Genomic DNA, 115343 nt, shown 5'->3' on the forward strand with positions numbered 1-115343 from the left:
AATTTTCTCGTATTCTTCAGCTAGTGGTAAGACAGCTAATGTATCTCCAGAACTAGATGAACCTACTAAGAAATCTACCCCATCATCTTCTAATAACTTTGTTGCTTTTTGCACTGCTACTTCTGGTTTAGTTTCAGTATCCTCCCAAACAACTTCAATTTTCTTACCTGCAACTTCCATCTTGCCATTTGTTGCATAATCTAGCCCTAGTTCAAAGCCTTGTTTTGTTTGTTTTCCATAAGACTCTAATGCACCAGATAAAGAGGCCAATACACCAACTTTAATTGTCCCTCCTTCTTTTTCACCCTTTTCCGAAGAGGATCCACTTGTTTTCTTGTCACTTCCACATGCAGCGAGTAAAAGCGTTACTGCTACTAATAGAATCGCCAACCATTTTTTCATTTAAATACCTCCCTCTTATTTTTTAAAGCGCTTTCATCTTGCTGTAGAAGTATCATAACTAATCCTAGTTACAAATTAGTTACAAAGAAAAAGGACCCTACGTTTTCACAGAGGGCATGCACTCCAATCAACTAGCTTATGGAGCTTCGAAAAGCGAGAACGAATAAAAAAGACGTAGGTAAAAATCAAACACAAACGTATTACTTTGACATAAAAAAATGTAAGGTTTGTCCATTACAAGATGGCTGTTATAAAGACGGTGCCAAAAGCAAACGGAATCAGTTTCCATAAAATCAACCGAACATGAAGAGCAAGCAGCTTTTCAAGAAACCGAAAGATTCAAAGACTTAGCAAAAAAGCGCTATAAAATTGAAGCGAAGAATAGTGAGTTAAAATCCGCATGTCTACAATACGGCAAAATCGGCGGGTTTATTTGGCCTGGAAGTCCAAGGAGCTACAACAATATTTGCAGTGAATTTGAAACGTATCTGGAAGCTATTAAATGAAGAATAAGGAAATACCAAAAAAACACCGGCTTTCTGTTCAAAATCGAACAAAAAGTGCCGGTGTTTACTATTGAAGAACATTACATTTTAAAAACGTAAGTTTTTCAGTGCCCTCCGTTTTCACATAAGGTCATTTTAAAATCATCTCATACATCTGTATGGTTGTTTCCATTGGTTCAATATTCAATTCGTCTTTTAATACTTGTTCACATTTTTCAAACCATCTGACAGCCTGAGTACGATTTTGAAGTTGAAAATATCCATACATGATTAGGCGATATCCTTCTTCCCAAGTATTATCTTGCTTCAACAAGTGCTCTGCCCAATACACTGTTTTGCTAAATTCTTTTAATCGGACATAATTCTGTGCTAAGCGTTCAATTCCTTCCATATAAATATATTTCAATTCTTCTCGTATATCTTGAAGCCATTCTGATTGTTTCTTATCCGCGATAAAATCACCTGTGTATATTCGGATTCCTCTTAAAAGCCATTCATTCGAAAGATTAGGATTTTTCTGTTGCATGCCCAAAGATATAAATTGTCTGAAAAAATATAAATCACTTTTCATACACTGCTGTGTAATGAGCTTGTACATTGATTGCTTTCGAACAACGTATGCACTTTCTATTCTGGGAAGACGATTTGGTTCTAGCACTTTTAATAATGCATTATAGGCAACTTTGAAATCTCTTGTCATCGTTTCCTCAGTAGCTTTTGGCCATAGTACATTAATTATTTCTTCTTTGGAAACAAATCTCGTACGATTTAGATATAGGTAAATGAATAATTCCTTTGCCTTTTCTCGTTGCCACTCTTTTTCTACTATTACTTCACCATCGCGATATAGAGTTATAGCTCCAAATAGCTGAATAGTATACATATGCGCTGGTACAGGTATATCAGCATCTATTTCTATCAATTTATAAAAGTGTTTTGTTTTAACAGCTGATTTTTTTAATGTATTCCAATGATGCATCATTTGCCACCATACTAAATTATGTTGAGGACCAAAGATATGTTGGTCTCTTACAAAGAAATCATATTTTTTCTCTACAATAGTTGCCATACATAATTCAAAATTTGAAGTAAATTCAACTTCATCATTTTGCATATAAGCGATATAAGCACGCCAAAAGCTAACAATTGTCAGTCCAAAATAATCTTTTGAGTTTTTAAACTTACTTTCTGCGCTCTTAATAGCTTCTTTTGCCTCTAGGTAATGTGCATGTTCCACATAAACTATTGATAAGGCTACATAAAGTAAAGCCGAAACCCAATGATCATGCACTTTTTCCGTTTCTTTTAACCCTAATTTTATATTGAAAAGTGCTTGCTCAAGTTGTTGCTGTCTACTTTTTACAATTGCTAGTCCCATATAGGACTCGGCTTTTGCACGTTTCACATCCATACTATCCATTATTTCGATGGTCTTTTCATAATATTGTTCCGCTTCAGCAATATCTGCCGGATTCAAAACCAATAATGTATGTCCTTTACGAAGATAGGCTACTGCTAGAATGTACTGTGCATGTTCATTTTCCTTTTTCAAGATGCTTTTATTTGCTGATTCTAGTGCTGTTACATAATCACCTAATAAGATTAAAATAAATGAATATAAAACATCGGTCTCACGATAAGTATCTGAAATAAGACTATATGAATCTAAACGATTTTCTAATAAGCTTCTTGCTTCCTGAAGTTTGCCTTGCCTTAATAATATTCTTGCATCCAAATTTCCTTGCCTAACTACACGAGAAGAAAGACCCACATCCGAAACCCACTTTTCTGCTTCATACGGTTTGCCTAAGTTCACTAGATTTTCTGCATATTGTTTTTGTATAAATTGCAGATAATCTTCTTCTAACTTCGCTTGTTCCACCAATTCAAGTGCTTCTTGTAAATAAGTTTCAGCAAGTGACGGTTGAATAGTATCCAAATAGATATGTGCAATCCCAGCCTTGGCTCTTAATAAATAATCATAAGACAAGCATTCTTTTGCGCATATAATACATTTTTCATACGCTTTTTTTGCTTTTTCATACTGTGCACGATATCTTTGACTTTCACCTTCATAATAATAAAGTTGAAAATGGTTTGCCATTGTACTAGCTGATAGTTCACGAATACGTTCGATAAACCAATCGAATTTTCCTTCTTCTATAAACTGATTTGCAAAATAAGCTAAAGTAGATGCAATCAAATCTTCATTTTTTGTTTTCATCGCATGATGAACGGCTTTTACAGGGTTTCTTTGTTGAGTAAAATATTTTGTAGCCTTTAAATGCAACGAGTGATAAGTATCTAAATCCTGTTCCATCAGTTTCAATTCTAAAAATTGCTGAAATAACACATGATATCGAAACTCTGTGTATCCACTTAATGGCTGGATAAAAACATGTTTATTGACTAGAATTTTAAGCTGCTCTTCAAAAACCTCCCCGTAGAATACTTCTATTAATTCATACGAAAATGTTTCAAAAATGCTAAATTTCATAATTGCATCCTGTTCGAAATCATTTAGCCCCTCAAATACTTCATACGATAAATAAGTAAAAAAGTCATTTGACGAAAGATTCTGTAATTTATCTATAGATTTCTCTAAATCAATAGATTGAGTGGCGAGAAATAAAATAGCAATAGCCCAACCTTCTGTTGTCCGGAGAATCTTGGCCACTTGTTCCTTTGTTATATAATGTTGAAAGTAATCTTCAAAGAATACCTGGATTTCTTCTGCAGAAAAGACAAAATCTTCTTCTACACATTCAACCAATTGATGATTTAACCTTAAATTCCGTATACACCCCCAAGAAGGATATGTTCTTGAAGAAATAATTAGATGAACATTTGGTGGTAAATGTAATATCAGTTTCTCCATGATGTAATGAATATGAAAAATATGATCCACTAAATAGTAATCATCTAATATTACAAAAAATGGTTCTCTCATCTTGCAAAACTCATTTACAAACATAGTAAAAAGCTTATTTAACTCTTCAACTTTAGGAAACATTGAAAGCTGATCCCAACCAATCATTGTTTCTCCAAAAGAAGGATATACTTTCCGCACACTATAAAACAAGTGACGTAAAAATGGCAAAACATCGTCATCATCTTCTGTCACTTGATACCAAGAGAAAGCATTGGATTGATCTGCTAAAAATTGTGCCAATGCGGAACTTTTACCAAAACCTGCTCCACCATGTAAAATAGTAAGCTTTGTATGATGACTTCGTGCTAACTTTTTCATGACCTTTGCTCGTCTCATATAATGTATTGCAGGTTCTGGTGGAATAAGCTTAGATATCAATATGTTGTCTTCCATATTGTACCCCTTTCTCATTCTCATTGATTTACATTTCTATATTAAAAGTGCTTTACTCCATTGATGATAAAACACACTAATCGTTTCAAAACGATCTGAGGGATTATTTTCTAATGCTTTTGAGCAAATATTATATAGATCTATTGAAGCCTCCCACATTTCGAAACTTTTATCACTTCGTCCTCCTATAAACGCATATGCTAAACCTGCTAAAGTATATACATTTGTAGCACTTGTAATTTCAGCGTTTAATCGATATTCTTCAGGTGCTTTATACCGACTAGAACCCCAAAAATCCTCACCAATATCATTAAAGACAGGTGCTTTTTTAAAAAAATCAATGTCGCAAATATGCAATTTATTATTTTTGAAATTATATAGTATGCTACCATCATAGAAATCAACCATCACATATCCTTTATCTTCTACAAAAACCGCAAATTCATATATTTGGTTCAATATCGAAATACGTTCTTTTCAAGATAAACTCCTTAATTTCACAAAAGGAGAATCAGGAGAATTGTACTTTTCAAAAGGCGTAAAATCCCAATGATTATGCATACATTCTCCTTCTACCCATTTAAATTTCAATCCGTAACCTTGTTCTGTCTGAAATGTCCCTATGCATTGAATTAATAAGGGGTGATCAATATGTTGATAAACTTTCTTTGCTTCTTTTAGGCGTTTAATCGCTGACTTTATATCTCCAGTATATTCTAAATTTCTTGCACCTGCATATTTAATGAAATAACGTTCGTCATTTTCTATAATTCCAAAACAAATGTTTCCTGAATCCTGCTGATCAAAAACAGTAAATACTTTTACTGCTTTAAGCCAATTAAAATCATGATATTCTCTTAACTCTAATAATAATTTATTGCTTCCAATGCATACTTTAACCAAATTTTGCTCCTTCATTGAGCTTACGTAGTTTATAGAGGGGTGATACGTTTACTCAAAATTGATATACCTCTAAAATGTTTGGCGAATTTTTCATATAACATCACACCTTTCAATATACTTCCATTTAGTAAAGTATTCGAAAACCGAATATTCTTATATTAATTGTACAGTAATTACTAAAAGCCTACACTAATAAATTCTTTGCAAGAGTACGTAGTATTTTTGTTTAGTTTTTTGGCACACTTACGGAGACGTGAGCAAGATTGGTTATATGTTATTCAATAAAAGGACAGTGAGATTTAAAGGGGGGGTTTAGGAATTTGCGAGAATACATAAAACAATACATGAAAATGCTTTACTTGTTCCCGTAGCTTCGCATGAGGTAAATTAGAAGAAGGCATAAGAACACTACTATGTTATTAATTAAGCTTTTTCTTAAATAGCCATCCACCACCAACAGAGATTATAATTCCACAAATAAAGCAGAGCAAACGAACATATCAATCTTCCCAATCGCAAACAACAGAATAGGACAAATCAACAAGAAAATCCTCCAACTAATAACAAGCTTTTTTAATATTCTTCCCCCATCACAACCTTAAATATATACGCTAGCAGTTTGTTAAATATCACTATAATTATTAATTATTTTCTTTTTATTGTTAATTAATAGGAGATGCTGATTTTCGAATACGCCCATTTTATTAAGTTATAGAAAATCAACAGTAAAATAGCAAAAATAAAAAAATGTATGCAACTGAAATTACTTAGTGATGTAATTCATTCATAATATGTGTAACATATTATGAATGAATTATCATGTACAATTACTTGTCTTTAGTGTTACAGAGTAGAAGGTCTCTTTTCCCCATGTAAATCACTTTGACGCAAGTTGAATTTTTTCAGTGTTTTGTATGAACTCATTGTAGGTATTATTAATTCGAATAATCGTTTCAGAAGTATTAACTGCTTTGTTTGTTAGAAGTGCTTTTTTGTTAGCTTCACTTAGCTTATTGTACGTAATATCGTATTGTGAGCCTGGACCACTGTTCTTCCAAGCCATAAACTGAATCGTTCTTCCTACTGACTCAAAAGTATTGTTTTTAAATGTTGGGTTGATTGCGCCACTAGCTAAAATCCCACGGGTACTAGCATTTCCATTTGCTACATTCCGGATTAGGTTTTTTTCAATAACAGCATTCGTCCAATTCATAACACGAATAGCATCCAAGCGTATTTTGTCAATTTGATTATTACGAATGATTACTTTATCATGATACATTTTACCTGAATATTTATGGGTACCTATAGCTCGATCAAGATTCTTAAATTGATTGTTTTCAATTGTTATATTTTGATTTGGTGTCTTATCATACTTGCTCCATTTTTGACTCCACCCTGCTGTCGTTTTATCCGGTGTATCAATATTAATGGCTTCTTTGTTCTTATTAGCTGATGCTTTGGAATTTGTAAACGTATTTTTTCGTATCACAACATTCTTAGAAGCATCTAGTTCGATAAAATGTCCAGAATACATATTCTTAAATTGAATATTTTCCACTTTTACATTTTGGTTATGCCCCATGATCAAGGCAATGCTATCTTTCTCGTAATTCATATCAATTGTTACTTTACCTTCACCTATAAAGGAAATATTCTTTTCACCATTATATTTGCCATATACACCCGATTTATTGGCTTTTGATGGTTTGATTAATTGAAAAATTGATTTTGAAGCTTTAAATTTGCTTGTACCCGTTTTCTGACCTTTAACAATACTTACGCCATCCTTCATTTTTATTGTTACATTCGATGGAACATATAGCGTATTACTAATTATGTAAGTTCCTTTTTTTAATACGAGCGTTCCGCCACCTTTTTTCTCCAATTTCTCTAGATAGGAACGTAGAACATAATAATGCTTAGTATTACTATTATATGTAGTGTATTTCAACATCTTTTTATCTACAGGTACTGTTTTTGGTGAAATTGTATAAACACTCTTTGTGGCAGCTTCTACAGAATTAGGTGTAACCCCTATCCAAATACTCAGCATCAACACAGTAGCAGCCAATAATGACCCCATTCTCTTTAATTGCATAATCATGTTGTAAAATTCTCCTTCTCAAAAAATGATAATAATATGGACAGATTTTCATATACTTTTTTGCAAAACCTCTTATCACCCTATTCCAATACGTATTCACTATACATTGTTTTTTATACGAACTCTACATGGAATGTTACAACTTAATGTAGAATATTATATTCATATTAAGTTATTAGAAACATTTTCTGTTTTCACACCACTTGGAAAGGAAATTGATAAAAAAATGAAACTTTTCTCATTGAATTTCAATCTTACTTAAAAAATGAAAGATAAATGAAATTTCCCAAAAGAAATTCTTTGTTAAAATAAAAAGCAACAATACTAAAAAGTGTTGTCACATGGAGAAAAATGTATTCTTCAAGATATAGTGGAGGAAAAAATGAGATTAGAAAAACAATTAATCAAAAAGATATATTATGAAACATTCCTAATAGAGAATGAAACACATCCACCTCTTCAAGTACTTGGGGAAGCTTATTTAAACGAACAAAAAAATGAGATTTCCGATGGATCTTATATTCGTTTTGCACAAGGTGAATTTTATTATCACCATCAAGATTTTGAATCAGCTATTTTTAAATGGGAGAAAGTTAGTAATGAATTAGCACCATGGGCACAAAAGAATATTGCGGATGCTTACTTCGAACTTAACCAATTATCAGTTGCTGAAAATGTTTATACCTCCATTACTACTGATAACAAAATACTTATGACTGAAATTGTACTGCAATTACTATCTCTTTACATCGAGCAAAATAATCTTGATTCAGCTTTCGCTGCTATTAAAGAAGCGGTTTCTTTAAATCCCGATTATCCAAATGTTACAAAAATTGCACGTTCCTTTTATGAAGAACAGCAAGATTTTGACAGTGCAGTAGAGCTTGCTGTGAATGAGTTAATTCGAACAGAATCTTCTCCTTGGTTTGAGGTTCTAAAAGAATATATCAATAAAGGCTTTACTAAAAATATTTCACCAGACTATTTTTATGAAGTATTAGTTACATTAAATAATGTTGATCAAGTACAATTTACCCAAATTGTTTCATCACTTTGGCACAGCTATAAAAATGAACAAAATTACTTATTATGGCTCAAAACAATAAATGAATTTTTCTTACTAATCGAAATCCATTCTTCCGATATATGGGACAACATTTCTTCTCTTTACGAAGAAACGTACTTTGAATTAATCCAAGGTCAATATATGCTAAGAGAATTACACGATATCATTCCAAATCTTTTAACAAATTGGTTAAAGGTAGCCAATCCGTCTCATTCTGTATTTCCATCTGCTGCAGTTTTGGCATGGGATGAGATTTTCCCTTCCGAAATAGATTCAGCAAATATAAAACATGCGGAAAACCTACTGTCATATTCTATTAATCATGTGAATGGCTTAGAGTATAGTTTACATCTTTTTGAATCTATTACACAGTGGGCACAAAAACATGATTTAGAAATAGGTCATCGATTTAGATGGTTAGTTAGCGAGCTTGCAGATTTAAGAACAAATCGCCTTTTAGTGACTGGAACTTCAGGAAACGGAAAAGCTTCATTTATTAACTCTATACTTGGTGAAAATATATTAGAAAACTCAGTCTCAAATGTAGTTGTCTTTAATAATGAAGCTCATACAGAAATTAACGCGATATCAGATTCAGCAATTACAACAACTGAGAATTTCTCAGATTACCATAACATGATGTCTCTGCACCCTCAATCAGATAGAGATAGAGCATATGTTGAATTTAAATTACCATGCAGATTTTTAAGTAAAAATAAACTTACTTTGGTTGTTACACCAAGCTTTAATAGGAACAACGACACTAGAGATGAGACATTTGAATATTTAAATTCTGTAGACGAATTATTATTCGTATTGAATGCGGATTCACCTTTTACTGACAAAGAACGTGATATTCTATTAAGTATTCAAGAACATACACCAAATCTACAAATTCATTTCTTATTAAATAAAATCGATAACATTTACAGTGAAGCAGAAGCAAAAAGAGTTTTAGATGATACGCAAGTGAGAATAAACGCATATTTCCCGCATGCGCGAATTTTCCCTTACTCTTCGTTATATACAAATAGTCAACAACTAAACAAATTATCTGAGTTTATTCATTCTAACTTTAACCATAAAAATATCGATGCAGAACGTACTGAAAAGCTATTGTTTTTCATTCGAAAAACAATTTCATATCTTTTGGATAAACGCATCGAGATGGAAAATAACCTAGTGGATTCTATTAATTGGAATGAAGATATGTTAGTTAAACTAAATGGTTTTATTAATAACCTTACTGCTTTTGAGAAGGAAAAAATTCATTTAATTACAGAATCATATCGGACAATGAAATACGAAATTGCTAATGATCTTACAGAACATATTCCGAAACTATTACAGAGTTGTTCTGATTTAATTAGTGAAGAAAGCGATTTTGGGCACATTGACATTGAACTAAATACAGCGATGAACGAAAGAGTTCAAAAATATCTAGAAAAAACTGTGTTACCTAATCTTGCTCGCTCTATGCAAAATTGGATTGCAACTTCTAATAATGAGTTCCTTCAAAGTCAATCGTACTTAGAAGAAATCAGTGAAGAACTTAATTCTTTATATGGAGAAAATCGAATACAGCTAGAATGTGACTTTAAAGTGCTTGATGACTGGCGGAGAGATACCGATAGAATGACAACTAGAATACAAATGGAAGAAGTAAATATCTTGCGCAGATTTACACCAGCACAATTTTTACTGAAAAGTGCCGGTAAATTGTTTGGCGTTCTTCCTAAAAACAAAGCTATGTTATATAACAAATACAAACAGTATTTAGAAAATGAAGATTATACTGATGTAACGGATTCTATTATGAACAAATTTTTCTTGCAATTTGAGCTATTTGAAAACGCTCAAGCGCGGGATATTAATATATTCTTTAGAAGTCCATTTGGCGAGTTGGAACAAGCTGTAGAAAACACTCATATAGAAATACAAGAAAAACAAGATACACTGCATAAAATGAAATCAAATCCTGAAGTTTATCATGATCCTATAACGCTCTTTGAATTAAGATTACGTCAATGTGAAGTAATCTTAAATAAAGGTGAGGATTATTCCTATACAGATTTAACTTTAGAAACAAACATAGAGTAAAAATAATATAACTCCAAAATCAACAATAAAAGTTGATTTTGGAGTTATTATTTGTTAGCTTCACTTTTTTTCGGTACCTTGCAACTAGAACTAGATGGTGTTGACCACGGTAAAATTTTATCAATTCCCTCTTTATTTATTGAAGTGCACCGTTTAAAATCTGCAATAACTTGTTTATCCGGAGGACTAATCACTGAAGGTAATGAATCCATTTTAAAAAATTTCAATTCCATAACTTCCGATAGATCTTCTTTTAATTCACCACTATATTCATCACAAATATATGTACTAGTAACATTATAAACCTCGTCACCATGCGGATATTTATAGTAAAGATTTTCTCCAGAATAAACATTAAATAATTGCAGTTTTTTTGTAATTAGTCCTGTTTCTTCTGCTAATTCCCGTCTTGCTGCATCTTCTAATTTTTCTCCTAATTCTAATGACCCGCCAGGTAATCCCCAACATTGGTTATCTGTTCTTAGTTGAAGTAATAGTTGTTTATCTTTATTTACGACCAGTACACTGGCGCCTACCATTAATAGTGGCCTAGTGCCTACTATCTTTCTCAAATCCATAATATATCCCAAGTCTATCACTCCTATATTTCCATTGCCTTATCATTATTCTTTATCAACTATCTTATACTTCAATCGATTTATCATCTAACATTAATATCTCTTCGCATAGTAAACCATAGTTAAAAATACGGATGATATATATACCGTCATCATGATTGAGAGTAGATTGTATGCTTCTATTTGTAAGTTACTAACTGGATTAAAGACTATCATTAATATTACAACTACTGCTATAAGGATAAAATAATTCACATAAATGGATCGCTCTCTTATTTTTTGTGCTCGTTCATCTTTTGCAGCAAGATGTTGCACTAAGAAAGCTAAGCAGAAACACATAATGCTAATAGCAATTAACATTAGTGAAGATGGAAATTTATTTACACTTAATGAAACACCATTCATAAATAAAGCCAGAACACCAAATATAATGCCCATAATGATATAGCCCATCTGTGTTTGTTTCATTCGTCTTCATTCCTTCCAATTTAAAATTAAAGTCTATTGGGATTCTCAATGTTTAATGCAATTGCTAATAAAAAATTGGTTATATTAACCATAATACCCATCATTATATTGTAAAGCAAGCTTTACAATTGAATATTCCGTAACTTATATATTCAAAACTGAAATACTGCTTGCTCTTTCATAAATACCGTAATACTTCTATCAATATAATTTTCACTCAACAAAATTTCACTTTAATTGATCCGTAATGACTTAAAGCGTGTCAGTATTAGTGCTTTCCATCAATAATTATAAAAACAATACTAAACGCCTTAATTAATGAACAAACAAAAAGAGTATGTTTTAAATTTCACTTAAAACATACTCTTTTCTTTTAAATTGAATGAGTTTATTATTTCTTTTTTAATTTGCCATCAGCTTTCTTTTTATTCTCAGCAGCTCTGAATTTAACTATCTCACTTACTAATTCATAAGGAATCGGCTTTTCTAGTGGAAACTGCACTGCTCCCTTTGAACTTTTATAATCCGATAATTCATGTTCAAAAGCAACAATCCCGCTAGAAGTTGGATAAAATCCTATATGTTTTTTATAGGCAGCAAAATGTACCAGATTGCCATGTAAAGCAAAGGTAGGCATTTGATAACTAATTTTTTCTTCTGCCTCCGGTACTGCATCTTTTATAACTTTTCTTATCGTTTTTAGTTTTTCCTGAACCTCATGAGGAAATTGTAAAATGTATTCATCAATTGAATTAGACTTATTGTTCCCCTCCATGATTTCTCCTTTCATACTCAGCTATCCTTAAAATCAACTTTGTACTCTTTTATATATTTTTAAAAATTAGATGTTACTATTATATTACAAACACTGTTAGATTAAAGGTTCATTGACAGGCGATTTATTAAAAATTTAGTAGCCTTTCGCGTAATGCAGTATAATTTTGCTTAAATATTTTCATTCCCTCTCCTCCTTTATTATTATTGTAAAGAAGGAGAGGTATAAATTAAATTTATAAAAAACTAATGATACTCGTTGGTTTTGCTTATGACACTTGAATAAATTGAAATTAGTTACCCAAGGTCATACTCACTATTATTCAAAGATTTGTTTTCAATGCAATTCTTAATTTTAGAAATAAAATCATCAAGCTGGACTTCCAATGAATTCTCCTGACCATATTGTCTTAAGTTAACAGATTTATTTTCCATCTCATTATCCCCCACAATAAGTATAAATGGAATTTTCTTCATTTGAGCTTCACGTATTTTATACCCTAATTTTTCTTCACGTAAATCAAGATTGACTCTGATTTCCTCTTGTTTTAAGCGCCTAGTAACTTCTTCAACATACTCTTTATGCATTGAGTTTGATACGGGTATCACTTGAACTTGAATAGGTGATAGCCAAATAGGGAATGCACCACCAAAGTGTTCAATCAATATTCCAAGGAAACGATCAATTGATCCAAATACTGCTCGGTGAATCACGACTGGCCTTACCTTCTGATTTTGTTCATCAATATATGTTAAATCAAACTTCTCTGGTAGTTGGAAATCAAGTTGAACTGTTGCACATTGATGGCTACGTTTAATCGCATCTTTAATATGAATATCAATCTTAGGTCCATAAAACGCACCGTCTCCCTCATTGATTTTGTATGGATAGCCAAGGTTTTTTAATACTCTTTCAAGAGATGCTTCTGCCTGATCCCATAATTGCACACTTCCCATAAAATCTTCTGGACGTGTTGATAATTCAATGTCATATTCAAAACCAAATGTTTTGTATACACGATCAATTAAACGTAAGGCTAGTAAAATTTCATTTTCAATTTGATCCGGTCTGACAAAAATATGTGCATCATCTTGGCAGAATGTTCGAACACGTAATAAACCATTTAATGCTCCACTAAATTCATGTCGATGCACTTGACCAAATTCAGCCATTCGAATCGGAAGTTCACGATATGACCGACGTTTATCTTTGAAAATCAGCATATGTCCCGGACAATTCATTGGTTTCAAAGCAAATTCTTGATCATCTACCTCTGTAAAATACATGTTTTCTTTGTAATGATCCCAATGTCCGGATTGCTCCCATAATCTTTTATTCATCATAAATGGCGTGCGTACTTCTTGATAATCATATTGATGCTGAAGCTTACGTAAAAACACTTCTAATTCATTTCGAATAATTTGCCCATTAGCAAGGTAAAATGGCATACCTGGTGCTTCCTCAGAGAACATAAATAACTCTAATTCATTCCCTAGTTTACGATGATTTCTTTTTTGCGCTTCCTCTACAAAATGAAAATATTCTTCCATCTTTTCTTTTGTAGCAAAGGCCACACCATATATACGTTGTAGTACTTTATTGTTACTATCCCCTCGCCAATATGCCCCTGAAATATGTGTTAATTTAAATGCTTTAATAAATCGAGTTGCTGGTAAATGCGGACCTCGACACAAATCTACAAATTCTCCTTGGCGATATACTGTTACTATTTCATCTTGAGGAATGTCTTCTAATAGCTCTAGCTTTAATGGATCTTTTTGAAAAAGTTTTTTCGCCTCTTCACGTGACAATTCAACACGTGCAATCTCTATGTTTTCAGCGATTATTTTAGACATTTCTTTCTCTATTTTCGCTAAATCCTGCACTGTAATAATACATTCCATATCAACATCATAATAAAAACCATTGTCAATCACTGGCCCTACTCCTAAGTTCACATCACCATACAATCGTCTAATTGCTTGAGCTAATACATGAGCTGAAGTATGCCTCATAATCTCTATACCAGCTGTTGACTCTAAATCAAATAACTCCACTTCTGCATCATGTGTAATATTACGATTCAAATCATATCGTGTGCCATTGACTTCTCCCGCCACCGATTTCTTTTTTAGACTAGAACTAATAGAACTAGCAATTTCACCTAATGATACTCCCTGCACATACTGCTTTTGATGTCCATCTGGAAACTTAATCAAAACTTCCTTTTGACTCATAACACTTCACTCCTATTTTTTTATAAAATAAAAACACGCACACATCCCTATATAAAGGGACGAGTGCGTGTCATATACCCGTGGTTCCACCCAAATTCCCATCTCATAACTCAATAAGTTACATATTGATGGCTTTGTGTAAGCTTTATCGTTGCTTCTACGGTACTGATTACTCTTTTTCACCAATACTGCTCCAAGGTGGTAAATAATTCATCCGCATTAGGAAGTTTTCAGCCTTGCCTTCCCTCTCTGTAAAGCGGTTAGAATTACTCGTGTCCTTATCATTGCATTCTATATTTTTTTAAAAAAACAAAAAACACACTCATCCCTCATGAAGGGACGAGTGTGTATAATACCCGTGGTTCCACCCAAATTTCCATCTCATAACTCAATAAGTTACATATTGATGGCTTTGTGTAAGCATTATCGTTGCTTCTACGGTACTGATTACTCTTTTTTCACCAATACTGCTCCAAGGTGGTAAATAATTCATCCGTATTAGGAAGTTTCCAGCCTAGCCTTCCCTCTCTATAAACCGTTATGAAATACTCATATCCTTGTCATTGCATTCATTATTATAATTTTTACCACTATATAGTATTATTTCCCATTAGTCAATAGAAATTTATTTATTTTTCACGAATTTTTCAATAAAATCCATCGGTTATTTAATCAAAAAGTGGTAATTCTTCTAAGAAAATAATATCCTCGCGTTTAGCCGCATCTCCTTCTGCTAAGATGGCCGCTTTTGCTACTACATTTCCTCCAGCTAATTCAACAAGTTCTTCTAATGCTCTTAAAGACTCCCCGGTGCTAATCACATCATCAATAATCGCAACGCGTTTTCCCTTAATCTCTAGCGCGTCTTTTTGATCAAAGCACAATGTTTGTTTTGCTTGTGTTGTAATCGAATGCACTTCATTCATCAATGGATTTTGCATATATGGTTTAACTGTTTTTCGTGCAACATAATAAGCTGATAATCCTAATTGATTAGTAACTTCATAAGCTAATGGAATCCCCTTTGCTTCAGCTGTTACAATAACATCCACCTCAGGAAGCTTGTCTACTAATAATGGTGAAGCTTCTCTTAAAAGTTCTGCATCACCTAAAATAACAAAGCTAGCAATACTTAAATTTTCTGTTAATCGAATGATTGGTAAATCTCTTTCTAAACCTGCTACTTGTAAAGTGTATGTGTTCGTCATTTTAATAGCTCCTTATATTAAAATATAGATAATAAAAATTCAATAATCAATCCTGAAAGCATACCTAAAAACGGATCAGATATGGCTGTAACAACCATCGTCATACCACCAACAATAGCAGAATCCCCGCCACCAGCAAATGCAGCTGTCGCATTACCTGGTAAAGTGACAATTGCACCTAGAACGAATAAAAAGCCAGCAATTGTTGAACTCGGAATAAAACGGCCAATTTTCGGCAGTAGACCACATAATAAAATAACACCCATCATAACCATCATCAAAACACCTGCAAACACCGCATGTGGCGCACTTGCAGTAGCAGAAATTACAACTTCAACTGGTGCCCCGCCAAATAAGGCAGATACCATATCTGCAACGCTACTAATAACCGTTAAATGATCGACATTAACCTCTTGATTTGCTAATGCACCATTAATTTTACCAAATGCGATATTGGCACCAATATTTAACGTAACCATCGCAAGTGCTCCGCGAATAACTGAAATATTAAGCGTTAACTTTTGTAAAACGAATTTTTCTTTCACTGGTTGTTGTGTTGTCTTTTCCTGTTGTGTAAAATGACCAACAACACTTGAAATAATAACTGAGAAAAGAATGGTATAGACTAGATCTTTTGTAACCATATATGTAATGATTGCAACGACAAAAGAAGAGATCCCAACTGCTTTATGATTTTTCGTCATATCAAGGGATACTTTCACGAGCATGATGCCAACACCAGCCATCATACCATTTGTTATAACTGGTCCGATAAAATCAACAATTTTTTCTAGAAAACCAAATAATCCAATAACAGTCATTAAAGCTGCTCCGAAGAAGATCATCGATAAGCGCTCGCGCATATTTTTCCCCATAGTTCCAGCTACAGTAATCGTCTCTGCCTGATAAGATATTACTGGAATAGAGCCTGTAGCCGAGTTACCAATTGCTCCGATAAAGAATGCCAAGGCTGTTGGTACAGATGCAAAACCAAATGATAATGCAAGTAATCCTTGCGGTAAACCGTTTAGCAACACACCTAATGCTGCTAGAATATCCTTCATAAAATCCACTTTTTTCACCTTTTCCGATAAAAATTTCCAACAAAAAAGGTATTCAGTAAAATTCCGCTTACTAAATACCTGCCCAGACGTACGACGAATTTCTATATGCTCCCTCATGGTAATCCATGCTACGCCAGTTACATATAGATTGGAATATCCATTATTTTATCGCTAACACACGAATAATACAACATATTTTATTATGAAATAAATGTAATTACCATTAAATCACGAACGTTATTCAACATTTATATTATTAATTATACAAAACACGAACGTTTTAATATAATAATCCTTTTTTTGGATATTAACCATATTTTTCATTATAACTAATCATTTAATCCATTATCCTCTAAGTAACCCTCTTTACTACCATACACTTTGACAATATGTTCCTCGCCCCAATTACAAAGTGAAGTCAGTATAGGTTCTAAACTTTTACCGTAATCGCTTAGCTCATATTCTACTTTTGGTGGTAGTTCATGATATAGAATACGGTTAATGACACCATCATTTTCTAATTCACGTAATTGCTGAGTTAACATTTTTTGCGAAATATTTGGCATCAGTCGTTTCAATTCACTTGTACGTTTTTTTCCATGAGTGAGATGACATAAAATCACACATTTCCATTTTCCTCCGATAACTTCAAGTGTTGCTTCAACTGATATATTGTATTTTTTCTTCGTTTCCATCATTAATAACCTCTTTTCATTTAAAAGAACATTCGTTCGCAGTTACTAAAAGGTTCCTATATAACAAAAAAGTACGTACTTCCCTTTCTGTTCTGCATGCTCCATAATAACATTTGTTCCGGAACATTTGGCAAGTAATTGCACACTGATTAAAAGAAGGAGATTCTATGAAAGAACAGCAACAAAATAATACAAAGGCTCTGCTTGCACTGGCAGTGACTGCTTTTGCCATTGGGACAACAGAATTTATAAGCGTTGGTTTACTACCAATGATTGCAGCCGATTTACAAACTTCACTTCAAGTAACGGGTTTGACCGTGTCTATTTATGCGATTGGTGTAATGATCGGGGCGCCTGTACTGACATCTCTACTAGCCCATATTCCTCGAAAGAAACTTTTACTAGGGATTATGCTAATTTTCATCATTGGCAATAGTATAGCCATGTTTTCTACAACTATCGGCATATTACTTGTAGCGAGACTAGTTTCTGCTTTAGCTCATGGTGTATTTATGTCAATTGGATCTACAATTGCTGCTAGTCTTGTACCAGCAAATCGTCGAGCAAGTGCGATAGCGATTATGTTCACTGGATTAACTGTAGCTACAATAACAGGTGTTCCTTTCGGTACATTAATTGGACAACAATTCGGATGGCGCATGGCATTTGCATTTATAGTCGTTATTGGTATTCTCGCACTAATTGCCAATATGGTTTTAATACCTTCTTCTATCCAAAAAGGTACCAAAATCGGTTTTGGTGAACAACTTAAGCTAGTAAAAAACGGCCGATTATCGCTAGTGTTCATCATTACTGCACTAGGTTACGGTGGTACATTTGTCGTCTTTACGTATCTATCACCATTATTGCAAGAAGTGAGTGGTTTTTCGGCAAAAACCGTGACTCTAATTATTTTATTCTATGGTGTTACAGTTGCCATTGGTAATACTATTGGTGGTAAACTAGCTAATAACAATCCAATTCGTGCATTATTTTATATGTTCGTGATTCAAGCGATTGTGTTATTTGTTCTTTACTTTACCGTACCATTTAAAATAGCTGGTCTAATTACGATTTTATTTATGGGGCTCTTTGCATTTATGAATGTCCCAGGGCTTCAAACTTATGTCGTGATATTGGCTGAGCGTTTTGTCCCTAGCGCTGTAGATGTCGCTTCTGCTATTAATATTGCTGCTTTCAATGCTGGAATTGCGATTGGATCATATGCAGGAGGCGTTATCGCCAAGTCAATGGGATTAATCCATACAACATGGATTGCAGGAATTATGGTAACAGGAGCTGTCATTTTAGCAGCAATCTGTGTCAAACAAGAAAAAACTGAGGAGAGTGTTCAAAATGAACTTACAAACAACAACATTAAATAATGGAATCAAAATGCCAGTCTTAGGCTACGGTGTTTTCCGTGTAGAAAATGGTGCAGAACTTGCAGAAGCTGTTAAAACAGCTATAAAAAAAGGCTACCGTAGTATTGATACTGCACAAATTTATGGCAATGAAGAAATGGTAGGACAAGGTATTAAAGAGGCAATTGCTGAGGGTTTAGTTACTCGTGAGGAATTATTTATCACATCAAAAGTTTGGAATGCTGGCTTAAATTATGAAGCTGCACTTGCTGCATACGATGACAGTTTATCAAAAATGGGATTAGATTATTTAGATTTATACTTAATCCACTGGCCTGGTCATGATCAATATTTGGATGCATATAAAGCACTTGAAACGATCTATAAAGAGGGTCGAGTTCGTTCAATCGGCGTAAGTAACTTCCAAGTTCACCACTTAGAAAATCTACTTAAAGAAACAGAAATCAAACCAGTTATCAATCAAATTGAATTCCACCCACGTCTTACACAACAAGAGGTGCGTAATTATTGCATGGAGCACGATATCCAAGTTGAAGCATGGTCTCCACTAATGAACGGAGAACTGTTAAAAGATGAAACTATACAAAGTATTGCTGCTAAACATAATAAAACAGCTGCTCAAATCGTCTTAAAATGGGATATACAACATCAAGTTGTAACAATTCCAAAAACAATGACTGAGTCACGTATGGAAGAAAATATTAATGTCTTTGACTTTGAACTAACTACTGAAGAAATGGCTCAAATTGATGGATTAAATGAGAATTTCCGCTGTGGTCCAAACCCAGATGAATTTAATTTTTAATATAGGCTAATCATATATAACCCCAGACGAGTATTTATACTCATCTGGGGTTGTTTTTTTATTAAGACTGTTAGTGATCTACTTTTTTATTACCAATCAATTTATATTAAAAGATTATATTTTTGCATTATTCCCTATTCAATTTGCTAGAAAATTCACCTATAAACTAATACTGAAATTTGACTCTTAATGACGCACTTATTGTAATTTGCCCTTGTTCGATTGGGGTGGAGATATTCTGCTCAGCCATGGCAACAGTTTTATATAATACAGGGCCCGCATTACTCTCTTCTACAATCTCTATCGGTTGTGGAAGCATTGGTAATCGCATGGTCTCGGCTATTGTTTTTGCTTTCATTTGGGCATCATGGAGAGCTATACTTAGCGCTTGTTGATAATAAAATTCTCCATTTTCAATTTTAAACTGAATTCCTGAAACGCGATTTGCACCATTTTTTACAGCTGTATCAATGACAGTGCCCACTTGACTTGTATCTTTTACTTTAACATTAAGAGCATTAGTCACTTCATAACCTCTAAAAACCTGTTTTCCTTCGATGTAATCATAGTTTGGCACAATATTATAGGCAGCAGTTTGAATATTCTCCCTTGGAATGTTAAGTGACAAAATAGATTGTATTACACGATTCATGATATTTGCATTTTCCTGTTGCGCTTTACTTACATCTTTTCCTTCTGTGATCACTTCTATTTGAAGTTCCACATAACTTGGTTGAACGGCAACTTTCCCGTTACCCGTGACTGTTATAACACGAAATGAGTTACATGATAGTTGATGAGCATTTGGATTAAACACTGAATTCCACCTTCCGTTTTGTTCATATTATTAATCCTATGCTTTGTACATTGAAAACTTGTTAATCGAATTCAAATAGATAACTTGAAGTAGGTTCTATTATATTTTTTAATGCTACAGTAAAAGGTAGACATAATTAACAATTTCACTTCACTCAAGAAATCTTTTAATCTAAAAGAAAATACTAATCACTTAAGTAGTAGAAAAAAGACCATTTGAATAGTCCCTATCAAATGGCCAATTAGAATCGATATACAATTAATACTCATCATATTCTATACTAAATCTCTCAACATTATGATTTTCTAATTTAAAGAATATATCTTGAGATACTTCTAATTTTAAAGCTTGGGTTTTTTCTAAATTGGTGTATACTCCTCTTAATATTCTACCTGTTAACCCATGTGATACAGCGATAATTTTCTCACGACCTTCAATACTTTTTAGCCAATCTGCTACTCTTTCCTCAACAGAAGTATAACTTTCTCCATTAGGTGAATTAAAAAACCAATTGTAGTGATCTGTATGTTTTAGAAGTTTCGGCCATTTTTCTTCAATTTCTTTCATTGTTAAGCCCGCCCAAGAGCCAACAGATACCTCCCTTAAGCGATTATCCTTCTCTACCTTAGTTACATCAAATCCTAATGTATTACAGATAATCTCAGAACTTTGCATAGCTCTACCTAAAGGGCTCGATATAATAGCCCACTTTTTTGGATCTCCAATATACATCTTTAACAATCTAGCAATACTATTTACTTGGGCAATTCCATCATCTGTTAATGGTGAATCCAGTTCACCTTGATACCTACCTTGCGAATTAAAGACAGTTTCTCCATGTCGGAGTAAATAAATCGTTTGATTCAAAGTATGATCACCCCTTAGTTATAATAAATGTCAGTTTTAATTAATATACTACTAGATAGTTCTAGTATTTAGAAAAACCTCTCAGTTGTGCATTTCATAGATCTGCTTCTCAATAATTTTTGAATTTACCAAAACTATCTATTCTATTTCTAAGATAAAAAACACAATACTTTCATTGCGGAATTCATCATTTTCAATATTATAAGTATAAGCTCAACATGCTCTATACCATGGTTTGTTAATGAACTTAACATTTTAAACTGATATTAACCAATTTAACTTAGTCCAACCTATTGACATTATATCAGACAATTCGTATTATTTAGCATACTAATCTCATCACTGTCTTTATGTAGCATTTCATATTTTTTTATATAAAACTGATAATTCTATGGTTATTAACTAGAAATGAGTTGAAGTTCTTAATGAAAAAGGTTCACTATAGCTGGATTATTCTACCAGTTACATTCTTATCTATTATTGTTGCAGGTATCATTAGATCCTCATCAGGTGTTTTTATAGATCCTTTTGAGCTTGAGTTTGGCTGGAGTCGCCCTGCCATTTCCTTTGCCTTCGCAGTGAGCTTATTTTTATATGGCTTCTCGGGACCTTTTATGGCAGCGTTTGTAGAGGTTTTTGGTTTAAAACGAATGATGCTCTATTCAATGCTAACATTGTCAACTGGTCTTGCATTGACTTTAGTTATGCAATCACAATGGCAATTAATACTGATTTGGGGTGTCATGATCGGTATTGGTTCTGGATTATTCTTAACCGTACTCAGTACACAAATTGCAAATCGCTGGTTTGTGAAACACCGTGGTCTCGCAGTTGGCATTTTAACGGCAAGTACAGCAACTGGACAATTAATATTATTACCTGTATTAGCTACAATCATTGACCAATATTCTTGGCGTTACGCCACAGGACTTATCTTTATTCTTAGTCTATTAATCTTATTATTAATCCTTCTGTTTATGAAGGACTTCCCCCAAGACAAGGGACTTCTACCGTATGGGCAGGAGGGTAATGATCAATCTGCTGAACAACCTATTCTTAGGCAAAATCCATTTAAATTAGCACTAGGTACACTTATGGAAGGCTTGAGACTAAAAGAATTTTGGCTACTTGCAGGAAGTTTCTTCATATGTGGTTTATCTACTAGCGGTTTAATTGGAACTCATTTCATCTCCTATTGCATAGGGTTTGGAATCCCTGTTGTAACAGCCGCGGCAATGCTCTCATTTATGGGGGTATTCGACTTAGTGGGAACAACCTTATCTGGCTGGTTATCTGATCGAATTGATAATCGTTGGCTGCTATTTTGGTATTACGTGCTTCGTGGAATATCCCTACTGTTTTTACCGTTTGCTTTAGCTCAAGGTTCTTACTTATGGCTAGTTATTTTTTCTATTTTCTATGGTTTAGATTGGATTGCCACTGTCCCACCTACTATTGGATTGGCAAGACGGGAATTTGGTCTTAAGAAAAGCACCTTAATGTATGGCTGGATCATGGCTGCTCATCAAGTTGGCGCAGGGGTTGCAGCATTTGGTGGTGGAGTTATTTTCAAAGTATTTGGTTCCTATCAATGGGCTTTTATTTTAGCTGGTAGTATGTGTGTGTTAGCTAGTTTATTCGTCATCATGTTGAAAAAACATCAACCTAAATTAGAAGAGATATAACCCGTTATACAGCATATTTTTTCATATTTCAATTAAAGTTCAATGCCATAAAAGTGTCTTAGAGGGATAGAGACTGTCCCTAAGATATAGACAAATAAAAAAGCATCTTCGATTGAATTCAGGTATAGATACCAAAATTCATTTCGGAGGTGCTTTTTCTATGATCACAAAAGTGAGTTATTCATACAAAGTGAATATGTAAGCTATTGAGATTGTGCGCTAATAGACATGATCTCTAAGCTAACTATATTGATTGTAATTTATTAAGATAGTTATAGCTTAAGAAGTATCCCCCCAATTTATAGCTATCAGGGGGATACATTATATTAATTGGTTAACCTAACATGAAATTCATAATTTTGCCGATTGGTATTAAATCACTTTGCAATATCTACAATTCGTCCTTCTGTAGTTGGGTTAATTTCTTTTAGTGATGTTAACTGCTCCGCTAAGTTTTCCCAATCCGAAAGACCTAGGTCTGTTACTCGACCTTCTGCATATGCTTTGGCAAAAATGTCGTAGCCGTCTCCACCTTTGGCAGTAAAGGCATTAGTTGCTACAGTGTAGTTTTCACCGTCTTGAATTGCAATGTAATTGCCGCTTGCATCTTTGTATTTAATGGAAACTACACGTTGACCAACTGGCTTGCTTGAGTCAAATTCTACTTTAGCACCAGATACATGAAGGAAGCCGCCACTTTCTGCTGGATATTCTTTAAAACTCGTTTCGAATCCTAGTTTTAAATCTGCACCTGTTAAAGTCATTGTTGCTAATGTATTACCAAATGGTAGTACTGTAATCACTTCGCCGACAGTAATTTCACCTGCATCAATACCAGCTCGAATACCACCACCGTTTTGAAGCGCCATAATAACATCTTTATTCTTAGTCTTAGCTTTACTTAGCATACCGTCAGTAATGATGTTACCAAGTGCAGTTTCATTGCTACGTACACTAATCTTATCAGTTGCTGAATTATCTTTTCTTGGGTTTTCTAGTGCACTTTTTGCTACTGCTCCGATAGCTTTACTGTTTACTTCTGCAACTTTATCAGAATATGGTTTTAATATAGCAACCGCTTCTGGATCATCTGTTAAAGTTTTTAATGCAATAAGCTCGCCATCAGATTTCACTACTGTACCTTTAGTATCAAACTCTACATCCAACGTACCTAAAAAATCGCTATATTGGTATGCTTGGACGATAACAGTTGGATCTTTTTTCTGCTTGTTGCTATCTTGGTCTACAATAACTGGTTTCTTTAATTCTGTATGGCTATGTCCACCAACGATAACGTCAATGCCTTTTACAGTTGCAGCTAATGTTAAATCATTGTCTACCGCTGCATTATCATCATATCCAATATGTGAAAGCGCAATAACTTTATCAACGCCTTGACCTTCAAAGGCTTTTACTGCTTTTTCAGCCTCTGTAATATAATTTTCAAACGCTATACTTCCTGGACTCGCAATATCTACTGTTTCTTCAGTTGTTAATCCAAAAATGCCGACTTTTTCGCCATTTATTACTTTAACAATACCATTGTAAATCTTTCCTTTTTCAGGTTCACTTGAAATTAAATCTGTAAATAGACCTGTAAAACGCGCATCTGCTGAGAAATTTACATTGGCACTAATGAATGGGAAGTTTGCTCCTTTAATAAAATCTGCTAAAGCTTGATGCCCTTCTGGACTTGAACCTAAATCGAACTCGTGATTTCCAAAAGTCATAGCATCATAGCCCATTAAATTCATCAGTTTTAAGTCTGCTTGTCCTCTGAATTCATTGAAATATAGAGTTCCACTAAATACATCACCTGCGTCTAGTAATAATGCATCTGGATTTTTTGCTCTAATATTTTTGATAGCTGTTGTTCTTTTTGCCGCATTGTCTAAATGAGCATGCGTATCATTCGTGTGCATGATTGATAATGCAAAATTCTTCTCTACGCCATCAACTACATTAATTTCTTTGCCATCCGGAGTTGTGATTTTACCGTTCGCAATTGTAGAATCTTTGTACCAAACGTTATTGTATTGAATGACCCCTGCATTTAACTTTTCACCGTTGAATAATTTTCCATTATAAAGTGCTAAACCCACATTTAACTTACCTTTTACAAAGTAACGACCTGTTTTTTCTGAGATACCTGTAAACGCTTTTCCTTTTACATAATAAGAACGTTTTGCTCCATCACCATACCAACCTGTGCTGAGTTTACCATTTTTAAAGTATCGACCTGTATTGGCACCGATTCCTGTAAATGGTTTTCCTTTCACATAATAGATGTGAGCACTATCTTTTCCATACCATCCTGTCGCTACTTTCCCATTTTTATAATAGGTATTGCTTTTCACCCCTGTAAAAGCCTTCCCCTTTGAATAATAGACACCTTTATATTTAGCAGTGCCCTTCTTTCCGTTTTTATAATAAATACCGCCTTTTAATCCTGTATAAAGTTTGCCATCTTTGTAGAGTTTACTATTAAATTGCTTATACCCTTTTACAGTTTTACCTGTTTTCTTGACTACTAATTTACTATTAGAAACTTGATATTTTGAAGACGCAGCATCTACTGATTCCGACGTAGCAAGAGATCCTATTAAAACTGTTGCTCCTAATATTAATGATGCAGCCGGTTTTACAAACTTATAATTACGTTTTTCCATTTAAACATCCCCTTAAATTATCCTTATATTGGTTTTGTGCAATCCAAAATAGATGACTCTACCTTCTATCATTATATATAAATTCATATAATTCCGTTACCTAAAATACATAATATTCTTAAATTTTTATCAAATTTACATTTTTCTATAAAATATGACTTTTAATATGACAACTTTGTTCATATAAGTTCAAACATAAGATACCAAATTGCAGCTCTTTTTTAAATTAGTAGTTTAATAATTCGCTAAGTAGTATTAGTATTATTTTTTCTTAAAGGTTGTTTAACTGCTCCATTTAGGAAAAAACTATCAAAAATCATTCGAATATATCAGAAACAAAACAACCAGTCGCCGGTACAATACCGACAACTGGTTGGGTGAATGCTTTTATATTTCAGTCTTATATACTGGGTCAGTTCCGTAACAACTACTATTCAAGACACTTTTTAATTTTTTTCTTAAATTGATTTAACTTTCTCTTTGATTTGTAAGAGCACCAGCTGTAATCGGTTCTAATCGACGAGTATTAATTAATTTAATCATTGATTTTAATCTCGAGGTAGATTGGTTTAAATCATCACTTTGATCTTTGGTAGACTCCTTATCCGAACTACAAGCAACCAATATAAACACAGACAGAATAAAAAATGTAATTAATAGATACGATTTCTTTAGATGTTTAACAATCAAATTTCTCCCCCCTTAGTCCACCTTTGGAATTTGTCTATATCCGCATTTAATCCTTACAATTGTTCCTTCTTCATCTCTTTTAAAACGCAGTATCATATTCGAGTCTTTTATGTGTACTAAAAAGGTATCTTCAGCAATTAATTTTATTATTGTTTGAATTCCATCTACATTTATATGAAGTTTTCCTTCTTCAATATGAAGTTTCACTTTCGAACCTTCACCTGATACAAATTCACCCTCAAATTCATTTAACTTTTCAGCTGATACGTCAATTTCTTTCAAGCTAAAATGACAATCATGTATAGATCTACCTAGTTGTTCTGCAAATGCACTATATAATAGTTGCGTAGAAGGCACTCCTGCTAAGTTAGTAAATGATACTCCTGCTAAACCTAATTCTGGAATCATATTCAATTGAGCTGCTACTCCTTTAATGGAGCCTCCATGTTCTATCAATCGATAGCCAAAATAGTCAGGTGTTATCATTAAACCGTATCCGTAATATTTCTCATGATCACATTGGATATAAGGTGTTGTCATTAATTCAACGCTCTTTGGAGTCAGTATTTGTACTGAACCTACTTTTCCATTGTTTCTAAAAATTTCAGAATATTTAATCATATCGTTTATAGTAGATTTCAAGAATCCTGCGGCACGCATAGCCGGCGCATCCCAAGGATTATTAGATTCAAACACAATCGTTTCTTCTTCTTTTTTTCGTGAATTATAAATGGTAGCAACATCCTCGTGTCCTTTTAATTCTTCATAATGAAATACACTTCGGTGCATACCTGCCGGGCCTAAAATATATTCTTTCATATACTGTTCGTAACTGATTCCACTGACTCGTTCGATAATAGTACCTAAAAGGGCATAACAATCATTTGAATAGCTAAACTCTGTACCTGGAGCACCTAGTAATGTAAAATCTGCATTCGCTATATCTTTCATTAGTTCCTCATATGTTTCAATAGAAGGTATCTTTGATAAATCCATTGCTGGCTTTCCCTCTTCTTCAAATGTTGGATCCAGCAACATACTCGTACGCATTGCACCTATTAATGCGGCTAAAGGTGGTATTCCTGCAGAATGAGTCATAAAGTGATGAATCGTCATTTGTTTCGTATATTCTTCATTATTAGTTTTAAATTCTGGTAAATATTGCACAACAGCATCGTGAACAGACAGCTTTCCAGCCTCTTGTAGCTGGAGAATAGCCACGCATGTAAATGATTTCGTTACTGAACCAATTCCAAATACAGTATCAGATGATAGAGGAAGCTCTTTTTCTATATTTCGATAACCAAAATCATTTTCATAAAATAATTGACCCTCTTTCGCTAAGCCCATTGCAAAGCCTGGAATTTGATATTTCTTCGTAATTTCACCTGCATACTGATTGAATTCCTTCATCATTGTTTCTTGTTTCATATCGTCCATCTCTCCATTTCTGAATTTCCTGATTTTTAAAACTAAAAAATATATCTATTAAAATTTATCTTAAGAATAATTGCAATACTTAAATCTAATCATTCGTTTTATCCTTTAAAGATTCGAAGGAAATTCCCTCCTAATAATGCTTCAATCTCATTTCCTTTATAGCCTCGATCTATAAGTCCTTCGATAAATAGAGGAATCTCTTGATGACCTGAAATGACATCGAATGGCTTACGTGGTATATTCGCCAAATCAGCTGGTGACATATATTTAATTAAATCTTCACAAAGATCTAACCCGATTCCAACATGCTGAATACCTGCAACTTTTACTAGATGATCGACATGATTGATGAGATACTCTATATTACAATTGGTATCCTCATCAGCAACTAGTAAGCTAGCTGCATTTACTCCAATCACACCATTTTTTGAGGCTATAGCTAGAATCTGTTCGTCCGTTAGATTTCGCATCGTCGAACAAAGTGAGCGAGCATTTGAATGTGATGCAATGATTGGTTTTTTGCTTATTTCCATCACATCCCAGAATCCTTCATCATTTAAATGTGATACATCAATTGTTATACCTAGTTTTTCTGCTTCTTCAATCACCTTAACTCCAAAACTTGTGATGCCTCCTTTTCTTCCTTCACGAATTGGCTGAAAGAAACTCCCATCCCCAACGGCATTTCTTCTACTCCAAACTAACCCGAGATTCCGTACACCTAATTCGTAAAATACTCTTAATAGACTAAGATCCGTTCCTATTGGCTCTGCCCCTTCAATAGACAATAAGAAACCGATTTTCCCCATTTGTTTAGCTCGTTCCATATCCTCTCCGTTATAGCAAATCATCAATTTTTCTGGAGATTCTTGCACCTCTTCATATAAATAACTTATCTGCCCCAGTGCTTTTCGAAGGCCCATTTCTGGAAGAAAACTACTGTCAACATATAGAGCAGCTACAATGATATTTACTCCACCCGCTGCTAAACGTTCATAATAATCCGTTTCAATAACCTTTCTTCTACCTTTTTCACGTTGAATCTGTACATCAGATAATAAATCAGAATGTCCATCAACAACTAACGGACTATTCTGATTTTTTTGCACAAAAAATTGATTCTCCATTTTTCTCACCCCCCAATAATCATTGATTCATTTACAGTAAATTATATTTCTGTTGTTTTCTGATTAATGTATTGATTTAGAACTATCGAATCTTGTCATAAGTTCTTTACTTTTTAAAAAGCATAATGAGAATAAACATATTTATTTTGTTTTAAATGACGAGAGGTATATCCTACAACTATTTGCAAAATTGTTGTTTTGGGGGATTACAGCCCGACATCAATGATTTATGACTTCAACGAAACCTTATTGCTTTTCGTAACTATTTTCTTTTCTACCCGGTACGATTCAAGAACTTCACGATTTAATTCATAGCCTATACCTGGCCTATCTGGTATCGTGATCATGCCATTTTCGACGATGACTTCTGGCTCAATGATATCCTTTTCCCAATATCTATCTGAAGATGCTGTATCACCTGGTAAAACAAATTGAGATAGACTTGTTAGCGCAATATTATGGGCCCGGCCAATACCAGATTCAAGCATTCCTCCACACCAAACAGGGATTCCTTTCTCAAGACAATAGTTGTGGATTTTTAACGATTCAGTTAATCCTCCAACACGGCCGATTTTAATATTAATAATCTTACAACTACCTAACTCTATAGCTTTTCTAGCATCCTCTAATGAATGAATACTTTCATCCAAACAAATAGGTGTGGATAACTGCGATTGTAATTTTGCATGATCGATAATGTCATCATGCTCTAACGGCTGTTCAATCATCATTAAATCTAATTCATCAAGTCTTTTTAACAGTTCCATATCCTTCAGCGTATAAGCTGAATTTGCATCTGCCATCATATCTAAATCAGGAAAATGTTTTCTAACTTCTTTCAAAACGTCGTAATCCCAACCAGGCTTTATTTTAATTTTGATTCGTTTATAACCTTCATCTACATGATTACTTATAATTTCTAAAAGCTCTTTTACAGAGGATTGAATGCCTATACTGATTCCAACTTCTATCTGCTTCTTTTCTCCACCAAGGGCATTTGCCAATGTTAGATTGCTACGTTTCGCAAATAAATCCCAAACCGCTCCCTCTAATGCAGATTTCGCCATATTATTTCTTCGAATAGCCCCAAACCTCTCTGATACTTCATCTGGATGAGCGATAGGATCCTTAAAAAGCAAGGGAATTAGAATATCTCTCATCATGTGTTCATTTGTTTTTACAGTCTCCTCACTATACCAAGGACTTGCAAAAGCGACGGATTCACCAAAGCCAGAGAGGCCATGTTCATCAACCATTTCGATGACAAAAAATTCTCTCTCCTGAAATGTACCAAAGCTTGTGGTAAATGGTTCCTTTAATTTCATTACAAGTCGATGTAGGCAAACTTCTTGAATATCAATTGGACTATAGATCATAATTTTCCCTCCTCATTTCCCACTAAAGATAAACTATTACGTTTTCGAAACACATAATAACTCACCTTTTCTTTTGAATTACGTTTTACATCCACTGCTACGTAGTCATTCAAACACAATTCTTGAAACCATTTTCTCGTTTTATAGCGCCAATCCAATGCAAGACTTGGCTGTTGTTGCTTCATTTGTTGGAAATTCTCTGGTATTGGAATTAAGATTATATCTTTCTTTTTATTTTTTATTGGCTCTATCTCAGAGCTAATAATCGGAAACTGCCTCTTATTGAGCTCTGTTTCAATCAACGGTTCATAGCTTTGGACTTCATCATTCTTTTGTTCACCCTGGATGTGATCACTACGAATCCACCACTCTACTAAAAATCTGTCAGTAGGAATTCCTTTATTAAGAGGATCTTCCATCATTCCGTAATGATTTTCCAAATAGGAGGCTGCAATCCCTTTTAACTTATGTAGATTCAAGTAAGCATTCACGCTTTCTAGAGGGTCGTATGTCCAAACAATTAATGAATAGCCCATTTCAAGTGCCCATTCCTTCTGAGCAGCTTTTAGTTTTTCTCCTAATCCACCTTTTTGATAAGTAGGTAAAACACCGAGCATATGAGAGCATAAATATGCTTTGCCATTCTTAAATCCTGGGAAGCTATATTGATAGCCTACTAATTCATCATTATCATAAGCGCCTAGGATCATTCCACCATTCTTCGATGCTGTATACGTTTGGTGTATTGGTATAACTGGCATTTTCCAAACCTTCTCTTCAATTTGCTGTGTGGCTCTTATCTCTTCGATATCTACTAATCTCTTAATCTGTAACATTCTACACCTCACCTATTTTTCTATATAAACACCAGCAAAGTTTTATATCATTCTCCAAAAAAACGGTTTAATTGTAGCTCTTCGTATACTTTAGTTCTTTTTGCAAACTGTTCTGAATTTTTCACTGCTACAGCACCAACTATAGCGTTCATCAGCGAAAACACTGCCGGTGCGACATCTAATGTAGATTTAATTGGTAGTTGTACAGTAAATAAGATATCCGCATGTTCTCGAATTGGGGCAACCTCTGAATCAGTAATACCAATTACAAACGCACCTTGACGCTTTGCTTCTTTCGCCATATTGATTGTTTCCAAAGCATAACGATGAAATGAAAATGCAACAAACGTGCTTCTCTCATTCATTTCACTAATACGTAACATAATATCATCTGTATCAGGTCGGAATAATCTTACATTTCCACGCATTAAATCGAGAGTAAACGAAAACCACTGTGCCATTGCATGAGATGATCGAACACCTGATACAAGAACTCTTTCTGATTGAGCTAAATGGTCAACTACTTTTGTAAAATCACCTACATTTAGCCTTTCAGCTGTTTGCAATATCAACTCAGCATCTTTTATCATCATTTTCTTTGAAAATTCTTGATCCATCTTAGTGGAATTTTTCATAAAGTGGAATTCAAATAAACTACTTTTTTTATTGAGCAGTTGTTCTTGAACATCCTTTTGCAAAGCGCTGTATCCACTATATCCAAGTGCGTGACAAAATCGAATAACCGTAGTTTCACTGACATTAATCTCCTGTCCTACTTGAACACCTGAGTTCATCGCAAACGCCTCTGGATTTGCAAGAAAATGCTTTGCTACCATCTTTAAACCTTTTGAAAATTCATCATATTTTGATTGAACCTTAGACTTTAATTCATCCATTTATCTATCTCCTGTTTCTCGAAGGATTTCCTTTTTTTTCATCATAATGAAGTTTATTCTTCTTTTCAATTAAAATTACAATAAATTCCGAAAATTATAAATTAATTTACCCATTGATTTAGAAATGATTTATTTCAATCGTATACAAATTTATCTTCATCCATCTTAAAACATACAATGCATTCAAGGTTTCATTTGAAATAGAGATTTACGGCTAAATAAAATAAAAAATTGAACGTATTCATAAAAAAAGTGTCTATAAAAGGAATGACCTTCCTTCTAAAGACACTTTAATTTATCATGTTCAATTACATCGCGAGGTTTTCCTGAAGAATACAGATGTTTAATAATATTGCTGGCATTAAAATTTAACACGTCTGTATTTTTTCCTCTATTCAAAAATTAAAAGCAATTACCTCTTATCATTTTAAATGATTCACTGAGATAATTGCTTCTATATTTAATAACTCTTATCCACGGTGGAACATCCCTATAACTTCTTTTGTCTCTGTGATGTTCACAAACGCATTTGGATCAACTTCAGTAATCATTTCTTTAACTTCTGATAATTGATAACGAGTGATAACAGTAATAAGGACTTTTCTACCTTCACCAGTATAAGCTCCCTCACCATCCATAATTGTAACTCCGCGATATAGATTCGCAAGTAATTTCTCTTTCACTTCGTCACCTTTACCCGTAATAATCATCAGAGTTAGTTTAATGTGATTCGTATGAATCGTATCAATAACTTTACCCGTCGCATAAATCGCTACAAGCGTGTATAAAGCTGCATCCCAGCTAAATACAAAGCCAGAAATCACTACAACGATCGCGTTCATCGCAGAAATCATCGCCCCAAGAGGAAAATCTCTTTTCTTATTTAGAAGCATCGCAATAATATCAAAGCCACCTGATGATCCTGAAGCTTTAAAAATTATCCCAATACCAATTCCTGTAATAACTCCACCAAACAGTGATGCAAGAAGGGGCTCATGTGTTACTTGATAAACAGGAATTACATACAAACTAACTGAAAGTACTAGTACTGAAAGAATCGTATATCCAATAAACCGTTTACCTAATTTCATTACACCTATAATAAGTAAAGGAAGATTTAATAAAAAGTTTAAAATACCTGTATTGAAAGGCGTTACTAGACCAAGCATGATAGCAATTCCACTTAATCCACTGCTAAGAATTTCATGAGGAATCAACAAAAAGTTATAAGCAAATCCCACTAAAATAGAACCTATTGTAATTATAAAAATATTGCGCATAGCTACTCTCCCTACCAAATAATCCTGTGCTACTATTTTTTTATTCTTTTTTAAAAATTCACACAACATCTCATACTAACGCTTCCGAATCTTAACTCGGTGACCATGTCATAAGCACAATTGAATTATATTATAGTTGAGTTTTAACGATTAAAAAATTTAATAGTTTTTTCTGAAAAATAGGAATAACTATAACCCAGCAGTAACAACATGAATTATTCACAAATATAAATATATGAACAATTCATGTATAGCCTTCATTACTCTTCTACACTTGTTTGATCGGCAACTTTATAAATTCTTTCTAACATTGGAGGATGCGTATATCGGAACCATTTCACAAGTAAAGGCGGATTTACTTCACTTAATCCAGATTTTGTGAGTTTTTGAAACGCCGTCACCGCTGCCTCTTTATCCCCCATTAACTCTATTGCATACTGGTCAGCTCTTGATTCCTGATATCTAGAGACATAATTCGAGATTGGACTTGAAGCGAATAATAACATCGAAGTAATTAGTAAAAACAATGGGAGCGAACTAATGTCACTAATCTTCTTTAGTTTTAATACCCTTCCATGTCTTGCAATAATCCAAGTCATAATCCTCGACGTTAACCAAAGTCCAATAAGCGTCATGAAGATATAACCAACCAGGCCAAAATAAATATGTTTCTCTACATAATGTCCCATTTCATGTGCCATTATGAATAAAATTTCTTTATCTGATAAACGATTTAATGTAGTATCCCAAAGCACAATCCTCGAATTACTACCAACACCAGTAACATAAGCATTTAGAGCATTCGTCTTTTCCGCCATGTTCACTTCAAACACATGCTCAGCTGGAATATTTGCCTGTTCGGCTAACGACAAAATCTTTGTCTCTAATTCTTTATTTTTCAACGGGTAAAAATCGTTATATAACGGGGCAATTACTACCGGTTGGATAAACATGATAAAAATAGAGAAAGGGATTGTTAATAGCCAGGCATATAGCCACCATCTCTTGGTACTTTTTTTTATGAGCCAATAAAGAACCAACACAACTATTACAGTCATGCCTAAGTTAACCCAAAAGTCTATCACACCATCCCTCATCCAAGAAGAAAAGCTTTGGGTACTAATTCCATACTTTTTACTTAAGGTAAAGCTATAATAGTCCATTGGAAATAATACAATATACGTAAGTAGTGATAACAAAAATAGATAGATTACATTTTTTACGATTGTCCATTTGGAAAGTGCTGCTGACCATTTTTCTAACATAAAAGATAGCCCTACAAGCAATATTAAGAAGTAGACGAGCCATTCAAACGGAGTCGCTACAAAAAAGAGGAAATTCCTAATTTTCGAGTACTCTCCACTTAATAGTAATTCGTGCTCGGACATAAACATCGCTGGATCAGCGACAGTTCCCTTTAAAGCAGCTGGTATAGTGCCACCACCATTATGAAAAATATAAAAATACATCGCTAAAGCATACACACCAAATATCAATAGAGCTGATATTCCCCATTTTTTTGCTATGTCGTTCACTCCCTTGTTCAGTTCGTCCTACAATAAGTGTAATCTAAAACGACAAAGATAGAACAGATTTCTATGTTAAAGCTTTATTAAGATTAGCTAAGCACAGATACAGATAAAAATCGGCAACGAACATTATTCTTTTTGAAAAAATCTATAAGAATATTCTTCCCCAATACGGGCAAAATCATGTTTTTAATTGTTGGTATTAGAAATGAGCAAGTAATTCTATTAATTTCCCAAAGCTTTAACGATTTTATATATCTACTTTTTTTATTTTATTTAGACTTTGTTAGTCTTTATTGTTGTTTTTGGTGGATTCGCATTCTTTACTAATTTACCTCCATCAAAATGACGACCATATTTTTTTACAAATGTAGTTATTTCATCTGTTGAAGAAAGGTGCCCTATGTGTCCCCACGTTAAAAAATAGGACTGTACTTTCCCACTATAAAATACCCAACTAAAAAATCTTCGTGCAAAGTTGTGGGAGCCACTCTTCCTAAATTCATTCATACGGTTACCATCTCTCCAAACTGTTATCGTTTGCCCTATTCCTCCTTGTATTTGTCCAGTCAGCTCAGCATATAGTAGGTTTTCATTTTTTGTCAGTGCTTTCATTATGAATTGATTTAGCATCCCATTTATGATCAAGCGTGGAATATTGAACAGTTCTCCTCTTGTTACAGATATCACTGCACCTGGCGGCAACATAATATTTCTATCGCCCAAAGTAAACTTGGCACCGTACTTATTATTGGGGTCTTCAAGTTTCATCCATGTTTTCATAAGAGCCTCCTGATTTCATATAGAATAAGACATATATATTCTACATAAATTCACAATAACCCTGTATTTAATTTACAGATTTTTTCTTTATTCAATTAATCTGCCCGTTAGCTTATCAACTACAAATCAACATTAAGCTTTAACAGTTCTTTTATTTATTATATTTTAAATATTAAAAATACTTTGATTTACACAAATGTTAAAGGTTATTATTAAGTTACAAATTAGAATATAGGGAGATGTGTTGCCTGTATGACCGTTAATTACGACTTTTTATTGCATCATCAACAAACTATTAAAGAAGATCTTTTAAATCTCGTACAAGCTGAGTCACCCAGTTATGATAAGAATCTCGTAGATTTAACAGGAAATCTGATTAAGGTTATTATCCAAAAACGTCTTGGTAAAGATTACATCTGTACGGAATATATGAACAACCAATATGGAAATCACCTCCTGTTCGAGAAAGAACATTCCGTAAAACCTCGTGTCCTATTCCTTTGCCACTTTGACACTGTTTGGCCAAAAGGTGAATTACCAATTCATTTTGAAAATGACGTGTTTTATGGCCCAGGAGTGTTTGATATGAAAGCAGGATTATTGTCATCTATTTGGGCGATTTCTTCATTAGAAAACACTTTAGAAACGTTACCAATATCTCCTGTATTTTTACTTACTTCAGATGAAGAAATCGGTAGTATATCCTCTAGAGAATTGATTGAAGTGGTGGCAAAAACATGTGAGGCGGTTTTTGTGATGGAGCCCCCTGAGGCCCAAACGAGTAACCTGAAAACAGCTAGAAAAGGTATGGGAATGTATCAATTAGAAGTACAAGGAATAAGTACACACGCTGGAAATAACCATGAAGATGGTGTCAACGCTATATTAGAGATATCTTACTTAGTACAACAACTCCAAGAGCTAACTGATTATAGCAAAGGGACAACAGTGAACGTAGGTGTGATTCGTGGTGGTACAACGATAAATGTAGTGCCAGAATACGCATCTATTGACGTAGACTTTCGAATTTCTACATTGCTTGAAGCGGAAAGAATTATGCAAGCAATCGAACAACTTACTCCGAAAAATCCATTGGCTAAACTGAGCATAACTGGTGAGTTGAATCGACCACCGCTTGAGAGAAGCGAAGCCAATCAACAATTATTTAAAATTGCTCAAGAAGCAGGTAAAAAACTGAACATTGAAGTTAATGAATCTAGTGTAGGAGGAGCAAGTGATGGCAACTTCACTTCTGCTTTAGGTATTCCAACTATTGATGGACTAGGTATTCCAGGAGATGGAGCACATGCAAGACATGAACATATTCAATTCGATATGTTTGCAAAACGTTGTGCCCTAGTTGCAGAGCTATGTATCGCCTTTGGAGATAAATTTGTAAACGACTATACTATAAATAACAATAAAGAAGAACATATAACAAAGTAACAAATAGACAAAATGAACTTAATAATAATGTGAGGTATCAGGCTAAGAAGAGATTCATAGACTGATACTTTTTTGTGACTATCACTAGAAGTGAAACTTTGCATTCACATATTCGTATTACTAGTATTCAAAGAATGAGGAGATAAAATGAGTGAATGATTCTAAGGAATGGTTAACAGAAGAATTTAACAAGGTAGAAGCATGGGAAAAGGATCAAAATGATCTATGGTTTTTCGAGAAAATTGGGCGGTTGCCATTTAAAATCATCGATAAATGGACACCTAAGTTCATTCAAGATAAAATCGGCATTCTACTGGACGAGCTTGGCCAATACGTTCAAACAGGTGGAAACTATCTAAGTTCAGTATCTAAAATCCCTTCGTATTATCCTAAGCTTGAAGTACAAACAATTGAGGATGTGAAAATGCTGCCTGTCTCTAAGATGGATCATGCAGTTGATGGGCTGACTAAAAACAGAAAAAATTTAGCAACACTACAAGGCGCTGGTACCGGAATCGGAGGTATATTTACATTATCAATCGATATCCCTCTCCTTTTAGGGTTACAGTTAAAAACTATACAGGACATTGCAATTTGCTATGGCTATGACCCAAATGAAAAAAAAGAACGTTTATTTATCGTAAAATGTCTTCAATTTATCTCCTCTGACATTATCGGTAAGGAAGCAATCCTTTCCCAATTATCCATGTTTGATAACCAAGATGAGACAGTAAAACGAGAGGTTATATCCGAAATGCAAGGTTGGCGTGAAGTCGTGTATTCTTACCGAGATCAATTCGGCTGGAAGAAACTGTTTCAAATGATTCCGATTGCTGGTCTCTTATTCGGTGCATTCATTAATCGGTCAGCAGTCCATGATATAGCGGAAGCGAGCAAAATGCTATACAGAAAGAGAAGGATAATTGAAAAGTTGCAGTATCATGAGTTTGATTAAATCATCATTAAAAACAAATATGACCTTACCCATTATTGGATAAGGTCTCTCATACCAGTATATATAATCTATCTAAAATTCTTAGTTACGTTTTTAATCTGCCCAATTATAAAAACATGCCTGCTATGGCAGCGCTTAATAATGAAGCCAACATCCCTGAGGCGACAGCTCTAAATCCTAAGCGTGCAACATCTTCGCGACGGCTTGGTGCCATCGAACCTAAACCGCCTAACAACATCGCCATCGAGCTTAAGTTTGCAAATCCACATAATGCGAAGCTTACTACAATTACTGTTTTTGGAGATAATGATGCAATTTCAGGTGCAAAAGCAGAATAAGCAACGAATTCGTTTAGCACTAACTTTTGACCTATAAAAGATCCTGCCTGGACTGCTTCTGACCAAGGAACTCCTATAACAAATGCAAGTGGTGAAAAAACAAATCCTAAAATCCCCTCAAGTGTTAACTCCTTAAATCCAAAAATACTTCCTATTCCACCTAGTAGTCCATTAAGAAGTGCGATAATTGCAATAAATGCAAGTAGCATCGCACCTACATTTAACGCAAGTTTTAATCCATCACTAGCACCACGTGCAGCTGCATCAACTACGTTGACAGATGAATCATCTTTTTCCATAGTGAAGTTTTCTTCATTCACGACTTCCGTTTCAGGAATCATAATTTTAGCTAAAATTAATCCTGCTGGAGCAGCCATAAAGCTTGCAGCAACCAAATATTCTAATGGAACTCCTAATAATGCATACCCTACTAAAACTGACCCTGAAACCGAAGCAAGTCCTCCGGTCATAATAGCAAAAAGCTCTGATTTTGTCATATTCGCAATAAATGGTCGTATAACAAGAGGTGCCTCCGTCTGTCCTACAAAAATATTTGCAGCAGCCGAAACAGATTCTGCCTTACTTGTTCCCAAAAGCTTTGAAAGAGCTCCACCAAGAATTCGAATAAAGAACTGCATAATTCCTAAATAATATAAAACAGAAATTAGAGAAGAGAAGAAAATGATAACGGTCAATACTTGAAAAGCAAAAACAAAACCGAAATTTTTAGTATCCGCTGCAGGACCAAATACGAAGGAAATCCCTTCACTTGCATAAGAGATTAAATTTTGTATACCATTTGAAAAAGCTAGGAGACCTTCACGCCCTGTTTCCCATTTTAAAACGATAAAAGCAAACAAAATTTGAATTACTAATCCTCCAACAACTGTTCGCAAATTGATTGATTTTTTGGAACTTGACAATAAAAAAGCTATACCAAGAATAGCTATTATACCGCAAATCCCCCATAATACGTTCATATTAGACACCTTCTTTGTATGTAGTAGAAAAACAATCCCTTTTATCAAATCCCTTAATTAGACATCTGACAACAGACAACCTTAGAGCATCTTAACAAATAGCACTAAGGATGTAAATTGAAATATTATTCTATATTTTCATTCTTTTTTAACCATTCAAAATAATATTGTTCCTCTTTAGAAACTGACTTGAAATAGTAATTCCCTAAATCTAAAAAATTATCACATTCTATTGTTAAAATATTGACTCCGTACTTAATTCAATAAAAAAAGTTCTAATGCCATACTTAGCACTAGAACTTTTACCGAATCTATATTGAAATTTATACTTACATATTTTAATGGCTTTGACTTCTCCTCTTGTACAAGAGTTATAGATTATTGCGTTTAGTAATTTGACTAATTTAGCTTTTCTTTTTTATGAATGAAAGTAACTTATTTAGGACTTTTAATTATAAGCTACTAATAACTAAGAAAAATAATTTATCCTATTATCAATATAAAATTAATTATATTGATATTGATAAATTCGTTCAATTGTTTCTAACCACGTGTTTAGAATGATTGGAAATACCGCTTCATCAATATCAAATTTTTCATGATGATGACCAGCTGCTAACGTTGTACCAAAAATTGCATATGTGGCAAGTCCCCCTTGTCGCTGAACTTGGTCCATCATATAAGTTGCATCTTCTGAACCACCCGCAAACTTACTTCTCAATAGTACTTCCTCTACACCATTAATATCTTTTGCTGCAAGGCCAACTAAATCTATTAATTCCTCTGAAGAAGCACACGTTTTAGCTTCACCAACTATTTCATAAGTAAGCTCTGTTCCATACATTTTAGAGGCTCCTTCTAAAACAGATAGTGCTTGCTCATGTACATAAGTATGTACCGAGTTATTTTCACCACGTGTTTCTAATTTTAATGAGGCATGAGCTGGTACAATATTACGTCCATCTCCTGATATACAAGTTCCAACATTGATACGTGATGCACCATCACTATGTTGTGTAATTGTATGAAGACCCAATATTGCCGAAGCTGCAGCAAGTAAAGCATTTTTCCCCTTTTCAGGTTCAGCCCCTGCATGTGCAGCTTTCCCAGTAAATTTTGCATCTATTTTAGTTGTAGCTAAAAACCCATCTGCACCAGCTATTACTGTACCCAATGGTACATTTATTCCTACATGCATACCTAAAAAATAATCCACATCATCTACAACTCCAGCAGCGACCATTGACTTTGCTCCGCGAACACCTTCTTCAGCTGGTTGAAAAATAATTTTAATAGTACCTTCAATTTGATCCACATTATTTGCAAGGACTTGTGCTAAGCCTAAACCAATTGCGCTATGGGCATCATGTCCACAAGCATGCATTTTCCCTGCATATTTTGAGCGAAAATCAAATTGTTTCGGAAAATGTGTAATTTCATCATTTTCAAGTATATCTAGCGCATCCATATCAAAACGGAAAGCAATGGAAGGTCCTGTATTTTTTCCTTTAATTGTAGCAACAACACCTGTATATCCCCCAACCATCTTTTCCATATATTTTACGTAGCCACCGTTACTTTTTGCATTCTCATAGTAAACTGCTAACTCGTCATCAGAGGGGACGCCCATCCTTTCTTCTGACACAACCTCTTTTCCTATTTGTACATGTAAACCTAATTTGTGCAATTCATGTGCGATTATTGAGGCTGTACGAAATTCCGTCCAGCCTGTCTCAGGGTACTGATGGAAATCTCTTCTCCACGCAACCATTTGTTCAATTAAATTTGAAGTAGTTGTAAATAGTTTCATAAAACACACTCCTTAGATTAATAATTAGATACTTGTCTTACTAGACAAACTGTTGAAAAAAAGAAAACAGAAAAAACATATCTGCAACACGACTATCTAATATTTGTGTTATTAAGACTTAAAATTGACTTCCTGTACCTTTAAAAACTTTTGCATGAATTGAACTATTTCCGTATTCATTTTAATATGATTTTCGATTTTTTCCGTTTGGTGACCTTCGTCCTCAAAAATAATAAGATCTACTTGCTTTCCTTGCTCTTTTAAATCTGCCGTTAGCTGTTCGGCTTCACTAACAGGGACTCGTGTATCGTTTCTGCCGTGGAAAATAAGTAAAGGTACTTTTATTTTATCGGAATGATTTAATGGTGCGATTTCTTCAAAGAAATCAACATCATCTTTTAATGATCCATATTCATATTCACGTAATTTTCTGCGCCATGCCCCTGTATTTTCTAAGAATGATTTGAAATGGGATATCCCTACAATATCCACTCCTGCCGCCCATATATCAGCATAATGTGTTAGGGCAGCTAAAACCATAAATCCACCATAGCTACGTCCCATAATACCGATTCGTTCGGAGTCGGCTCCATGCGTATGTACTAAATCATTTGCTAGCCATTTTAAATCAGCTACAGAATCCATACGCTTTCGTACATCATCCAATTTCACGTATTTTCGTCCATACCCCATACTTCCTCGCACATTCGGTGCCGCTACTGCAAAGCCATTCGCTGCTAGATACTGAATCACAGGGTTATACTCAGCTCGTAGTTGATACTCGGGTCCACCGTGAACATACACTACTACCGGCTGAGCTTCTTCCTTTTTACCATATAGAAAGTAAGGTACTTCCAAACCATCAAAAGAAGAAAATGTACAAAGCTCTGGTTGCTGCCACAAGTGTTGTACTTCCTTAGCCTCGCCTATGAATGTGACACGTTCTACTTTGTTGTCATTCAAAGATACTCTCCAAATATCACCAGGAAGTATGGGGCTTTTTAGTCCAAAGTAAAGTTCATTATCATTTAGCCAAGTTAGAGATTCCACTACCCCGCTTGGAACACCTTCGATATAATGATGCTTCTGTTTTATTAAATCATAAATTCCAAGAAGAGAGACTCCACCCTCGTTTGTAGTAAATGCTAGGATAGAATTGTCTGGAGATAATTTAATTTCTTCAATATCCCATTTGTCGAATGTAAGTAGTTCCTGTAGTTGAGAAGATTCTTTAAAATTAAATTTATGGATGCCTAAAGTATCTTGACCAACATCAGTCAGGATGAATCCACTCTCTCCATTATTACTCTGCTGAAGTGACTGATATCTAGATAAAGGATTTCCTTCGAATAATTTACAAAGCTCTTTCTTGTTTAAGTTTAGTATGTAGTAAGATTGATCAATATTTGTTTCAGGCATGCTAATGATTAAATGCTCTCCATCTTTTGTCCAACCAATAGGAGTACAATTGCCATCTACCTGATAAACAACTTCCTCTGTTTTTGTTTCCACATCTAGGATAAATATATCGAAGTAACCCGGATGACGACGATTACTTGTGAATGCAATTTTACTTTCGTCTGAAGACCATCCGCCAAATTGGTGAAAATGTTCTTTTGATACTACAAGTTCCTTTGCATACGAATCTTTTTCTCTCAATAAGTGAAATTGCTGTTTTTCATTTCCTTTTTCATCTATTCCTACAATCATTTGCTTTCCTGATGGAGAATGGTATACAGCTAGAACTCGGTCTGGCAGGTCAGAGTATTGTTGAATTTCAGCTGTTGTTACATCCCACTTCCAAACTTGTGGAATACCAGTTTCTTTAGAAATAAAAGTAATAGCTTGTTGATTTGGGATCACTTGTGGCTGGAATCCCCCACGTACATTTAAGTACTCAGATAAAACTTGATCCGAATTTATCATTATTTTCAGTCTCCTTTTAATAGATAGTATCTACATTTATGTATTTCTACTAATAGTAAAATATTAATCCAATAATACTTACAAAAATTGAAGAAGCAGCTAAACTAGAAATCGAGAAAAACAATACTTGGGCTATCTTTTGTTTAAATTGATTTAAATTTGCATCATTAGCGAGCTGCTGATTTGCACGTTCTAGTGATCTAGACTTGTTCATAGGAATGATAAAATGCCCTAGTGATCGAAATCCTCTAGTAAACACACTGAAAAATCTAGTTTGCCAAATATTAATACAAGCAGATATTATTGCAGCGGTTAAACCGAAAAGAAATGTGTAGTTAATCCATTCAACTAGTGTCCAATTTAAGAGCAGCATGATGCCTACCCAAAGCATGGCCAGAGCACTTGTAAGTAAAAAAAATCTTTTCATTCTATCACCTCTTATTAATTTGAATCAGTTATAGCTATAAGTAAAAAAGATAAAGCCCCTTACAATTCCATGTCTTCTTAGAAAAGCTTACGCTCTCTTCGGTAAACTGCTGGCCAAGGGACTTTATCAATTTACAACTCACAATTTATGAATAAAACGTTTTATTTCGTTTTTTCTGCCCATTTAAATTGAGGGAAACGATTCACATAATAAGCGATGTTTTCAAAATCAGGATTTGTTAAGTAATTATATTTATAGAAATTCACAGGCATAAACGGCATATCCGTCATCAAAATTTTCTCCGCTTGATGCAAAAGCTCATAGCGTTTTTTTACATCTTGCTCTACTTTAGACTTAGCAATAATAGAATCATATTCTTTATTTACCCATCCTGTACGGTTGTTAGGACTATCACCTAGGTAGTAGTCAAGATTAACAACAGGATCAACAAAAATACCAATCCATCCCATACGAGCCATTTGGAAGTTTCCTTGTTTTGTTGTTTCTAGATAAGTACCCCACTCTTGGTTACTTAGTTTAAGTTTGACACCTAAGTTTTGATCAATCATTTCTTGTACTGCTTCTGCAATTTTTTTATGATTTTCAGCCGTGTTATAAAGTAATGTTACTTCTGGAAGCTTGCTCCAGCCCTCTTCGGCCATACCTTCTGCTAACAGCTTTTTGGCTTCCTTAGCATTTTCTTCAAAGTAATCGCCACCAACTTTACGGAAATCTCCTTCTGGTGTTTCTGCGCCTTCAGGAACCATTGCATATGCTGGTGTTTCTCCACCTAACGTTACATTTTCTGTCAATGCTTTACGGTCAATTGACATTGCGAAAGCTTTACGAACTTTTGCATTTGTAAATGGTTCTTTCTTAACATTGAACATGTACATATATGTTCCGTAGTAAGGTTCTTCACGATAATCTTCATTATCTTTTTCAGTTGCAAGAACATCACTTGGTAATGTACTGATTAAATCTAATTCTCCTGTTTTGAACATTTGATAATAAGTTGTAGCTTCATTTACTATTTTGAAAGTCACTTTATCTAATTTCACTACGTCTTTATCGTAGTATTCATTGTTCTTTTCAATCACTACATTACTTTCATGCTTCCATTCCGTCATCTTAAATGGACCATTACTAATGTATGTGTTTGCATCTGCAGCCCAGTTCTCATTACTTTCAACCAGCTTTTGTTGAACTGGATAGAATGTCCACAATGTAAGTAAGCTATCAAAGTAACCTAATGGCGCATTCAATTGAACTTCAAGTGTTTTATCATCTACAGCAGTTACCCCAACATCCTCCACTTTACCTTTACCTTTGTTGTATTCTTCTGCACCTTTAATATAGTAAAGGTAAAATGAAAACGCACTTCCAGTTTCGGGATTTAATACCCTTTTCCATGCATATTCAAAGTCACCCGCAGTAACTTGAGACCCATCAGACCATTTTACGTCGTCACGAAGAGTAAATGTATAAGTTTTTCCATCATCAGATGTCTTCACATCTTTAGCTGCACCTAAAACCGGCTTCCCATCCTTATCACGAGTATATAGACCTTCAAAAATATGATCTAGTACCCAACCAGAAGTTGTATCTGTTGCCTTAGCAGGGTCAATTGCTGGAGGTTCACTACTCGCATTTACGACAATCTCTTGTTTAATGTTACCTTTGTCCGTTTTATCTCCTTTGGATGATTCATCTTCTCCTCCACCATAACATCCTGCCAAAGCAGAGCCTGTTACTAGCACTAAAAGTAATGACAATAACCATTTTTTCATTTTATTTCCCCCTTCTTTCTATTCATATTAATATAAGTGACAAGCCGTCCAATGCTCTTTCTCTACCTCTTTCCACTGAGGCTCTTGCAATGCGCATACCTCCATTGCATGAGGGCATCTCGTTCGGAATCGACAACCACTTGGTGGATTGGTCGGGCTTGGTGGATCACCAGCAAGGACAATTCGTTCTCTTTTTGCATCACGTGGATTTGTTTTCGGTATAGCTGATAATAATGCCTGGGTATATGGATGTAATGGATTCGTGAACATGTCATCACTATTACTTAATTCCATCATCTTACCTAAGTACATCACACCGATTCGATCACTAATATGTTTTACCATTCCAAGGTCATGTGCGATAAATAGGTACGTTAAATCTTCAGATGTCTTTAAATCTTCCAATAGATTAATAACCTGTGCTTGAATAGATACATCTAGTGCTGAAATAGGCTCGTCCGCAACGATAAATTTTGGTTCTACTGCCAATGCACGTGCTATGCCAATTCTTTGTCTTTGCCCACCGCTAAATTCATGAGGATAGCGTTTAGCATGTTGTGGACTCAAACCAACACGCTCTAATAATTCATAAATTCGATTGGTACGCTCTTTGCCACTAAATAGCTTATAGGCATCGATTCCTTCAGCGATAATGTCGCCCACTCGCATTCTAGGATTCAGTGATGCATGTGGATCTTGGAAAATAATCTGCATTTCTTTATTCACATTTCTTTTCATTTCTTTATTTAATTGTTTAATATTCTGACCATCGTATATTATATCTCCATCCGATGCCGCTTGGAGTCCAACGAGCGTTTTCCCTAAAGTAGACTTCCCACTCCCACTTTCTCCAACAAGACCAAACGTTTCCCCTTTTCGAATGTAGAATGAAATATCATCAACTGATTTAACAGTAACATCGGATTTAATTTTAAAATATTTTTTTAAAGATTGGATTTCTACTAAATTCTTAGTCAATACTCTCACCCCCAACTGTAACTGTTTTATCCTTTTCTAATGCAAAAGGCATTTCCATTTTAGGTGCTCGAGTATCATTTAGCCAGCATCGTGCAGAATGCGATTCATCAATTTGATAGTCTCCTGGCATTTCTTCTAAACATATATCCATTGCATACTTGCATCGCGGTGCAAATGGGCAACCCTTAGGTGGAGAAAAAAGATCAGGTGGAGAGCCTTCAATAGGTATTAATTGTTTCTTTTCTGTTCCTTCTAAGTTCGGAATCGAGTTCAACAATCCCCATGTATACGGGTGTTTTGGATTTTCAAATAAATCGAAAACGGTTGCACTTTCAACCATGATACCTCCATACATCACCATTACTCGTTGAGCAGTTTCTGCTACAACACCTAAATCATGAGTAATGAGAATAATCGCTGTTTGAGTGTCCTTTTGCAATTTCTTCATTAACTCTAAGACTTGTGCTTGTATAGTAACATCTAGGGCTGTGGTGGGTTCATCTGCAATAAGTAATTCCGGATTACAAGCAAGTGCGATTGCAATCATTACACGTTGTCTCATCCCCCCACTAAACTCGTGTGGGAATTGGTTGTAACGCTCCTCTGGATTTGGAATTCCTACCTGCTTAATCATTTCTATCGCTTTCTTTTTGGCTTCTTGTTTAGATAATTTTTGATGAGTGATGAGTCCTTCAGCAATTTGCTTACCAACGATCATTGTTGGATTTAATGACGTCATCGGATCTTGAAATATCATGCCGATTTTAGACCCTTTTACTTTTCGCATTTCCCTTTTTGAAGCCCTTAGTAGTTCTTTTCCTTGGAATTTAATACTGCCGCCTTTAATAATGCCTGGAGGAGTTGGAATTAGCCCCATAATAGATTGGACAGTGACACTTTTTCCACTGCCACTTTCACCAACAATGGCAACTACTTCCCCTTTATCAACATGGAAGGAGACGTCTCTTACTGCCTTTACTTCCCCGCCGTATGTTTTGAAATTTATCTCTAAATTATTAACTTCTAGTAAATGATTCATTGTTTTGTACCTCCTACTTACGAGCTCTTGGATCGAGTGCATCTTGTATTCCATCACCAAAGGCGTTAAATGCAAACATCGTCAGTGCGATCATGAATCCAGGGAAAAACAATCTCCACCAATGTCCACTTAAAATAACACCAAGTGAATCATTAGCCATCGTTCCCCAACTTGCAAATGGAGCTTGTACCCCAAGACCTAAGAAGCTCAAAAAGGCCTCTGCGAAAATAGCTGTAGGAATCGTAAATGTTAAATTAATAATGATAATCCCCATTGTATTTGGTAATAAGTGACGTGTAATAATTTTGACATGAGAAGTACCTAGTTTTTCAGCAGCTAAAACATACTCCTGAGATTTTAGAAGTAAAATTTGTCCTCTTATAATTCTCGCCATTCCAACCCAACCAGTAATAGATAAAGCTATTATTATTGTAGTTATACCTGGCTCCATGATAACCATTAATAGAATTACTACTAGCAAATAAGGGATTCCGTATAGAATTTCTACAATTCTCATTAGCAAACTATCAACGCGGTCTCCTAATTTACCTCTTCCTGCCATGTATCCAGATATACCACCGACTACTACTCCTAAAACTAAATCTACAATCGCTGCTATAAAGCCAATAGTTAAAGATACACGTGCACCTTGCCATGTACGACTCCACATATCACGACCTAAGTTATCTGTTCCAAACCAATGTTCTCCTGACGGTGCTTTATTGACATTCGTTAGATTTTGTTGGGAGCCACTATATGGAACCATCGATGGTCCAAAAATTGCTAAAAAGATAATTACAACTAAAAGGAAAAGTCCTATTATAGCTAATTTGTTTTTAAGGATACTAAGAAGAGTTTCTTTAAAAACTCCTAAGCTAGGACGTTGGATTTCATCTGTCTGCAGCTTACTTGGATCTACTGGACGAAACATAGAATCGTTCAATACTTTTACCATCTGCTAATCCCCCTTGCTAGTCAGCTTAATTCTTGGATCAATAAAACGGTAAGAAATATCGATTAAAAATAAAGTGACAACTAAGATTGTACTGAAGAACACGGTTGTCCCCATGATGACGGGATAATCACGATTAAATATACTATCCACGAAGTATTTACCTATACCTGGTACTGCGAATATTTTTTCGATAACAAATGTACCTGTAATTAGCGAGACGAATAGTGGACCAATGAAGGATACAACCGGTAAAATCGCATTTCGAACTCCGTGATTTAGCACAATTTTAAAGGTAGATAACCCTTTTGCATCCGCCGTTTTAATATAGTTCTGATTCATAACCTCCAGCATACTAGAACGCATATATCTAGCAACAACCGCTAACGGTGTAGTTGCAAGTGCTAAAGTAGGTAGGACAGAATGTTGCCATGTTCCCCAAGAAGCTACAGGAAGTATTCCAAATTTCACTGCAAAGATATTGATCAGTAATGGCGATAATATAAAACTAGGTACCGATATACCAATGATGGCAAAAATCATAGCCGCATTATCGAGTAATCTATTATGATTTAATGCAGCAACGATCCCTAGTAAGAGCCCAAAGACGAGCGCTACAATTATCGCTTGAATTCCGAGCGTTGCAGAGGCTGGAAACCCTGAAGTTATAATGTCATTTACGGTACGGGATTCTGATTTAATAGATGGTCCTAAATCCAACATAACTAAATTTTTTAAATACAAGACATATTGCACCGGTACCGGTTCGTCTAAGTTATATTTAGCTCTCATATTTTCTACTACCTCTTTAGGTAGTACATCAGCATCTGATGCAAATGGATCTCCAGGAATCATATTCATGATAAAAAATGTTAATGAAGCTATGACCCAGATGGTAAGAATCATTGTCATAAATCTTTTTACAATATACATACCTATCTACACCCCCGTTCTAAATACGTCAACTTATTATGTATTGACACTTCCTAAAACTCCGTTTGTTGCCGCCATCGCAATAATTACACAGCCCCACATATGTTTATAAGCTGTAATCATGTCATCACAAGTAAAGCGTATTTTCTTTGATCCAATTAATTCCACACTAGGAATAGTTGTTGTCATTTTTGCTTGCTGTGACCCTTTAAATTCGATTTCAAATGTAATAGGTCCCGATAATACAACTGGTTTTTGGTCAGCAGAATTTTTTACTGCCACTTCGACTTGTTGTCGAATCTGTTGACGCGCTATCTCAGGATGAATTAACTCTGCAGCAAAGCGATCTACTGCACGTTTAGTAATAGCTGCTTCAACATTAGGTAATGTTTCTAGTACCTCGTTCACATACGCGTCATCTCCACTAATGAACAAAGGTGGAACACCAAATGCACCTGCTACATAAGTATTCATCTCTGTTTCACCGACTACCTGACCATTAATTGTCATTTCATTCACACAAATCCCTGCTAGTGTATGGCTAATAACTGCTACATCAGAGCCCCCTTCACGTCCATGATGTCCGACAAACAAAATACCATCGAAAGAGTCATCCAAACCTTCTAACTGGCACATTACTCTGTTGTTTCCAGAGATCAATCTAGCCCGTATGTCTAAGTCTTCTATTAGGATATTGGACATGTTACCGTGGCCATCTGCTACTACTACTTCTGTAGCTCCTCCATTAATGGCTCCTTCAATCGCTGCATTTACATCTGCTGTCATCAACTTTCGAAAACGTTGATATTCAAAAGGAGTTTTCAATTGTTGGTTAGTCGCTACACCTGAAATCCCTTCCATATCAGCCGAAATAAAAATTTTCATTATTGCCTACCCCCTTACATTGTTCTATAAAAAAGCCGAAGCTTTATTATTCTCACATCATAAAATACTGATTATTCTGAAAAATTTATTCAGATTTTTAGAAAATATATTCAAATGTATTTTTGTGTACCTCAAGCTGAATGATCGTATTGACTTCAGTAATGCATTCGATTTTATTGACTTCACGTAGGATTTCCGTGATTCTTATTTGATCTTTCACCGTTATTTGAAAAAGAATTGGATATTCCCCCGACGTCACAGTGATAAAACGAATTTCTCTAATCTCCTTTAAATCTTCAATTACCCTTGAGATTGAATTTGCTTTCACCTTGACTTGAATAATCGCTCCCGCTTTAAGTCCTACTGCTAAAGGATTTACTACTCCTACTACTTCAAGGAACCCTTTGTCTAATAAATTCTTATAGCGTAGACGAATAGTTTTTTCTGTCACTTGCAGACGTATCGATAATTCAGTAAAGGATAAACGACCGTCTTTAGATAGATGCTTAATAATGCCGTGATCTAACTCATCGACTTCATATTTCAAGTGATCCCTTCTCTCTTTCTTTTTCTCTTCACTACTGGAATCAGGATTATTCTAGCGTTTTATACCGCTTTACAATATTCAGAAAAAATTATATTATCTGAAAAAGGAATATTAGAGATTAGTTTATATTAACTATTTTTATATTGCAAACCTTTTTTTATAAAAATTGGGGGTTTTGGAATGATAGCAATTAAGAATGCAATAATTTGGAATGGTAATGGTGAGTCTCTAGAAAATCACGTCATTTTCGTAAAAAATGGCGTTTTTGAAAGAATTGAGTCTGAGGAGAAAATAACAGAAGCCTATGCAGTAATTGATGCAAAAGGAAAAATAATTACACCTGGTTTAATAGATGTACATACTCATCTTGGAGTTTCTGAAGAGGGTGTTGGTATTGAAGGAGCTGATTTCAATGAAACTAGTCATCCGGTAACACCACAAATACGTGCTTTAGATGGTATTAATCCTATGGAAATTGGATTTGCAGATGCTCGTAAAGCTGGGGTAACAACAGTTCAAGTAATGCCTGGAAGTGCTAATGTAATCGGAGGAGAGATGGTTGTTTTAAAAACAGCTGGTACCATTGTCGATGAGATGGTTATTAAATCACCTTCTGGTATGAAAGCAGCAACTGGGGAAAATCCTAAAAGATTTCATGGAGCTAAGGGGAAAATGCCTGTTACTAGAATGGGTGTTGCTGCCTTAATACGCGAGAAATTAATTGAGGCACAAAATTATATCAACTCTGAGAAAAAGGATAGAAAGCTAGATTTAGAAAATATGGCTAAAGTTTTAAATAAAGAGATTCCTTTGCGCGTTCATGCACATAGAGCAGATGATATTTTAACAATACTTCGCATTAAACGTGAATTTGATATTAATGTGACGATCGAGCATTGTACTGAAGGGCATCATATTGCTGATTATATTGCAAAACACGATGTGCGAGTTTCTGTAGGACCAACTATGTCCACACGTTCAAAAGTGGAGTTAAAAGATAAAAAATGGTCTACAATCAAAACACTTTTAGATGCAGGAGTTCCATGTTCTATTACTACAGATCATCCAGTCGTTGGTATTGAATATCTAGTAACAAGTGCTATACATGCAATTAAAAACGGAATAACCGAACAACAAGCCTTGCAAGCTATTACATTAAACGCTGCTAAGCATCTTGGAGTTGACGATCGCGTCGGGTCGATTTTACCGAATAAAGATGCTGACTTTGTTATCTGGAGTGGTAACCCATTCGATCTTAACAGTAAGGTTGAAAAAGTATTTATTAATGGTGAAATTGTTAATTGATTATATTAATTCTGTCTTAAGAAGAGTTTTCTACACTTAGGTTCTCAAATTACTATTCATTATCTTATTTGATAGTCAAAGGTTAATCGCACAATAAATATTGAGATAGTGCTTTAGACTTTAGTGTAAGACCAGATTAAGGTACTACTTAAAAAATAATTGAGCCTTACCTCGATAATTAATGAGGTAAGGCTTGCTATTTTGATTATTGGTTTTTAATAATGGTAAAATTCAGATACACATTGTAATTGCCAATGTACCCCTCTATTATTAGCTTAGATAATTTCATCAAACATGGTTAGAAATAATTTGTTTTAACTTCTCTTGTAATTTAGGTAAATCTTGTACCGTGATTGATAGTCTAATATGACTTTCATCCATTTCCATTGCTTCTGCTAAAAATCCTCCAAAACCTCTTGCTTTTCGATCCACTTGCATAAGAATTTCCGCAGATTGTTCAGTTTGTGTAAGGAATAAAATTTCTAGTTCATCTAGCTTTCCTCTATAAACTCCGTTTGTTGGAATAAACTCAAATTCTTGCACAAACGGATAATTACTACGAATTTTAGAAGAAGCTTGCTCACATTCCACTTTGCGTAGTTTGAATCCTAGTTGATCTATCGCCTCTAAAATTTGCACCACAAGTCTAGTTGGACGAATAGCTATAAAATCCTTATCTGTAGGATCTACACTATTTTTAATATCTAATCCTGTACTAACCCAAACTTGTGTATTTCCATATGTTATTGGCGTATCAGTTGGGAGATTGATTTCAAATGGAATTACTTTTGTTTCATTAACTCCAATAGTAAACGGAGCAGTGATTTTATACTGTTTCACTGTCGCAGAATCTGTATACTTTTTATCATCAGACTCTCGGATATAAGTAGTATTTACAGTCAAATAAATGGAATCAATTTGTTGCTCCAGATTCCCTCCATACACTTCAACTTCTCCTCGCATTATTTCACCAGCGACATACTCCGCTTTTTCCAGCTTCGTATCAACCTTTGCTCCGCCTACTCCAAAACTCGCTAGTATTTTATTAAAAAATGACATCAATAAATCCCCCTACATCAAATTATTTACAAATACTATACGAATACTACAATTAATAAGTTTCAAATTTTTATTTCATTCCGCAAACAAAAGAATAGTTTAAGTTTTGTGTGATGGAAATCAATTAATAATATTGGATGGCAGAACAAATATAGCCAAAATTAAAAGGATCGTAATCGATCCTCTTTATTTCTAAAGTGTCTTATTTAATTCAGTTTGATTCAACATTCTTACGATCTTGCGTGGCGTGTAATTTAACCATCGCAAATCGTGCAATGGGTTGAATTACTAAACTCTCAGCGATTAATACAATAACTAAGTTTCTTGGCCAGTTTGATAAAAAACGGCTGAAAATTTCAGTACTAAAACCATTTCCTACAATATCACCGATTAATGTCATAGCGATGGACATACCAAATACAGTGAAGATAATTCGGAATAAAATTTTAGAATTAAAGCTATCTGTTGGCAGTGTAAATTTGGACACTAGGTTTTCAGCAATACGGCCTATTACAGCAGGTTCAATTATCATAACGATAACCCACATAATCGGTAAGGCTTTAATAATTTGCAAAAATACTTGTCCACTACTTAAATCTTCTGGCACATTTAATATAATATTGATAGATGTCATTAAAATAACTGTCAATGTAGAGATAATCGTACCGTACAATAGTCCTTCTTTAGCATTCCTAGGTAATCTTGTTTCATATTGCATTTTTTCATTTTGCATAGCTACTACTTGTTGCATAGTCTCTTCCTTTCAAAAGTGATGCTGATTAAATTATTCAACTACTTTTAATGTATTTGGTAATAAACTTGCGATTGTTTGAAGTGGTTCACTTGTTTTTTTCGTTAAACAAAGCATTATACCACCTTCAATTGTGGCAGTCATCATAAGAGCAAATGAATTAGCTTCTTCTTTCGAATAACCATCTGCCATTAATTTAGCCGAATAAATTTCTTGAATCTTTGTAAAAGAGTCCTCGCAAGCTTCTCTAACTCGCTCACTCACTGATCCTATTTCACTAACAATACTGTTAAATGTATAACCAATAATTGTTTCGTCCCTATCAAATTGAATTATTAATTCTTCCAGCATTGCCTGAATAGCTGCTTGTGTAGTTTGATAACGTCCAAAAATTTCTTTTATATCCTGCGTAATAACTTCATTCATCGAATTTAGACAGGTGATGAGTAATTCTTCTTTTCCATTTGGAAAGTGGTGATAAAACCCACCTTTTGAAAGATTACATTCTGTTAAGATTTCGCTTATCCCAACACCTAAATAGCCTTTTTTTCGAAAAAGATTTGTCGCAGTTTGAACTATCAATTCTTTTTTATCTAATCCCATAATAGTCTTAACCTCCAAACCGACCGGTCTGTTTATTAATATATCAAATCTACATTTTATAAGTCAAGAAATTTATCTTTTCGTAAAAAATATTGAAGGAAAGTTAAAACGTTCATTCTTTCTGAAAGACATACTAATAAAATGAGTGTCAACCAAATGAGATTTAACATAAAGAGAATCTCAAATCGCGCCACATATGAGCCTGTGCTTGTAATAGTCAGTTTAGAATCTATATTTAGTAACAAAAAAACCTGAGCAAATGCTCAGGTTCTAATCTTTATTCATTAACTTCAAAATAAAACTAACGATGAGTATCAATATTATCGAACCAAGTAAGGCAGGGAATATATAGAAATCACTTAACGTTGGGCCCCACTGACCCAATAATTTTCCGCCTATCCAGGCTCCAATAATACCTGCAATAATATTACCTATAATTCCACCAGGGATGTCCTTACCTATAATCATGCTCGCTACCCATCCTAGAATACCACCTATTATTAGGAACCAAAGAAAACTAAACATGACAAAACCTCCTTTCTAAACTTGATATAATGTTACCTAAATAACTAAAAGTAAAACGCGTAATTCGCTTCAAATTTAATGAGTATGAGTCCTATGTAAGAACTCATGATTAATATCAAATCAGATTAATTATTTAAATCATATAATCCAGGACTATGCTCATTGGGCATATCAGGTAACTGAGGAACTGGGAAACCCTTTGGTGGTTCTGTTACCTCAAGGTTTCCTTGATTTCTGCTAGGCGTTGTACCTTGGAAAATCTCGCCTATTCTAGTTGGGTCTAGTCTAAAATTAAACTGTGCATTATGATATCCTAAATCAATAAATTTTCGACATTCAGGGTATTTGTTAATATCGTAATTGGGGACTGGGAAGAGTTTACCCCAATCAACTCCTAAAGTTTCTAATGCTTTAGCAAAAGCATTTTGATGTGCATTATCACGAACAATTAAGAAACCGAGTGTTTCTCGGAAAGTTTTATTTGAGCTCATTTCATAAAGACGCGTTTTTTGAAGAACTCCAGTTGATTCAAGGACTAAATTATTGAGCAAATCAGCTACTAAATTTCCATGTGCATAAACCCAAGATCCATTCCATGGGTTACCTGCTGCATCAACTGGTAATGAAGCTTGAGCACCAATTATATAGTGATGGGGATTGGCATGTTTTATTACGTCATCTAAGGGTGCATGATCCTCTCCGCCATTTCCAGGCTCTAATGATTCGCCAGAGTCATTTAATAATTGATTAATTGTATTTTGCGCTAGTTCAACATGCGCAATTTCTTCAAGGAATACTCCACGAAGTAAATCCCGATATTGTGTCTCTTTCCCCCGGAAATTTGAGCTTTGGAAAAAATATTGCATCATTGTTCTCATTTCACCATAATGACCGCCTAATATTTCTTGTAAAACACGTGCAGCTTCTGGGTCTGGTTTATCCGGTGTTATTATGTTTATTAATTCTTCTTTGTAGTAGTACATGTATATTCCTCCTACACTATTCAATCTTATCACTCTATATAGCATGAGTAATAAAAGGAGAAATATTCGAATTAACTTATGACAAATATTTACCTTTAATAGGTATTGATATTTGTTCAAATTAATCAGCAAGTCCCACTTAAATAATTTTAACTATCTGTAATGTATAACAGAACAAATATGGAAGTACTTCTATTCCTTTTCCACTATTTACAGACGTAGCCGAGATATATTTATTATCCTCACTGTAAAATAAGTCATTGTCCCAAAAAACAACGCTTTAACTATTTATTCATTTTTATGTTGTTTCAACCTCTCTTTTATATACTAAAAAATTTCATATATAGAATTGGTAAAATCTCCATAACCATTATTTAATGTATTAAAAATTATTAGTAATACAAAATATGAAGGAATAAATAATACCTTAAGGAGTGTGTTGATTAATGGGCGTTATGGATAATAATTCAAAAAAAGAACCTATGCATTATGGTGAAGTAATGGGTTCCTGGTCATTTGTTGCAGCAAACAATGGACTAATAAGTGGGTATGAGACATTTGTTAATCATGTTGGAGATAAAGACTTGAAAAAGCTACTCACACAAGTTATAGAAATGATGCAATCGCATAATAAAGAGGTTGTGGAACTATTAAAAAATAACGGTATTGTTCCTCCACCTGCATTACCAAGTCGCCCGAAAGCAACGACTGAAGATATTCCTGTTGGTGCAAGATTTGAGGATATCGAAATTAGTGCCACAGTTGCTGTAAATGTTGGACAGGGTTTAGTTTCTTGTAGCCAAGTAATGGGGCAATGTTTACGTGAGGATATTGCAAGGATGTTTGGTAAATTCCATACAGAATGGGCACTATTTGGAGCGAAACTTTTAAAACTAAACAAAGAAAAAGGATGGATTGTTCCACCACCTCTTCACACAGATGTGCCGGAATAATAACGTAACTGTAATTTGAATGGTAAAGGGACCTATTAGAAGGTCCCTTTTCTTGTTATTTTTATTTAAGTTTTCATTATAATTTTAATACATTCATCTTATATTCGTTAATAATAATTTATAAGCTTCACTTGTTTACTTAAGTGGTAATTTATGTATATCTGTATAATGATTTTCGTTAGGTCAAATTCTCCAGCCAATATTTTTTTATATAAATATTTCTTTCAAATAGAAATCCCATAGGAAACTGATTGTACTTAGCACCATATACGCAATACGGCGCCAGTCATTTGAATACTTCCTTTTTTACGTACAGCACCCATTGCAATTTTACTTATTGTTCCAACTTGTATTCAAGCATCATACCTAATTGGTATAATAAATGCCAATATTCTTCTCTCTTCTTTAGTAGATAATTGGTTGAGCAATGAAAAGTAACCTAAGTAAATGTTTAGGTAGTTTAGGTAAGCTTACTCATAATCTTACCAACGCAATTCTTCCTACTATAAAAAGTTTGTCATTTGTCATAATCTAGAACTCAAAAAAACTAACTGGCTCATTGAGTCAGTTAGTTTTTTTTGGTACATCGTTATTTTTCAAAAATTTCGTGGAGCACTTCGTTTGCACTGCTGTTATTTAGGTTTTTTTGAATGCAGCTAGCTGGTTTTTCGCGTAAGGTTTCAGCGAAAGCCTTTGCCATTTCAATTTCTCCGGCCACATGTATCTCCTTCCAGCCACGCTCTTTCTTCAATCGCTCAACAATCTCGCCCATTCCTTTAAAGAATCGGCCCAAATTTTCTTTCAGCCGAGGCTCTAAAGCACCCGCATTGCTGCTTCCAATGCCCGGATGATTGTCAGGCGTCACTTTTTTTCGATTGCCCCATTCTTCCAGATTCGGTTCGAAATCGTAAATAAGTTCATCATTCAAGAAGCCCATTGCTGTATCTAGAATACGTACCTCCCCAAAGCTCGGTAAAATAATTCCTGCATCTGGGTAAGCCTTATACATGTATTCCATTTCTTCAAGTACTGGATGATTCTCCCAGCGGAAGCTCGTTTTCACCTGTACTTGGACATAGTGGACCGACCACAAACTTGGATTGTCCGAAGCAAAAATAACGACTCCTTTTCGTAACTCATTCGAATGGTCATCTATTTCTTTAACGACTTTATCTTTCACTTTTTTAAATGCTTTTAGTTCATCTTCATTTTTAGAAGCAGTTATATACTCTTCCATTCGCTTTAAACCACTTTTCAAATGAATTTTCCATGCACCTTTCAGCTGGTCCGGATCAGCTGGATTTGTATTTAAATACACACTCAACACACAACGATCGTTACATTGAAATTCTTTTAGGGCATTAAGCTCTTTACTTATTGACATAAATTCAGTAACCTCCTTAAGTTTTACATCCATATAAGCTTACCCAATTAACATACCCACACACGCTAATTCTAAAACGAATCAGAAACTACATTAATGGAATTGCAAAAGATAATTTAGATTGAGAAAAATTATATTCTTATTCTGATTAAATTGGAGACATTTTATTGCGCAGAAATGAAATATAAAAAAGGTGTAATGTCAGTGAATACGCTAGTGGTTGCAGTTTAATTAGTGAAAAATAAATCGAGCTTCAAAAAACTTTTCTTCTGATAAAAAATAGCTGTAAATAAAAATTTTTCAAACTAAATACAAAAAGAAAAAAGTACTGCAAGAAAGAGAAAATCTCTCCCTTAGCAGTACCCCTTTTCATCTAAAAATATTATGGTTGTATAAATAATCGTAGGAAATATCAATAAATAGGTATTCATTCACACTGACAGGTATAGAGAATGTACGTGTCATTTCCCCTGTGTCGATATCGCTATATAGGTCAGATAACACACCACTTTGGTCATTACGCATTTCAATAATCGTTTTTAAGAAGTATGGACGCCAGCTCCAGTTTTTATTAACTGCTTCTTCTTGTATATGCCATTTCTTATCGATACACATGATATTAGGTGATGTTTGAAATCCCTCACCATCACATATATAAAGTCGGAAGGAATATGCATCGAGTTCTTTAGCAAGCGCTAGAAGTTGGTCCGTATTATTGCTTGAAGGCTTCATTCGTTGTACGGATTTCTCTAATGCATTTTGCAAAGTTTTCAATGCATTGTAATTATCCTCCAACAATCGCTTTTCTGTTAAGATAAACTGCTGACAGCGTTCTTTAAAACTTTTTTTCAGTTGATCTCGTGGAATTGTTCCTGTATGTACATCAGCTAGATATTTCCCTTGATAATAACGTCCTCCATTTTTCCACGCAAATTGAAGTTTATATTCTTTATCAATACCTTCAAATAACATATTTGCACCAATTTTACGAGCTAATTTACCAAGTGATGTGAACAAATCATTTTGCTCACCCCAAGATTGATAACTCAATTGCCCTATATCCAACTTCAAAATATTAGGAGACAATGTTTTAATATAATCCCAATGACTTTCAGAACCGACTTGATTAATTGCAATCTTCATACCATATGTTTGGAAATAACGAATGATATTATTAAGCTGTCTGAATTCACCATTAAAATTATGCTCTGAAATTACAAGAACAATTCGACTTAGCTCTTCCTCGGGGATATATTTTTTTATTATTTCGAAAAAACTTTCCCCATAGTCAAGTACTAACAAGTTTGCATTGCATGGTAAGTAAATATCGAAATCCTTAGATTCCTTCGCTAGTTGGGCAAGAGCTAAATGCAAAATTTTATGCTCCACTTCCACTCGATACTCTTCTGGAATATCATCATCGTAGGCGAATGTATTTAAACTAATAAGCTCTTCATTGTCTATAAGCTTGCCAGAGACTTCATATGCAATAACAACATGTTCGTCTGCACTAAAAATGGGTTGGAAGTGCGCTTTCAACTTCTCTAGGTTTGTTAATACATCAATTGCGTCCATCCCATAAACCTCCTTAACCGATTGACCATAAGACAATCTTTAAATCATGAAACAATTATCTCCATTTTCATGATATGCCGTCATACGTGATTATGCAAATGAACTCAATTGAACTTTCACCAAAATTAAACAAAACAAAATCCAATAAATTCACTTCACCAATAATAGGTAGACCATTTGATACTAACTCATATTTAAGTTAAATTCCGCATGAAGTAAAGCCTACACCATTTTCTTCTACACTCTTTATTTACAGTGCATTTTGGACAAGTTACACCTGCATAAGATTATCATACACTATATAAAGAATTTAAATTTTAAAAGAGCATTCGTTGTGTACTTATGATGATTGGTCTTTATTTTTTTTAGATAATTTAATTAAAAATGATATGTTGTATGCATCGTTTAAAATTAATATTAAATATAAGAGTAGGAAAAATTAATATGTAAACATTCAAATCTAATTTTTTTATAAACTTACCTTTTCTTCGATATTATACATTCATTATTAGCATGTCACTCATACCGCAAAATAACTAATTGAATAATTCCTTTATTTAAGGCGAAAATATATTCAAACTAGTTGAAAGTGGTGTGTGCATGAATTTCCCTATTATCCATACAAATTTTTGGGATGCTGTTATTGCCATTCCAATTATTATGATTATTACTCAACTATTTAAAATCATTTATCATACCCCTTCAAAATTTGTTCCTACAATCTCATTATTCTTTGGATTATTTATTTCAATTTTCATTAGCCACCGACACGATTTTTTCGCTGGTATATTTATGGGCTGGTTTTACGGATATGCAGCTGTAGGAAATTATGCTGCTTTAAAATGTACTCTTATTAGTTACAGGAATCCAGAGAAATAAGAAATTACAAACGAAAAGATGAAGTTATTTTACTATTTAAAATCTACAATAATTGATATTTTGGAACTATTGTTTTATCTGAAGGAGGGTAAAGCATTGAAGAAGAATAACGTGAATATAGATTTAGATGAATTAAGTTCTGCATTACCCGGAACAAAAAATTCCGCCAAAATTGAGGTTCTTGCAGCTACTGTTACAATAATAGCGGATGCTTTATCCGCTCTAGCCATTGTAGAGGAGATAAATGAAATTCAAGCAGAAGAACAGTTAAACACAAAGAACCAATCAAATAATAATCGCCAATTAAAAAACATGCAAAAGCAACTAGATTTTATCGTAGATCAATTAGCTAGAATAGAACGAAAAATTGATAGAAGATAACGGTTTACATTTATCACTTAAACTTGAATAAAAAAAGCCAAGCATGAATTAAAACCAGCTTGACAATTTTTACTATCTATTAAAATCTAATTAAATTTTCTGCTTCAGTTTATTCTATAGATTAGATTATATGAAATCACTGTTTTACTGTCCTCCAACTAATTGCTGGAACGCCAAAATGTCTTTTTATATTTCTTTCGACGTTCAAAAATGTTGCATCAAGTGGATCATTATTAGTGCCTTTTATACAACGTGATGTGAACATATGGCAATTGTTTCTAATAAGATGATAACCATTGTGCGTATTTCTTGCTGCTATCGCTCTTTTAGCAATTGCTGGGTCATGCAAAACATTACCATTCATATCGCAAGCTACATATAGTTCTGTTCCAGAGCGTACAGATGAACCATTTAAAAAATTATAGTAACCTACTTCGATAATTTTTTCGTTACCATTTAATTCTATTATTCTTCTATTACCAACATATATGCCAGTATGATCTGGAGACCCAATTATTGTATTGGGCAGTCCTAGTAATTTACAATAGACTATACTACCTGCAATAGGTTCCACGTGTTTTAGTAAGTGAGCACTTATGAACCTTCTCCAACTTGGATTATTAAATGCCATTAAATTTACCTCCCTTCGAACCAAGATGAGGCATTTAAAATCAATTAGCTTTTCATTTGAGGGATTAAAGTTTTTTCACATATTTGGAGCTCGCTGTCACATATGTTCCGCTAACAGTCTTATACATCGCAGAACCATCTACAAGTACTTTTTTTTCAATAGTTAACCTTTCTCCTTTTTTTACTGTACCAGTGGGTTTTGACCACCGTGGGCCATCGTAGTAATTCAATACGTTTGCTAATACTTGAATCTGGAAAGTCTTGTTTGTTTTTGGCTTTGAAACTGTAGTAATTTTGATTGTTGTAACTAATTTACGGAATGTAGACCAAGTAAAAGCCGCTTTACCACTTCTCATTTTAGATGGACAGTTTTTACCACTCCAATGATTGTGTTGAACAACATTACTAATAGGAATCTTTTCATCTTTCATAATTTTAGCTACTAAAATGGCAGTATTTTCTACTGCTTTTTTGTAATTTCCATCTTCATTCACACAAATTTCAATGTGAATAGAGTTTGCATTACCATCGCCATTTCCATCCCCCGCAGCCCAACACTTTACGCTATGATTAAATGATTGTACAGCTTCCTTATCGTCTACTGTCCAGTGCCAAGAAGCAGCACGGCTATTTCCCATTGCTTGTAAACGAGCATGTGCATTTGCACTAGCGGTTTTTCTTGTATTATCTGTCTCGTGGATAGTAATCCATTTGCGACCGTTTCCTGTCCCACTTGTTACTTTATTCGTGATTGATTGTGAAACTAAGTGTTTTCTAATTTTGACCACTTGTTTTTCACCTCCTTCTATACCTATTCTTGTCCTTAATAAAAACTCAATAACAGTGTCATTACTAACTAATAAATGCTGAACCTACTACTTTTGTGAAAAATATGAGTTTAAAGCCTATTTTTCACATCATGATAGAAAACATACTGAAAAAAACAGGTTACAACCTAGATAGATGCCATTGTAAAGCATATTTCATAGTCCAGACATTTCGTCAGCATGATAAGTCACGATGTAGCATTATCCTCCTTTACTTGTTACATAGTCTTTATAAACTTAAAGAAAGCGTTTTTTCGTAAAAAAAAAACCAGATGCAAGGAAGCATCTGGTTTTTCTTATGAATGCAATAACTCTAAATTATATACGGTAAGATCTTTATCATCTGATTTTAATATTTTATTCAAGTTTTCTACCTTTTGCTCTTCTATCATTTCACCAGTTATAAGATCGTATTTTTCTAAAAAATAAACGTCTTTTTTCCGGTTATTTAAATAAAATAGTGCTTGTCCTCTAAAATCTACTTGCTCAAATTCCGGATGAAATTTACCATTAGGTCGATTAAGTCGGAACTTTTTTTGGATGACATCATTTGATGTATTGTATGAATATACTTCCCCTAACCCGTTAATATAATATAATTCCTTATTATGAAGATGGGTCGAATTATCAAAGTTGTAAGGCAAAGAATCCGATACAATTTCTTCACTACGATACTCAGCGAGGTTTTTAACATCTAAAGTAAATGTTAGTTTATTTATAGTAGCGAGCAAAATGTCTTCTTTGGCATCGTTTTCAAAATAAGATAAAACAAAATAATAATTTTCCTTATCTTCTAAGATGGATGAGATTGGATCCAATTCCTCAGCGTGTGGTAACGGTACTGATGCTAATTGTTTTATATTGACCTTGTTTTTTAAAGTAACAGATTTCAAATCAAAGCTTCCTTTGACTAGATCTTGAGTTAAAACAATTATTTGATTTTTCATCGTACCTGCTGTTGCTACATAAAACGGTAAAGAAGCTGTTTTAAAGCCTGATGTATTGCCATATCGCACACCAGTGTCATAATCTTTATTTTCACTAAAACCGGTGTTATACAAGCTAAAAAAGATTGCTTCTGAAGAAAGGTATCCAGATAACGTATTACGAATTTCATCACGTTTCATCGGAAACTGCTGTGCGTTTTTACCTAATAGATAAACACTTTTCTTAGCATCCAAGTACAATTGCTCACCATTGTACTTACTCGCTCCAAATTCCATTCCGTCCATTTCCATTGCAGTGGCAGATCCTTTTTTATCGATAAATATCGCCATACTTTTTCCAGTTTCTTTTTCTAGCTGTTCTGTTGGTGATGATGCATAAAGAATGGCTCTTTTATCTGCTAAGAATTTTGGTTCTTCCATTGTTTGTTGTTTGATGAATATGGACTTCTTTTGATTCGTGGCCGACACATGAAGAAATGCATATAGCCCTACACCAATCACAATTAAACTCGTGATGGCTATGATCAACTGCTTTTTCATTGGGACCTCCTGTTTTGCTATGTATGAATCGAATAAATGTAGCATTATAATAGCTGTATTTTACATAGTTAATCATACTAAATTTCCACACTTTTTACTATTAACAGTGGATTTTATTCATAAGACGCATTTTATACATCTATGCTATTGTGAAATAGGAATTTATTTAGACTAGAACATTATTAGTAACTAGAATAAAAACACATATACCTGCTATTCTATACCTATTAGAAATCAACTTAAACATTGTAATTCATTTCAATGTAAAATAAAGTGAATAAAGACGTATTGAAGGTGAGGAACCTATATGAGAACACTTTATACAATTGGAGAAGTTTTAATAGATTTCATCCCACAACAGCAAGGAATCATGTTAAAAGACGTTGGGACATTTGAAAGAATGGCAGGTGGGGCCCCAGCAAATGTAGCAGCTACTGCAGCAAAACTCGGGGGAAATGCATCTTTAATTAGCCAAGTAGGAGCAGATGCTTTCGGTCAATTCTTAATCCAAGAATTACAGCAATTAGAGGTAAACACAAGATTAATAAAAATAACAAAAGAGGCAAACACAGCTCTTGCATTTGTGTCTTTAACTACCGATGGGGAACGAGATTTTTCCTTTTATAGAAATCCTTCTGCAGATTTGTTATATAAAGAAGAATACATAAAATCAGAATGGTTCACACAAGGTGATATATTGCATTTTTGTTCGGTCGATTTAGTTGAAAGTCCAATGAAAGAGGCACATAAAAAAGCGATTTCCATTGCACGTGAAAATGCTACTTTGATTAGTTTTGATCCAAATGTTCGACTGCCTTTATGGGATTCAAAAGAAAATTGTAGAGAAACTATATTAAAATTTTTACCTCATACAGATATAGTGAAAATTTCAGATGAAGAATTAGCTTTCATCACTGGTATAGAAGAAGTAGAAACTGCAATTGCATCTTTGTTTACAGGTTATGTAAAAATCGTGATTTATACAAGAGGTGCTAGTGGTGCTACTCTTTTCACAAAGAATGCATCCTTCAGCGTTCCTGGTTGTGATATTAACGTACAAGATACCACTGGGGCTGGTGATGCTTTTATTGGTGCATTCTTATATCAACTATTAACAAGTAACGTTGAGTTGAATGAATTAGTTAATTATTGTATAGAGTTCGCTGACGAATTACTATCCTTTGCCAATCATTGTGGAGCTTTAACGACTACTAAAAAAGGAGCATTTGCTGCTCTACCGACATTAGAGGACATTCAAAAACGCTTAAATAAATAAGATTTGTGTAAAAAGATGCGGTTTAAGTGTTTCAAAAAATCACTTTAACATCACCTATTTTAATCTTTTCTCTAACTCTATTTGAGGATTAATATTTTTTAAGTACGTTATAAGTCCACTGTTATCCTTGGGAGAAACAAGTGCCATGTCATAGTGCTCTCCATAACTAAATTCAATTCGGTCTAATGACAATGCGGAAGAAGCTAATGGATTCTTTGTTCTGGATATTTTTTTAATATCCTTTATTGGAATCTTCTTTTTTAGCAGTCCACTTTGGAATATAAGTAGATCATTAGAGATACTATATCCCGTAGTAAACCAACTCCATCCTAGAAACAATGCTAGTGGAATAGTAAAAAATAGAGCTTCATAATCTTTTTTAATGATTAATGGTAGAAAACAAGAAAATATAACACCCCAATTGATAATACCTATCCAAACATCTTTTTTTGATGGATAATACATTCGACTCACCACCCTTCTTTAATTATTCTATGGGTGATATGAAGTATTAGTTTCAAAAAAGTCTAATCGTCGCTTAATATTCTTATTCTATATCTTTTTTAAATAAAAAAAACGACTCCTGCTTTTAGGGTTCGTTTTTTAGCTATTCGCAACTTTACCGTAATAATCCTTTTGGAACCATTTTAAGAAATCGTCTCGCTTAATGACATTTAAGACACATGGTGTTTTTTCTTGACGCTCCATTTTTATTAGTTCTTCCGGAAATTCTTCTTCAACTGACAATGACATATAAGGAAGTTTGGCTTGGGCTTTTTGAGAGCGAATGTTTTCTACTCTAGCACCAGCAAATACATAATCTAAATCGAACTGATTAAACGCTATTAATAATATCTTTTCTTTTGCTTGCTCATTATACCCCAGCCCCCAAAAAGGATCCGCAATCCACGTACCTATATGACATAACTTCTTTTCATGGTCAATTTCTTTTAGTGTTGTAACACCTATAATTTCAAAAGCAGAATTTATTATAACACGAGATAATTGTTGATTTTCTCTTTCAGCAAGTTGCATGCCACGTATAAAATTGAGTACTCCATTAACTGATGTTTGACAATCATCCATACCTAGTGCATTTTTCACTAATTCCGAACTGATTAATGATGATATTTTATCAGCATACCGGACATCATGAGGTACAAGTTTAATTTTGTCCATAGACGATCTCCTTTCTACATATATTTGATTTGTTATATTTACGATTATTCTTAAATAGAGCTAGCTGAGAGAATTCTTTTATCATTTATGCTATACATTTTTTATTAGTACAATTATAAACAAATGTTCACAAATATTTCAATATTTTTTTCGAATTTCTATTGATATTCCGAAAAACATTTTCCGTTGATCATTAGATTGGGACTTTAAAGGTTTCCCAATTCTTCTTGTAGGATTTGAAAAAAGACTTTCCTTTTGTTCATTAAGATTTCCACAATTAATTTTTCATAGTTCGTGTATAGAAATATTGCGATATGAGAAAAATACATTAAGAATCAGATTCTGTATCTAAAAGGAGTTTTCTTGATGAAAGATCTCAATACAGCTGTCTTCTTCATTGTTCTAGGCATTTCCCTTTTTATATTTTCTATCGTAGCACCTATTCAAAGTTCTGTTGTTAGAGTTATCTTATTTCTGTTGTGTATACAATTTATCTATCGAAGCTTGCGGATATTCTCAGCAATTGAACATAAAAAACGAAATGTACTAAACTAAAAATCATTAACACTAAAAGGACTTCCAGTTTCAGAAGTCCTTTTACATTTACATATGAATTCTTTTATTAAATCTCTTCAAATGAAATATTATGTATACCTTGTAAATGATTGTTTTCTGTTGCATATCGTTGCAGCTCCATTCTAATAGAAGGCGCTATCCATACATCGCAGTCACAAAGGGATGCTGGTATATTTTGAATATGTAGTTCTCCACTGTTAAGTTTGAAACTTTGCACAACTAAAGCTGTTTTTTTTTCACAATCGCATTTTCCACAAATCATACAATCTCTCCTGTTCTTAATTCTACTACTCAGTAATCTATCAATCGTTTTTCTACTTCTTATTACATAACTAATTCATTATACTATAGAGAGACAAAAGTCACACTATAATTATTAAACAAAATATAAAGGAACTACTTTTCAGGAATTATTGTTGATAATAATAACTTTCTTTGTATTTTTCAATTATCTTTTTAAAAATCGATAACTATTCTTCTCATAGTTAATAAAAAGACAGCGTAGGATTTTAATCCCAGCTGTCTTTTAATTATATTTTCAACCTCTTTTTGTAGCACGCGCTTCTGTCATCTGTTTCCAAACAGAACCCTTTGCTTCTTCGCCTTGTGAAATACGAGCAATAGCCATTTTCACTTGTAGTTTAACTTCAAACTCACTGTCATCACTTGCTTCTTCAAGAGCTTTAAGAGAGGCTTCTGTACCCGTTTCATACAAGTACATTGCAGCACGCCAACGTACAAGCTTGTTGCGGTCTTTAATAGACTCCATCATTGCAGATTCAAACTCTACAAAACCTAGATCACTGATGCAATCCCCTGCAGTTCGGCGTACTGAAGAGCTCTTATCATTTAAAGCTTGTACTAACAAAGGTACAACTGCCACATCTTCGATCATACCTAAATAAATAGTTGCTAGACGACGAATAGACATCTTTTCATCTTGTAACGCTTTTTCAAGTAAGGGTAAATCTTCAATTTCCGGATCTGCCATTTGATCTAACAGTTGGAATCGAATTTCCCAATCATCTACTAAAAATTCTTCTAAAGAAACTTTTCGTTTACGCGTTTCAACAACGTCTTTTTTCTCTTTACTTGCCAAGATCAATTCATCAATACGTTGTTGAGGGAAAGAAGCTTCAAGTTCTGCAACAACGCTATCACCTATCTCCTGTTTGTCACCGTAACGGACACCATAGTCTACCCATTTACGTTCATAAATGTAGTTTTCATCTGTACTCATCGCCTCATTAAAAGCATTAATAAATCGTGCTGCTAGTCCAAAACGATTTTCTGCAATACTATCGAAAACTTTGACTTGTAAAGGGATACCTTTAAACATTTGAACATGTACGTATACTTCTCCAAAATGTTCATCCATTTGCTGTTCACTTTTCTTTGTTTGTTCATCTTCACCAAATGCAATGCGAACAGCTGCTAATATACTTTCCCAATCATACTTTGCAATACGTTCTACTGCTAGGAAATCTGCTACGTGATAGACCCCTTTGACGCCTTCGATTGCTAGTATGTCCTGTATTTCTTTTGACGCATCCGTTTTATTGGCTTCGTTATAATTATGTGCTTTCCCAAATGGTAATTCATGATCTAGAACGATTTTCATTGTATTTGGACTAGGTGTTGGTTCTATAGTTAAAATTTTCATTTAATATCCCCCTCTTATTGGTTCACAATGTCCTGTAAGTATTCCCATCGTTCAATAAGGTGCTCATAGTTTGCATTTAGTTCTTCCAGTTCAGCAGTTAATTGTTGAAGTTTTGTGAAGTCCGAACCTGCTTTAGATACACCTTCTTCTGCATCCATAATCGCTTCTTCTAATTTCGCAATATCAGCTTCTATTGTTTCCCATTCTTTTTGTTCTTTGAATGAAAGTTTTTTCTTTTGAGTTTTCACTTTTTGTTCTTTTGGTTTATCAACTTTTTCTTCTTTCACAGGTGCCGGTGTAGCTCCAAGTGCAGCTAAATATTCACTGTAGATATCGAGACTTTCGTCAACTCCACCTTGTCCATCTAATATCCATAGCTTTTTCGCAATACGATCTAAGAAGAAACGGTCATGGGAGATAGTTACTACAACACCTGGAAATTGTTCAATAAAGTCTTCTAAAACAGAAAGCGTTTCAATATCTAAATCATTTGTAGGTTCATCTAGTAAAAGTACATTAGGTTGTTCCATTAATAATTTCAATAGATAAAGACGTTTACGTTCTCCACCAGAAAGCTTTCCAATTGGCGTTCCATGTGTATGCAATGGGAATAAAAAACGTTCTAACATCGATGCAGCCGAATGATGTTCTCCTTCTGAATCTTGAATATCATTAGCTGACTCACGTATATACTCAATCATACGTTGATTATCATTCATTTGTGGTAATTGTTGTGTAAAATGAGCAATACGGACCGTTGAACCTACTTCGATTCGACCTTGATCAGGTGTGATTTCACCAGCAAGCATTTTCAATAGTGTACTTTTCCCTGCTCCATTTGCACCGATAATACCAATGCGATCACCTTGCTGTAAAAGGAATGAAAAGTCTTTAATTATATGACGTTCACCAAAAGATTTTGTGACACTCTCTGCCTCCAACACTTTTTTCCCTAGTCTTGATGTTGCTAAACCAAGCTCCAGACCACCATCATCTGAATTGCGATCAATATTATCAGATAGTTCTTCAAAGCGCTGGATACGGGCTTTTTGCTTAGTTGAACGGGCTTGTGCTCCACGACGAATCCATTTTAACTCTGAGCGATAACGGTTGCGCATTTTCGCTTGAGTAGCAACAGCCATTTCTTCACGAATCGCTTTGGATTCTAAATAGTCACCATAATTACCTTTATGCTTGTACAATGTTTGATCTGCGAGTTCATATATATGCGTCGAAATTTCATCAAGGAAATAACGATCATGGGTGATAAAAATGACTGCACCTTTTAAACGTAGTACCATCTCTTGTAGCCATTCAGTTGATTGCACATCCAAATGGTTAGTTGGCTCGTCTAATAAATATAAATCTGCAGGTTCAATTAGTACTTTCGCTAAAGCTACACGCTTTTGTTGACCACCAGATAGATTGGTTACTTGTTCATCAAACATTTCAATGCCAAGCTTTGTCAGAGCTGTTTTCGCTAATGCATTAACATCCCATGCTTGCTGTGTATCCATTTCTTGCTGCAAACGGAATAGTTGCGTCTGTAATTGTGATGATTCTGGATTTTTTCCGAGCAAAGAGAGTGTATCTTCATAATCACGGTTTAATTTTAAAATCGGTGAATCGCCTGAGAAGACAGCTTGTAATACTGTTTCATCTTGAGCAAATTCTGGATTTTGGGGTAAATGTGCGATGCGGTATTTGTTTGGATGATCTTTGTCAATTTGGTCTGCATCTAAATCTCCAGCCAGTATAGACATCAGGGTAGATTTACCGGTGCCGTTGATGCCAATTAAACCTGCACGTTCACCGCTATAAATAGTGAAGTCAATATTTTTAAATAGAGTTTTATCTCCGACCGTCTTTGTTAAGTTAGATATAATTAAATGGCTCATAATTCCCCGTCTCTTTCATTTTTAAGCTGTTTTAAAAAGCATACCATAAATTCATGCCGTTCTTTAGCCATCTGCTTGCCTTTTTCTGTTGTCATTAAATCTTTAAGTAACAATAGCTTTTCATAAAAGTGTGTAACAGAAGCTGTTTGTTTATTGCGATAGTCTTCAACCGACATATTATGGCGTGCTTCTTCTTGGTCATCATAGAGTTTGCGACCTTTCGCTCCTCCGAATGCAAATGTTCTTGCAATACCAACCGCTCCAATGGCATCTAAGCGATCTGCATCACGCACGATTTGCGCTTCAATGGATGTGGCTTCTAATTGGTTGCCTCCATTGTAAGAAACTGAAGCAATGATTTCTCGAATTATTTGTTGTTTTTTTTCAGATATATTAAGCTGTTGTAAAATTCGTTGTTCATTTTCTTTTGAATCTGTATATTTCGAATCACTTACATCATGTAATAAAACTGCGAGTTCTACTATTTCAGTATCTGCTGAGGGTTCCGTTTGTAAAATTGCTTTTGCATTTTGCATTACCCGTTCAATATGTTGCCAATCATGACTTGCATCAAACTGATTATAAATATCTTTTACCATTTGCTCACATTGTTCTACTATTTTCAATTTTGTTCCTCCTAAATAAAACAGCTACCCTCTATTATAAAGGTAGCCAATCACTTTGTTTCTATTTATTTTATTATAATGCTTGTTCTAAGTCTTCTAGTAAATCTTCTACATCTTCAATACCTACTGAAATACGTACAAGTCCATCTACTATCCCAAGTTCTGCACGACGTTTTGCAGGAATAGAAGCATGGGTCATACGAGCTGGGATGGATATCAAGCTTTCTACTGCGCCAAGACTTTCTGCTAATGTAAAATAACGTAACTTCGAGAGCATTTCTTCTGCTTTTTTTTCACTTCCTACATCAAAAGAAATCATACCGCCAAAGCCAGTTGCTTGTGTCTTTTGTAATTCATGACCTGGGTGATTTTTTAATCCTGGGTAATATACTTTTCCTACCTTACTGTTTTGTTCCAAAAATTCTGCGATCCTCTGTGTATTTGAATTTACTTCTTCTACTCGAATTGGCAAAGTTTTCATTCCTCGCATTAGTAACCAAGAATCCTGAGGTCCTAAAATTGCACCTACAGAGTTTTGAACAAAATGTAATTGTTCTGCTAATTCTGCATTATTTACAACGACAAGACCTGCTATTACATCACTATGTCCACCAATATACTTTGTTGCACTATGCAGAACAATATCCGCTCCAAGTGTAATTGGCTGTTGCAAATAAGGGGTTAAAAAAGTGTTATCGACAATTGTTAGTAGTTGGTACTGTTTTGCTAAAGTACTTATCTGCTTTATATCTGTTATTTTCAACAATGGGTTTGTTGGAGTTTCAATATAGATAGCTTTTGTATTAGATTGTATTGCATCTTCTACAGCCTGATTATTAGCTGTATCAACAAAAGTTGCCTCAATACCAAATCGATTTAAAACTTTTGTAAAAACTCTAAAAGTCCCTCCGTAGACATCATCAGTAACAATAATATGATCACCTTGTTTTAAGAGCATAACTACTGAGCTTATAGCAGCCATTCCTGAACTAAAAGCAAATCCGGCATGTCCATTTTCAAGTTCACTAATTAAAACTTCTAATGCATGGCGTGTTGGATTTCCTGTTCGAGAGTATTCATACCCACGAAATTTACCAACAGCATCTTGTTTATAAGTGCTTACTTGATAAATAGGGGTTGATACTGCACCAGTTGTTTCATCGCCAACAATACCAGCATGAATGAATTTTGTTTTTGCTCTCATTTAAACAGACCCCTCTTCAAATAATTCGTATATTGATTGACTTAAATAGCGTTCACTCGAATCAGCAAAAATGGTAACAATATTACTTCTTGGTTTTGCCACTTGAGCTTCAAGTAGAGCGGCGTGGAAAGCGGCTCCAGCAGAACTCCCTACAAGCAGACCTTCTTTCTTAGCTAACTCTTTTAATGCGTGGAAAGCATCTTTATCTTGTATAGTATGGATGGCATCAAAATACGATTTTTCCATATAATCCGGTAAAAACTCCATTCCAATACCTTCCGTAACATGGGATGCTGCCTTTCCCCCATTTAAAATGGAGCCAACTGGTTCTACAATTACTGTTTTTAACGTGGCTTTTTGGCTTTTTAAGTAACGAGCCGTTCCCATGAAAGTCCCACCAGAACCTGCCCCTGCTACAAACACATCAAGGTTCCCCTCTAAATCTTTCCAAATCTCAGGACCAAGTGTATATTCATATGTTGCAGGATTTACAGGATTGGAGAACTGTGACGGTGAAAAAGAATCAGGAATTTCTTCAAGAAGTTCATTTACCTTTTTTATAGCACCATGCATTCCAAATGCAGTTGGTGTATTGATTATTTCTGCACCTAAAGCTTTCATTAATGTTTGTTTTTCTTGACTGAATTTTTCAGGAACAACGAATTTTACATGATAATTTTTTCCTATTGCTGCAAGTGCTAAACCGATTCCCGTATTGCCAGCAGTCGCCTCAATTATCGTACTGCCTTGGCGTATTACACCCCGATTCTCCGCGTCCTCCAATAATGAAATACCAAGACGATCTTTGACACTTCCACCAGGATTTAAATACTCTAATTTCGCAAATATTCGACAATTATTAGGGATTTTAATATGTGTAATCTCCATTAATGGTGTATTGCCTATTAATTGTCGAACATTATTATACAAAGCCATATTTAATCCACCTTTTAAACACTATTTATAAATCATTTTTACTTGTCTTAATTGCTTCCATATACCAAACATAATCGTTTAATTGTTCAAACTTAACTTCAAAACTTGCTTGTTGAAACATTATTTCTAGTTTTGGAATTGTTGTATAATACTCACGTTCTAGATCATCAGCGACTTCATGAAAGCCACGAGCTCTCTCCTTAGTTATCATTGCTTGTTTATGCTCTTCAGTTGCAAATGCTGTATCTGCAAAAATTATTTTCCCCCCAGGTTGTAATAACTTGGAATAGGTTATTAAAGCTTCTAGTTTTTCCTCATCCGTTAAATGATGAAACACGTAGGTGCTTACAATTGAATCTATATGTTTAATTTCTATTTCGAAGTTTTGTAAATCACCGTTGATAAGCTGAACATTGGGACATCTTTTCCTCGTAATATCAAGCATAGTCTCATGTGGTTCAATGCCAATGACTTTTCTTCCAGCAGCCTCCAACTTAAGCGTCAAATTTCCTGTGCCCGTTCCAAATTCAATTACTGTACCTGTTGAAGCGTTTGCAACTTTATCTAATATACTTTCATATCCTTCGAAAACATCACGATATTCCTTATGCTGACCAGTTACTGATGCTTCATATGACTTCGCCCATTCATCGAAAAGATAAATAAACTCCCTCCCCATTCTTACAGCCCCCTACCTTTATTATTCTTATATAAATACTTGGTATTTAGTTTTAGTTTGACTTTTTAATAAGTCATAACACTTTTCTCCACTATATGACTCACTAAGCTTATTGGTGAAAACTTTTTTTAATGGAACACAAATAAAAAAGAGTTATCTAAAGTTGATTTTAAATCAAAAATTAGACAACTCTTCATTCAATTCAATACTTAAAATAGTCCAACAGCATTACCTTCTGCATCGACATCCATTTTCAATGCTGCTGGAGATTTTGGTAAACCAGGCATAGTCATAATATCTCCTGTTAAACAAACGAGGAACTTAGCACCTAGTTTAGGGATAATCTCTCTTACTGTTACTGTAAAGTTTTCTGGACGACCTAATAAGGTTGGTTGGTCAGATAAAGAATACTGTGTTTTTGCCATACAAATCGGTAGAGCATCCCAACCGAATTTTTCGATTTGTGCTATTTGTTTTAGTGCTTTATCTGTAAAGTGAACATCCATTCCCCCGTATACCTTTTGAACAATTGTGCGGACTTTTTCTTCAATTGGAGCTGAGACATCGTAAAGTGGAGTAAAGTTATTTTCTTCGTTAATAACAGATAGTACTCGTTTAGCTAATTCAATACCACCTTTACCGCCTTCTTCCCAGACATTCGTAAGGGCTATTTTCACATTATTTTCTCTACACCAATTTAAAATAGCAGAAAGCTCTTCTTCGGTATCTGTGATGAAGCGATTTAATGCGATGATAGGTTCAACACCGAAGTTACGAATTGTATCCACATGCTTAGCTAAATTTTCAATTCCATTAGTAATAGCTTCTACATTTTCTGCTTTCAATTCGGTTTTCAGTGCTCCTCCGTGCATTTTCAATGCGCGAGCTGTCGCAACAATTACAACCGTACTAGGTTTGAATCCACCTTGCATTGCTTTAATATTCATAAATTTCTCAGCACCTAAATCTGCGCCAAATCCCGCTTCCGTCACAACGATATCCGCTAACTTACGTGCTGTATTTGTTGCTGCTATCGAATTACATCCATGTGCAATATTAGCAAATGGACCACCATGAATAATAGCTGGGGTCCCTTCTATTGTTTGAACCAAATTAGGTTTAAACGCATCTCTTAACAATAGTGTTAGTGCACCCTCTACTCCTAAATCGCGAACAAACACTGGTTCACGCTGATATGTGTAACCAATGACAATATCAGAAATACGTTTTTTTAAATCTTGTAAATCTTTTGCTAAACAGAAGATAGCCATAATTTCTGAAGCTACAGTAATATCAAAGCCATCTTCTCGTGGTGTTCCTTGCACAGGACCACCTAAACCAATAACAATATTACGAAGTGCTCGATCATTCATATCTAAGCATCTTTTCCAAATAATACGTCGTGGGTCTATTTGCAACACGTTACCTTGCTGGATATGATTATCTATTAATGCAGCAAGGGCATTATTTGCAGTAGTGATTGCATGGATGTCCCCAGTGAAATGAAGATTGATATCATCCATTGGCAATACTTGAGCGTAGCCACCACCAGTTGCCCCGCCTTTCATACCCATAATCGGTCCTAGTGAAGGTTCTCGTAATGCAACGATGACTTTTTCATTTAGTTGGTTAAGTGCATCAGCAAGTCCTACGGTCACAGTTGATTTACCTTCGCCAGCAGGTGTAGGGCTGATCGCTGTTACGAGAACGACTTTTGCTGAAGATGTGGTATTGTTCAGTTTTAATGGATTGATTTTAGCTTTATAGTTTCCGTAAAGTTCCAGTGCTTCTTGTGGAATACCTGCTATTTCTGCAATCTCCGTAATAGGACGCATTGTAGCATTTTGTGAGATTTCTAAATCTGATAAAGGTTGAGTGGTTTTAGACACAGCAGATCCCTCTTTCGTTTATATTATTCATTTTCTAGTGTTGAAGGTAATGAGATGCAATCTTTATAATTTTCTATCTAATACTATTATAATGTACTTTCCCCAACAAAACATTTGCTTATTCGACAATCAATTGACAATTTTTATCTTATCATGTATAGTTCACCCATCATTTCATGTAACACATAATATAATTTGTGGTGTTTGGATATAATTTGATCACGCGTCAAACTTATCTTTACCGTAATATTTGCTAAAAAATATATTGTAATAATTCTAAGTACATTTATTTTCGGCACCACAATTGTTTAAGATAAAAACCCTAAAGTGTAAAACAAAAAGAGTGACGGCCATCATCGGCTATCACTCTTTATCATTTGAATACCTCATCTTATTATTTTTTAGATTTCAATAAAGCATCCACAGAAAGTTGTGTTGGTGTTGCAAAAACAAAGTACACTGACATTGCCAGTAAAGCTAACTCAAATTCATAGCCAGCGATACCATCAGCTCCTAACAAGCCTAAAGACCATTTTGCTGTCATGATGGCACCTAACATAATGAATGCAAATAATGCCCCGATAATTCTGCTACCTAGGCCCAATATCATGGCTACTCCCCCAACGAGTTCAACGATTGCAACAAAATATGCTATAAAGCCTGGAATACTTAAGCTATCAAAGTATCCGACTATATTTGAAATGCCTCCTTGGAATTTCATAAAACCATGGATGGCAAATAACCCGCCTAAAATCACTCGTAAAAAAACTTGTCCAATCTGTTGCATAATTTAAATCCTCCATATCTATTTTGCTTACTTTTCGTAACTTAGTATATTTTAATTATCTAGTTATGTCAAGTAAGTTTATAAATATTAAAAACATACTAACATTAGTAGAAGTGAAGGAAGGTCGCACAGCTTGTTTATCTTAATTAAGGCATCAAAATGCCATCACAAATTTCAAAGATAAAAACCCAAATAATACAAAAAGAGCGACGGCCATTGTTTATCATTTGGCTATCGCTCTTTATTATTTTCTACCCTAGTCGCATTTTACTTCGTCATTCACTTTATTGCATAAAGCCACTTTAGAGTAACGTAGTTCCTAATCATTTCCTCAAGTTTTAACAGTATACGCAATAAAATATTCGTCAATATCTTTTGTACCTTCCAATACCCTCATGCCTAATCTTCGGCTCATATCTTCCTTACAAAAAATGTATTATGTATTTATTTTGTTTTTTTACGACTTAATCATTTTTGAACTGCTTTTTTAAAAATGTAACAACTTTATTGTTCGTTAACGCCCAACCTACAAACGTTCCTACCAAGGCACCCATTATACTATAACGAAGTATAGAAACGATGTAATCGTAAACGGGTACATACTCTGTTGTATAACCACCGTCAAAATGAAAATTTACTTTGTAATCCACAAATAAGATTAATACAGCCAAGGTTATTAAAAATCCATTCAATAATACACGTTCATTTATAGTATTTCATTAACCTTCCCTGTTAGTTGAAGTACATTTCTTCACAAGCTTAACATTAATTTCAACATAAATATCCATAAAAAAATCACCTCAAAGAATAACTTAAGAGGTGATTTCTATCAAACTTTATTATAAACGATCAATCTTTTTTACAAAGCTACAGCTGTTCCAACATAGAAACAGAGTTAATCTACAAAATGTGTAGATTCTACTCTGTTTTTTGTTTTGATATTTGTAAATCGAATTTTTAACAAAAGTACACAGTAGTTGAAGAATAAAATTAAAGCCTTTCCCCAGGTTATCCATTCTCAAGTTCAATTATAGCTGTCTATGCAAAATTTACACTCTTAGCGAGCCACGGAAGCCCCTTGCAGCATAGTAGGATTCTGCTCCATTGTGGTACACAAAGACAGTATCGTAGCGATGATCACAAAAGATTGCCCCGCCGAGTTTTCTAATATTAGCAGGTGTTTGCACCCAGCTCGACGTTTTCATATCGAAATTTTCAAGTTTCTGCAGCTCTCGGTATTTTTCTTCCGTTAAAAGTTCAATACCCATGGCAGTTGCCATATCAATAGCGTTATTTTCTGGTTTGTGTTTTTTTCTTGACTCCAGTGCTTCACGGTCGTAACAAACACTTCTGCGACCTTTAGGACTTTCCGCTGAACAATCAGAAAAAATGTATTCGCCCGTCTTGTTATCATGGCCAACAACATCCGGTTCACCGCCAGTTTCTTCCATTTCATTAAGCGACCACAGTTTTTCTGTAGAAGCTTCGAGCTTTTCTTGTACTTTAGCCCATTCAAGACCTTTATGGCGTTTCATGTTTTTCTCAAAACGGGCTTTCAAAGTTCTGAGTAGTTCCTCACATTGTTCTAGTGACAAATCCTTATTTCTCGTTGTCATATTCGTTTCCCCCTTATTGTTTTTACTCATTATGGTTTAAGTACTAAACTACTGCGTTATATAAAAAGCGTCGTCTATGCAGTTCATTGACCTTAAACTAAAGCGCCCGTTAGTTTAAGTACATTCTTTCACAAACTTAACTTTTCTATTTTAACTGACTTTAATCCCGAATCCAATCCATCTCCCATCTATATCTTCAATTACAAATTCTTTATTATTGTAATCAGTATTATCTATTGAACGGACTATTTTGACATTGGCTTTGGTAAACTCTTCTTGAAGTTCTTCTTGATTTTTTGTGATAAAGTTAACTCTTTTTCCCAAGGAATAATCACTTCGTTCAGTAATGAGTATCATTTTGCTGTAGAAATGAAATTACTTTAGTATTATTCAGCGGAAACCCTCTTCATTAAACGCTTTAATTTATTTTCTGTTTCTGTTTCCTCTACTGGTGTATAGACACTGCACCGTAAATCCATATCACCTTGAACTTGAAGAGAAGTTAAATTAAACAACATTTTGCCTGCCTTTGCATGTCTGAATTCAATTATCATTTCTGGAGCCTTACTCACTTGACTTTCTTGCCATAAATCCTGGAATTCCGAATGTAAGTGATTCATTTCTTCAATAAATTGGTTGTACCATTCATCGCCTAAATAATGTCCATAATAGGTACGGAAAATAGCTAGAAAACCTTTCGCAAAATGTTCCCAATTGACGGCCAATGCTTTAAATTCTTTTCTAGTGAACACTAAACGAATCAAATTTCTTTGATTATTCGGTATTTGTTCAAAATCTAAAAAAACATGAGCAGCTGCAGGATTCCAACCCACAATATGGCAATGTCGGTCGGTAATGATAGTCGGACAATATGTTAATTCAGCTAATATTCGTTTTAAAGAAGGGCTAAGCTCTGATTGATTCTTTTTTAGGTTTGTAATTTCCGATTTTACTTCTAATGCCAAATCGTATAAGTAGTCTTTTTCATCAATACTTAATTGCAAAGCTGTAGAAATACAATCAAGTACGCTTGAAGAGACTTTAATATCTCTTCCTTGCTCTAGCCATGTATACCAAGTGGTACTTACACCTGCTAATTGTGCAACCTCTTCTCTTCGTAACCCAGGTGTCCTTCTCCGGGTTCCGGCAGGTAAACCAATAGACTCTGGCTTAATTTGGGCTCGCTTAGCTTTTAAGAATGTCGACAAAGCTAAAAGCCTAGTTTTATCATTCATTTTTAAAACTCCTCATCTTATCAATTTAACCTAGTATTCATTATACCAGGATAAACAATCACTTGTAATAGGATAATAAGGATGTAAAATACAAGTATATTATTGACTTGGAGGAATGAAAATTGGAAAGAGTTGTAATTACCGGTATGGGCGTTGTTTCTCCTATAGGAAACAACATCAAAACATTTTGGAACAATCTGATTAACGGGGAATCTGGTATATCCTCTATTAATACATTTGATGTTACTGATCATAAGACAAAAATTGCAGGTATCGTACAAGATTTTAATGCAGACGAAGTTTTAGGAAAGAAAGAAGCAATACGCTTAGATCGTTTTTCTCAATTTGCTTTGGTTGCAGCTGAACAAGCCTGGGCAGATTCTAAGTTAGACCTCGATCTTATAGATGTAGAAAGGCTAGGCGTATACGTAGGTTCAGGGATAGGAGGAATTGAAACCTTGATTGAAAATATTGATGCGCTTAGGCAGAAAGGGCCAAGAAGAGTCAGCCCAACTCTAGTACCTGCTATGATTTCTAATGCTGCAGCAGCACAAATTAGTATCAAGTGGAAAGCGATGGGCCCTTCTATGTCGCCTGTTTCTGCTTGTGCAATCGGAAATACAGCTATCGGAGAAGCCTTTAGACTAATTCGTTCTGGAGAAGTTGACGTTATGTTTGCGGGTGGAACAGAGGCAGCTATAACAGACTTATCAATAGCAAGCTTTGGTAATGCTACAGCATTATCAACAAGAAACGATGATCCCACTATAGCTAGTCGTCCATTTGATGAGAATCGAGATGGATTTGTCATGTCAGAAGGAGCTGGAATTCTAATCTTAGAATCTTTATCTCATGCTTTATGTAGAGAGGCAAAGATATATGCAGAAGTTATTGGATATGGTGCAAGTTCTGACGCACACCATATCGTGGCTACACATCCGGAAGGTAAAGGTGCCTATCTTGCAATGAGAACAGCTTTAAAAAATGCCAATATATCGCCTGAAGAAATTGATGTTATAAGTGCTCATGCAACAAGTACAAAAGTGGGGGACATCTCTGAAACGATGGCTATTAAGCAGTTGTTTGGAAAACAAGCTTATCAAATACCAGTTACAGCTAATAAATCTATGCTTGGTCATATGTTAGGGGCAGCTGGTGGAGTTGAAGCAATTGCTTTAGCGATAAGTTTAAAGGAAGGGATAGTTCCTCCAACAATTAACTTAGAAAACCCTGATCCATTATGTGATCTAGATTATGTAACATCTGTTGCTCGCCAAGTGAAAATAAATACGGGGCTTTCTAACTCATTTGGTTTCGGAGGTCATAATGCAGCTATTGTTTTAAAGAAATACGAGTGATTCATAAAGTCGTACAGCGTATTATGCAAAAATACGGTTGGCAATGTCGAGTGAAGGTGAAAAAACGGAAACAAACTGGACAACTCTACTATATCGCAGCTAATTTATTGAACCTTAAGGCAACTGTACCTTTACAAAAGCTCGTAACCGATATAACTTACTTGCCATTTGGTCAGATACAATTGTATCTTTCAAGTATTCAAGATTTATATAATAGAGAGATTATCGCCTATTCGATTGGTGATTGTCAGATACTGATTTCATTTTGAAGAATACCTTATCTCAACTAGATGCTTTGCCCGAAAGGTGTACCCTGCACAGTGACCAAGGTTTGGTTTACATATCTTATGGCTATCAACATGCTGTTAAAGGAAAAGGCATTATCATGTGCATGTCCTGTAAAGGTACGCCCGCTGATAATGCCCCCGTCGAATCGTTTCATTTTGCATTAAAGTCTGAAACATTCTACTTAGACAGTTTATTCTACGACGGCAATCGTAGAACAAACTGTCTAAAAGTCTATATAAAGTATTATAACTATATCCAAATTCAAACCAAACTTAACAACCAGTCTCCGGTACAATAAAGACAACTGGTTGGATAAATGCTTTTTTACCTCTGCCTTATATACGGGGGTCAGTCCCATAATATCCATAACAATTTAAAATTTAATTTTCTTCTTTTACTAAACTGCCGCGTTAGTTTAAGTGTAATAATTCACAATCTTAATATTTATTTCTTCTATATGCATACCTTCTTTAGTTTTATTTATTACAGGAATGCTGCCCCTTATTTCAGGAAGAATTTTCAACTACAATCGAAATCGTATACATTTTTAGTTTACATGACAACAGACATGGTAATGAATACTTGGTTCTAGATGCCAATTGGAGAGTAGTTGTATAGGTGGCGATTTGCGGAACATTCCAAAATCGTTCCATGCAAAAATCTCAAATATGGGTCTTAGTCTAAGCCTCTTCATTAATTAAACATATCCTTTACTATACCCTAAGAAGGGAGGTGAAAAGTGTTAAATCCAATGCACTTTATTGTAGGACATCAACTGTTTCACGTTTTTAGACCCCAATTTTTTCCTCGTTTTGAAAACGGAAGGTTTCCTAGTTTTGCCTAGATACAATGGAATAGGAGGATCCCGTGACGGTTCAAGCCGTTCAAGAAATCCTTTTTAAAATTTCTGGTTTGAACGAGAAAAGTGGATAGGCTACAGTGATTTAAACAATTCTGATAGATGCTATGTAATACACAACGATAACAATTCATCCAGAAGAATATACATAAATGAAAAGATCAGACTGAACCCACCCCCAGCTGACCATTCACTATTCTTTCAACCTTGGACTTCGATAGGAATAACACAGACAAAGTTAACTAGTATAAACTAGTTAACTTTATATACAGACGCACTCAATAGTCCATTGAATAACATTAAGTGACACACTCTTCAGATAGCGAAAAATCGCCTGAAGTTTTTAAAATAATAAGTCATTCCAAATGGAGTTACCGCTCTTGCGTCGTTGGTTTCGTGAAGTTCGACGTACCCTGCTCGTGCGTCGCTGTTTTCGTGAAGTTCGACGTACTCTGCTCGTGCGTCGCTGTTTTCGTGAAGTTCGACGTACCCTGCTCGTGCATCGTTGGTTTCGTGAAGTTCGACGTACCCTACTCGTGCATCGTTGGTTTCGTGAAGTTCGACGTACCCTGCTCGTGCGTCGTTGTTTTCGTGAAGTTCGACGTACTCTGCTCGTACGTCGCTGTTTTCGTGAAGTTCGACGTACTCTGCTCGTGCATCGTTGTTTTCGTGAAGTTCGACGTACCCTGCTCGTGCGTCGTTGTTTTCGTGAAGTTCGACGTACCCTGCTCGTGCGTCGCTGGTTACTAATAGGATCCTGGTACATGAAGTGACCTAACCCTGAGTTGTTAGCCATTTCTACTGCATTCTGTATAAGTGACATATTCAAACCTCCTTTCATCTTTATTAGAGAAAGAAGGTAGATTCCTTTAAAAAAAGAATCAAACCCATGCCTCTGCACTTTTCTTTCCCTAATCGTAATATATGAGGTTGTTCTAAAGATGTTAGAGACAATCGCATAGTTTACGAAATATAAACTCTATATCTTTTTGTGGAATCTTACATTTTCGTTTTATACGAATAATTTATAAAGGAAAGGAAAGAATTCGCGTGGATAATGGCATAATAATACCTGAATATCAGCTTTTTATTCATCCTTTAGATTTAAGTGAACTTAGGAAAGATATATGGTGTGACGATCCTATCTCTGCCAAGCTAACGATTAACAAAAGAAAGTATGATATTGATATCGCTTATCGTGGCTCCCATATCCGGGATTTTCGAAAGAAGTCGTATCACATTTCGTTTAATAAGCCAAGTACGTATAGAAATACCAAAGAAATTCATATCAACGCAGAATTTAAAGATCCTTCTCTATTAAGAAATAAACTATCGCTCGATTTTTTCAATGAAATAGGGTGCTTATCGCCAAAGTCCCAATTTGTAAATTTGAAATTGAATGGGAAAAATGAGGGGCTTTATTTGGAATTAGAATCAGTGGATGAGCATTTCCTTAAGAATCGACAACTACCGCAAGGACCAATATTCTATGCGGTTGATGGCGATGCTAACTTTTCGTTGATGAGTGATCTTGATAAAGATATAAAGAAATCACTTAAGGTTGGCTATGAACTAAAATATGGGACAGAACAAGATGAATTTCATTTGCAAAAAATGATTATTGAAATTAATACCATTTCAAAAGCTGAATTTGAAAATGAAATTATGAAATACCTCAATGTTAATCAGTATCTTAGCTGGTTGGCTGGCGTTGTTCTCACCCAAAATTTTGATGGTTTTGTTCATAATTACGCATTATACCAAAATAGCGAAACTAGGCTATTCGAAGTCATCCCGTGGGATTACGATGCAACTTGGGGAAGGGATGTAAACGGGAAAGTGATGGAGGAAGACTATTTACGAATCGAAGGATTTAATACGCTTACCGCAAGAATACTAGACGTAAAAACATTTCGACGTCAATACAAAAACTTGCTAGAAGTTATTTTAAACAACCAATTTAATGTAGACTATTTGAAACCGAAAATACAAGGTATGCATGATTTAATAAGACCTTATATTCAAAAAGATCCTTATAAAAAAGACGATATCCATTTATTTGATAAGGAACCAGAGTATATATTGAATTTTATTGAAGCACGGGCGAAATATATAAGAGGGAAATTATATTCATTAAATTAAGTTGTTGCATCATCTTACAAAACCCTCTTTCCATGTGGTAAAGGGGTTACTGTCGCTTGAATTAGCACACAATTATCTGTACTGTATATAGTAAATTCGTTTAATTGGTGTTCTTCTTAAGTTGTCTTTTTATTTTAGTTATAGTTCATCAGCTAAGCGAGTTACACGGAGATTATCCCGTATAATAGTGAAGTCATTTAAGCTCCTTTCTTCAACTAAACTGCCCCGTTAGTTGAAGAAAAAAAGAGCTGTCTTAACAGCTCAAAGATCTTTTACTAAAGCACCTCGTTAGTTAAAGTATGATTCTCTACAAATTCTTAAACACTCGTAATAAATAGTGGATTACCTTATATAATAATTACCTCAAAGTGTTCAGTAAGTCTTTGTACAGAAGCGTCTGTATACACTACTCTTTTTTATTTGAACTTAATTATAAACAAAATTATTTTTTTCAACGCCCTCACCTTTATTAAGAAAGATACATATGATGCAGTTAAGACAATTCACTTTTTTACAATGATGGTAAGGGGGATAAAAAATGAATGAAAATAAAAATAATTTAAAACAATCCTCTGACTCACAAGATATTCAGATTGCTAGACTTGCATTTATTGGGGCCTCTATTTCTACATTAGGTGATGGTTTACAAGCTGTTGCTGCTGGTCTTGCACTAGAAGCTTTAGAAAAATCAAGTAATCAAGGTTCTCAAAATTCGGATGAACAATCAAAACAGTTAGACAACATGCAACAGCAGATAGACTATATAATATATGAGTTAAAACAATTCAAAAGGAAGATGAAATAAAAATATTTTCCAATGCTATATCGAAGGCATTTGGCTAATCAAAACTACTTTTACATCATACTTTATAGTGTGAAGTAATTTAACTTTACTACCCACCTTTTTTGGTACATAGGTCCCTTTCTATTTGTAAGTGGCCTTTTTCCTTTCCTCTCTCTACTTTCACCTCTCTTACTGCACAATATCTTTTAAATATTCATTCAATATAGTGATGAAATATAAAATTCCACTTTGTATATCTGTTTAAAATAACTTAATATTCCTTCTTATTCAACTAACCTGCCCCGTTAATTTAAATATATTTCTTCACAATCTTTATAGCGATATCTATATAAATAACCCATAAAAAATCAAACTTTTTCACATAACTACAACCGCAAATATATAAACGAAAATATAAGCTAAGCAACATACTGAAGAAAAAATACCGCTATCCTATACGCTAAGGATTTACCGAGATTTTGTGTATTAGGGACACTACCTGCAAAGCTGTCCCTAGAGGCAAAGTAGAAGCAATTCTTTTTGATCTATTGCTTCGTAAACAATATTGAAAAATGGAATAGTAATGATAGCATTGTTTTCAATTATGTTGAGATTCGCTGTAACAAACTCTATCACTTTAAATTGACTGGTTGTTGTTGTGTAAGTTCTTATCGAACTAGAGCACCCGTTAGTTGAATAAGAACGGTTAAACTTTTTCATATCTACCCAATTTCTTGATGGATTTAGGAACTGGACTATATGTTATAGATTTCACTTTAAAAACGCACATCTTGTTTCCCCCTAATTCCACTTATTAGGAGTCTCGTCAGATTTATGCGGATTTACAATGTCTATTAAAAGCTTCCCCAATCTCGCTTTGGGAAGCTTGGCTTTGTGCTGTTTGATAAAAATAGAACTGAAAATTCTAAGGTTCACGGGTTACTTTTTTTGCCAATGCAATATAAGCCCCTAACATTGCTAGTATTATTCCTATAATCAGATTAATAGAAAGAGTTGATTCTCCCATCATAACGCTTGCAAAGCCTCCAATTGCTGGGAACATTGCGACCATATAACTACTTTCAGCAGCACCCATATTTTTAATCAAATATAAATAAAATAACCACGCTACAAATGAAGCTAAAATAGCTAAATAGAGTAATCCAATCCAATAATTTAAAGAACTTGGTAAACTAATGTCTTTTCCACTTACTAACGTTATCAGTGTTATTAAAATAATTGCTGAAAACATTCCAATGGTGTTAGCTGTAATCGGCTCAATTTGCTTTTTATTATTATAATAAGACAAGGTATCACCAACTGACGTGATAACCGTTCCAACGAAAGCCAAAATAATTCCTAAAATAAAGTTTGAAGAAATAGTATGAATATCTGAATATAAAATAATGATTACGCTTAGTAAGCCTAGCGAACCTCCTAGGTATATTTTACGTTCTAGTTTTGTTTTAAAAACGATGCTTAGAAAAATGGGTGTGATAATAGCTTTTAAAGAAAAGATTAACGTTACTAAAGCAGCCGTACTATAAATCGTACCGTAGTACAGTAATAAATAACTTATTGCAAAGTTACAGACGCCGAAGCCAATAACTGTTAAAAAGTTAACATTTGCTTTTAGAATCTTTATTTTCTTTATCTTCAACAATATGTAGAAAAGAACAAATGCAATAATTGATCTGTATAATAATGAGGCTTCTAACGGAACTTCTGTTCCTTGAATTTTAACGGCTATAAAATTCAATCCCCATATAAGCATACATGCTATGTACATAAAATAATTCAAGTAAACCATTTCCTTTTTATATAAGAATCGTATTCTAAAAATCTCAATAAACCCTGTATAACCATTACATAATATTCCATATTATAATATAGAATGTAGCGATACGAAATTATTTTAAATATAACAAAAATTAAGCTGTGTATTAGCAATCTTTTGATTCGTTTCAGTCCTCAACTTGAATTTTTACATTTTCCCATTCACTCCATAAAACTCACAAACCAAATCGCCTTAGACTTTATAGGTTTAAAATCCGAATCGCATTATGTGTCAAATGCGACATAAAAACTCACATTACCTTCTCCAAATAAACTGCCCCTTTAGTTGAATAAAAAAAGAGCTGTATGAACAGCTCAACGATTTTTACTAAAGCACCCTTTAGTTTAAGTACAATTCTTCACAATCCTGCTAACCTTCCCTATTAAAATATAAAACAACACTTAGTTACTAATTATATTAATAATTTTCTGTTGAGCATCTTTGGCTTCAGGGATTGGCATAACAACAAACACATGATTCATTTTAGGATAAACAAAGGTATTGATTTCAATTCCTTGTTCTATTAGTTTCTCATCTAATTTTATTGCATCTGGATATAAACTTTCGTGTGTTCCAATAAAATGAGTAATTTTCCCAAGTCCTTTAAAGTCACCGTAAATTGGACTAATCAATGGGTCATTTAAATTTTTATCAGCTGCCCATAGCTTTGTAATTACCTCCATTCCTTCACTAGCTAACATCGGGTCTTTTTCTTCATATTCAGGTATAAGAGAATTTTTAAAACCCATATCAACACATGCAGATAATAAAATAATATCTTTCGGTTGAGGCAAATGGTTCATCTTTAAAAGGTGGGCCAGACCAAGTGTTATATTTCCTCCTGCCGAATCTCCCATGATGGTCAATTGATTAGAACTTTCAATGGTTCCAAGAATTGCTTTATATAGGTTGAGGATTTTTGGGTAGGTATCTTTATAGTTAAAATGAGGTACTTTAGGATAAATGGGAGCAATAATTTTTGCATTTAAAGATTGTGCCATTTTATCCATGAACAACCAGTGTAAATTTAAAGGTTGATTCGTCCAAGCACCACCATGTATATAGAAAATAACTTTTTGTTTCAAAGACTTTTGGTCATTTAAAGTGAAAACCTGTATTCCTTCGAATGCCTCCTCCTTCACATCACTTGAAAATTTAATATCATCCCCAATAACATAGCGCTGAATATTTTCAGTTCCCCTTTGCTTAACGAACCGTTTGGTATTTTCAATACTAGAAAAACTTTTTTTATTACTTTGGGAAATTAACCATTTTTCAAATTGAACACTTTCTTCAGAACGTTCTCCGTTAAAAATTTCTACACTCATTTTTTTCTCTCCTTTAAACATTTTTACTGTTCATCCTGTTTCATAACACGGAATGATTTATAATAGCCGTGTGTCTCTTTATCAGAAGTCTGTAACAAGTTAGATAGAAGGTCTTAAATTGAACGGAGGCTTAAAGTTTTCCTTTCAATTTTATTATTATATTTACAATGCCATTTAAAGTATTACTTTGCATTTTCATGATTTCTCTAATTTCCTTTAACGAGTAGCTTAATGATTAGGCATCTTTTTATAAATTTATTTTTTACAAGGTATTCTTCTTTATATAATCGATACCGTTAGAACGTCGTTTCGGAGTATACTGCATCGCGTTACGATATATACAGTATAGTTCAATAAGAAAAAGAGTTACCTAATCCAATTAACCAGAATTTTTCTTAACTACCCTGCCCATTTAGTTGAATAAGAAAAAACAACTCCAAGATCTTCTACTAAAGACCCGTTAGGAGTTATACTTCAGGAATATCCTTGAAAAAAATTATTGTTTGACGATAATACTTTATTGTTTTAGAATAATATGTAAAATAAGGAGGTTTTTACTAGTGAATCTTTTTACCAAGACCGTACTAAAATTTTTATCAGTTATCTCGCTAATTGGTCAAGTTTTATGTGCGTTTGCTGGATTAATGCTATTATTTGCGTCTGTAGCTTTATTGTTAGTACCAAACGGAGTCAAAAAACAATTGCTACAGTATGTAGATTTAAACTCAAACACAAACCTATCAGTATGGTTTTTAGTACTTTCTTGCTTAGTCGCGCTAGCAATCATTGCTTGTTTGTTTATCATTCTGTACGCTCTACGTAAAATAATTGGTAATATTTACGAGCAACACTTCTTTGTTTCTCGAAATCTTAAATACCTAAAACTAATATTAATCTCGATCACTAGCTTTACCGTTTTGGACTTCATTAGTCAGCTGTTATTTGCGCAAGTACATGCGTACAATGTCAGTAATATTTTTTCAGATTCTTGGCCAAGTTTAATAGGAAACATTCTTTTATTATCCATCGTTTATACGCTTTATGTGGTTTTAAAATACGGCATATCTTTACAAGACGATTCTAACAATGTGATTTAGGTGCGCTCCTAATGATAAAAATTAATCTAGATCGAGTAATGCTAGAAAGAAAAATTTCTTCAAAAGCGTTAGCAGAAAAAATTGGTATTACCCAAGTTAACTTATCAATACTAAAAACAGGTAAAGCGCGTGGTATTCGCTTTGCCACATTAGAAAAAATCTGTCAGACATTAAATTGTCAGCCTGGTGATCTTCTTGAATATAAAGAATAAACTTACATATAACAAAACAATTGTTATATGTAAGTTTTCAACTATTCCGCAATACGGCCCGAAAGTTGAACACAAGATAAATAACACTCTTCAACTAACCTGCCCCGTTAGTTCAATAAGAAAAAAGAGCTGCCTATGCAACTCAATGATCTTCAAGTAAAGCACCCTATAGTTGAACAAGATAAAGAGTGTTATTCATTATTTGGTTTTATCACCGGTTTCCCATTACTATCTAATAGTGGGGTAATTCCCCCTGCATATCCGCTCCAACTAAATAAATAGTGAATTCCTGTTTCCCTATCTACTATTATTCTGTTTCCATTAGCCACGCCATTTTCTGAAAGGATTTCTTCAAATCTCTTCTTTGAGCCTTTATTCTTCTCTGAGTCTTTACTAAACATTTATTCGCCCCCATATTACTGAAATTTCAAATAACCCCTTTTTATACTACGATCTTAGCAGGTAATTATTACAAAAGTAGTAAAAAGGCAACGATTTTTTTAGCAACAGCACATTGTATTAACCTACCTCTTTAGTTGAATAAGAAAAACAGAGCTATCTGAACAGCTCTACAATCTTACTAAAGCCTCCGTTAGCACAACTAGACAGAGTAAAAATACCTTCAACAAAAGTTCCAGATTATTGAAAACTAATAAGACTCCATCAACGTTTTGTATTTTTTCTTTGTGTCCAGATAAAATTCTTCGTCATTAATATTAGCTCTGTATGGTGTGTACGGTTATATAAGTATTGCTATAAAGAAGCATATTAATATTTTTTACATTCCACAATTCCTTAAATTCATTAATTGGAACTTTTCGATTATAGCTATTGTTATCATCATTACAATTCACCAGATGCCTTAATGATTCTGAAAGGTAGAAATACTCCTTGTCATATCCTACGACTGGGACAAAATGCAAATTATTACGATCCTTATGTACTTTAATAAAAACAATTACGGGAGTTCCTTTACTAACTTCATACTTTAATGTATTTAAATTCCCTTTATAATAGTTTGTTTTAAATCCCTTTTTTCTTAATACCCTACGGATTCCCTTTGGATATACATTGCCTGAACTCATTTTATTAGGGAAATTAGTATATAACTCTTCACCATCGGCCTCCATTCCAAAATGACGCAACACATATGCTGTTGAAAATGCTGCACATTCCCTTTTGTTTTGTATATCTATCCTATTATTTCGTTTAATTAGATAGTTAGCCATATAATCTCTTTTTCGTAAAACAGGTAAGGGTAATGTCATTAAATATGCATTAATGATAGTTGATATAATAATCCCTAAAATAGCCGTTCTAACTATAAACATACTACTTCCCTCCATTGCTTTGGGCATAGCGAAATAATATTCTATTTCCTCCTTTCACTAACCTGCCTCGTTAGTAAAATATCAATATGTCTATATTTCAATAGAGTTGGCAATAATCCCTTTATTAATGAATTATTAGGAGGTATAAACAATGTTACTTTCAAAAGCATGGGAGGCATTTGAATCAGACAAGCGAATTGAAGGTTTTTCCCCACAGACATTAAAAGCTTATCGACTCCAAATGATAACTGCGGAAGGAAGCGCCATTTTGAAAATGGAACAAAACAGGTTATTGCATATTTTATCCCTGTACGAAGGAAGTGAATCGAATGAAGAAATTTAAAATATTTTTTGATATCGAAAAAGAGGAGCGATGGCTGAATGAGCAATTACAAAAAGGCTATCGTTGTACAAATATTAGTGAATTATGAATATACACTTTCGAAAAAACCGACAAGAGATATGTGATGCGACTGGATTATCAAGATTATTTATCAAAGAAAAAGCTTAAAGATTACAAAGGGATATACGAAGACTTCGGTTGGAATTATATAAATGACTCCTGGCTTGGTGGAACTCGATATTGGCAAAAAGAAGATGATGATCAAAATGAAATCTCCTCGGATCGCCAATCAAAGAGCAATTATTATAAAAGATTGCTGGTTTATTCATCTGGCTTAGGTATACTGTTATTGCCTTTTTCTTATATGTTTTACAAGGATTCAGGTTTATATTTAGCTGAAGGTCTTTGGAGTATGACAGGTGCATTATTTTGGAAAGCATTTTTATTTGAAACTCCATTTGCCCTTTTGAGGTCGCTTCCCACCCTTATGATTGTTTTCTGTGGTATCAGTTTCTATAAAACTTATCGAAAGTATTCAATATTAAAAGAAAAATAATGCGAGGAGGTTAATTATGAACTTTTTTTAATTCAAAGAAGTAATTGAGGATAATGTATCTACCACAGTCGGGCGCTTTAATTGAGTAAGGTTCACAAAAATTATCAAACTTTTTTTAAAAAGGATGATTCAATTTAATATAGAAAAAGCGTGTTTTGTTCAGTCTTTTTTTCAAAACACGCTTTTTCTATTCGCTCTTTTATCAAGGTTTATTAAGTTAATTTAATCAAACTTTATTCAAAAGCTACATAATACTGTTTTAATACTCGAATCTTCATCTCGTCGGAAAGTTATACAGAAAGGGTCTATATGTGCCCTGTGCCGTGGCAATGAATTGTTTATGTAGATGTAATATGATAGAAGAAAAAATTCGATAGTTCCTTTTCAATTTCATTGCTATCTTTAATCAATTGTTGCGTAAACCCCACCAAATTGTAGCTTCTTTTTTATTCTTTAAGTCCTAAAGTGATTTTATTGCTGTATACTATATACTTGAAATATTTTATTTGTAATTTTAAATTTTTTTTAAAATAGACGCAGAGTTTTATTAATATCATGAGGGGAGGAAAAATTAATGACTTTCAGTGAACGATTGCGAGAGTTGAGATTAAAAAAAGATTTAACTCAACGAGAAATGGCTGAATTATTAGAAACAACTCGACAGAATTATAATAGCATAGAAAATGGTAAAATTGAAACCTCCCACAGCGCTACAGTAAAGTTGGCAAAATTCTTTAATGTATCTACTGACTTTTTATTATGTGCAACGGATGTTCCTTATCCGTTTGCATTAGAAGAACAGTTCTTTTTAGAAAATTTACTTAACAAGGAGCTTCGTCTTTGGTTTGTAGAAGAATTGTCGCAATCTACACCACAAAACATTATGAAGTTAAAAGGTATTTGGGATATTGTTAACGATACGAGTTATGGAGTACATAAAAGAAATGAAGAGATTTGATTGGTGAATTCATTGTACAAGTGAAACTAAACAACCAGTCGTCGGTACAATACTGACAACTGGTTGAATAAATGCTTGTACTACTTTTTCTAGATTATTTTATCTTTAGATTCATTGTTACATTAGTCTTGCATAGCACAGTTGCCAGAGCAGTATACATATCCTTCGTAGCGTGCAAGATACTGTGGGTTGCCCCCAAGAACCCAATATTTAAAATTCAACGTGCCCTTCCAACCTAACCGGTCATAATAAAAAGTAGAATATGGTTTTGAAAGATCTTTAATTGTAATATCTACCTTCACATATTTAGAATGTGCTACTGTGCTCGTTGCTTTTTCCTCCAAATTAGTAGGTGTGAATGTATGGCCATTAGCGGCTAATGTCACACCGGATGAAGCGATTAAAACCAAACAACAAACAATTAAACTACCAAATATTTTCTTCATAAATATCCCGCTAAACTTTCAGTAAATTCAAAATAAAGATAGCATTCTATCGGTTTTATGTCAAATTATAACTTTTAACCAAAATTATGAAGTTTAATTGTACAAAGTCCTCAATCTAGTCATGTAATTCCTTTTACCGATTATGACATAGAAAACAAAAGCTTTAAAATTGAAGAGAAAATTGCTACAAACTTACTCCTTCTTTAATTGACTTAGGACATTTGCAAATTGAATTCTCTGCTCGAATAGACAAAATGCGGTGCCAGAAACCAACCAGAGTATTTTTTTGGAGGAAATTAGAAGTATTTGTGAGGCTTTATTAATTTTAGAGACATCAGGAGACTTAATTACAGCTCAAGAAAAAGTTATTGCTGTTTGGAAACGTATATCACGTTATGATCAATGGTACTTAATGGATATAAAAGTTATTAATGTGATTTTATACTTTTTTGATAATGATGTAGCTGTTCAAGTTACAGATAAACTGTTAGAAAGGTTAAAAACTTACAAGAACTTTGGTGAAGCAGTTAGACTTTCCATAACTTTAAAAATTAATTTATCGATGATTCATATTAAAAGTGGATTCTATGTTGAAGCCCTTACAAACTTAGAAAGACTTTTAGAGCAGCATTTACAAGAACTTCCTTATCAATCATTAGCAGTTTGTTATAATCGAATGTCTATTTGTTATTCATATTCTTGTAATGAAAAAGAAGTAATATACAAACAAAAAATTGATGATCTATTAAAAATATATGAAGATAAAATATTATTTCAAATGATTCAACAAGAGTATAAGAAATATTCAAATAAAAAAAATCTTAACTGCAAGCTTAATTTAAATTAAACAAATTTGAACTAGTTATGGGGAGAGGATGAACACAGGGAAAACAACGTTTGAGTTAGCGCAAACTTATTGTTGAATGTGGACTGAAAAATATGTGCTTATTTGAGTTCCTTCTCATTTTTCCGAAAAATAAAAACAATAATTAACTGATCATGCTCCTCTAGTTTCTTAGGTGTGAAGATTTTATATTTGGATATTTCCGTTCACTTAAATATAAAAATGCCAAAATAGCTTGAACTTTCAAATCATGATTCCAAAAAGACATGTTAGATTCGCCTTCAATTGTGCATTAAAAAAAGATGAGACCAGTAGGCTCATCCTTTTTAAGAGTTATTCCGTACTATTTTATAAGTAACCTCGGTAACAAATTCATATGCATAAATTTCGTTACTTCAATCTTCAATAAGAATATAAATGTCCAAATTCCTCTTGAGAACTTACGTTAATAGCGATGTTTTAAGCGATAATTGTTGATGGAGCTAGTGTTCCTGTACCACCTGCATTTTGACTGTAACTTGAAAGTCGCAAATAATAAGTCTCTTTTGGTAAGCTGACCATAGAACTGTTATATGACTCTCCTGGATTCAGATACCAAGTCTTTACAGCTTCATCGATCCCAGTAGGATTTACAATTTCAACTCCTAAAACACCCGTGCCGCTAGTATGTTTAACAGAAATACTTGCAAATCCAGTTAATAAATTAACTCTTGCGGAGTTAGCACTTTTGTTGCCTTTTGCTAAGGTAACAGATACTTGTGCCATAGCCTCTACCTCGTTTGTATTATCGTTTACAATATTTTCTTTTGTCATATCCGTATTCCTCCTATATCTTTTTCTCCTAATATTTATGTTAATTAGAAGTTATTTTATAAAGAAGATAAAAGATACTTTTTAACAACCTTCAATTCAAAAATAATGAAGTTTTTGAAAAAAAGCGATCTACTCCATTTATTGAGTAGAACGCTTTTTTTAAAGATACTTTAAGTTCGAAACAGAAGTCTTCAAATTTCTTTAACAATATGATACCTTTATAACTTTTTTTACTACCTTTTTATATTCCTTTTGATAATACTTTATGAAAACTTGAATTGGAATATGGACTAAACTATCCTTTTGATTAAAGGTAAAGCCGCTTTCTTTCATGTCTTTCAGTAGTTTAGTTAGGGAAATTGTAAAATCACTACGTCTCCCTTCCTTCTTTAGAATAATATTATAATTAATTATACCAAATTTTTATTTAATAAGAAAAAAATGGGTTTATATACAATTTAAAAACACCCTACTCGTTCAGAGAAGGATGTTTTTAAATTGTGTATAAGCTTATATTGGTGTCCATTGCTCGTTTTAGAGCTCAGTGTTGTTCACGGAATAGATTGCCACACTTTATATTTAAAACTCGGTGTTATGGCTTCTATGGCTTCATGGGACTTCCCTTTACACATCCACCATTTGAGATTACACCAAGATTGGGCATATCAATAATGAGTTCTTTTTAAAAGGCTAGCTGTTAACCAGACTTAAAAATATGAAAATGAAAAGGTGATACACGGATTCGAACCGTGGATAAAGGTTTTGCAGACCCTTGCCTTAACCTCTTGGCTATACCACCATATATATAATATAAAGAAACTTAATTTAGTTTTTAAACAACCTATTCCAGTTATTTTTAAATTTTTTTTAAAACCATCAACATATATAAACAACTTTGTCTGAATAATAGTTGTGAAATTTGATATTTTATCAATTTATTCAACTAATTATACTAGAAAAAATAAATTTTTGATAAATTTTACAATTTGACATATCATATAGTTAAATGAATCAAATAAGGGAGGCTTTTATGGACGCATTAATTTACACGGTTCTATTATTAATACTATTGATTTTAAATGCATCTGCTATCTATATGTATAAAAATGATAAACTGGATTTATGGTTATCAGGAATTATTATTGGAATTCTAGGACCGGTTTTCGCATTTTTAATTGGGGCTATATTCGTGAAGTATGAACATAGTCAAGGTGCAACTGCAGAAGGCGCACAAATTGCAGCAGCGTTTATCGGTTTAATAATTGTTGCGAACGGTATAATTTACTTTATTGTTGGTATTACATTAAAACTTATAGGTTTCCTTAAATACAAGAGAGCTTAGCCATAAAAAACAAGTAATGTGTTTATTGTTAGAAGCAATAATTGTCCCAGCAGCATGTGTTCCATGGCCATTGGTGTCATCAAAAATGGTTATATCTCCACCATGTTCTTCTGTGAAGTTATATCCATCAATAATTCCGGCTGATAGATCTGGATGATTTACATCACAGCCTGTATCTAATACGGCTATTACAACTCCTTTACCTGTATAGCCTTGCTTCCATTTCACTTCAGAACCAACATTCATTATATTGATAGGAATCTTTTCTTCAAGTTTGGTAATCGATACCGATTTATTAGGAATAAGATTTATCTCATTGTTTTTCATGATAATCCTCCTTTTTTTTAACCTTGTTTTATAAAGAAGTATAATTCTCTTTATATACAACCTTTTTAGTAAAATTGTGTAAATTTTGTTTTGTTAATGGATAAATTAAAATAAATATACACTATTAGTCTATTAAGGTTAAATGGTTTATGTACGGTAATTTGGTTCTATAAAAAGGAAATAAGGTGATAAAATTTTTACTAATTTTTTAAAATTTCATTATGTAAATAGTAATTCTTTTACATAAAAATAAAGTTAATAAAAAAAACACCTTAAAAGGTGCTTTTCATACAGTTATTTAACTGGTAACAATCATCTACTTTCATTTGCTTACAAATTGGCCAAAGTTTCTAGATCTGCTCACCTGTTAAAATCCAATCCACAGCAACATCAAAGTATATTGCAAGCAGTTTGATTGCTTCAATTGGTGGTTGAATTTGATTAGCTTCCCATGCTTTGATTTGAATATCAGGATAATTAATATCTCTAGCTAATACGTCAAACGATAATTCAGCGTTTTCACGTAATATTCTTAACCTATTTGCTATACTTTTCAATTTACTCCCTCTTTTTAATCAAAAATATTTATCTATCTCCATATTTTCATCTGATTGATTGCAGCCATACTAAATAAGAAAATAATGGCAATAAAAAAAGCTTTGTTATAATAGAGAGCAGGATGTAACAACAAAATACCCAACATTAATGAGGTTCCCCCATTAGTAAGACCTTGTATTCTTCTATATATATGCCCTTCTCGATTATTGGTTGTTTTACTTTTTAAAAATTTGTTGTTTCCTTCTAATAGCGTTTTATCGATTCTAATTCTTATACCCAGGAATCTAATCCAATATAAATAAGAGATAAAGAATAATATAAATGATAATAACTTGGTTAATATTAATGTAGTTGGCTGCTGAAAACAATTGATGGTGAAAAGCGATAGTGCTAGACCAAAAAGGTTTAATAGAACTTGTTCAAAATGAAAATAGTTTTTTAATTGCATGCTTTCTCCTAAACATATTAATTATTAGATAATCTATTTAACTTCGTTTAATATATCAAGTGTTATTAGCATCTTAGAATTTCATTTTTCATATCATCAAGCTGATTAAAATAAATCTTATCAAAAGCTTTCTCTTCTATAATTCTTTTTCGATTTTCTCTCAATAGTTCTTGTACATCTGATATGTTCTGAATCATTTTCAACATTTCATTTTTGATTTCTACCGGTATATCATAGGCTTTATGTAAGGTCATAGTAGCCCAGGCCATTTGATGTGCTGCGTTTCCCATATAAGCTAGTGTTTGAAAAATATAATCTTCATCTAACCCCATTTCTTTCAATTGAACTTGATCAAATTGATTAAAACATTTCGTTTTCGTTTTAGTTATAGCCATTTCCATTACCCCTTTGGATAGTTTGTATTTTTAGATAACACTATTTTAATTCAAGAATATTAAACCAACAAAAAAGCACGCATTATCCCTTAGGATAGTGCGTGCTTCGCAATATAGTAGTATTGTATCACGTTTTAGTTTGAAAAACCGATTTTTCTTCAATAAAATACTGCCTTTTTATACTATAGTATCGATAATATAGCTGGAGAATAATGAACAACTTGTAAGATCTTTGAGTTAAGACTGCTTTAGCTAATGAGATTGCTGCTTCTTCCCTCCCTATTCTTATCCAATGTGTCTTTTGTAAATGTTCATGATAATTAAGTTCTTCTATTAATTGATTTGCTCTAGGGTATTTTTCAAACATAATAAACAACCTTTCATATGTATTGTTAAATTCATTTTATTTGAAATTTGTAAAAATGAATAATTTTATTGAATTTTTAAAAAGGTGTGGCTAAATAAAAGTCGCAATAATTTGAACTAATCAAAAGGCTAAGTAAATCATTAGTGGTCTTTGAGAAGAACATTTAGATAAGATAAATCTAATTTTGCTCTATTTAAATTTGTTTCATTTTTATTTAATGTGAATATTATTATGGCATTATTGAATGCTTCTTTGGATTCGGTATAATTTCCTTTTTTCTTTGAGAGCATTCCTATCATATGATAAATTTCACCTAGCGAATATATCAATTGATTAGACTCAATGTAGTAAAGAATTTCTTGGCATACTTTTAATGATTCATCATATAATTTTAATCTATACATACAATTTGCAAGGTTATATCCTACTCTAGGAAGTAGAGTAGGATCTTCTAAAAAATGTTGAGTTTTAATTTTTCTGTATATAACTTTATAAATATTATAGGCGTCATCCACATTGTTATACGATAAATATATTAGTCCAGTAGAATTCAATATATTAATATCTAGTTCAGATGTACAGTTCTCTAAGTTTACAAGGCTTTTTAATATATTCAATGCATCATCTAGTTTATTCTCTTTTTTATGCAGAAGTATAGATTTATGCCAGTCTATATGCTTTTTAAACTCTTTTTTACTAAATGTACTACTAAGTTCTTCTTTCACCTTGTTACATTCCTCTAGTACTAATTCTAATGCCAAATAGTCTTCTGTATAAGTGAATTCTCTGCAAAGTTTTTTTAGTTTTTGCACTTCTGCATTAAAAGGAAATAGAGCTTTTAACGGAATTTCTAATTTCATACAGATGTCATTTAAGATTTCAATTCTTGGTAATTGTTTTCCTTTTTCCAGTCTATATATCGTGGAATCATCACATATATTTTCAGCTAACTCCTTTATTGTGAGTCCTTTAGATCTTCTAAAATATGACACTTTTTCCCCTAATTTATCCACTATCTATTCCTCCTTAATGACACAATTATGCAAAACATCCTATTTCTTATAAGTTTATATTACATTATTATGAAGTTAGTCGTACATAAAAAGGAGGGGAAACAAAAAAATGAAAATAAGGAAAGTAATAGTATCACTCCTACTTACATTTGGTTTAATTGTTAATTTCTCAAGTAACTTTAATATTCACAATCCCTCGTCTACTAATACTAATATTATTAAATCCGATGATTTACCGATTGACGGGAAACACTAATAACAACATAAGAATTTGACAATAAAAAAGCATGTCCCAAATTATAAAGGGACATGCTTTTAAGGATGTTATGAAACTACACCACTTGAACTGCAAAGAAAGTCTGTATTTAAAGTGTGAGAACTAACAAGACCTACATAAGTCAATTGACCACCAATAGTGAATGTGTAAGTTCTACCTCCATCAATGATTCGTGCATCGACTCCAGTTGTTTTCCAAGTACCAGATGAAGCACTTACGCCAAGACCAGAGTAGTTAGTAAATACCTGGCGACCATTGGATAATGTTGTAGTAAATGTAGCTTTTACTGTCATAGAGACACTAGATGAACCATGACTAATATTTATCTTATGTGAAGCTGAAGATGTAGAGAATGGTGTAATACCAGAGTTTGGGACTCCTACAGCATTAGCTTGTGTAGCATCAACTGCCCGTTGTTTAAATACTTCTGGCGAAACCCATTCATCTTCCTTAAATTCACCAATTGGAGCAACTTCGATCCCTACAAGGCTGTTTCCCCATTCAACAGTAGATTTTACTTCATTTAAAATCTCTACATATTGTTCATGTAACGCCTCTTTTTGCCCTTGAGTTAAAGCTTCAGCTGCTGATGCTTTATTATTTGCGATAATGAAAATACAAGCAAAAGCAAATAAAGCACTAAGGACCTTTGAAAATCTTTTCGATACCATTTTTTCATCTCCTAACCAATGTATTTTAGGCCTGATTCTTTCTTGGCTTACTCTTAATATAAGTGAATATAACCCTGAAATAAATAGGATGTTTTGCAAAATTGTGTCAATTGAATTGGCATAATGAAGAATCCTGGTAGTATTTAATTCAAGATATCTAATTATATTTCGAAAATAGGTGATTTTATACAAATAAAAAAACCTTCACCCTTTAATGGAAGTATTGGAATATTGCCATACTGTATCATTGCCAGATACCAAAACGGGATGTTCTTTCCCTTCTTTGTCAGTTCCAACTACTTTAAAATCACCACTGATACTATCTTTGTCTCCCCAAAAATGCCACATATACTTATTTACTTTATTAGCAATAATCTTTTCTTCTACTGCTTCACCTTTTTTACCAGAGCCAACCAAGAAACCAACTTTCCCTTCTTCACCAATCAACAAAAACTCACCTTTTGTCCCATCGCCAAAAGTAACGGGTAATGAAAAAGTAGGACTAACCTCCCGCGTTTCGTTCGTATCAGTATTGTTACAACCGACAAGTGTCATTAAGAATAGCAAAGAAATCAACATAATCATTTTGTTCCTCATATTGCTCCCCCTTATCAACTAGACATTTTCTGTCATTAAATAATTTAGTTAAACTCTTCTTAGATGAACGATATCCTATACACTACTTCAACATTCTTATAAATATCCCTTCTTATTCAACTAACCTTCCCCGTTAGTTCAATAAAGAAAAAAGAGCTGCATTTGCAATTCAATGATCTTCAAGAAAAGCACCCGTTAGTTTAAGTGCATTATTTCACAAACTCTAGATATCCTTTCAGATATTACAGGAATGCTGCCTTGTTAGTTCAATAAGTTTAAGAAAACAAGCATCAATTTTTCTTGAATCTTAGGTGGACGCTTTTAGTACCATGCGTGTACATATAGGGGAGTATTTTAAGTCAAGTACATGTTTTGGATATGACCCATCATTTTGTTGGCTTAAGCCTTGGCATTATTTCATCAACTAAAAGTATATTAGAGATTAACCATTCAAGCGGAAAAGATTAATCAACAAATTCGAGGTTTATATTACCATTATTAGTGCTGACGTTTAATGTCTTATCTCCTCTACTTTTATTTGCAGGCAAATTACTCTCTCCTTTTTTTGCCTCGCTTAATATAGCGAAATCCTCATAAGAACCTACAATTGAGCCACTAATATCGCCATTTTTTGTTTCTAAAGTTACTGTAGTACCTGCGTTCAACTTGTCCAGTTGGATATTACCGTTGTTTATCTTAATATTCACATCACCAGCAAATGAAAGTGGGGGCAATTCAATCTCTTCGTTTGATGTTTTTAAAATCAGATTTTCTATAGACGCATCAGGTATCCATACCTGAATAGTCCTGTTTTCTTGAGCAGATTTCCCACCAATATAATCGTCCCAATCTTTATGACTTGCATACACCATGGATAATTCTTTTCCGTCAGATAAATCAATTTTATAAAACTCTTTTTCACTTTCATTATAAGAAATATGAATTTTTTCATCTTCAGACTGAAAAATTTCTATTTTTCTATCTTTAACGTCAATTGTAATAGTATCAACTTCTGCAGCTGAAGTGACATAACTTTTTTCCTCATATGTTATAGGTTCAGAGGAACAGCCAGCTAGTATTACTGAGAATGTAATTAGTACACTCATAGCAAGTTTTTTTATAGCATTTATCATTTTTAAACTCTCCTATTTTAAATCGATCTTCTTTTTAATACAGCTAACCCTACAAGCGCCAATACCATACTGATGGAAAGACAAACACTGATGTGCAACAAAGCGTTTCCATTAAACATAATGAGCTTGAAAAAGCCTACCAAAATTTGTCGCAAAGGCTGGATTGGAACAAACACACAGATGATCGCCACTAGAACAGCGTCCGTCAGCCAACCGTACCAATACGATTGCATAGAAAGCAGCACATGTAAGAACACCGCCACCATCAATAAAAAAGCAAACTGCTGAAAAAATGCAACGAATACACCATTTTCCCACCAACCGCATAGCTCCAACAAATTAATCACGATTTGTGTTTGATTCATTGGGTCTATTACTAGATGGATAAAAGTATTAACCATTGATATTGACGCTGCGGCAATGATATAGGTAAGGATACCACCCCAAAAGTAATCTTTTTTCGTTGCGTTTAAATGAATTAGCTTACTAAAGTTAAAATACACAATGAAAAATGGCATCATGAGCATATAAAGATAAGTGTAGTTTCCTCGGCTTATGGATATGCTTGCATCCGAAGATGTGGTAGACAAAAGAACGACTAAAATCGTAATAATAAGTGCTATTAAATTACTTGCAAAGTTTCGTTTTATAACAGTTAGAACTGGTTTCATGACAATTTCCCGCCCTTCTTCTCAACCATACGAATGAAGAAATCTTGAAGGGACAATTTTTCAATTTCGAGATGATCTCTTTGACTGATTGGTAAATCAAAAATAAAGCGTGTTAATAAACCTCCAGCTTGTATCTCTCCAATTGTATGCAGATCTTTTGTGACTTTCTCTACTTCCTGTTTTAATCCACTTACGCTATATGCCTTTTTCTCAATTTCCTGTAAGGTATCATAAAAACGCAGGGTACCCTTGTCAATGATGATCAGCTTTTGCATGACCTTTGCAATTTCATCAACGATATGGGTGGAAACAATAATAATACGTGGATTCCTTGAAAAACTCTCTACTAGCAAATCGTAAAACTCCTTACGCATAATTGCATCAAACCCCAGCACCGGCTCGTCTAAAAGAACAACTGATTTGTTACTCGCAAGGCAGATGATGGTGGAAACCATTGTTTTCATACCTAACGAAAGCGTATTAAATTTTTTACCTGCATCTAACTCAAACCGCTCCATCATTTCCATTGCAAATTCATAATCAAAGCGTGGATTTAAATCTCCAGCAACACTAATTAGTTTTTTTACTGGAAGATTAAAATGTTTGGCAAAATTTTCAATATAACTAACACCAGTATCCATCGTTGCAGTGCTAATATAGTGCCCGTTAACACGTATGGTTCCAGTTGAAATATTCTGATAACCTGCAATAGATTTTAATAGCGTTGTTTTTCCCGCTCCGTTTCGCCCTAAAAGACAATATATTCCATTATCATCTATAGTTAATGTTAAATTTTTTAGGACAGTTGCACTTTGATATTGTTTTGATACTTGATTTAATTCAATCATAGCTTGCTTCCTCTCTTATTTTACTTTTTCATGAAATTGCGATTTTTTCAGTACATGATATAATTTCACTATAAACCTTTGTGTTACAAAAAGGTCAAGAGGGGGTTTATGGCTATTTTATACAAAATTAAACAAGCAGCAGAAAAAGTAAGCATGACTAGTGAAACCTTGAGGCATTATGATCGAATAGGTTTAGTAAAGCCATGTCATAAAGATGAACAAACTGGATATCGGTACTATTCTGATCAGGAGCTCGTACAACTTCAAACAATTGAACTGCTCAAAACAATGGATTTAAATTTGATGGAGATAAAAGACATTTTGCAGCAGAATGAACTCCTCAGAATTATTGCACTTTTAAAACAGGCAGAAAAAAAGGCAGATGAGAAAATCGCTCGCCTGCAATACGCAAAATCAAGAATTAAACGTGCCTATACAAATTATGAAAATAAGTTAAACAGCGTAGATAACCAAAATGGGGAATTCTTTGTCAAACATCTATCAGAAAGGGTAATCATGCTTTCTGATAAATTGGAATACCCTACGATAAAAAATTTATGGAATTATCACAATCATTTTTATAAGCAAATTGAAGAAGAGTTGCAACCACAATTTTTGTTCGAAGATATGGCAGGAATGTTTACAACACCAGAAAAAACGCGGTTGTTTACCATTTGCTTAAAATATCCTTCAATAGAGGGGTTAACAATACTACCAGAGGGTAATTATTTATGTGCCAATTGCACCGAAGAGAATAAGGATATGGTATTGCAGAAATTACTTCAAAAGGCAAAGACAGAATTTGGTGTGTGCCCAGATGTCGTTCTTCACTGCATCGTGATAGTTGGGGTTTTGCAATGGAATTATCAGATACAACTGCTCATACAGTGAGGCATATTCATGCACATAGTGCAAAATAAGTAAATGCAACAATTATCATAAGGTATTCTTTTATGGATGCTTGGTGTAGCTAGTTATCTTAATAGTTATACAAAAAATCGGAAGATCACAACTAGTGATACATCCGATTTTTTGTTTTATATGTATAGCGATAATAAAGTTGTTTTCTTCTTAATAGAACTAACACCCCTGTAGTGCAACAAAAATCTCTATAATGCAAGTAACTTTGAAAGAAAATTACAGCTTGTACATCGTCTGGTACAACTTCTCATTCGCTAATGCTTAGTGTTGAATTACTAGAGTTACAAGCTGTTAAAATAATTGATGTGAATAACATTAATACTGTTTTTCTCAAACTTTTTTCTTCCGCCCCTTAAATTAATGAAGACACCTTACCTTATTTTTCATTAATACCTTCTTCAACTAAACTGCTCCGTTAGTTCAATAAAGAAAAAAGAGCTGCATATGCAACTCAATGATCTTCAAGTAAAGCACCCGTTAGTTGAATAGCATCATTTTGAGGAAACTCCTCATAAAAAAAGACTCCTATAATTAGGTGTCTAATTTTGTTTATTTTTTTGTTTTAGAAACGGTACTACTACGATAGAAACCGCTAATGACATTAGTGGGAAAATAATATTCCAAGATGTAAAACAAGATGTGAAACTGATTTCTAATTCAGGATAATAGTGTTTCATATACCAAATTTCGTATAGAGCATTCAGGAACAATGTTATTAAAGGTGCAATAAAAACCTTTTTAGCAAGAGCAGATGCTATAACACCTAATCCAATGACTATCAAGGGAACAATAAACAACTGCATCAGAAAAGGGTCTATCAATCTCATAATATCCCTCCTTTTAATCAAATCGATTAACTAAGTATTACTTGTTGAAGTAAACTTCTTCGATAGTTGAATAGCAACAGTCTTTTCGAAAACAGCCTAAGGAAAAACACCTTATTGTGTAATTTTACACTATAAGGTGTTTTTCTTCAATATTCTGTAGTTTTATTATTTGATTAATAATCTCCTGCCAAAGAGGATTCGAACAAATAGGTGACGATTATTATTTCTGATTCTTATTTAACTAAACTGCCCCGTTAGTTGAAGAACAAACATCCTTGAGAAAACATCCTTAAATAATGGTAATCACGAGAAATATGTAAGTAAAGATATATCAACAAGAGCCTACCTTAACGATTTTAAAAACTGGACTGGTATAACAGCATACAATTTCCGTAAGGCATTAGTTTCAGATATGCATGAGCGTTTAGCTGATTTTGCTACAATAGCAAAGCAAACATGACATAAGTCGATAAAGACAATAAATGACCACTATCTGAAAGTCTCGAATCGTACCGTAGATAAATTTTCACCTTAAATCAAAAAGAATGATTAATTAGATGAATATCACCTGTCCTTTCTATAACAATACATATTATAGGTTTAGAAAGGAGGGAATTTATTATGGGATATCAAAATTATGGTAACAACTATGGTAATAACTATGGTAACCGTAACAATTCATCATTCGTTTTAATCGTTGTCCTATTCATTCTTCTAATTATTGTCGGCGCTAGCTTCCTGCATTAATCTACAGCCTTTTTTGTAGCTAGCCCATAATAATAATTGTAATGTTAAGGTATTTTAGCCTTACACATCTCTTTTCTCTCACCGAGGGTCACTTGCCAACGAGTGACCCTTTTTATAGTCTCTTTCCTCATTTACAGCACATTTACTGTTGATAAATTTCTAACTTTAATCAAATAAAGAAAGTGAGGAATAGATCAACTCCCTCACTCTCTTTACGTTAGTTGAATAAAAAAAGAGCTGTCTAAACAGCTCTACGCACTTCAACTAAAGCACCCTTTAGTTGAAGTACATTTTTTCACAAACTCATATTAGTTCGCAACTAAGAGTTAAGAACATAATTGATAAATTCTGCTTTTGCTCTAGTGTACGCTTCACGATCATTGTTATATTTTTTTGCTAAATTTCTTTTAAGAATAGCGTATTCATCAATAAACTGCCGATTAGTCCGTAATAAATCACGAAAAAGTAGCTGATTATCCCACCGTTCTTCTCCCTCAAGTAAAATATGTAAATGTACTACTCTTTTATCGTTAATTACTTTCACAAAAAATCTTTGCCAAGGTCGATTGTCTAAGTTAGGTGGTACATAATGCCAGTCGTGATTAGCTAACCATGAAGATATTTCTTTAATTTTTTGAAATGAATCAATTTTAGCCATTAAATCAATGATTGGTTTAGCTGGTAAATTAGGAATTGATGTACTTCCATAATGTTGAATTTCCGTTATGCCGAAAGTTGAAAGCAGATTAAGAAGAAGTGCTTTTTCCTGAGTACCTTTTTCTATCCACTTGGGATTTGGTTCGACAATGTCTATTCTCTCATTAGCCCAAACCGGCCATGTGCTTTCATCATGAATATCTTTCATTTTACTCCCCCTCAAGATTTTATTTTTTCAGTTTCAGTAAAATCCTTGTACCTGCATTTTTTTACAAACCTGCCCCGTTAGTTAAGTATATTTCTTCACAATCTTTATAGTGTTATTAACATACATATCCAATAAAAAATCACCTCTAAGAGAAAAACTACACCAAAGTAAATGAACAAAATTTTGATATAATTTAATTGTGTTGATCTCCAAGAAAAAGAATTCTAAAAGTCATGTTTTATAGTAAATGAAAAGTTGAAAAGAAAGCATATTTAAAAAATACCTTTTTTTAGTAATTTAGGATACAGTTTTTTCAAAAACTTTGATTATTCTTTAGCAGCTCTTCTTATAGGTTTAAAATAAAGTTTGACCAAAAACACCTCGCAAACCCACATTTTACGACAAATAAAAAGAATCCATTCTGAAAAAAGATTGATCAAGAATGGAATCATTCCTCGTGAATTATTATACAATTTTTGTAAAAAGTTTGTTCATTTTCTACATGTATGTCTCCTCAATTGCGCCCTTTTCTTAAATAAACAAGAAGTCGAAAACGCTAAAAAACTCTCAATAAATTGTTATCTTAATACGAACCTCTTCTTCTTATCCATTGCGTCGCAACCCATTTTTCACCTTTGATAACAGGTTCACTACCATGTAGAGTGAGCTCATTTAATGATGCATCCTGATAAAAATATTCGAAATATACCGCCATTCCTCTTTTCGGCGATACAGAAAGGTTGAGTTTTGGAAAGAAAGTCTCTCCTCCTTCTTCTACATCATTTAGGTACATGACAAGGGTACTAATACGATTATTATTTGCTGCTTCACTGTTTTCTGCAAAAAAATCATAATGTGCTTTATATTCTTGGCCGACTGTATACTTTAAAATATGTAACCCTTCTCCATGTTCAACAGGAACATTCATGATTGAAGCGATTCGTCTTTCGATTCTAGTAAGGGCCTCACTTTCTTCTAAAAACGTACCACTACTTGTCCGAATGTTATTTATTTTGCGCGAAACTCCAATTTTAGAACGCTTCATTTTATTTTCAGATATTTCAATCAGCTCTTCACATTCTTCATTACTTAATACATTTGCTAACACGACAATAAGAGGCTCTTCTAATCTTGAAATAATTTGGATTTCTCTATCTTCTGTTACAATTGTGTTTCCAATGTGTTGAAAAATCGTTAGTTCCTTATGTTTAATTGTTTGATCTCCCATTTTTCTTTTCCCCATCTCTGATTGGATACCATAAATATATCATATTTTTCTTTATATTCAGTTTTTTCAAAAAAAAAAAAAAAAGCGAGGATGTTCCGTTTTATTTAAACATTATCATAAAAAATCCTCGATTAAATTTTGAAGAAAAATTATTAAGGGGCAAATTTATGATGGAAAATTGGTGGTATTGGTTGTTTAGTGCGTTATTTTTCGGATTCATCATTTTTTTTCGCCCAAAGGGGTAAAAACTTACCGCTTGGCTTTAGCTACTTCTGCTGCCAACTCCATTCATCCACCTACTTTTTCTATAAAATAAAAAACACAACCAATTGGATGTGCCTTAGTATTTAATACAATTATTCGATTTCATTTTCTATTTTCTTGTGCGATTGTTTTGCACCATTTTCCGATAAATTTTCTTCGATAGCTCGCAATACTTCAATGTGATCAGTTAGTTGCTTAGTTTTCCCTTGTAAATTTCCTAATTTAGTAATAAATTAGCTAATTAAATCTCGACAATAAACCAATTCCTGTTCTATAGCCTCAAGTGATAGATTTATTTGTTCCAATTCAATCAACCTCCTACGACAATTATACAAATCGTAAGAAGTGGAATAATTAATAATTCCCTGCTTTTTTATAAACATAACAGTATAAATTACAATTCGTCACGGCGCTTTATGAGCGAAACTAGTACTTTTTCCCCTCACTTTTTATATCTTCTTTTATTTCATCATATAAATAATCTTCTTCAGTTACTTCCCCAAATTCGATTAATTTTCTCTTTTCTTCTTTCCACTCTTCCTCGGTATATTTATAATATGTTTTTCTTGCATCATCACAGCTTTTTCCATCAACACCTTGCCAAAATGCATAGGCATTTTCACATTTAGAGATAAATTCGCCCGCTTTTTCCTCATTAATTCTCTGCATATCTTCAGCACAACTCTTTAGGACAAAGATTAACAATACAATTAAAAATATGAAACAGAAATATTTAAAAACATATCGCCCTATTTTTCTTTTCTTTTTCATTTCACATCACCTATTTATATTAGATATTTATTGATACAGGGTTTAAAAGTAGAATATTATTATATTACACTAATATTTTCTACTTTAAAATAGGCTTTATTATTCCTGTAATTAGCGGTGTGGGTGGAGGCGAGCTTTTCTTCGCCACAATCAGTCAGCTCTTTTATAATAACTCCAACTGGATGTGAATCTACTTCGGTTGTTTAATTTCCTTCTTCATCTGTTCCGTCCTTTTGCATCTTTTCTTCTACGTCCTTAGCATCAACGAATAACTCACAGCGATTATATCCTTCGCCACTATCGCCAATTTTAATAACACGACGGTCAACCTGCAAGTCGACGCTATTTGTATCGTTTACGGTGTACAATTGTGTAAATGGGGCTACTTTTTGACCTAGGTTGATCACATGCTCTAATACCTTGCCGAACCGTGAAAACTTTGGTTTTTGTTGAGATTGTACGTCTCCGACAATTTCAAATGTGATTTTGTTCAATCCACTTCCCCCACTGTTCGGTTATATTCCTCTGTCAAAGGCTCATCACAAAAGTTTTTTGTAAACACCAAGAGGATACTTTCCTAAAAAATCAAGAGTATTAACCTTAAAATTAAATTTTTCTTTTATTGGACAAATTGCACAACTTCTTTTCATTTTAAACCATATGTTATCAATGTAAGGCATTCAAATTGGAAAGGAGGTCTTGAAAATGAGTAATATGAGAGATGTTTGTAAGTGTGATAATCAACATCACCATGAGAAAGAAGAACATCGTTGTAACGGTTGTGTATGTGATCAATTAAGACGATTACAAACGGCGACTGAAGTAGATGTTTTCTTAAGAGGTGGTACAGTATTAGAAGATGTCGTTTTTATTAGCTTAGACCGGAAAAATTGTTGCGCAATCTTTACTGATCCAACAACTGAACCTGGTTCAACACTAATCGTAGACTGCGAAGAAATTCAAGCTATTCGAATTGAAGCAGCTTAATAAGTAATAAGTGGTCTCTTTCTTTATGAAAGAGGCCTTTCTAATTAACCAGAGAATCATCGGAATTTATTTTAGCGTAGGCTATCAACCGTACATAAAAAAGTATTTGCCATTGTATAATCGTAAAAACTTAAACGTAAAGTGTTTTGTTTTATTCCAGTTAGTTTGTAGCGATTTAGGAATAATTCATACGGATTCAACAGAATTCGCTAATACACCAAAAACAAAAAAAACAGTTGAAGAATTAGAAAATGAAGTTGTAGCATATGATTATTTCGAGAAAGACGAGTTAAGAGGATTTTTGGATGCTTTATTACCTTTTGGAAAAGCTGAAAATCGCTTCATTTTCAACTTGCTTACATGTACTGGAATGCGTTAATGTGAGTTATTAGTTTTAAAATGGTCCGATATCGATTATAATAATGCTACAATAAGTATTGCGAAAACTCTGTATAATCCGAACGGAAATACTCTTAAGTATGAAATTACGACACCAATATACGAGTTATCGACATTGAGCAAGAACTTATTGTGTTACTTAATTAGTATTATGAAGTGCAAATACCTTGATATCGACAATTGGGGATAATTACTACGAATTAGTTTTTTTGGTCACTAGGATAGATCTACCATACTTTAGTTATCCTTATCATTTGAAAACCGTGAATACTAGAAATCAATACTTAGAAAAATGAATACGATTGAAAAGCATTTAACAACACATTCTTTTAGACATACTTGCTCTTCTTTATTAGCTGAGGCAAATGTTCCACTCGAACTAATAATGGCTCGATTAGGGCATGAATCTGTTGAAACTACAAAGAAAGTGGCTTCAAAAAAATTCAATGAATTGATGAGAAATCTAGAAACTTCATAATAATTTTTATTTTAGGCATCATGATGGCATCAATACTTTAGTAATATTCTTAAAAACCTTGTCATATCAGGGTTTAATGAATACTCTTCCATCATTCCGCATATAATATGTGATGGATTTCATGCTTGACATTCTGTTTCATTTGGGAGGAACCTACATGCAACAAGGAAAAGTAAAATGGTTCAATAACGAAAAAGGTTATGGTTTTATTGAGTACAATGATGGTGAAGATGTATTCGTCCATTTCACAGGCATCCAAGAGGAAGGTTTCCGCACCTTAGAAGAGGGACAAGATGTTAGCTTCGAAATTATTGAAGGTAATCGAGGTCCACAAGCAGCAAACGTAAATAAAATATAGTGAGTACAGCTATTCTACAAGTTTAACTTGAGAATAGCTTTTTTTATTGTGTGTAATTTAAGAACATCTTTTATAGCATTCATAAAGTTTGAATTTAATATTTATTTCATCAAAATTTTTTTGCCAGTTTTATATAAAATAGAATAATAAATTGATTGTAATTTCAAAACTAATCTAAATATCAACATTGTTCTTTAAAAATGTGAAAACCAAATGCTATATTAAAGTATAATCTGTAGGAAAAATAAAAAGGCGTATCAAAGTCTAAAAAAACTTTAGAAACGCCTTCAAATTATAAAGCTACTTTTTTCACTTCGAGTCTTACAATTTGATGCATATTGGTGTCTTGAATGGTAAATTCATAACCTTCAGCTTCATGCTTCTCACCCTTCAAGATGCGATCATGATTTGTCATGAACCAGCCTCCAATTGTATCGATATCTTCGTCATTAATATCGATATTTAAGAGTGCCTCTACTTCTTCCAGTCTCAGCTTTGCATCAAGATTATAATGATTTTCTGCTATTTTCTGCACTTCAGGTAACTCATCATAGTCAAATTCATCCTTGATATCACCGACAATTTCTTCAATTATATCTTCAATTGTTACAAGGCCAGATGTACCACCATACTCATCCATAAGAATTGCCATATGAATGCGCTTTAATTGAAATTTAAGTAATAAATCACTAATCGGAACCGTTTCAATAATACGAATAACAGGTTGCATAAAGTGTGTTATCTGTTTTAAAGCATTTTTTTCATCTAAAATAAAAGCTGTTAACAGCTGTTTCATATTAACAATACCAACAATATGATCCTTATCCCCGTCGACGACAGGATAACGCGTATATTGTTCTACATTAATCACATCAAATACTTCCTTAAGCGTTAAATGTTGATCAAGGCTAACAATTTCCGTTCTAGGAACCATAATTTCTTTTGCAATACGATCATCGAATTCAAAAATACGGTTCACAAAACTATACTCAGAGCGATTAATCTCACCACTTTTATAACTATCTGACAAAATCATCCGCAACTCTTCTTCACTATGAGCAACTTCCGATTCTGACTGCATTTTCAAACCAAATAATGCGGTCAAGCCTCTTGCAGAACCATTTAAAAGTTTAATGACTGGATACATAATATTGTGGAATAAAATAAGTGATCCAGCTGTTTGCAGTGTAACGGTTTCAGCTTGTTGAATTGCTAATGTTTTTGGTGCAAGCTCTCCGACTACAACATGCAAAAAAGTTACGATTGAGAACGCAATAATAAATGACACCACGGAAGAAATACGAGCATCTAAGCTGAATATCTCAAACAATGGTTTCAGTATAGCTTCAATAGTAGGTTTCCCCAACCATCCAAGCCCTAATGCCGTAATCGTAATGCCAAGCTGGCAAGCTGATAAATATTCATCTAAATTATTCGTGACCTTTTTTGCTCTTAAAGCCTTTTTATTCCCTTCAAGGACAAGCTGGTCAATTCTAGTTGATCTCACCTTTACTATCGCAAATTCCGCTGCTACGAAAAACGCAGTAAGTGCAATTAGTATTACGAAAACAACTAACTTAATGGCTATATCATTGTCCAATCATGTTCTTTATATCTGATCTGATCCTTATTTCAGATTCAGAATAAAGAATTCACCTCCTGTAAAATAAGTTACTATTACTAATCTATATGAAAGTATATGTAAATTGCAATTAAGAAGATGATTATTTTTAAAATTTTTTCATTTATCTGAACTTTTTTTATTTTTTTTTTTTAAAAATACAGAATTTTTTTCATCTGGTAAACTCAAAACTTTCATTATTATCTTAAAATATTTAATTTATCATAGTCTTTTAAAAAAATCATTCTATCGTACTGATATGATATCGGATTATCCTTTTCTTTAAATATTTTATTGAGAAGATGCTGTTTACCTAGGGCGTAAAGTTATTTGAATGTTTTTAAGTCATAATGTAAAAAAAAGAGCTCCTTTAAATCGTTTGATCGACTTAAAGGCGCTACTTCAATTAATTATCATTTTAAGTTTGTTGCTGATAATGCGAAAAATTCATTGTATAATGCTTGTAAAATTTTGTTTTCAAATTCTTTACGAACACCAAATACAAGGCTGACTTCTGATGACCCTTGATTGATCATTTCAATATTTGCTCCTGTTTTTGAAATGGCTGTTGCCGCACGCGCTGCTAGACCTGTATTGTTATTCATGCCTTCTCCAACGATTACAATCATTGAAAAATCATGGCGGAAATGCACGTCGTCTGCCTGCAATTCTGTTTCAACACGTTTTACGATACGATCTTCTTTTTCAGAAGTTAACTGGTGACTTCGAATAATAACAGAAATATCATCTAAACCTGATGGTGTATGCTCATATGATATATTCTCATCTTCTAATATTTGAAGTAATTTACGACCAAAACCAATTTCCCGGTTCATCAAATATTTACTAACGTATAAAATCGAGAATCCACTATCAGCTGAAATACCAGTTACTGGGCTATGATTTGATTCACGAACAGACACTATTCTCGTTCCCGGTGCTGATGGATTATTTGTATTTTTGATACAAACTGGAATACCAATTTTATACACCGGCATTAGTGCTTCATCATGGAAAACCGAGAAACCCGCATATGATAATTCACGCATTTCACGATATGTAATCTCTTGTATTTCAACTGGACAATTTACGACTTTAGGATTTGCACAGAATACGGAATCGACATCAGTAAAGTTTTCATATAACTCAGCTTTTACCGCTGCGGCTAAAATTGACCCTGTAATATCAGAACCTCCACGTTCAAATGTACGTAGTACGCCCTCTTCTGTATAACCAAAGAATCCAGGGAACACGACGATTTCTTGAGAATCTTTTAAGACACTCAAATTATCGTATGCTTTTGGCAACGCCTGTGCTCGAGCAGGCAGATCATTTACGATTAAGCCAGCTTCAAGGGGACTCATGTATTTTGCTTTTAGTCCAATACTATCGAAGTAAGCTGCAATCATTTTCGCATTATTGTCTTCTCCACTCGCCTTTAAGCTATCCATCAACTGTTCATCCGCAACCGAACCTGCTTCTGCAATACGTTTTCGTAAGTCTGACTCAATGACTTCACAAATGACATGATCTAAACCCAGTCCATTTGCATTGCTTTCATAGCGCTTTATAACATTTTTTAGTTTTTCTTCTACCGCATCTTGTTGCAATGCAGCATTCGCCAACTCAATTAATAAATCTGTTACTTTTATGTCATCATTAAACCGTTTACCCGGTGCTGAAACGACAATCAGACGTCTTGTAGGATCTGATTGTACGATTGCCGCTACCTTTTTGATTTGTTCTGCACTTGCAACAGATGTTCCACCAAATTTACATACTTTCATTTAATCATATCCTTACATTGTTTATTTACTCATTTGTATTCTCAATAAAAACATTTGTATATTCACAGTGTACAAACACTAACTGAAGTAGTCAATAAATTTTTACAACTCTATACAAAGAATTGTTGCAATTGAACAATTATTATCATTATTCAGTTATTGTTATCAACATGTTACTAGCATCCGTCTGTTATTTCAACAATAAAAAACACCAAGAGACTAATCTCAAGGTGTTTTAACATTGAAGTAGGTTATTTTGTATAAACTTTTAAAAGTTCTTCGCCTAAAAAGTGTAATTGCTCCCCAATCGTACATGACTCGATACAAAATCGGTGGGCACCAGACTTCCCTCGGTCTTTACGAAGTTGATTTTTAACGAAGCAACCTTCACAATAATTTTCCATCATTTCGTCAATTTCTTTTATGACGGTTACTTTGTCCATCAAATCGATTCACCTCTAAATTTCAATAATTTTTATTTTACTACTTGGAGCATTTAGTTACAATTATTAGCTTTCTACAATTGCTTTTTAGTTTACGCTATCCAAACTAGTCCTATTCCTTTTCTGCACCTTTTCATATTTCTCTACATCAAATATACTTAAGTAATAAATATGATGTAGCAGGTGACTAAATGATTGAATTATATATTGATGCAGCAACTGCTGGAAACCCTGGTCCTAGCGCAATAGGAATATTCATTAAAGGTGAAGGTC

The 115343-nt window shown here is 33.8% G+C and carries 110 protein-coding genes, 1 tRNA gene, 6 pseudogenes, 1 riboswitch and 1 other annotated feature (2 of these 119 only partly in view); of the genes and pseudogenes, 30 read left to right on the plus strand and 87 right to left on the minus strand.

Annotated features, from left to right (window positions below):
• A protein-coding gene (locus MHH98_RS14740; RefSeq protein ID WP_076065131.1) for a substrate-binding domain-containing protein crosses the window boundary here: on the minus strand, positions 1-402 show its 5' end (the start). It extends 819 nt beyond the left edge of the window; only the first 402 of its 1221 coding nucleotides appear in the window; the start codon lies at positions 400-402; its stop codon lies off the left edge, out of view.
• Positions 403-540: 138 nt separating this feature from the next.
• Between MHH98_RS14740 and MHH98_RS14745 the strand changes: the two are divergent.
• Positions 541-915 (plus strand): annotated as a pseudogene (locus tag MHH98_RS14745) (transposase); the annotation flags it as partial.
• Between the two features lie 123 nt (positions 916-1038).
• On the opposite strand, the gene MHH98_RS14750 reads toward MHH98_RS14745, so the two are convergent.
• The 4 genes from MHH98_RS14750 to MHH98_RS14765 form a co-directional block, all read right to left on the minus strand.
• The gene (locus MHH98_RS14750) at positions 1039-4233 is read right to left on the minus strand and encodes a BTAD domain-containing putative transcriptional regulator (RefSeq protein WP_076065132.1); all 3195 of its coding nucleotides are present in this window, start codon (positions 4231-4233) and stop codon (positions 1039-1041) included.
• Between the two features lie 36 nt (positions 4234-4269).
• Positions 4270-4692 carry a hypothetical protein gene (locus MHH98_RS14755; protein ID WP_246832413.1) on the minus strand — a complete coding sequence of 141 codons (423 nt, stop codon included), beginning with the start codon at positions 4690-4692 and terminating at the stop codon, positions 4270-4272.
• 18 nt (positions 4693-4710) lie between these two features.
• Positions 4711-5136: a hypothetical protein gene (locus tag MHH98_RS14760; RefSeq protein ID WP_340713151.1), complete on the minus strand. Its 426-nt coding sequence runs from the start codon at positions 5134-5136 to the stop codon at positions 4711-4713.
• Between the two features lie 877 nt (positions 5137-6013).
• Positions 6014-7243 (minus strand): right-handed parallel beta-helix repeat-containing protein, encoded by a 1230-nt coding sequence (locus MHH98_RS14765; protein WP_083669565.1) that lies wholly within the window; start codon positions 7241-7243, stop codon positions 6014-6016.
• Positions 7244-7625: 382 nt separating this feature from the next.
• Here MHH98_RS14765 and MHH98_RS14770 point away from each other — a divergent pair, with 382 nt between their 5' ends.
• Entirely contained in the window at positions 7626-10409 is a 2784-nt protein-coding gene (locus tag MHH98_RS14770) for a dynamin family protein (RefSeq protein WP_076065133.1), read from the plus strand.
• A 47-nt stretch (positions 10410-10456) separates the two neighbouring features.
• On the opposite strand, the gene MHH98_RS14775 is transcribed toward MHH98_RS14770, so the two are convergent.
• From MHH98_RS14775 to MHH98_RS14805, 7 genes are all read right to left on the minus strand, one after another.
• Positions 10457-10999 carry an NUDIX hydrolase gene (locus MHH98_RS14775; protein WP_076033937.1) on the minus strand — a complete coding sequence of 181 codons (543 nt, stop codon included), beginning with the start codon at positions 10997-10999 and terminating at the stop codon, positions 10457-10459.
• Between the two features lie 81 nt (positions 11000-11080).
• Entirely contained in the window at positions 11081-11455 is a 375-nt protein-coding gene (locus MHH98_RS14780; RefSeq protein ID WP_038190204.1) for a hypothetical protein, read from the minus strand.
• Positions 11456-11846: 391 nt separating this feature from the next.
• A complete protein-coding gene (locus tag MHH98_RS14785; RefSeq protein ID WP_038191111.1) occupies positions 11847-12230 on the minus strand; it encodes an iron chaperone in 384 nt (127 codons plus the stop codon).
• A gap of 296 nt (positions 12231-12526) precedes the next feature.
• A complete protein-coding gene (gene thrS, locus MHH98_RS14790; protein ID WP_076033938.1) occupies positions 12527-14467 on the minus strand; it encodes a threonine--tRNA ligase in 1941 nt (646 codons plus the stop codon).
• Positions 14468-14799: 332 nt separating this feature from the next.
• Positions 14800-15040, minus strand: a binding site (T-box leader).
• Between the two features lie 95 nt (positions 15041-15135).
• Positions 15136-15675 (minus strand): phosphoribosyltransferase family protein, encoded by a 540-nt coding sequence (locus tag MHH98_RS14795; protein ID WP_038190213.1) that lies wholly within the window; start codon positions 15673-15675, stop codon positions 15136-15138.
• A gap of 17 nt (positions 15676-15692) precedes the next feature.
• Entirely contained in the window at positions 15693-16739 is a 1047-nt protein-coding gene (locus tag MHH98_RS14800; RefSeq protein WP_076065245.1) for a solute carrier family 23 protein, read from the minus strand.
• Between the two features lie 73 nt (positions 16740-16812).
• Positions 16813-16890: riboswitch (ZMP/ZTP riboswitch) on the minus strand.
• Between the two features lie 178 nt (positions 16891-17068).
• Complete coding sequence (locus MHH98_RS14805) at positions 17069-17434, minus strand: winged helix-turn-helix transcriptional regulator (RefSeq protein WP_038191115.1); 366 nt, start codon at positions 17432-17434, stop codon at positions 17069-17071.
• Positions 17435-17601: 167 nt separating this feature from the next.
• Here MHH98_RS14805 and MHH98_RS14810 point away from each other — a divergent pair, with 167 nt between their 5' ends.
• Positions 17602-18819: an MFS transporter gene (locus MHH98_RS14810; RefSeq protein ID WP_340713153.1), complete on the plus strand. Its 1218-nt coding sequence runs from the start codon at positions 17602-17604 to the stop codon at positions 18817-18819.
• Positions 18791-19624 (plus strand): aldo/keto reductase, encoded by an 834-nt coding sequence (locus tag MHH98_RS14815; protein WP_076033939.1) that lies wholly within the window; start codon positions 18791-18793, stop codon positions 19622-19624. Before MHH98_RS14810 ends, MHH98_RS14815 begins: the two co-directional genes overlap by 29 nt.
• 166 nt (positions 19625-19790) lie before the next feature.
• On the opposite strand, the gene MHH98_RS14820 is transcribed toward MHH98_RS14815, so the two are convergent.
• Both MHH98_RS14820 and MHH98_RS14825 read right to left on the minus strand, forming a co-directional pair.
• Positions 19791-20441: an SIMPL domain-containing protein gene (locus MHH98_RS14820; protein WP_038190217.1), complete on the minus strand. Its 651-nt coding sequence runs from the start codon at positions 20439-20441 to the stop codon at positions 19791-19793.
• A gap of 258 nt (positions 20442-20699) precedes the next feature.
• Complete coding sequence (locus MHH98_RS14825) at positions 20700-21308, minus strand: histidine phosphatase family protein (RefSeq protein WP_038190220.1); 609 nt, start codon at positions 21306-21308, stop codon at positions 20700-20702.
• Between the two features lie 425 nt (positions 21309-21733).
• On the opposite strand from MHH98_RS14825, the gene MHH98_RS14830 reads away from it, so the two are divergent.
• The gene (locus MHH98_RS14830) at positions 21734-22993 is read left to right on the plus strand and encodes an MFS transporter (RefSeq protein ID WP_076065135.1); all 1260 of its coding nucleotides are present in this window, start codon (positions 21734-21736) and stop codon (positions 22991-22993) included.
• Positions 22994-23370: 377 nt separating this feature from the next.
• On the opposite strand, the gene MHH98_RS14835 is transcribed toward MHH98_RS14830, so the two are convergent.
• From MHH98_RS14835 to MHH98_RS14880, 10 genes are all read right to left on the minus strand, one after another.
• Positions 23371-25662 (minus strand): 5'-nucleotidase C-terminal domain-containing protein, encoded by a 2292-nt coding sequence (locus tag MHH98_RS14835; RefSeq protein WP_340711432.1) that lies wholly within the window; start codon positions 25660-25662, stop codon positions 23371-23373.
• Positions 25663-26130: 468 nt separating this feature from the next.
• Positions 26131-26352 (minus strand): hypothetical protein, encoded by a 222-nt coding sequence (locus tag MHH98_RS14840; RefSeq protein WP_340711434.1) that lies wholly within the window; start codon positions 26350-26352, stop codon positions 26131-26133.
• Positions 26353-26364: 12 nt separating this feature from the next.
• Entirely contained in the window at positions 26365-27783 is a 1419-nt protein-coding gene (locus MHH98_RS14845; RefSeq protein WP_076033942.1) for a serine hydrolase domain-containing protein, read from the minus strand.
• A gap of 107 nt (positions 27784-27890) precedes the next feature.
• Entirely contained in the window at positions 27891-28919 is a 1029-nt protein-coding gene (locus MHH98_RS14850; RefSeq protein ID WP_340711436.1) for a dipeptidase, read from the minus strand.
• A 227-nt stretch (positions 28920-29146) separates the two neighbouring features.
• Positions 29147-30295, minus strand: a complete 1149-nt coding sequence (gene menC / locus MHH98_RS14855; protein WP_445329612.1) for an o-succinylbenzoate synthase — start codon at positions 30293-30295, stop codon at positions 29147-29149.
• Positions 30292-31131: a GNAT family N-acetyltransferase gene (locus MHH98_RS14860; RefSeq protein WP_038190226.1), complete on the minus strand. Its 840-nt coding sequence runs from the start codon at positions 31129-31131 to the stop codon at positions 30292-30294. The genes menC and MHH98_RS14860 overlap by 4 nt, the downstream gene beginning before the upstream one ends.
• Before the next feature lie 47 nt (positions 31132-31178).
• Positions 31179-32027: a MurR/RpiR family transcriptional regulator gene (locus MHH98_RS14865; RefSeq protein ID WP_076033944.1), complete on the minus strand. Its 849-nt coding sequence runs from the start codon at positions 32025-32027 to the stop codon at positions 31179-31181.
• A 470-nt stretch (positions 32028-32497) separates the two neighbouring features.
• Entirely contained in the window at positions 32498-33307 is an 810-nt protein-coding gene (locus MHH98_RS14870; protein ID WP_038190232.1) for a YitT family protein, read from the minus strand.
• 260 nt (positions 33308-33567) lie between these two features.
• A complete protein-coding gene (locus MHH98_RS14875; RefSeq protein WP_076065247.1) occupies positions 33568-34833 on the minus strand; it encodes a M48 family metallopeptidase in 1266 nt (421 codons plus the stop codon).
• Positions 34834-35112: 279 nt separating this feature from the next.
• Positions 35113-35619, minus strand: a complete 507-nt coding sequence (locus tag MHH98_RS14880) for a hypothetical protein (protein ID WP_038190238.1) — start codon at positions 35617-35619, stop codon at positions 35113-35115.
• 252 nt (positions 35620-35871) lie between these two features.
• Between MHH98_RS14880 and MHH98_RS14885 the strand changes: the two genes are divergently transcribed.
• The gene (locus MHH98_RS14885; RefSeq protein WP_076065139.1) at positions 35872-37065 is read left to right on the plus strand and encodes a M20 family metallopeptidase; all 1194 of its coding nucleotides are present in this window, start codon (positions 35872-35874) and stop codon (positions 37063-37065) included.
• Positions 37066-37216: 151 nt separating this feature from the next.
• Positions 37217-38020, plus strand: coding sequence for an EcsC family protein (locus tag MHH98_RS14890; protein ID WP_038190246.1), 804 nt, complete (start codon positions 37217-37219; stop codon positions 38018-38020).
• A 106-nt stretch (positions 38021-38126) separates the two neighbouring features.
• On the opposite strand, the gene MHH98_RS14895 is transcribed toward MHH98_RS14890, so the two are convergent.
• The 11 genes from MHH98_RS14895 to MHH98_RS14945 all read right to left on the minus strand — a co-directional run bounded on the left by MHH98_RS14895 (position 38127) and on the right by MHH98_RS14945 (position 50625).
• Positions 38127-39338, minus strand: a complete 1212-nt coding sequence (locus MHH98_RS14895) for a NupC/NupG family nucleoside CNT transporter (protein ID WP_038190249.1) — start codon at positions 39336-39338, stop codon at positions 38127-38129.
• Between the two features lie 505 nt (positions 39339-39843).
• Positions 39844-41148, minus strand: a complete 1305-nt coding sequence (locus tag MHH98_RS14900) for an amidohydrolase (protein WP_340713156.1) — start codon at positions 41146-41148, stop codon at positions 39844-39846.
• A gap of 111 nt (positions 41149-41259) precedes the next feature.
• The gene (locus MHH98_RS14905; RefSeq protein ID WP_038190263.1) at positions 41260-43074 is read right to left on the minus strand and encodes a S9 family peptidase; all 1815 of its coding nucleotides are present in this window, start codon (positions 43072-43074) and stop codon (positions 41260-41262) included.
• 49 nt (positions 43075-43123) lie between these two features.
• A complete protein-coding gene (locus MHH98_RS14910) occupies positions 43124-43501 on the minus strand; it encodes a DUF3899 domain-containing protein (RefSeq protein ID WP_038190266.1) in 378 nt (125 codons plus the stop codon).
• 161 nt (positions 43502-43662) lie between these two features.
• Positions 43663-45291 (minus strand): peptide ABC transporter substrate-binding protein, encoded by a 1629-nt coding sequence (locus MHH98_RS14915; protein WP_340713158.1) that lies wholly within the window; start codon positions 45289-45291, stop codon positions 43663-43665.
• A gap of 27 nt (positions 45292-45318) precedes the next feature.
• Positions 45319-46269, minus strand: a complete 951-nt coding sequence (locus tag MHH98_RS14920) for an ABC transporter ATP-binding protein (RefSeq protein WP_038190276.1) — start codon at positions 46267-46269, stop codon at positions 45319-45321.
• A complete protein-coding gene (locus MHH98_RS14925; RefSeq protein WP_038190287.1) occupies positions 46262-47308 on the minus strand; it encodes an ABC transporter ATP-binding protein in 1047 nt (348 codons plus the stop codon). Before MHH98_RS14925 ends, MHH98_RS14920 begins: the two co-directional genes overlap by 8 nt.
• Positions 47309-47321: 13 nt before the next feature.
• On the minus strand, positions 47322-48263 hold the full coding sequence (locus tag MHH98_RS14930) for an ABC transporter permease (RefSeq protein ID WP_038190289.1): 942 nt from the start codon (positions 48261-48263) through the stop codon (positions 47322-47324).
• A 3-nt stretch (positions 48264-48266) separates the two neighbouring features.
• On the minus strand, positions 48267-49193 hold the full coding sequence (locus tag MHH98_RS14935) for an ABC transporter permease (RefSeq protein WP_038190292.1): 927 nt from the start codon (positions 49191-49193) through the stop codon (positions 48267-48269).
• A 36-nt stretch (positions 49194-49229) separates the two neighbouring features.
• Positions 49230-50078 (minus strand): M55 family metallopeptidase, encoded by an 849-nt coding sequence (locus MHH98_RS14940; RefSeq protein WP_038190296.1) that lies wholly within the window; start codon positions 50076-50078, stop codon positions 49230-49232.
• Positions 50079-50175: 97 nt separating this feature from the next.
• On the minus strand, positions 50176-50625 hold the full coding sequence (locus tag MHH98_RS14945) for an Lrp/AsnC family transcriptional regulator (RefSeq protein ID WP_340713160.1): 450 nt from the start codon (positions 50623-50625) through the stop codon (positions 50176-50178).
• A 180-nt stretch (positions 50626-50805) separates the two neighbouring features.
• Here MHH98_RS14945 and MHH98_RS14950 point away from each other — a divergent pair, with 180 nt between their 5' ends.
• The gene (locus MHH98_RS14950; protein WP_038190301.1) at positions 50806-51930 is read left to right on the plus strand and encodes an amidohydrolase; all 1125 of its coding nucleotides are present in this window, start codon (positions 50806-50808) and stop codon (positions 51928-51930) included.
• Between the two features lie 288 nt (positions 51931-52218).
• On the opposite strand, the gene MHH98_RS14955 is transcribed toward MHH98_RS14950, so the two are convergent.
• From MHH98_RS14955 to MHH98_RS14975, 5 genes are all read right to left on the minus strand, one after another.
• Positions 52219-52989 (minus strand): sporulation protein, encoded by a 771-nt coding sequence (locus MHH98_RS14955; RefSeq protein ID WP_038190304.1) that lies wholly within the window; start codon positions 52987-52989, stop codon positions 52219-52221.
• 211 nt (positions 52990-53200) lie between these two features.
• Positions 53201-53740, minus strand: coding sequence for a DUF2798 domain-containing protein (locus MHH98_RS14960; RefSeq protein WP_210402619.1), 540 nt, complete (start codon positions 53738-53740; stop codon positions 53201-53203).
• A 33-nt stretch (positions 53741-53773) separates the two neighbouring features.
• Positions 53774-54343 carry a TetR/AcrR family transcriptional regulator gene (locus MHH98_RS14965; RefSeq protein WP_038190306.1) on the minus strand — a complete coding sequence of 190 codons (570 nt, stop codon included), beginning with the start codon at positions 54341-54343 and terminating at the stop codon, positions 53774-53776.
• Between the two features lie 270 nt (positions 54344-54613).
• Positions 54614-54868 carry a GlsB/YeaQ/YmgE family stress response membrane protein gene (locus MHH98_RS14970; RefSeq protein ID WP_038190308.1) on the minus strand — a complete coding sequence of 85 codons (255 nt, stop codon included), beginning with the start codon at positions 54866-54868 and terminating at the stop codon, positions 54614-54616.
• A 125-nt stretch (positions 54869-54993) separates the two neighbouring features.
• The gene (locus tag MHH98_RS14975; protein ID WP_038190311.1) at positions 54994-55851 is read right to left on the minus strand and encodes a manganese catalase family protein; all 858 of its coding nucleotides are present in this window, start codon (positions 55849-55851) and stop codon (positions 54994-54996) included.
• A gap of 446 nt (positions 55852-56297) precedes the next feature.
• Between MHH98_RS14975 and MHH98_RS14980 the strand changes: the two genes are divergently transcribed.
• Positions 56298-56804, plus strand: coding sequence for a DUF3231 family protein (locus MHH98_RS14980; RefSeq protein WP_038190314.1), 507 nt, complete (start codon positions 56298-56300; stop codon positions 56802-56804).
• A gap of 205 nt (positions 56805-57009) precedes the next feature.
• On the opposite strand, the pseudogene MHH98_RS22135 reads toward MHH98_RS14980, so the two are convergent.
• The 3 genes and pseudogenes from MHH98_RS22135 to MHH98_RS14990 all read right to left on the minus strand — a co-directional run.
• Positions 57010-57157, minus strand: a pseudogene (locus MHH98_RS22135) (glutathione-dependent formaldehyde dehydrogenase); the annotation flags it as partial.
• Positions 57158-57393: 236 nt separating this feature from the next.
• Entirely contained in the window at positions 57394-58188 is a 795-nt protein-coding gene (locus MHH98_RS14985) for a VLRF1 family aeRF1-type release factor (protein WP_340713162.1), read from the minus strand.
• A gap of 369 nt (positions 58189-58557) precedes the next feature.
• Complete coding sequence (locus tag MHH98_RS14990; protein WP_076033949.1) at positions 58558-59763, minus strand: EAL domain-containing protein; 1206 nt, start codon at positions 59761-59763, stop codon at positions 58558-58560.
• Positions 59764-60363: 600 nt separating this feature from the next.
• Here MHH98_RS14990 and MHH98_RS14995 point away from each other — a divergent pair.
• Together MHH98_RS14995 and MHH98_RS15000 are read left to right on the plus strand one after the other, a co-directional pair.
• A complete protein-coding gene (locus MHH98_RS14995) occupies positions 60364-60642 on the plus strand; it encodes a hypothetical protein (protein ID WP_038190329.1) in 279 nt (92 codons plus the stop codon).
• A 96-nt stretch (positions 60643-60738) separates the two neighbouring features.
• Positions 60739-61023 (plus strand): hypothetical protein, encoded by a 285-nt coding sequence (locus tag MHH98_RS15000; RefSeq protein WP_038190332.1) that lies wholly within the window; start codon positions 60739-60741, stop codon positions 61021-61023.
• A 136-nt stretch (positions 61024-61159) separates the two neighbouring features.
• On the opposite strand, the gene MHH98_RS15005 is transcribed toward MHH98_RS15000, so the two are convergent.
• The 3 genes from MHH98_RS15005 to MHH98_RS15015 all read right to left on the minus strand — a co-directional run bounded on the left by MHH98_RS15005 (position 61160) and on the right by MHH98_RS15015 (position 63967).
• A complete protein-coding gene (locus tag MHH98_RS15005; RefSeq protein WP_038190334.1) occupies positions 61160-61654 on the minus strand; it encodes a hypothetical protein in 495 nt (164 codons plus the stop codon).
• A 64-nt stretch (positions 61655-61718) separates the two neighbouring features.
• The gene (locus tag MHH98_RS15010) at positions 61719-62441 is read right to left on the minus strand and encodes an N-acetylmuramoyl-L-alanine amidase (RefSeq protein ID WP_051448842.1); all 723 of its coding nucleotides are present in this window, start codon (positions 62439-62441) and stop codon (positions 61719-61721) included.
• A gap of 335 nt (positions 62442-62776) precedes the next feature.
• The gene (locus tag MHH98_RS15015; protein ID WP_038190336.1) at positions 62777-63967 is read right to left on the minus strand and encodes a hypothetical protein; all 1191 of its coding nucleotides are present in this window, start codon (positions 63965-63967) and stop codon (positions 62777-62779) included.
• 307 nt (positions 63968-64274) lie between these two features.
• Between MHH98_RS15015 and MHH98_RS15020 the strand changes: the two genes are divergently transcribed.
• On the plus strand, positions 64275-65243 hold the full coding sequence (locus tag MHH98_RS15020; protein ID WP_038190340.1) for a carbohydrate kinase family protein: 969 nt from the start codon (positions 64275-64277) through the stop codon (positions 65241-65243).
• Between the two features lie 54 nt (positions 65244-65297).
• Here MHH98_RS15020 and MHH98_RS15025 read toward each other — a convergent pair whose 3' ends face one another.
• From MHH98_RS15025 to MHH98_RS15095, 15 genes are all read right to left on the minus strand, one after another.
• Entirely contained in the window at positions 65298-65708 is a 411-nt protein-coding gene (locus tag MHH98_RS15025; RefSeq protein WP_038190344.1) for a PH domain-containing protein, read from the minus strand.
• A 138-nt stretch (positions 65709-65846) separates the two neighbouring features.
• Positions 65847-66422, minus strand: a complete 576-nt coding sequence (locus MHH98_RS15030; protein WP_038190358.1) for a GNAT family N-acetyltransferase — start codon at positions 66420-66422, stop codon at positions 65847-65849.
• Between the two features lie 622 nt (positions 66423-67044).
• Entirely contained in the window at positions 67045-67260 is a 216-nt protein-coding gene (locus tag MHH98_RS15035; protein ID WP_038190365.1) for a hypothetical protein, read from the minus strand.
• Positions 67261-67536: 276 nt separating this feature from the next.
• Positions 67537-68661 carry a conserved virulence factor C family protein gene (locus MHH98_RS15040; RefSeq protein WP_340713163.1) on the minus strand — a complete coding sequence of 375 codons (1125 nt, stop codon included), beginning with the start codon at positions 68659-68661 and terminating at the stop codon, positions 67537-67539.
• Positions 68662-68675: 14 nt separating this feature from the next.
• Entirely contained in the window at positions 68676-70559 is a 1884-nt protein-coding gene (locus MHH98_RS15045; protein ID WP_038190371.1) for an ABC-F family ATP-binding cassette domain-containing protein, read from the minus strand.
• On the minus strand, positions 70556-71158 hold the full coding sequence (locus MHH98_RS15050; RefSeq protein ID WP_076034174.1) for an HD domain-containing protein: 603 nt from the start codon (positions 71156-71158) through the stop codon (positions 70556-70558). The genes MHH98_RS15045 and MHH98_RS15050 overlap by 4 nt, the downstream gene beginning before the upstream one ends.
• A 100-nt stretch (positions 71159-71258) precedes the next feature.
• Positions 71259-72389 (minus strand): bifunctional cystathionine gamma-lyase/homocysteine desulfhydrase, encoded by a 1131-nt coding sequence (locus MHH98_RS15055; protein ID WP_340713165.1) that lies wholly within the window; start codon positions 72387-72389, stop codon positions 71259-71261.
• Positions 72390-73325, minus strand: a complete 936-nt coding sequence (locus tag MHH98_RS15060; RefSeq protein WP_038190374.1) for a PLP-dependent cysteine synthase family protein — start codon at positions 73323-73325, stop codon at positions 72390-72392. It abuts the gene before it with no gap.
• 25 nt (positions 73326-73350) lie between these two features.
• A complete protein-coding gene (locus MHH98_RS15065; RefSeq protein ID WP_076033953.1) occupies positions 73351-74004 on the minus strand; it encodes a class I SAM-dependent DNA methyltransferase in 654 nt (217 codons plus the stop codon).
• Between the two features lie 209 nt (positions 74005-74213).
• Positions 74214-75893: a formate--tetrahydrofolate ligase gene (locus tag MHH98_RS15070; protein ID WP_076033954.1), complete on the minus strand. Its 1680-nt coding sequence runs from the start codon at positions 75891-75893 to the stop codon at positions 74214-74216.
• A gap of 394 nt (positions 75894-76287) precedes the next feature.
• Positions 76288-76680 carry a DoxX family protein gene (locus tag MHH98_RS15075; RefSeq protein WP_038190382.1) on the minus strand — a complete coding sequence of 131 codons (393 nt, stop codon included), beginning with the start codon at positions 76678-76680 and terminating at the stop codon, positions 76288-76290.
• Positions 76681-77144: 464 nt separating this feature from the next.
• Positions 77145-77351: a hypothetical protein gene (locus MHH98_RS15080; protein WP_246832098.1), complete on the minus strand. Its 207-nt coding sequence runs from the start codon at positions 77349-77351 to the stop codon at positions 77145-77147.
• Between the two features lie 378 nt (positions 77352-77729).
• Positions 77730-78296: a DUF4256 domain-containing protein gene (locus MHH98_RS15085; RefSeq protein ID WP_038190384.1), complete on the minus strand. Its 567-nt coding sequence runs from the start codon at positions 78294-78296 to the stop codon at positions 77730-77732.
• 150 nt (positions 78297-78446) lie between these two features.
• Positions 78447-78620, minus strand: a complete 174-nt coding sequence (locus MHH98_RS15090; RefSeq protein WP_235175775.1) for a hypothetical protein — start codon at positions 78618-78620, stop codon at positions 78447-78449.
• A 62-nt stretch (positions 78621-78682) separates the two neighbouring features.
• Positions 78683-79531: a helix-turn-helix transcriptional regulator gene (locus MHH98_RS15095; protein ID WP_038190386.1), complete on the minus strand. Its 849-nt coding sequence runs from the start codon at positions 79529-79531 to the stop codon at positions 78683-78685.
• Positions 79532-79653: 122 nt separating this feature from the next.
• Here MHH98_RS15095 and fabF point away from each other — a divergent pair, with 122 nt between their 5' ends.
• Both fabF and MHH98_RS15105 read left to right on the plus strand, forming a co-directional pair.
• Positions 79654-80889: a beta-ketoacyl-ACP synthase II gene (gene fabF, locus MHH98_RS15100; protein WP_340713167.1), complete on the plus strand. Its 1236-nt coding sequence runs from the start codon at positions 79654-79656 to the stop codon at positions 80887-80889.
• A pseudogene (locus tag MHH98_RS15105) lies at positions 80874-81475 on the plus strand (IS3 family transposase); the annotation flags it as partial. The gene fabF and the pseudogene MHH98_RS15105, both read left to right, overlap by 16 nt.
• A gap of 904 nt (positions 81476-82379) precedes the next feature.
• Here MHH98_RS15105 and MHH98_RS15110 read toward each other — a convergent pair.
• Positions 82380-82859 (minus strand): CotG/ExsB N-terminal domain-containing protein, encoded by a 480-nt coding sequence (locus MHH98_RS15110; RefSeq protein WP_143690970.1) that lies wholly within the window; start codon positions 82857-82859, stop codon positions 82380-82382.
• A 227-nt stretch (positions 82860-83086) separates the two neighbouring features.
• Here MHH98_RS15110 and MHH98_RS15115 point away from each other — a divergent pair, with 227 nt between their 5' ends.
• Both MHH98_RS15115 and MHH98_RS15120 read left to right on the plus strand, forming a co-directional pair.
• Positions 83087-84178, plus strand: coding sequence for a CotH kinase family protein (locus MHH98_RS15115; protein WP_038190393.1), 1092 nt, complete (start codon positions 83087-83089; stop codon positions 84176-84178).
• 538 nt (positions 84179-84716) lie between these two features.
• Positions 84717-84983: a hypothetical protein gene (locus tag MHH98_RS15120; RefSeq protein ID WP_038190398.1), complete on the plus strand. Its 267-nt coding sequence runs from the start codon at positions 84717-84719 to the stop codon at positions 84981-84983.
• Between the two features lie 904 nt (positions 84984-85887).
• Here the strand turns inward: MHH98_RS15120 and MHH98_RS15125 are convergent.
• Positions 85888-86763 carry a DMT family transporter gene (locus MHH98_RS15125; RefSeq protein ID WP_038190401.1) on the minus strand — a complete coding sequence of 292 codons (876 nt, stop codon included), beginning with the start codon at positions 86761-86763 and terminating at the stop codon, positions 85888-85890.
• A gap of 437 nt (positions 86764-87200) precedes the next feature.
• Complete coding sequence (locus MHH98_RS15130) at positions 87201-88127, minus strand: alpha/beta hydrolase fold domain-containing protein (RefSeq protein ID WP_038190403.1); 927 nt, start codon at positions 88125-88127, stop codon at positions 87201-87203.
• A 560-nt stretch (positions 88128-88687) separates the two neighbouring features.
• Here MHH98_RS15130 and MHH98_RS15135 point away from each other — a divergent pair.
• Together MHH98_RS15135 and MHH98_RS15140 are read left to right on the plus strand one after the other, a co-directional pair.
• A complete protein-coding gene (locus MHH98_RS15135; protein WP_076065149.1) occupies positions 88688-89224 on the plus strand; it encodes a DUF2975 domain-containing protein in 537 nt (178 codons plus the stop codon).
• Positions 89225-89235: 11 nt separating this feature from the next.
• Positions 89236-89436, plus strand: a complete 201-nt coding sequence (locus tag MHH98_RS15140) for a helix-turn-helix domain-containing protein (protein ID WP_038190405.1) — start codon at positions 89236-89238, stop codon at positions 89434-89436.
• Between the two features lie 191 nt (positions 89437-89627).
• Here the strand turns inward: MHH98_RS15140 and MHH98_RS15145 are convergent, their stop codons facing one another.
• Both MHH98_RS15145 and MHH98_RS15150 read right to left on the minus strand, forming a co-directional pair.
• On the minus strand, positions 89628-89837 hold the full coding sequence (locus MHH98_RS15145; protein WP_038190406.1) for a DUF6440 family protein: 210 nt from the start codon (positions 89835-89837) through the stop codon (positions 89628-89630).
• A gap of 315 nt (positions 89838-90152) precedes the next feature.
• The gene (locus MHH98_RS15150; protein WP_038190407.1) at positions 90153-90767 is read right to left on the minus strand and encodes a cysteine peptidase family C39 domain-containing protein; all 615 of its coding nucleotides are present in this window, start codon (positions 90765-90767) and stop codon (positions 90153-90155) included.
• Positions 90768-90999: 232 nt separating this feature from the next.
• On the opposite strand from MHH98_RS15150, the pseudogene MHH98_RS15155 reads away from it, so the two are divergent.
• The 3 genes and pseudogenes from MHH98_RS15155 to MHH98_RS15165 all read left to right on the plus strand — a co-directional run.
• Positions 91000-91110 (plus strand): annotated as a pseudogene (locus tag MHH98_RS15155) (PadR family transcriptional regulator); the annotation flags it as partial.
• A pseudogene (locus MHH98_RS15160) lies at positions 91097-91666 on the plus strand (DUF2812 domain-containing protein). The pseudogenes MHH98_RS15155 and MHH98_RS15160, both read left to right, overlap by 14 nt.
• 574 nt (positions 91667-92240) lie before the next feature.
• On the plus strand, positions 92241-92624 hold the full coding sequence (locus MHH98_RS15165) for a helix-turn-helix domain-containing protein (protein WP_340713169.1): 384 nt from the start codon (positions 92241-92243) through the stop codon (positions 92622-92624).
• 122 nt (positions 92625-92746) lie between these two features.
• Here the strand turns inward: MHH98_RS15165 and MHH98_RS15170 are convergent, their stop codons facing one another.
• A complete protein-coding gene (locus tag MHH98_RS15170) occupies positions 92747-93070 on the minus strand; it encodes a hypothetical protein (protein ID WP_038190409.1) in 324 nt (107 codons plus the stop codon).
• 286 nt (positions 93071-93356) lie between these two features.
• Here MHH98_RS15170 and MHH98_RS15175 point away from each other — a divergent pair, with 286 nt between their 5' ends.
• The gene (locus MHH98_RS15175) at positions 93357-93917 is read left to right on the plus strand and encodes a hypothetical protein (protein WP_340713170.1); all 561 of its coding nucleotides are present in this window, start codon (positions 93357-93359) and stop codon (positions 93915-93917) included.
• A 456-nt stretch (positions 93918-94373) separates the two neighbouring features.
• Here MHH98_RS15175 and MHH98_RS15180 read toward each other — a convergent pair whose 3' ends face one another.
• Both MHH98_RS15180 and MHH98_RS15185 read right to left on the minus strand, forming a co-directional pair.
• Positions 94374-94727 carry a hypothetical protein gene (locus MHH98_RS15180; RefSeq protein WP_340713171.1) on the minus strand — a complete coding sequence of 118 codons (354 nt, stop codon included), beginning with the start codon at positions 94725-94727 and terminating at the stop codon, positions 94374-94376.
• Between the two features lie 727 nt (positions 94728-95454).
• Positions 95455-95526, minus strand: a tRNA-Cys gene (locus MHH98_RS15185).
• 231 nt (positions 95527-95757) lie between these two features.
• Here MHH98_RS15185 and MHH98_RS15190 point away from each other — a divergent pair.
• A complete protein-coding gene (locus MHH98_RS15190; protein WP_340713172.1) occupies positions 95758-96069 on the plus strand; it encodes an ABC transporter permease in 312 nt (103 codons plus the stop codon).
• Here the strand turns inward: MHH98_RS15190 and MHH98_RS15195 are convergent.
• The 10 genes from MHH98_RS15195 to MHH98_RS15240 form a co-directional block, all read right to left on the minus strand.
• Positions 96031-96396: a S8 family serine peptidase gene (locus tag MHH98_RS15195; protein WP_340713174.1), complete on the minus strand. Its 366-nt coding sequence runs from the start codon at positions 96394-96396 to the stop codon at positions 96031-96033. The genes MHH98_RS15190 and MHH98_RS15195 overlap by 39 nt on opposite strands.
• 350 nt (positions 96397-96746) lie before the next feature.
• The gene (locus MHH98_RS15200) at positions 96747-96953 is read right to left on the minus strand and encodes a helix-turn-helix domain-containing protein (protein WP_340713176.1); all 207 of its coding nucleotides are present in this window, start codon (positions 96951-96953) and stop codon (positions 96747-96749) included.
• A 32-nt stretch (positions 96954-96985) separates the two neighbouring features.
• A complete protein-coding gene (locus tag MHH98_RS15205; protein ID WP_038190439.1) occupies positions 96986-97402 on the minus strand; it encodes a hypothetical protein in 417 nt (138 codons plus the stop codon).
• Between the two features lie 65 nt (positions 97403-97467).
• Positions 97468-97797, minus strand: coding sequence for a hypothetical protein (locus MHH98_RS15210; protein ID WP_051448847.1), 330 nt, complete (start codon positions 97795-97797; stop codon positions 97468-97470).
• A gap of 507 nt (positions 97798-98304) precedes the next feature.
• Positions 98305-99177 (minus strand): helix-turn-helix domain-containing protein, encoded by an 873-nt coding sequence (locus MHH98_RS15215; protein WP_038190441.1) that lies wholly within the window; start codon positions 99175-99177, stop codon positions 98305-98307.
• Between the two features lie 324 nt (positions 99178-99501).
• The gene (locus MHH98_RS15220) at positions 99502-100125 is read right to left on the minus strand and encodes a hypothetical protein (RefSeq protein ID WP_038190442.1); all 624 of its coding nucleotides are present in this window, start codon (positions 100123-100125) and stop codon (positions 99502-99504) included.
• Positions 100126-100329: 204 nt separating this feature from the next.
• Complete coding sequence (locus tag MHH98_RS15225; RefSeq protein ID WP_340713178.1) at positions 100330-100722, minus strand: hypothetical protein; 393 nt, start codon at positions 100720-100722, stop codon at positions 100330-100332.
• A 464-nt stretch (positions 100723-101186) separates the two neighbouring features.
• Positions 101187-101855, minus strand: a complete 669-nt coding sequence (locus MHH98_RS15230) for a DUF4097 family beta strand repeat-containing protein (RefSeq protein ID WP_038190444.1) — start codon at positions 101853-101855, stop codon at positions 101187-101189.
• A 17-nt stretch (positions 101856-101872) separates the two neighbouring features.
• A complete protein-coding gene (locus MHH98_RS15235; RefSeq protein ID WP_076033960.1) occupies positions 101873-102526 on the minus strand; it encodes a hypothetical protein in 654 nt (217 codons plus the stop codon).
• Positions 102523-103374 carry an ABC transporter ATP-binding protein gene (locus MHH98_RS15240; protein ID WP_340713180.1) on the minus strand — a complete coding sequence of 284 codons (852 nt, stop codon included), beginning with the start codon at positions 103372-103374 and terminating at the stop codon, positions 102523-102525. The genes MHH98_RS15235 and MHH98_RS15240 overlap by 4 nt, the downstream gene beginning before the upstream one ends.
• Before the next feature lie 108 nt (positions 103375-103482).
• Here MHH98_RS15240 and MHH98_RS15245 point away from each other — a divergent pair, with 108 nt between their 5' ends.
• Positions 103483-104265 carry a MerR family transcriptional regulator gene (locus MHH98_RS15245; RefSeq protein ID WP_340713182.1) on the plus strand — a complete coding sequence of 261 codons (783 nt, stop codon included), beginning with the start codon at positions 103483-103485 and terminating at the stop codon, positions 104263-104265.
• 569 nt (positions 104266-104834) lie between these two features.
• Here MHH98_RS15245 and MHH98_RS15250 read toward each other — a convergent pair.
• Positions 104835-105122 carry a DUF2651 family protein gene (locus MHH98_RS15250; RefSeq protein ID WP_038190446.1) on the minus strand — a complete coding sequence of 96 codons (288 nt, stop codon included), beginning with the start codon at positions 105120-105122 and terminating at the stop codon, positions 104835-104837.
• 675 nt (positions 105123-105797) lie between these two features.
• Here MHH98_RS15250 and MHH98_RS22140 point away from each other — a divergent pair.
• Positions 105798-105869: pseudogene (locus MHH98_RS22140) on the plus strand (YjcZ family sporulation protein); the annotation flags it as partial.
• A gap of 319 nt (positions 105870-106188) precedes the next feature.
• On the opposite strand, the gene MHH98_RS15260 reads toward MHH98_RS22140, so the two are convergent.
• The 4 genes from MHH98_RS15260 to MHH98_RS15275 all read right to left on the minus strand — a co-directional run bounded on the left by MHH98_RS15260 (position 106189) and on the right by MHH98_RS15275 (position 109491).
• A complete protein-coding gene (locus MHH98_RS15260; RefSeq protein ID WP_038190447.1) occupies positions 106189-106734 on the minus strand; it encodes a GrpB family protein in 546 nt (181 codons plus the stop codon).
• A 583-nt stretch (positions 106735-107317) separates the two neighbouring features.
• Positions 107318-107962: a 2OG-Fe(II) oxygenase gene (locus tag MHH98_RS15265; protein ID WP_038190448.1), complete on the minus strand. Its 645-nt coding sequence runs from the start codon at positions 107960-107962 to the stop codon at positions 107318-107320.
• A 690-nt stretch (positions 107963-108652) separates the two neighbouring features.
• Positions 108653-108997: a hypothetical protein gene (locus tag MHH98_RS15270; RefSeq protein ID WP_051448849.1), complete on the minus strand. Its 345-nt coding sequence runs from the start codon at positions 108995-108997 to the stop codon at positions 108653-108655.
• A 203-nt stretch (positions 108998-109200) separates the two neighbouring features.
• Positions 109201-109491, minus strand: coding sequence for a hypothetical protein (locus MHH98_RS15275; RefSeq protein WP_340711475.1), 291 nt, complete (start codon positions 109489-109491; stop codon positions 109201-109203).
• Positions 109492-109702: 211 nt separating this feature from the next.
• Here MHH98_RS15275 and MHH98_RS15280 point away from each other — a divergent pair, with 211 nt between their 5' ends.
• The 4 genes from MHH98_RS15280 (at position 109703) to MHH98_RS15290 (ending at position 111219) form a co-directional block, all read left to right on the plus strand.
• Positions 109703-109984 (plus strand): hydrolase, encoded by a 282-nt coding sequence (locus tag MHH98_RS15280; protein WP_412104703.1) that lies wholly within the window; start codon positions 109703-109705, stop codon positions 109982-109984.
• A gap of 25 nt (positions 109985-110009) precedes the next feature.
• Entirely contained in the window at positions 110010-110363 is a 354-nt protein-coding gene (locus MHH98_RS15285; protein WP_340711476.1) for a hypothetical protein, read from the plus strand.
• Positions 110364-110675: 312 nt separating this feature from the next.
• Positions 110676-110861 (plus strand): tyrosine-type recombinase/integrase, encoded by a 186-nt coding sequence (locus MHH98_RS22145; RefSeq protein ID WP_076065168.1) that lies wholly within the window; start codon positions 110676-110678, stop codon positions 110859-110861.
• A 157-nt stretch (positions 110862-111018) separates the two neighbouring features.
• Positions 111019-111219, plus strand: coding sequence for a cold-shock protein (locus MHH98_RS15290; protein ID WP_038190452.1), 201 nt, complete (start codon positions 111019-111021; stop codon positions 111217-111219).
• Between the two features lie 292 nt (positions 111220-111511).
• Here MHH98_RS15290 and MHH98_RS15295 read toward each other — a convergent pair whose 3' ends face one another.
• The 3 genes from MHH98_RS15295 to MHH98_RS15305 all read right to left on the minus strand — a co-directional run bounded on the left by MHH98_RS15295 (position 111512) and on the right by MHH98_RS15305 (position 115070).
• Positions 111512-112819, minus strand: a complete 1308-nt coding sequence (locus MHH98_RS15295) for a hemolysin family protein (protein ID WP_038190456.1) — start codon at positions 112817-112819, stop codon at positions 111512-111514.
• A 434-nt stretch (positions 112820-113253) separates the two neighbouring features.
• Positions 113254-114627, minus strand: coding sequence for an aspartate kinase (locus MHH98_RS15300; protein ID WP_038190459.1), 1374 nt, complete (start codon positions 114625-114627; stop codon positions 113254-113256).
• Positions 114628-114878: 251 nt separating this feature from the next.
• Positions 114879-115070 carry a zinc-finger domain-containing protein gene (locus MHH98_RS15305; RefSeq protein ID WP_053417172.1) on the minus strand — a complete coding sequence of 64 codons (192 nt, stop codon included), beginning with the start codon at positions 115068-115070 and terminating at the stop codon, positions 114879-114881.
• 191 nt (positions 115071-115261) lie between these two features.
• Here MHH98_RS15305 and MHH98_RS15310 point away from each other — a divergent pair, with 191 nt between their 5' ends.
• Positions 115262-115343: the 5' end (the start) of a ribonuclease HI family protein gene (locus tag MHH98_RS15310; RefSeq protein WP_038190466.1), read on the plus strand. It continues 323 nt past the right edge of the window; 82 of the gene's 405 nt are visible here — the first part of the coding sequence; it begins with the start codon at positions 115262-115264; its stop codon lies off the right edge, out of view.

The organism is Viridibacillus sp. FSL H8-0110 (assembly GCF_038003565.1).
GTDB lineage: Bacteria > Bacillota > Bacilli > Bacillales_A > Planococcaceae > Viridibacillus > Viridibacillus arenosi.

Excerpts from the sequence above, each read along its gene's own strand:
- MHH98_RS14750 (WP_076065132.1), bottom strand. The coding sequence starts at position 4,233 with ATGGAAGACAACATATTGATATCTAAGCTTATTCCACCAGAACCTGCA.
- MHH98_RS14765 (WP_083669565.1), bottom strand. The coding sequence starts at position 7,243 with ATGATTATGCAATTAAAGAGAATGGGGTCATTATTGGCTGCTACTGTG.
- MHH98_RS14770 (WP_076065133.1), top strand. The coding sequence starts at position 7,626 with ATGAGATTAGAAAAACAATTAATCAAAAAGATATATTATGAAACATTC.
- MHH98_RS14780 (WP_038190204.1), bottom strand. The coding sequence starts at position 11,455 with ATGAAACAAACACAGATGGGCTATATCATTATGGGCATTATATTTGGT.
- MHH98_RS14785 (WP_038191111.1), bottom strand. The coding sequence starts at position 12,230 with ATGGAGGGGAACAATAAGTCTAATTCAATTGATGAATACATTTTACAA.
- thrS (WP_076033938.1), bottom strand. The coding sequence starts at position 14,467 with ATGAGTCAAAAGGAAGTTTTGATTAAGTTTCCAGATGGACATCAAAAG.
- MHH98_RS14795 (WP_038190213.1), bottom strand. The coding sequence starts at position 15,675 with ATGACGAACACATACACTTTACAAGTAGCAGGTTTAGAAAGAGATTTA.
- MHH98_RS14800 (WP_076065245.1), bottom strand. The coding sequence starts at position 16,739 with ATGAAGGATATTCTAGCAGCATTAGGTGTGTTGCTAAACGGTTTACCG.
- MHH98_RS14805 (WP_038191115.1), bottom strand. The coding sequence starts at position 17,434 with ATGGAAACGAAGAAAAAATACAATATATCAGTTGAAGCAACACTTGAA.
- MHH98_RS14810 (WP_340713153.1), top strand. The coding sequence starts at position 17,602 with ATGAAAGAACAGCAACAAAATAATACAAAGGCTCTGCTTGCACTGGCA.
- MHH98_RS14815 (WP_076033939.1), top strand. The coding sequence starts at position 18,791 with ATGAACTTACAAACAACAACATTAAATAATGGAATCAAAATGCCAGTC.
- MHH98_RS14830 (WP_076065135.1), top strand. The coding sequence starts at position 21,734 with ATGAAAAAGGTTCACTATAGCTGGATTATTCTACCAGTTACATTCTTA.
- MHH98_RS14835 (WP_340711432.1), bottom strand. The coding sequence starts at position 25,662 with ATGGAAAAACGTAATTATAAGTTTGTAAAACCGGCTGCATCATTAATA.
- MHH98_RS14845 (WP_076033942.1), bottom strand. The coding sequence starts at position 27,783 with ATGAAACAAGAAACAATGATGAAGGAATTCAATCAGTATGCAGGTGAA.
- MHH98_RS14850 (WP_340711436.1), bottom strand. The coding sequence starts at position 28,919 with ATGGAGAATCAATTTTTTGTGCAAAAAAATCAGAATAGTCCGTTAGTT.
- menC (WP_445329612.1), bottom strand. The coding sequence starts at position 30,295 with ATGATCTATAGTCCAATTGATATTCAAGAAGTTTGCCTACATCGACTT.
- MHH98_RS14860 (WP_038190226.1), bottom strand. The coding sequence starts at position 31,131 with ATGTTACAGATTAAGAGATTAGTAGATATCGAAGAGATAAGAGCCACA.
- MHH98_RS14865 (WP_076033944.1), bottom strand. The coding sequence starts at position 32,027 with ATGGATGAATTAAAGTCTAAGGTTCAATCAAAATATGATGAATTTTCA.
- MHH98_RS14870 (WP_038190232.1), bottom strand. The coding sequence starts at position 33,307 with ATGCGCAATATTTTTATAATTACAATAGGTTCTATTTTAGTGGGATTT.
- MHH98_RS14880 (WP_038190238.1), bottom strand. The coding sequence starts at position 35,619 with ATGAAAACATGGATGAAACTTGAAGACCCCAATAATAAGTACGGTGCC.
- MHH98_RS14885 (WP_076065139.1), top strand. The coding sequence starts at position 35,872 with ATGACCGTTAATTACGACTTTTTATTGCATCATCAACAAACTATTAAA.
- MHH98_RS14895 (WP_038190249.1), bottom strand. The coding sequence starts at position 39,338 with ATGAACGTATTATGGGGGATTTGCGGTATAATAGCTATTCTTGGTATA.
- MHH98_RS14900 (WP_340713156.1), bottom strand. The coding sequence starts at position 41,148 with ATGAAACTATTTACAACTACTTCAAATTTAATTGAACAAATGGTTGCG.
- MHH98_RS14905 (WP_038190263.1), bottom strand. The coding sequence starts at position 43,074 with ATGATAAATTCGGATCAAGTTTTATCTGAGTACTTAAATGTACGTGGG.
- MHH98_RS14910 (WP_038190266.1), bottom strand. The coding sequence starts at position 43,501 with ATGAAAAGATTTTTTTTACTTACAAGTGCTCTGGCCATGCTTTGGGTA.
- MHH98_RS14915 (WP_340713158.1), bottom strand. The coding sequence starts at position 45,291 with ATGAAAAAATGGTTATTGTCATTACTTTTAGTGCTAGTAACAGGCTCT.
- MHH98_RS14925 (WP_038190287.1), bottom strand. The coding sequence starts at position 47,308 with ATGAATCATTTACTAGAAGTTAATAATTTAGAGATAAATTTCAAAACA.
- MHH98_RS14930 (WP_038190289.1), bottom strand. The coding sequence starts at position 48,263 with ATGGTAAAAGTATTGAACGATTCTATGTTTCGTCCAGTAGATCCAAGT.
- MHH98_RS14935 (WP_038190292.1), bottom strand. The coding sequence starts at position 49,193 with ATGTATATTGTAAAAAGATTTATGACAATGATTCTTACCATCTGGGTC.
- MHH98_RS14940 (WP_038190296.1), bottom strand. The coding sequence starts at position 50,078 with ATGAAAATTTTTATTTCGGCTGATATGGAAGGGATTTCAGGTGTAGCG.
- MHH98_RS14950 (WP_038190301.1), top strand. The coding sequence starts at position 50,806 with ATGATAGCAATTAAGAATGCAATAATTTGGAATGGTAATGGTGAGTCT.
- MHH98_RS14955 (WP_038190304.1), bottom strand. The coding sequence starts at position 52,989 with ATGTCATTTTTTAATAAAATACTAGCGAGTTTTGGAGTAGGCGGAGCA.
- MHH98_RS14960 (WP_210402619.1), bottom strand. The coding sequence starts at position 53,740 with ATGCAACAAGTAGTAGCTATGCAAAATGAAAAAATGCAATATGAAACA.
- MHH98_RS14965 (WP_038190306.1), bottom strand. The coding sequence starts at position 54,343 with ATGGGATTAGATAAAAAAGAATTGATAGTTCAAACTGCGACAAATCTT.
- MHH98_RS14970 (WP_038190308.1), bottom strand. The coding sequence starts at position 54,868 with ATGTTTAGTTTTCTTTGGTTCCTAATAATAGGTGGTATTCTAGGATGG.
- MHH98_RS14975 (WP_038190311.1), bottom strand. The coding sequence starts at position 55,851 with ATGTACTACTACAAAGAAGAATTAATAAACATAATAACACCGGATAAA.
- MHH98_RS14980 (WP_038190314.1), top strand. The coding sequence starts at position 56,298 with ATGGGCGTTATGGATAATAATTCAAAAAAAGAACCTATGCATTATGGT.
- MHH98_RS14985 (WP_340713162.1), bottom strand. The coding sequence starts at position 58,188 with ATGTCAATAAGTAAAGAGCTTAATGCCCTAAAAGAATTTCAATGTAAC.
- MHH98_RS14990 (WP_076033949.1), bottom strand. The coding sequence starts at position 59,763 with ATGGACGCAATTGATGTATTAACAAACCTAGAGAAGTTGAAAGCGCAC.
- MHH98_RS14995 (WP_038190329.1), top strand. The coding sequence starts at position 60,364 with ATGAATTTCCCTATTATCCATACAAATTTTTGGGATGCTGTTATTGCC.
- MHH98_RS15005 (WP_038190334.1), bottom strand. The coding sequence starts at position 61,654 with ATGGCATTTAATAATCCAAGTTGGAGAAGGTTCATAAGTGCTCACTTA.
- MHH98_RS15015 (WP_038190336.1), bottom strand. The coding sequence starts at position 63,967 with ATGAAAAAGCAGTTGATCATAGCCATCACGAGTTTAATTGTGATTGGT.
- MHH98_RS15020 (WP_038190340.1), top strand. The coding sequence starts at position 64,275 with ATGAGAACACTTTATACAATTGGAGAAGTTTTAATAGATTTCATCCCA.
- MHH98_RS15025 (WP_038190344.1), bottom strand. The coding sequence starts at position 65,708 with ATGTATTATCCATCAAAAAAAGATGTTTGGATAGGTATTATCAATTGG.
- MHH98_RS15030 (WP_038190358.1), bottom strand. The coding sequence starts at position 66,422 with ATGGACAAAATTAAACTTGTACCTCATGATGTCCGGTATGCTGATAAA.
- MHH98_RS15035 (WP_038190365.1), bottom strand. The coding sequence starts at position 67,260 with ATGATTTGTGGAAAATGCGATTGTGAAAAAAAAACAGCTTTAGTTGTG.
- MHH98_RS15040 (WP_340713163.1), bottom strand. The coding sequence starts at position 68,661 with ATGAAAATTTTAACTATAGAACCAACACCTAGTCCAAATACAATGAAA.
- MHH98_RS15045 (WP_038190371.1), bottom strand. The coding sequence starts at position 70,559 with ATGAGCCATTTAATTATATCTAACTTAACAAAGACGGTCGGAGATAAA.
- MHH98_RS15050 (WP_076034174.1), bottom strand. The coding sequence starts at position 71,158 with ATGGTAAAAGATATTTATAATCAGTTTGATGCAAGTCATGATTGGCAA.
- MHH98_RS15055 (WP_340713165.1), bottom strand. The coding sequence starts at position 72,389 with ATGAGAGCAAAAACAAAATTCATTCATGCTGGTATTGTTGGCGATGAA.
- MHH98_RS15060 (WP_038190374.1), bottom strand. The coding sequence starts at position 73,325 with ATGGCTTTGTATAATAATGTTCGACAATTAATAGGCAATACACCATTA.
- MHH98_RS15065 (WP_076033953.1), bottom strand. The coding sequence starts at position 74,004 with ATGGGGAGGGAGTTTATTTATCTTTTCGATGAATGGGCGAAGTCATAT.
- MHH98_RS15075 (WP_038190382.1), bottom strand. The coding sequence starts at position 76,680 with ATGCAACAGATTGGACAAGTTTTTTTACGAGTGATTTTAGGCGGGTTA.
- MHH98_RS15085 (WP_038190384.1), bottom strand. The coding sequence starts at position 78,296 with ATGACAACGAGAAATAAGGATTTGTCACTAGAACAATGTGAGGAACTA.
- MHH98_RS15095 (WP_038190386.1), bottom strand. The coding sequence starts at position 79,531 with ATGAATGATAAAACTAGGCTTTTAGCTTTGTCGACATTCTTAAAAGCT.
- MHH98_RS15110 (WP_143690970.1), bottom strand. The coding sequence starts at position 82,859 with ATGTCACTTATACAGAATGCAGTAGAAATGGCTAACAACTCAGGGTTA.
- MHH98_RS15120 (WP_038190398.1), top strand. The coding sequence starts at position 84,717 with ATGAATGAAAATAAAAATAATTTAAAACAATCCTCTGACTCACAAGAT.
- MHH98_RS15130 (WP_038190403.1), bottom strand. The coding sequence starts at position 88,127 with ATGAGTGTAGAAATTTTTAACGGAGAACGTTCTGAAGAAAGTGTTCAA.
- MHH98_RS15140 (WP_038190405.1), top strand. The coding sequence starts at position 89,236 with ATGATAAAAATTAATCTAGATCGAGTAATGCTAGAAAGAAAAATTTCT.
- MHH98_RS15145 (WP_038190406.1), bottom strand. The coding sequence starts at position 89,837 with ATGTTTAGTAAAGACTCAGAGAAGAATAAAGGCTCAAAGAAGAGATTT.
- MHH98_RS15150 (WP_038190407.1), bottom strand. The coding sequence starts at position 90,767 with ATGTTTATAGTTAGAACGGCTATTTTAGGGATTATTATATCAACTATC.
- MHH98_RS15165 (WP_340713169.1), top strand. The coding sequence starts at position 92,241 with ATGACTTTCAGTGAACGATTGCGAGAGTTGAGATTAAAAAAAGATTTA.
- MHH98_RS15170 (WP_038190409.1), bottom strand. The coding sequence starts at position 93,070 with ATGAAGAAAATATTTGGTAGTTTAATTGTTTGTTGTTTGGTTTTAATC.
- MHH98_RS15180 (WP_340713171.1), bottom strand. The coding sequence starts at position 94,727 with ATGACAAAAGAAAATATTGTAAACGATAATACAAACGAGGTAGAGGCT.
- MHH98_RS15190 (WP_340713172.1), top strand. The coding sequence starts at position 95,758 with ATGGACGCATTAATTTACACGGTTCTATTATTAATACTATTGATTTTA.
- MHH98_RS15195 (WP_340713174.1), bottom strand. The coding sequence starts at position 96,396 with ATGAAAAACAATGAGATAAATCTTATTCCTAATAAATCGGTATCGATT.
- MHH98_RS15205 (WP_038190439.1), bottom strand. The coding sequence starts at position 97,402 with ATGCAATTAAAAAACTATTTTCATTTTGAACAAGTTCTATTAAACCTT.
- MHH98_RS15210 (WP_051448847.1), bottom strand. The coding sequence starts at position 97,797 with ATGGCTATAACTAAAACGAAAACGAAATGTTTTAATCAATTTGATCAA.
- MHH98_RS15220 (WP_038190442.1), bottom strand. The coding sequence starts at position 100,125 with ATGGTATCGAAAAGATTTTCAAAGGTCCTTAGTGCTTTATTTGCTTTT.
- MHH98_RS15225 (WP_340713178.1), bottom strand. The coding sequence starts at position 100,722 with ATGAGGAACAAAATGATTATGTTGATTTCTTTGCTATTCTTAATGACA.
- MHH98_RS15230 (WP_038190444.1), bottom strand. The coding sequence starts at position 101,855 with ATGATAAATGCTATAAAAAAACTTGCTATGAGTGTACTAATTACATTC.
- MHH98_RS15235 (WP_076033960.1), bottom strand. The coding sequence starts at position 102,526 with ATGAAACCAGTTCTAACTGTTATAAAACGAAACTTTGCAAGTAATTTA.
- MHH98_RS15240 (WP_340713180.1), bottom strand. The coding sequence starts at position 103,374 with ATGATTGAATTAAATCAAGTATCAAAACAATATCAAAGTGCAACTGTC.
- MHH98_RS15245 (WP_340713182.1), top strand. The coding sequence starts at position 103,483 with ATGGCTATTTTATACAAAATTAAACAAGCAGCAGAAAAAGTAAGCATG.
- MHH98_RS15250 (WP_038190446.1), bottom strand. The coding sequence starts at position 105,122 with ATGAGATTGATAGACCCTTTTCTGATGCAGTTGTTTATTGTTCCCTTG.
- MHH98_RS15260 (WP_038190447.1), bottom strand. The coding sequence starts at position 106,734 with ATGAAAGATATTCATGATGAAAGCACATGGCCGGTTTGGGCTAATGAG.
- MHH98_RS15265 (WP_038190448.1), bottom strand. The coding sequence starts at position 107,962 with ATGGGAGATCAAACAATTAAACATAAGGAACTAACGATTTTTCAACAC.
- MHH98_RS15270 (WP_051448849.1), bottom strand. The coding sequence starts at position 108,997 with ATGAAAAAGAAAAGAAAAATAGGGCGATATGTTTTTAAATATTTCTGT.
- MHH98_RS15280 (WP_412104703.1), top strand. The coding sequence starts at position 109,703 with ATGAGTAATATGAGAGATGTTTGTAAGTGTGATAATCAACATCACCAT.
- MHH98_RS15285 (WP_340711476.1), top strand. The coding sequence starts at position 110,010 with ATGAAAGAGGCCTTTCTAATTAACCAGAGAATCATCGGAATTTATTTT.
- MHH98_RS22145 (WP_076065168.1), top strand. The coding sequence starts at position 110,676 with ATGAATACGATTGAAAAGCATTTAACAACACATTCTTTTAGACATACT.
- MHH98_RS15290 (WP_038190452.1), top strand. The coding sequence starts at position 111,019 with ATGCAACAAGGAAAAGTAAAATGGTTCAATAACGAAAAAGGTTATGGT.
- MHH98_RS15300 (WP_038190459.1), bottom strand. The coding sequence starts at position 114,627 with ATGAAAGTATGTAAATTTGGTGGAACATCTGTTGCAAGTGCAGAACAA.
- MHH98_RS15305 (WP_053417172.1), bottom strand. The coding sequence starts at position 115,070 with ATGGACAAAGTAACCGTCATAAAAGAAATTGACGAAATGATGGAAAAT.